The organism is Mycobacterium scrofulaceum (assembly GCF_002086735.1).
Classification (GTDB): domain Bacteria; phylum Actinomycetota; class Actinomycetes; order Mycobacteriales; family Mycobacteriaceae; genus Mycobacterium; species Mycobacterium scrofulaceum.
On sequence record NZ_MVIJ01000024.1, the window covers coordinates 1 to 86,470 of the forward strand.

The 86,470-nt window shown below is 68.4% G+C and carries 78 protein-coding genes and 1 pseudogene; 33 read left to right on the forward strand and 46 right to left on the reverse strand.

Annotated features, from left to right (window positions below; genetic code table 11):
* The 3 genes from BST44_RS16400 to BST44_RS16410 form a co-directional block, all read right to left on the reverse strand.
* Positions 1-1,060: DUF7159 family protein (locus BST44_RS16400; protein WP_083178165.1), on the reverse strand; the 1,060-nt coding region annotated here is incomplete at its 3' end.
* A gap of 96 nt (positions 1,061-1,156) precedes the next feature.
* Complete coding sequence (locus tag BST44_RS16405) at positions 1,157-1,852, reverse strand: Type 1 glutamine amidotransferase-like domain-containing protein (protein WP_142274529.1); 696 nt, start codon at positions 1,850-1,852, stop codon at positions 1,157-1,159.
* Between the two features lie 4 nt (positions 1,853-1,856).
* Positions 1,857-13,382: an ATP-binding protein gene (locus BST44_RS16410; protein ID WP_083178167.1), complete on the reverse strand. Its 11,526-nt coding sequence runs from the start codon at positions 13,380-13,382 to the stop codon at positions 1,857-1,859.
* Between the two features lie 138 nt (positions 13,383-13,520).
* On the opposite strand from BST44_RS16410, the gene BST44_RS16415 reads away from it, so the two are divergent.
* Complete coding sequence (locus BST44_RS16415; protein ID WP_083178168.1) at positions 13,521-16,091, forward strand: SpoIIE family protein phosphatase; 2,571 nt, start codon at positions 13,521-13,523, stop codon at positions 16,089-16,091.
* Positions 16,091-16,408 (forward strand): STAS domain-containing protein, encoded by a 318-nt coding sequence (locus tag BST44_RS16420; RefSeq protein WP_083178227.1) that lies wholly within the window; start codon positions 16,091-16,093, stop codon positions 16,406-16,408. The genes BST44_RS16415 and BST44_RS16420 overlap by 1 nt, the downstream gene beginning before the upstream one ends.
* Positions 16,409-16,424: 16 nt before the next feature.
* On the opposite strand, the gene BST44_RS16425 is transcribed toward BST44_RS16420, so the two are convergent.
* Positions 16,425-16,928, reverse strand: a complete 504-nt coding sequence (locus tag BST44_RS16425) for a DUF2505 domain-containing protein (RefSeq protein WP_083178169.1) — start codon at positions 16,926-16,928, stop codon at positions 16,425-16,427.
* Between the two features lie 110 nt (positions 16,929-17,038).
* Here BST44_RS16425 and BST44_RS16430 point away from each other — a divergent pair, with 110 nt between their 5' ends.
* Positions 17,039-17,251, forward strand: a complete 213-nt coding sequence (locus BST44_RS16430; RefSeq protein WP_083178228.1) for a DUF3072 domain-containing protein — start codon at positions 17,039-17,041, stop codon at positions 17,249-17,251.
* Here BST44_RS16430 and BST44_RS16435 read toward each other — a convergent pair whose 3' ends face one another.
* Positions 17,252-18,259: a YihY/virulence factor BrkB family protein gene (locus BST44_RS16435; RefSeq protein ID WP_083178170.1), complete on the reverse strand. Its 1,008-nt coding sequence runs from the start codon at positions 18,257-18,259 to the stop codon at positions 17,252-17,254.
* 124 nt (positions 18,260-18,383) lie between these two features.
* Here BST44_RS16435 and BST44_RS16440 point away from each other — a divergent pair, with 124 nt between their 5' ends.
* The 3 genes from BST44_RS16440 (at position 18,384) to BST44_RS16455 (ending at position 20,813) form a co-directional block, all read left to right on the forward strand.
* On the forward strand, positions 18,384-18,815 hold the full coding sequence (locus tag BST44_RS16440) for a nitroreductase family deazaflavin-dependent oxidoreductase (RefSeq protein ID WP_083178171.1): 432 nt from the start codon (positions 18,384-18,386) through the stop codon (positions 18,813-18,815).
* 433 nt (positions 18,816-19,248) lie between these two features.
* Entirely contained in the window at positions 19,249-20,181 is a 933-nt protein-coding gene (locus BST44_RS16450; RefSeq protein ID WP_083178173.1) for a class I SAM-dependent methyltransferase, read from the forward strand.
* Positions 20,178-20,813 carry a class I SAM-dependent methyltransferase gene (locus BST44_RS16455; RefSeq protein WP_083178174.1) on the forward strand — a complete coding sequence of 212 codons (636 nt, stop codon included), beginning with the start codon at positions 20,178-20,180 and terminating at the stop codon, positions 20,811-20,813. The genes BST44_RS16450 and BST44_RS16455 overlap by 4 nt, the downstream gene beginning before the upstream one ends.
* 7 nt (positions 20,814-20,820) lie before the next feature.
* Here the strand turns inward: BST44_RS16455 and BST44_RS16460 are convergent, their stop codons facing one another.
* Positions 20,821-21,180, reverse strand: a complete 360-nt coding sequence (locus BST44_RS16460; RefSeq protein ID WP_083178175.1) for a hypothetical protein — start codon at positions 21,178-21,180, stop codon at positions 20,821-20,823.
* 257 nt (positions 21,181-21,437) lie between these two features.
* Positions 21,438-22,076, reverse strand: coding sequence for a chitin-binding protein (locus tag BST44_RS30955; RefSeq protein WP_083178176.1), 639 nt, complete (start codon positions 22,074-22,076; stop codon positions 21,438-21,440).
* Positions 22,077-22,407: 331 nt separating this feature from the next.
* On the opposite strand from BST44_RS30955, the gene BST44_RS16470 reads away from it, so the two are divergent.
* The 3 genes from BST44_RS16470 (at position 22,408) to BST44_RS16480 (ending at position 25,652) form a co-directional block, all read left to right on the forward strand.
* Positions 22,408-23,145, forward strand: a complete 738-nt coding sequence (locus tag BST44_RS16470; RefSeq protein WP_083178177.1) for a VIT1/CCC1 transporter family protein — start codon at positions 22,408-22,410, stop codon at positions 23,143-23,145.
* Between the two features lie 114 nt (positions 23,146-23,259).
* Positions 23,260-24,105: an acyl-CoA thioesterase domain-containing protein gene (locus BST44_RS16475; RefSeq protein ID WP_083178178.1), complete on the forward strand. Its 846-nt coding sequence runs from the start codon at positions 23,260-23,262 to the stop codon at positions 24,103-24,105.
* Positions 24,102-25,652 (forward strand): class I adenylate-forming enzyme family protein, encoded by a 1,551-nt coding sequence (locus BST44_RS16480; RefSeq protein WP_083178179.1) that lies wholly within the window; start codon positions 24,102-24,104, stop codon positions 25,650-25,652. Before BST44_RS16475 ends, BST44_RS16480 begins: the two co-directional genes overlap by 4 nt.
* Positions 25,653-25,660: 8 nt before the next feature.
* On the opposite strand, the gene BST44_RS16485 is transcribed toward BST44_RS16480, so the two are convergent.
* On the reverse strand, positions 25,661-26,278 hold the full coding sequence (locus BST44_RS16485; RefSeq protein WP_083178180.1) for a TIGR03085 family metal-binding protein: 618 nt from the start codon (positions 26,276-26,278) through the stop codon (positions 25,661-25,663).
* Positions 26,279-26,403: 125 nt separating this feature from the next.
* On the opposite strand from BST44_RS16485, the gene htpG reads away from it, so the two are divergent.
* Positions 26,404-28,338, forward strand: coding sequence for a molecular chaperone HtpG (gene htpG / locus BST44_RS16490; protein WP_083178229.1), 1,935 nt, complete (start codon positions 26,404-26,406; stop codon positions 28,336-28,338).
* A gap of 104 nt (positions 28,339-28,442) precedes the next feature.
* On the forward strand, positions 28,443-28,658 hold the full coding sequence (locus BST44_RS16495) for a hypothetical protein (protein WP_083178181.1): 216 nt from the start codon (positions 28,443-28,445) through the stop codon (positions 28,656-28,658).
* Positions 28,659-28,677: 19 nt separating this feature from the next.
* On the opposite strand, the gene BST44_RS16500 is transcribed toward BST44_RS16495, so the two are convergent.
* A complete protein-coding gene (locus tag BST44_RS16500; RefSeq protein ID WP_244184843.1) occupies positions 28,678-29,109 on the reverse strand; it encodes a hypothetical protein in 432 nt (143 codons plus the stop codon).
* 126 nt (positions 29,110-29,235) lie between these two features.
* Between BST44_RS16500 and BST44_RS16505 the strand changes: the two genes are divergently transcribed.
* Positions 29,236-30,261 carry a TIGR03617 family F420-dependent LLM class oxidoreductase gene (locus BST44_RS16505; RefSeq protein WP_083178183.1) on the forward strand — a complete coding sequence of 342 codons (1,026 nt, stop codon included), beginning with the start codon at positions 29,236-29,238 and terminating at the stop codon, positions 30,259-30,261.
* Here BST44_RS16505 and BST44_RS16510 read toward each other — a convergent pair.
* The 4 genes from BST44_RS16510 to BST44_RS16525 all read right to left on the reverse strand — a co-directional run bounded on the left by BST44_RS16510 (position 30,251) and on the right by BST44_RS16525 (position 35,284).
* Entirely contained in the window at positions 30,251-31,903 is a 1,653-nt protein-coding gene (locus BST44_RS16510; RefSeq protein ID WP_083178231.1) for an Nramp family divalent metal transporter, read from the reverse strand. The genes BST44_RS16505 and BST44_RS16510 overlap by 11 nt on opposite strands.
* A gap of 29 nt (positions 31,904-31,932) precedes the next feature.
* A complete protein-coding gene (locus BST44_RS16515; protein WP_083178230.1) occupies positions 31,933-33,258 on the reverse strand; it encodes a magnesium transporter MgtE N-terminal domain-containing protein in 1,326 nt (441 codons plus the stop codon).
* Positions 33,259-33,453: 195 nt separating this feature from the next.
* Positions 33,454-34,203: a sensor domain-containing protein gene (locus BST44_RS16520; RefSeq protein WP_083178184.1), complete on the reverse strand. Its 750-nt coding sequence runs from the start codon at positions 34,201-34,203 to the stop codon at positions 33,454-33,456.
* A 193-nt stretch (positions 34,204-34,396) separates the two neighbouring features.
* A complete protein-coding gene (locus BST44_RS16525) occupies positions 34,397-35,284 on the reverse strand; it encodes a DMT family transporter (protein ID WP_083178185.1) in 888 nt (295 codons plus the stop codon).
* A 90-nt stretch (positions 35,285-35,374) separates the two neighbouring features.
* On the opposite strand from BST44_RS16525, the gene BST44_RS16530 reads away from it, so the two are divergent.
* Positions 35,375-35,962 (forward strand): TIGR03086 family metal-binding protein, encoded by a 588-nt coding sequence (locus BST44_RS16530; RefSeq protein WP_083178186.1) that lies wholly within the window; start codon positions 35,375-35,377, stop codon positions 35,960-35,962.
* A gap of 62 nt (positions 35,963-36,024) precedes the next feature.
* Here the strand turns inward: BST44_RS16530 and BST44_RS16535 are convergent, their stop codons facing one another.
* A complete protein-coding gene (locus tag BST44_RS16535; RefSeq protein ID WP_083178187.1) occupies positions 36,025-36,414 on the reverse strand; it encodes a DoxX family protein in 390 nt (129 codons plus the stop codon).
* 193 nt (positions 36,415-36,607) lie between these two features.
* Here BST44_RS16535 and BST44_RS16540 point away from each other — a divergent pair, with 193 nt between their 5' ends.
* The gene (locus BST44_RS16540; protein ID WP_142274531.1) at positions 36,608-37,423 is read left to right on the forward strand and encodes a hypothetical protein; all 816 of its coding nucleotides are present in this window, start codon (positions 36,608-36,610) and stop codon (positions 37,421-37,423) included.
* A 191-nt stretch (positions 37,424-37,614) separates the two neighbouring features.
* Positions 37,615-38,790 carry a thiolase family protein gene (locus BST44_RS16545; RefSeq protein ID WP_083178232.1) on the forward strand — a complete coding sequence of 392 codons (1,176 nt, stop codon included), beginning with the start codon at positions 37,615-37,617 and terminating at the stop codon, positions 38,788-38,790.
* Between the two features lie 10 nt (positions 38,791-38,800).
* Here the strand turns inward: BST44_RS16545 and BST44_RS16550 are convergent, their stop codons facing one another.
* A complete protein-coding gene (locus tag BST44_RS16550) occupies positions 38,801-39,352 on the reverse strand; it encodes a hypothetical protein (protein ID WP_208619822.1) in 552 nt (183 codons plus the stop codon).
* Between the two features lie 163 nt (positions 39,353-39,515).
* On the opposite strand from BST44_RS16550, the gene BST44_RS16555 reads away from it, so the two are divergent.
* From BST44_RS16555 to BST44_RS16565, 3 genes are all read left to right on the forward strand, one after another.
* A complete protein-coding gene (locus BST44_RS16555; protein WP_244184849.1) occupies positions 39,516-40,259 on the forward strand; it encodes a 3'(2'),5'-bisphosphate nucleotidase CysQ in 744 nt (247 codons plus the stop codon).
* Positions 40,260-41,133: 874 nt separating this feature from the next.
* Complete coding sequence (locus BST44_RS29615) at positions 41,134-41,568, forward strand: hypothetical protein (RefSeq protein WP_142274532.1); 435 nt, start codon at positions 41,134-41,136, stop codon at positions 41,566-41,568.
* A gap of 88 nt (positions 41,569-41,656) precedes the next feature.
* Positions 41,657-42,178: a hypothetical protein gene (locus BST44_RS16565; RefSeq protein WP_083178190.1), complete on the forward strand. Its 522-nt coding sequence runs from the start codon at positions 41,657-41,659 to the stop codon at positions 42,176-42,178.
* 11 nt (positions 42,179-42,189) lie between these two features.
* On the opposite strand, the gene BST44_RS16570 is transcribed toward BST44_RS16565, so the two are convergent.
* The 5 genes from BST44_RS16570 to BST44_RS16590 all read right to left on the reverse strand — a co-directional run bounded on the left by BST44_RS16570 (position 42,190) and on the right by BST44_RS16590 (position 48,088).
* On the reverse strand, positions 42,190-42,486 hold the full coding sequence (locus BST44_RS16570) for a DUF4242 domain-containing protein (protein WP_142274533.1): 297 nt from the start codon (positions 42,484-42,486) through the stop codon (positions 42,190-42,192).
* A 46-nt stretch (positions 42,487-42,532) separates the two neighbouring features.
* The gene (locus BST44_RS16575; RefSeq protein WP_083178192.1) at positions 42,533-45,301 is read right to left on the reverse strand and encodes an AAA family ATPase; all 2,769 of its coding nucleotides are present in this window, start codon (positions 45,299-45,301) and stop codon (positions 42,533-42,535) included.
* A gap of 218 nt (positions 45,302-45,519) precedes the next feature.
* Positions 45,520-46,485, reverse strand: coding sequence for a 4-hydroxy-2-oxovalerate aldolase (gene dmpG, locus BST44_RS16580; RefSeq protein WP_439330729.1), 966 nt, complete (start codon positions 46,483-46,485; stop codon positions 45,520-45,522).
* 41 nt (positions 46,486-46,526) lie between these two features.
* On the reverse strand, positions 46,527-47,453 hold the full coding sequence (locus BST44_RS16585; protein ID WP_083178235.1) for an acetaldehyde dehydrogenase (acetylating): 927 nt from the start codon (positions 47,451-47,453) through the stop codon (positions 46,527-46,529).
* Between the two features lie 5 nt (positions 47,454-47,458).
* Complete coding sequence (locus tag BST44_RS16590) at positions 47,459-48,088, reverse strand: TetR/AcrR family transcriptional regulator (RefSeq protein ID WP_083178194.1); 630 nt, start codon at positions 48,086-48,088, stop codon at positions 47,459-47,461.
* Between the two features lie 97 nt (positions 48,089-48,185).
* On the opposite strand from BST44_RS16590, the gene BST44_RS16595 reads away from it, so the two are divergent.
* Genes BST44_RS16595 through BST44_RS16605 form a run of 3 tightly spaced genes read left to right on the forward strand, consistent with a single transcriptional unit; the run spans position 48,186 to position 51,627 of the window.
* Positions 48,186-49,769 carry a bifunctional 3-(3-hydroxy-phenyl)propionate/3-hydroxycinnamic acid hydroxylase gene (locus tag BST44_RS16595; RefSeq protein WP_083178195.1) on the forward strand — a complete coding sequence of 528 codons (1,584 nt, stop codon included), beginning with the start codon at positions 48,186-48,188 and terminating at the stop codon, positions 49,767-49,769.
* Positions 49,766-50,626: an alpha/beta fold hydrolase gene (locus BST44_RS16600; RefSeq protein ID WP_083178196.1), complete on the forward strand. Its 861-nt coding sequence runs from the start codon at positions 49,766-49,768 to the stop codon at positions 50,624-50,626. Before BST44_RS16595 ends, BST44_RS16600 begins: the two co-directional genes overlap by 4 nt.
* Positions 50,623-51,627 carry a VOC family protein gene (locus BST44_RS16605; RefSeq protein ID WP_083178197.1) on the forward strand — a complete coding sequence of 335 codons (1,005 nt, stop codon included), beginning with the start codon at positions 50,623-50,625 and terminating at the stop codon, positions 51,625-51,627. Before BST44_RS16600 ends, BST44_RS16605 begins: the two co-directional genes overlap by 4 nt.
* Positions 51,628-51,659: 32 nt before the next feature.
* On the opposite strand, the gene BST44_RS16610 is transcribed toward BST44_RS16605, so the two are convergent.
* Entirely contained in the window at positions 51,660-52,568 is a 909-nt protein-coding gene (locus BST44_RS16610; protein WP_083178198.1) for a haloalkane dehalogenase, read from the reverse strand.
* A gap of 114 nt (positions 52,569-52,682) precedes the next feature.
* Between BST44_RS16610 and BST44_RS16615 the strand changes: the two genes are divergently transcribed.
* The gene (locus tag BST44_RS16615; protein ID WP_083178236.1) at positions 52,683-53,411 is read left to right on the forward strand and encodes a DUF2652 domain-containing protein; all 729 of its coding nucleotides are present in this window, start codon (positions 52,683-52,685) and stop codon (positions 53,409-53,411) included.
* Between the two features lie 6 nt (positions 53,412-53,417).
* On the opposite strand, the gene BST44_RS16620 is transcribed toward BST44_RS16615, so the two are convergent.
* Positions 53,418-54,620 (reverse strand): MalY/PatB family protein, encoded by a 1,203-nt coding sequence (locus tag BST44_RS16620; RefSeq protein ID WP_083178199.1) that lies wholly within the window; start codon positions 54,618-54,620, stop codon positions 53,418-53,420.
* Positions 54,621-54,629: 9 nt separating this feature from the next.
* The gene (locus tag BST44_RS16625) at positions 54,630-55,724 is read right to left on the reverse strand and encodes an NAD(P)H-dependent amine dehydrogenase family protein (protein ID WP_083178200.1); all 1,095 of its coding nucleotides are present in this window, start codon (positions 55,722-55,724) and stop codon (positions 54,630-54,632) included.
* A 290-nt stretch (positions 55,725-56,014) separates the two neighbouring features.
* Between BST44_RS16625 and BST44_RS16630 the strand changes: the two genes are divergently transcribed.
* Positions 56,015-56,989 (forward strand): LLM class flavin-dependent oxidoreductase, encoded by a 975-nt coding sequence (locus BST44_RS16630; RefSeq protein ID WP_083178201.1) that lies wholly within the window; start codon positions 56,015-56,017, stop codon positions 56,987-56,989.
* A 9-nt stretch (positions 56,990-56,998) separates the two neighbouring features.
* Here the strand turns inward: BST44_RS16630 and BST44_RS16635 are convergent, their stop codons facing one another.
* Positions 56,999-57,784 (reverse strand): spirocyclase AveC family protein, encoded by a 786-nt coding sequence (locus tag BST44_RS16635; RefSeq protein ID WP_083178202.1) that lies wholly within the window; start codon positions 57,782-57,784, stop codon positions 56,999-57,001.
* A 185-nt stretch (positions 57,785-57,969) separates the two neighbouring features.
* Here BST44_RS16635 and BST44_RS16640 point away from each other — a divergent pair, with 185 nt between their 5' ends.
* The gene (locus BST44_RS16640) at positions 57,970-58,608 is read left to right on the forward strand and encodes a TetR/AcrR family transcriptional regulator (protein ID WP_083178203.1); all 639 of its coding nucleotides are present in this window, start codon (positions 57,970-57,972) and stop codon (positions 58,606-58,608) included.
* 15 nt (positions 58,609-58,623) lie between these two features.
* Positions 58,624-59,826, forward strand: coding sequence for a cytochrome P450 (locus BST44_RS16645; RefSeq protein WP_083178204.1), 1,203 nt, complete (start codon positions 58,624-58,626; stop codon positions 59,824-59,826).
* Between the two features lie 69 nt (positions 59,827-59,895).
* On the opposite strand, the gene BST44_RS16650 is transcribed toward BST44_RS16645, so the two are convergent.
* The 7 genes and pseudogenes from BST44_RS16650 to BST44_RS16675 form a co-directional block, all read right to left on the reverse strand.
* Positions 59,896-60,882 carry an alpha/beta fold hydrolase gene (locus tag BST44_RS16650; protein ID WP_083178205.1) on the reverse strand — a complete coding sequence of 329 codons (987 nt, stop codon included), beginning with the start codon at positions 60,880-60,882 and terminating at the stop codon, positions 59,896-59,898.
* 43 nt (positions 60,883-60,925) lie between these two features.
* Positions 60,926-61,018, reverse strand: a pseudogene (locus BST44_RS29620) (theronine dehydrogenase); the annotation flags it as partial.
* 127 nt (positions 61,019-61,145) lie between these two features.
* On the reverse strand, positions 61,146-61,640 hold the full coding sequence (locus BST44_RS16655) for a lipoprotein LpqH (RefSeq protein WP_083178206.1): 495 nt from the start codon (positions 61,638-61,640) through the stop codon (positions 61,146-61,148).
* A gap of 84 nt (positions 61,641-61,724) precedes the next feature.
* Positions 61,725-62,453: a hypothetical protein gene (locus BST44_RS16660; protein WP_083178237.1), complete on the reverse strand. Its 729-nt coding sequence runs from the start codon at positions 62,451-62,453 to the stop codon at positions 61,725-61,727.
* Positions 62,453-63,325: a TIGR03619 family F420-dependent LLM class oxidoreductase gene (locus BST44_RS16665; RefSeq protein WP_083178207.1), complete on the reverse strand. Its 873-nt coding sequence runs from the start codon at positions 63,323-63,325 to the stop codon at positions 62,453-62,455. Before BST44_RS16665 ends, BST44_RS16660 begins: the two co-directional genes overlap by 1 nt.
* Positions 63,322-64,128: an SDR family NAD(P)-dependent oxidoreductase gene (locus tag BST44_RS16670; RefSeq protein ID WP_244184847.1), complete on the reverse strand. Its 807-nt coding sequence runs from the start codon at positions 64,126-64,128 to the stop codon at positions 63,322-63,324. Before BST44_RS16670 ends, BST44_RS16665 begins: the two co-directional genes overlap by 4 nt.
* A complete protein-coding gene (locus BST44_RS16675; protein ID WP_083178208.1) occupies positions 64,110-64,907 on the reverse strand; it encodes an alpha/beta hydrolase in 798 nt (265 codons plus the stop codon). Before BST44_RS16675 ends, BST44_RS16670 begins: the two co-directional genes overlap by 19 nt.
* Before the next feature lie 142 nt (positions 64,908-65,049).
* On the opposite strand from BST44_RS16675, the gene BST44_RS16680 reads away from it, so the two are divergent.
* Positions 65,050-65,895: a 5'-methylthioadenosine/S-adenosylhomocysteine nucleosidase family protein gene (locus BST44_RS16680; protein WP_083178209.1), complete on the forward strand. Its 846-nt coding sequence runs from the start codon at positions 65,050-65,052 to the stop codon at positions 65,893-65,895.
* A gap of 3 nt (positions 65,896-65,898) precedes the next feature.
* On the opposite strand, the gene BST44_RS16685 is transcribed toward BST44_RS16680, so the two are convergent.
* The gene (locus BST44_RS16685) at positions 65,899-66,753 is read right to left on the reverse strand and encodes a sulfurtransferase (protein WP_083178210.1); all 855 of its coding nucleotides are present in this window, start codon (positions 66,751-66,753) and stop codon (positions 65,899-65,901) included.
* Between the two features lie 100 nt (positions 66,754-66,853).
* Here BST44_RS16685 and BST44_RS16690 point away from each other — a divergent pair, with 100 nt between their 5' ends.
* The 3 genes from BST44_RS16690 to BST44_RS16700 all read left to right on the forward strand — a co-directional run bounded on the left by BST44_RS16690 (position 66,854) and on the right by BST44_RS16700 (position 68,420).
* A complete protein-coding gene (locus BST44_RS16690) occupies positions 66,854-67,321 on the forward strand; it encodes a hypothetical protein (RefSeq protein ID WP_244184848.1) in 468 nt (155 codons plus the stop codon).
* 13 nt (positions 67,322-67,334) lie between these two features.
* A complete protein-coding gene (locus BST44_RS16695; RefSeq protein WP_083178211.1) occupies positions 67,335-67,766 on the forward strand; it encodes a hypothetical protein in 432 nt (143 codons plus the stop codon).
* Between the two features lie 177 nt (positions 67,767-67,943).
* Complete coding sequence (locus tag BST44_RS16700; RefSeq protein ID WP_083178212.1) at positions 67,944-68,420, forward strand: MPT63 family protein; 477 nt, start codon at positions 67,944-67,946, stop codon at positions 68,418-68,420.
* Positions 68,421-68,473: 53 nt separating this feature from the next.
* On the opposite strand, the gene BST44_RS16705 is transcribed toward BST44_RS16700, so the two are convergent.
* From BST44_RS16705 to BST44_RS16725, 5 genes are all read right to left on the reverse strand, one after another.
* On the reverse strand, positions 68,474-69,619 hold the full coding sequence (locus BST44_RS16705; RefSeq protein WP_083178213.1) for a glycosyltransferase: 1,146 nt from the start codon (positions 69,617-69,619) through the stop codon (positions 68,474-68,476).
* A 187-nt stretch (positions 69,620-69,806) separates the two neighbouring features.
* Positions 69,807-71,276, reverse strand: coding sequence for an FAD-dependent monooxygenase (locus BST44_RS16710; protein WP_439330730.1), 1,470 nt, complete (start codon positions 71,274-71,276; stop codon positions 69,807-69,809).
* Positions 71,277-71,322: 46 nt separating this feature from the next.
* The gene (locus BST44_RS16715; protein WP_439330728.1) at positions 71,323-71,976 is read right to left on the reverse strand and encodes a TetR/AcrR family transcriptional regulator; all 654 of its coding nucleotides are present in this window, start codon (positions 71,974-71,976) and stop codon (positions 71,323-71,325) included.
* Positions 71,977-72,124: 148 nt separating this feature from the next.
* On the reverse strand, positions 72,125-73,312 hold the full coding sequence (locus BST44_RS16720) for an AAA family ATPase (protein ID WP_083178215.1): 1,188 nt from the start codon (positions 73,310-73,312) through the stop codon (positions 72,125-72,127).
* A 33-nt stretch (positions 73,313-73,345) separates the two neighbouring features.
* Positions 73,346-74,938 (reverse strand): Na+/H+ antiporter, encoded by a 1,593-nt coding sequence (locus BST44_RS16725; protein ID WP_083178241.1) that lies wholly within the window; start codon positions 74,936-74,938, stop codon positions 73,346-73,348.
* A 107-nt stretch (positions 74,939-75,045) separates the two neighbouring features.
* Here BST44_RS16725 and BST44_RS16730 point away from each other — a divergent pair, with 107 nt between their 5' ends.
* On the forward strand, positions 75,046-75,498 hold the full coding sequence (locus BST44_RS16730; RefSeq protein ID WP_083178216.1) for a protease inhibitor I42 family protein: 453 nt from the start codon (positions 75,046-75,048) through the stop codon (positions 75,496-75,498).
* Here BST44_RS16730 and BST44_RS16735 read toward each other — a convergent pair.
* Positions 75,485-75,931, reverse strand: a complete 447-nt coding sequence (locus BST44_RS16735; protein WP_083178217.1) for a DUF1707 domain-containing protein — start codon at positions 75,929-75,931, stop codon at positions 75,485-75,487. The two genes, BST44_RS16730 and BST44_RS16735, sit on opposite strands and share 14 nt — an antisense overlap.
* Before the next feature lie 61 nt (positions 75,932-75,992).
* On the opposite strand from BST44_RS16735, the gene BST44_RS16740 reads away from it, so the two are divergent.
* Complete coding sequence (locus tag BST44_RS16740) at positions 75,993-76,607, forward strand: TetR/AcrR family transcriptional regulator (protein ID WP_083178218.1); 615 nt, start codon at positions 75,993-75,995, stop codon at positions 76,605-76,607.
* Here the strand turns inward: BST44_RS16740 and BST44_RS16745 are convergent.
* The 5 genes from BST44_RS16745 to BST44_RS16765 form a co-directional block, all read right to left on the reverse strand.
* Positions 76,604-77,878: an alpha/beta hydrolase gene (locus BST44_RS16745; protein ID WP_083178219.1), complete on the reverse strand. Its 1,275-nt coding sequence runs from the start codon at positions 77,876-77,878 to the stop codon at positions 76,604-76,606. The two genes, BST44_RS16740 and BST44_RS16745, sit on opposite strands and share 4 nt — an antisense overlap.
* A gap of 29 nt (positions 77,879-77,907) precedes the next feature.
* Positions 77,908-79,053: a PPE family protein gene (locus BST44_RS16750; protein WP_083178220.1), complete on the reverse strand. Its 1,146-nt coding sequence runs from the start codon at positions 79,051-79,053 to the stop codon at positions 77,908-77,910.
* A 43-nt stretch (positions 79,054-79,096) separates the two neighbouring features.
* A complete protein-coding gene (locus tag BST44_RS16755; protein WP_083178221.1) occupies positions 79,097-79,903 on the reverse strand; it encodes a PPE family protein, SVP subgroup in 807 nt (268 codons plus the stop codon).
* Between the two features lie 108 nt (positions 79,904-80,011).
* Complete coding sequence (gene fdxA, locus BST44_RS16760; RefSeq protein WP_083178222.1) at positions 80,012-80,338, reverse strand: ferredoxin; 327 nt, start codon at positions 80,336-80,338, stop codon at positions 80,012-80,014.
* A complete protein-coding gene (locus tag BST44_RS16765) occupies positions 80,335-81,726 on the reverse strand; it encodes an FAD-dependent oxidoreductase (RefSeq protein ID WP_142274537.1) in 1,392 nt (463 codons plus the stop codon). Before BST44_RS16765 ends, fdxA begins: the two co-directional genes overlap by 4 nt.
* 94 nt (positions 81,727-81,820) lie before the next feature.
* On the opposite strand from BST44_RS16765, the gene BST44_RS16770 reads away from it, so the two are divergent.
* Positions 81,821-82,765, forward strand: coding sequence for a LysR family transcriptional regulator (locus tag BST44_RS16770; RefSeq protein WP_083178224.1), 945 nt, complete (start codon positions 81,821-81,823; stop codon positions 82,763-82,765).
* Here BST44_RS16770 and BST44_RS16775 read toward each other — a convergent pair.
* Genes BST44_RS16775 through BST44_RS16785 form a run of 3 tightly spaced genes read right to left on the reverse strand, consistent with a single transcriptional unit; the run spans position 82,762 to position 85,896 of the window.
* A complete protein-coding gene (locus tag BST44_RS16775; protein WP_083178225.1) occupies positions 82,762-83,478 on the reverse strand; it encodes a sirohydrochlorin chelatase in 717 nt (238 codons plus the stop codon). The genes BST44_RS16770 and BST44_RS16775 overlap by 4 nt on opposite strands.
* On the reverse strand, positions 83,475-84,212 hold the full coding sequence (locus tag BST44_RS16780) for a phosphoadenylyl-sulfate reductase (protein ID WP_142274535.1): 738 nt from the start codon (positions 84,210-84,212) through the stop codon (positions 83,475-83,477). Before BST44_RS16780 ends, BST44_RS16775 begins: the two co-directional genes overlap by 4 nt.
* A gap of 16 nt (positions 84,213-84,228) precedes the next feature.
* Positions 84,229-85,896 carry a nitrite/sulfite reductase gene (locus tag BST44_RS16785; RefSeq protein WP_083178226.1) on the reverse strand — a complete coding sequence of 556 codons (1,668 nt, stop codon included), beginning with the start codon at positions 85,894-85,896 and terminating at the stop codon, positions 84,229-84,231.
* A 485-nt stretch (positions 85,897-86,381) separates the two neighbouring features.
* Here BST44_RS16785 and BST44_RS29625 point away from each other — a divergent pair.
* Positions 86,382-86,470 (forward strand): FAD-binding protein (locus BST44_RS29625; protein WP_142274538.1); only part of this gene is annotated, 89 nt, incomplete at its 3' end.

Sequence of the window (86,470 nt, forward strand, 5' to 3'; positions counted from 1 at the left end):
GGGCCGCCGGGGGCGGCGCAGGCGCAGCGGGGGCGACGGCGCGTGCGCCGATCTGTGGGCGGCTGTCGACGTGCGGGCGAATGGCGATCGCCAGCGCGATGACGAGGGCCAGGACCCCGCCGACGAACAACCCCAACACGCTCATCGCCACCAGGAACGGCCGGGTGGACCGGTGCTCGTTCGGCGCGGCACCAGAACCGGTCCATGGCGAATCGAGGTCGCCGGCGCCGAAAGCGCCGGCGGGCGGAAGGCCAGGATCGTCGAGCTCGGCGCTGTAGGCCAGCGCCTCGGCGCCGCGCGCCACCGTCGCCGCACCGTCGGCGTAGCCGAGACCGACCGCGTGCGGTATCGCCGCGCCGGTGGCGGGATCTTGCGCGTACGCGATCGCCGCCGTCGAGGAGGAGAACAATGGGGGATGCGCCGACGCCAGCGCCGCACCCCTGGCCAGTGCCAACTCCGGCTCCTCCGGTGTGCTCACCACCAGGGAGCTCGCTGCCTGCAACTGCGTCCTGATGGTGGCGACGTCGACGCCGTCGGAGCCGACCACGAACAAGCCGTCCGGTCGGGGCTCCATCGCCTCGGCACCGGCGGCCAGCGCGGTCAACGCGGCCACCGCCGCGTGGTCGTCGTCGGGGAGGGCCTGCCGGCGCACGTCGGCGACCGAACCGTCGCCGGTGTCGACCACGGCCATCGTCGCGGCCGACGGCTCCACGAACAACAGTGCGGTGTGTGCGTACCGGGTCGCGCTGCCCACCGTCTGCGTCAACGCGGCGGCCGCCAGAAAGGCCGAGACCAGCATGACTTTGTCGATCCGCTGGTCGGCCAGCAAGTCGCGCAGCGCGGCGGCCTGGGTGGGGTCCGTCCACGTCACCCCGACCGAGGCCACCGGGCAGCCGCTCTCCGTCGCTCCTTGCCGCGTTCCCAGGATGGCTGAGACGACTTGGTCTGGTCCGGGCGGATCCACCCGATCTCGGGACACGTCGAAAGTGTCCGTATCAACGGTGGCGCCCTCGGCGTGTTCGCCCTCGACCAAGATCGCGTGGACGGCCGTGGGCGTCATCGAAACACCGAGTACGGTCTCCACCGTCCCCTCCCGCAGACTGTCGCGAATCGCCCCGGTTTCCAGCCTAGCCCCGCAGCCGGGCAGTCCGAGCCGTCAGTGCCCCTCAGCTGCGCCCAACAGCGTGTGCACGACGCGGGTGCCGTCGTAGCGGAACTCGTGCGCGGGATGACGAAGGGGCTCGATGGTGCCGTCTGCGTGCACGACGACTCCGCCGCCGGATGGGATCCCGAGGCCGGTGGCCGACCCGCGAAGCAGATGAATCGCGTGCGACAGCCGCGCCCACGCGCCTGGCTCGTCGTGCGCGTCGATCACCCTCGGGACGAGGTCGAACACGTCGAGCAGCCCGGGTGCCGCGGATTCCGGTGCCTCGACGATTCCGTACCGTCCGAGCTGGACGGCACCGGCCGAGATACCGACGAGGACGGCCCCGTGAGCGCGCCTGCGCAGGATCACGTCCTTCATCCCCGTTGCGCCGAACGTGTTCCAGCCGAGCCGCACATCGCCGCCGGCGAGCACGATCAGGTCGGCACGTTCCAGGAAGGCGCGGTCTTCGGCGCCGAATGACGAATCGATCATGCGGCGGTCGGTGATCCCGATTCCGTCCAGCGCCGCCTCGAAGATCTCGTAGAACTCGCGACGGTCCCCGTTGGAAGCGCCGATGTAGGCGGCAGTCGGCGGTGCGTCCCGCGCCATTGCATCGAGGGCCGTCTCGAGGAGCGGTCGGCCGCGTCGCCTCCAGAACAACAGCTGGCTGTCCGCCAGCAGGTAGAGCGGCTGGAGTAGTGACACCGCGTCACTCACCGGCGGTGAGCTGGTCGAATCGTGCGAGCGCGGCGTCGATGTCAGCCGCGTCGAAGATTTCGCAGCGGCTGATCAGGTCCCCATCGACGGTCTGGACCTCAATTCCCCGCCACTCGGCGTCGAAACCTTGGTGCGAAACACCGTGCGCCACATGGGAGCAAACGGCTCCGAGGTCAGTCAACCGATGAACGGCCTCGACCCGGAAGGTGGTGTTCGCGGTCAGTTGCCACAGGGAGATCAGTGACGCGTTCAACCCGCCTTCCTCGATGATGCCCGGTCGTCGGTGATCGATGTTGACCCAATCGGATGTCGTGGGGAAAAGCTCGCGCCGGTTCATCGCGGCATAGGAAGCCGCGATGACCGACCACGTGTGTGCGTGGGCGGCCGCTTCCCCCGCGAGATAACGGGTTTCGAGCTCTTCGAAGGCGGCGTCGAGGTCGTCGGCATCGATTAAAACATGGGCCGCAATTCGCCCGTCAGCGTTGATTTCAGCGATCCCCAGCATCTCGACGGCGAATTCCCCGCGCTCTAAGTCGGGGTTAAAGGAGCGGATGAGGCTGAGGGCGAGGCGCTCACCTCGGGTCGCAATCACGGTCAAAGATACCCGCGCAAGCCCCTCGGCCAGGGCTTGCATGTTCGCCACCACGACGTCGCACCCGTCCCAGACGCCGATATTCACCACGCGACGGCGATCGTCGACGAAACTGTCGCCGGCCAGGACGTCGGCCATGGCCGCCCAGTCGCGGGCCATTGCGTGCGCGAAGAGCCGGTCTTCAGCTCTGCTTGCCGCGTTCTCCAGCCGGCTCGCCTGTGCGTGTAGTTCCTCGAACCTGGCAAGCGCGGCGTCCAGGTCGGCCTCGTCGAAGACTTCGGCGCGGCTAAGCAGGTCACCTTCGACGATGCCGACGAGGATTACCCGCCACTCGGCGTCAAAGCCCTCTTGCGAGGTTCCACGCGCAGCATGGGTGACGACCGCTCCCAGGTCACTCAGCCGATGCACCGCCTCGATGTGGGCGCGGGTGTCTGGCATGAGGTCCCACAAGCTACGAAGATATTCGGCCAGATCCTCACGCTCGGCCGTTAAGGCTGCTCGATGGTCGATGCAAATCGAATCCTGTGTCATGCAGGGAAGTTCGTGCCGGTTGGACTCGGAATAGCTCCGCGCGATGACCGACCAGGTGTGTGCGTGGGGGGCGGCTTCTCCGGCCACATAGCGGGCATCGAGTTCGCCGAATGCGGAGTCAATCTCCTCCGGGTCGAACAGGACGGCTGCCATGACCTGTTCGCCGTTGTGCTCGACGACTTGAAGGACGTCGAGTTGAATTGCGGGATGATCACGGCCCGACGCTTGAACGCGGGTGAGAACGAGGCGTTCGCCTCGGGTTGCGACGATTTCCGAGGCGAGGTTCGCCAATAATCCGACGTCAGCGGACACCCGCAGATCTTCGATCGCGGCATCGCGACCCTGTCGAACCCCGGCATTGACGACTCGGCGGCGATCGTCGAGGGAATAGTCTTCGGCAAACACCTGGGCCGTGGCGTCCCAGTCGCGGGCAGCAAAGTACGCCAGAAACCGTTGGTTCACTGGGTTTTCCAGCCACGGTCGCTGTCGGTGTAGTTCGTCGAACCTCGCAAGCGCGACGTTGAGATCCGTCTCGTCGAATAGCTCGGTGCGGTTGAAGCGGTCGCCGTCGACCATCGATAGGCTGACTTCTCGCCACTCGGCGTCAAAGCCGTCTCGCGAGGTCCCGCGAACTGCGTGTGTTACCAACGCCCCGAGATCGCTCAGTCGATGGACTGACTCGATGTAGATTCTGGTGTCCCGGATTACATCCCAGGTCGAGCGCATATACGTCTCAAGTTCACCGGGCCCGAATGCTCTCCCTCGCCGGTGGTCGACGTTTACCCAATCTGGTGTCCTTGCGGGAAGCTCGTTGCGGTTGGCCGCGGAGTAGGCGCGCGTGATGACCGGCCACGTATGCGCGTGAGCGGCTGCTTCGCCGGCGATGTACCGCACGTCGAGCTCCTCGAATGCGTCGTCGATGTCGTCAGGGTCGAACACCACGGTCGACGCGAATCGGTTATCGGCGTTGACCTCGATGACGCCGAGCGCCGCAGCCTGGAACGCTTCAGGCAGCGAATCTTGGCTCGCGAAGGTGAAACGGAAGAGTGCGAGTCGCTCTCCGCGGGTCGCAATGATGGCGGCCTGCACATCACTCATCCAGACCTCTGCGGTGGCCCGCCAGTTCGCCATCTCGACATCTCGACCGCGGCGGATTCCGGCGTTTATGACGGAGCGGCGGTCTTCCGAGCAGAAGTCTTCTGCGATCAGATCTGCCATGGCATCCCAGGCCTGGGCCGCAAAATGCGCGAGGAACTGCTCGAGCACCCGGCTTGCCACGTTTTGCAGCTGGGGCGCCAGACGACCGAGTTGATCGAATCGCGCGATCGCGGTGTCTAAGTCACTCTCGTCGAAGAACTCGCAGCGGGTGAGTCGGTTGCCTTCCAGGACTAGAAGTTGAATCATTCGCCATTCGACGCCTAAGCCGTCCTGCGAGAGTCCGTGCGAATCAATCGTGACGACAGCCCCGACGCTGTCAATTCGATGCACCGTTTCGATGATCACCCTGAATTCCGGCGTCAGATCGAAGAACGTCTCCAGGGCGGGGGACAGCTCGCCTGATGCGGATGGTGTGGCTCGTCGGTGGTCGGCGATGACCCAGTCCACAGCGGGAAGTTCTTGCCGGTTGAATCCCGCGTACAACGCTGCGATGACCGACCACGTGTGCGCGTGGGGGGCTGCTTCGCCGGCGAGGTACCGAGCATCCAGCTCTTCGTAGGCGGCGTCGATGTCGCCAAGGTCGAACGAGACCATCGCGATGATTCGGTCGCCGGCGTCGGTCTCGACGACGCCGCACCACTCGGCGCCGACCTCGCCTGGCGGAGAGCCACTGTTGAAGGCACGGACATGAGCGAGGGCGAGGCGCTCGCCGCGGGTCGCAATGACGCTCAAAGATATGGTGTCTGCGCCGACGTCGAGGGCCGCTCGCGTGTCCGCGATGTGCACATCTCGGCCACGCCGAATCCCTGCGTTGACGACTCGACGGCGATCGTCCAAGACGATGTCGTCGGCCAGTAGCTCCGACATGGCGGCCCAGTCTGGGGCCGCGAAGCACGCCTGGTATCGCTCGAGTATCCGGCCCGCCGCGTTTTCCAACCGCGGTACTTGTGGCCGCAATTCCTCGAACCGGGCGAGCGCGGCGTCGAGGTCAGCCTCGTCGAATAGCTCGCAGCGGTCGACCCGGTCACCGTCGACCGTCAGAACCTGGAGCATTCGCCACTCGGCGTTCAAGCCTTCCGGCGAAGTCCCGCGCTGCGTGTGAGTGACGACTGCGCCGATGTTGCTGAGCCGATGCACCGCCTCGACGTGAATGGTGAGGTCTGGCGTGAGGTCCCATTTGGCACTGATGGTTGAGATGGGATTGTCGAACGTGAATGGTGTACCCCGCCGGTGGTCGATCATGACCCAGTCGGTTGGGGGAAGCTCCCCGCGATTGAACGAGACGTGGGCGCGTGTGAGGACCGACCACGTGTGCGCATGGGCGGCGGCTTCGCCGGCGAGGTACCGGGCGTCGAGCTCGGCGAGGGCGGCGTCGAAGTCGTCGGCGTCGAATATGGAGTGAACAATCATCCGGCTATCCCTGTCGATCTCCACGACGCCGAACATGTCCGCGCTGATCTCACCGGGCTCAAGTCCGTGGGCGGAGGACCGAATATGAGAAAGTGCAAGGCGTTGCCCACGAATCGCGAGGATCGTCGAGACAACGCCCTCGAAACCGACGTCAGCGACTGCCCGCAGGTTTGCGAGGTTCGTATCTCGCCCGCGAAGTTCACCGGAGTTGACAACCCGACGGTTGTCATGCGACACAACGTCTTCGGCGAGTATCTCGGCCATCGCGGGCCAATCGCGCGTCGTGAGGCCGCTCCAAAACCGTTCATTGACTTGGCTTGCCGCATTGTCCAGGCGATGCGGCCGCGCCTGCAATTCGCCGAAGCGGGCGAGTGCGGCGTCGAGTTCTGTCTCGTCGAAGATTTCGGAGCGGTTGATCAGATCACCTTCGACGGTCGAGATGCCGATCTCTCGCCATTCGGCTTGGAAACCGTCGCTCGACGTCCCTTCCACAACACGGGTGACTACCGCGCCCAGCTCGGTCAACCGAAGCACGGTTTCGATGTAGACGTTGAGCCCCGGAGCGAACAGGTCCCACGAAGCTTCGAGGTATGCGTCCAGATTGCCCGGCGCGAACGCTATTCCGCGTCGGTGGTCGATGTTGGTCCAGCCCGGCGTCGTCGGTGGTAGCTCGTGACGATTGACCGCCGCGTAAGCCTTTGCGATGACGGACCACGTGTGGGCGTAGGGCGCCGCTTCGCCGGCCAGGTAGCGCGCATCGAGCTCGGCGAGGGCGGCCTCAGAGTTGTCCAGGTCGAACGCGATATGCGCCACCAACTGCTCGTCGACGTCGATCTCGACGACGCTGAGAAATTCGATGCGGAATGCCCCGGGTTGCTCGTCTCTACCGAAGATGGACGACCGACACAACGCCAGTTGTCGGCCGCGGGTCGCAATGACCGTCGACGTGAGCTTGTCGGCGCCGACCTGCACCGCCGCCTGACCGTTGGCTATTTGGATATCCCGCCCCCGTCGGGTTCCGGCGTTCACCATGTGCCGACGATCGTCATCGACCATATTGTGCGCCAATGTCTTTGACATCGACGGCCAGTCACCGGCCGTGAAGTACCCGGCCAAGCGGTCATACACTTGGCTTGCCGCGTTCTCCAGCCGCCGCGTCGGCCGGTTCAGCTGGTCGAACCGCGCCAGTGCGGTATCGAGCTCTGCCTCGTCGAAGACTTCGCACCGGTTGACCAACCCGCCGACGACTATCAGCACGGCGATCCCGCGCCATTCGGCGGCGAAGCCCTCGGCCGACGTCTCCTGCGCGGCGTAAGTGACGACTGCTCCACGGGCATTGAGCCGGTGCACTTGCTCGACATACACGTTGATGTCTTGGTCACTGGCCCAACCGGCGCCGAAATATGCGGTCAGGTCGCCCGGTCCGAACGCCGTCTCGCGCCGATGATCGGCATACACGCAGCCGGGCGCGGTCAGCGGTGGCTCGCGCCGGTTGAGCGCGGCGTAGCTATTCACAACAATCGACCATGCATGGGAGTTCGTGGCGGCTTCACCGGCGAGGTAGCGCGCATCGAGCTCGGTGAGGGCGGCCTCGAAGTCGTCGAGATCAAACACGACCGACGCCACAATCCGTTCGTCGGCGTCGACCTCGACGAGATTGAGGGCGTCGTTCCGGATCTCAACAGGGTCGGGACCCGCGGCGCGAACACGCAAGAGGGCGAGGCGGCCGCCACGGGTGGCCATGACGCCCACCATCGTCAAGGTGAAGCCGACGTCGGCGATCGCCCGCACGTCGTCAATCCCGGCATCTCGACCGTGTCGGACTCCGGCGTTCACCACCCGCCGACGGTCCTCGCTGGAAAAGCCCTCCGCCACAATGCCGGCCATCGCATCCCAGTCGCGCGCCGCGAACCACGCGAAAATGCGGTCGTACGCCCGGGTCGCCGCATTTTCCAATCCCGGCACCGGGCGGCCTAGTTCTTCATACCGCGCCAGCGCGGCGTCGCGCGCTGCCTCGTCGAAGACCTCGGTGCGGTTGATCAGGTCGCCTTCGACCGTGATAACGCTGATCACTCGCCATTCGGCGTGGAATCCTTCTCCCGAGGTCTCATGTGCGACGTGCGTGATGACCACACCGCGATCGTTCAGACGGTGCACCGATTCGATGAAGCACCCCAGATCAGACCTAGAATTCCACGCGGCGTCCATCAATGCAGCCATTTCACCTGGCGCAATCGACGTACCGCGCCGGTGATCGATATTCACCCAATCCGTTGTCGTCGCCGGCATTTCACGTCGATTGATCGACGCAAAGCTTTGCGCGATGGCCGACCACGTGCGGGCGTAAGCCGCCGCTTCGCCGGCGAGGTAGCGTGAGTCGAGCTCCGCCATGGCGGCGTCAAAGTCGTCGCGGTCGAACACGACCCGCGCGGACACCCTGCCGTCGGCGTCGAGTTCAAAGACGTCGAAGACATCGGTGTGGAATGCCTCTGGCCGCTTGTCGCGGCCCCAGGTTTGGGTTCGACAAAGCGCCAAACGGTCGCCACGGGTGGCGATGACATCCGCCGTCAAGCTTTCCACGCCGATTTCTACCGTTGCCAACATCTCGTTGAGTACGGCGCTACGGCCTTCGCGCGCACCGGCATTCACCGCACGGCGGCGATCGTCGGTGGAAATGTCCGCGGCCAGGATTTCGGACATCGCATCCCAGTCGCGGGCCGCGAAGCACGCTTGCAAGCGCTCCCGCAATTGGGTCGCCGCGTTTTCGGGGCGGGATACTGGGCCGCTGAGCTCGTCGAACCTGGCGAGTGCGGCGGTCACGTCCGAGTCGTCGAAAAGCTCGCTGCGGCTGATCCGATCGCCTTCGAATATCACCACGTCGGTCACCCGCCACTCGGCGTCGAAACCGTCGGGTGACGTTCCGATTGCCACATGGGTGATCACCGCGCCGAGACTGCTTAGCCGATGGACGGCCTCGATGTAAATGCGGGACTGCGGCGAGAGCTCCCAAGCGGCAAGCAGATATGCGCCCAGATCACCCGCACCGATTGGTGCAAGCCGTCGGTGGTCGATGCTCGCCCAGCCGGGGGTCGTCTCGGGGATTCTCCGCTGATTCAGCGCTGCAAAGGCCTCCGTAACGAGTGACCAGGGGCGGGAGTAGGGGGCTGCGTCCCCGACGAGGTAGCGACGATCGAGCTCCCCGAAGGCGGCGTCGATGTCTTCGAGGTCGTAGGTGTCGACGTTCGCGATCCGGTCGTCGGCGTCGATCTCGACAACGTTGAGGGCGTCGTTTTGAATCGCGCCGGAGTCTTGGCCTGCCGCGCGAACACGCGCCAGGACGAGACGGTCCCCGCGGGTCGCAATTGCGCTCACCATCGAAATGCTGAAGCCGACTTCGGCGGCGGCCTGCAAGTCTCGCACCACGGCCATTCGACTGCGTTGGGTCTCGGCACTCACGACGCGCCGGTGATCTATGCCGACGTAGTCATCGGCCACGAGGTCAGCCAGGGCATCCCAGTCGCGCGCCGCGAAGTGCGACCACTCGTCCTCGAAGACGCGCGCCGCCTTGTTCTCCAATCGCCGCGGAATCGGGCGCTGCGCCTCGAATCGGGCATGCGCGGCGTCAAGCTCGGCGAGCGCGGCGTCGAGGTCTTCGACGTCGAAGGACATTTGGGACGCTATTCGCCCCTCCACGTCGATGCCCATCAGATGAAGCAACTCGTCCTCAGGCGCCCCGGGGCTGGCATCCGCTGTTCCAAGCAGCGTGCGGACAAGAGCCAGGCGATCGCCTCGCACACCGATAATCACGCGCCGGCATCGCACCACGCCCGTGGCGAGGAAGCGCTTCGCCTCAGCTACCCACTCGGCGGGCGAAAGGTCGATCCGCGACAAGCCCACTATCTTCCGACGGCTTTCGACGGAGATATTGGGTGCGAACACCACTTCGAGTTCGTTCCAGGCCCCGCGGGCGGCAGTTTCATCCAGCCGGAAGATCGCACGCACGCACGCGTTGTCCAACTCGGCGGGTGGCGCTTGGGGCTGATCGGGAGCAGGCGATGGTTCGGCACCGATGACAGTCCGCGCCCTCTCGGCAAGCGCTACAGCGCCTTTCCGCTCGTACAGATCGACCGCCCGCTCGGCGGCGGCCCGGGCCCCTGCGACGTCGCCGGCCGAACCCAGGACCGTTGCCAGCGTCACGCACGCGTCGCCGTGATCCACGAGCGCGTCCGTGCGCTGGGCGAGTGCCACCGCCTCCTCGGCGACGCGCCGCGCCTCGTCGTGATCACCGCGCCGCGTCAACAGGCGTGCCCGAAGAGTGCGCCAGGCGATCGACGCTTTCAGCGCGTGACCGGCGAGACGCTCACTCTCGGCGCATAATTCGTCCGCTTCGGCATCTCGTTCGAGCGCGAGACACGCGCGCCCCAGCAGCGCCGCGGTTTCGGCGGTGTCGGCGTCCAGGCCCATGCGACGAAACCCGTTGTAGGCCTTCCGGAGATGCGCCTCGGCGGCGGCGGGCTCGTCCGCGACGAGCTCGACGATGCCCGCGAACTGCTCGACCTCGGACAGCGCGTGGCGCAGCCCGAGTTCGGTGACCGTGCGCCGGGCGGAGTCGATCATCCGGCGCGCCGCCGCGCCCCGCCCGCGGAAGGCCTCCAACACCGCCTGACACCGCGTCGACGTCGCCTCGACCGCAGGCGAGTCGGTCGTGATCCGCAGCAGCCGCACCACATCCAGGCAGCGCCCACCCGCCCGGGGAACCGGGTTCGGCCCCCACAGCGCGGCAAGGGGTGCGTTGGCCAACACGGCGTTGACCCAACGATGCTCCCGCGCGCGCCGCGCCGCGGTGAGCGCGTCGTCCAAAGCGATCTCGCAGTCGCCGATCCGCCCCAGGCGGGCAAGGCATCCCGCACGGACGGTGTGCGCCTTGGCTTCTCCGGCGGCGTCGCCCAGCTCCGCCAGTCTGGCGGCCGCGGCGCCGACTGCGGACTCGACCTCGTCCAGCCGCTCCGGATGGATCAGCATCGAGAGTTGGCCGTCGAAGCACGTCGCCCACGCCGCAATGCGGGCCGAATCGATCGGGACGCTCTGCAATTGCGAAACCGCATCGGCCGCCGAGGTCACGTCTCCCGCGGCCAGCAGGGCCTCGCAACGCGCCACCAGCAACTCGGCCGTCTGGTCGTCGCGGTCGGGCAGCTCCTCGTCGATCTCTTCCAGCGCGTGCAGGGCACGGTCGTAGAGGTCGGCGGCGCCCTCATAGGCCAGGCGGGTCATCGCCTGGTCGGCGGCGCGGCGGCAGTATTCGACGGCCTTGGCGGCGTTGCCCGCCCACGCGCATTCGAAGTAGTGATACGCCAGCTCGGCGAGCAGTTCCTCTTCGGCGCCCGGCTCGCCTTCCAGGGTGGTCGCGATCCGCTGGTGCAGCCGCATGCGGCGAACGGATGGCAGCTCGGCGAGCAGCGACTGCCGAACGATCGCGTGGTTGAACCGGTAGCGCCCGCCGGGGTCTTCGATGACGATGCCGGCCCTGCACGCCTCGTCGAACGCGTCGACCAGGTCGTCTCCGACCACCCGTTCCACCAGCTCCAGCGCGAACCGGCTGCCCACGACGGCGGCGGCGGCAAGCGCCTTATTCGCCTCCGCGGGAAGCCGCGAAAGACGGCGACTCACCGCCTCGCGGACCCCCTGCGGCAGCGTGCTCTGGTCCCAGCGGCCGCCGCTTTCGTCCACGTGGCGCAGCGCCTCGATGAGGAAGAACGGATTCCCACCGGTGACCGATGCCAATGCCCGGGCGAGCTCTTCGTCGTTGTAGCCGGCCTCGGCGACGTACGCGGTCACGTCGTCCTCGTCGAGCCCGCTCAGGCCGAGCCGGTTCGCCGTGCCATCGCGGTGCAGGTCGGCGAGCATCGCCGCCAGGGGATGGGAGCGGTCGAGGTCGGTGCTGCGGTAGGTGCCGATGATCTGCATGCGGGCGTGCTCGCCGAACCGCAGGAGATGCCGCAGTAACAGCAGCGTGGGCTTGGCCGCCCAGTGCAGGTCGTCGAGCACGAGGACGACCGGAGCGCTCGCCGAGGCCATGGCCAACAGCGCGACGACGGCGTCGAACAGCGCGTAGCGTTCGGTGTCCGGGTCCGCCCGGGTCGGCGCGGCCAGGTCGGGGACCAGATCGGTCAGCCCGGGCACCAGCGTCAGGAGTGCCTCCACGCCCCGCAGCCCGCGAAGGGCGCCCGCGCCGAGGCACGGCACCAGCGAACGCAGCGCTTCCGCGAAGGGCTGATACGGCGCACCAAGGTCCTCGTCGCATCGGCCGTAAATGACCAGTGCGCCTTCGTCATAGGCGTGCCGGCACCATTCGCCGGCCAGACGCGTCTTACCGACACCCGGTTCGCCGGCGATCAGCATCGCGTTGGTGCCGCCGGCCACGGAGGTGTGCCACGCCGTGGACAGTCGTTCCAGCTCGTCCTCGCGCCCGACGAACGGCCCGCGGCCGGCCAGCACCGCCGGCAAGCTCGGGCGTTTCAACGGTGCTTCCGGCGGGACCGCCTGAGCCGGTTCGTCGGTAATTTGCAGGCGCAGCTCGAAGACGTGTTCCGGGCGCGCCAGATTGCGCAGCTGACGGCTGCCCAGATCCGCGAGCACGACATCGTCGGCCAGCGAATCGATCACCAGTTCCGCGGTCGCACCCGAACACAGGATCTGGCCGCCGGCGGCCAACGACCGCAGGCGGGCGGCGCGGTTGACCGCCCGGCCGAAATAGTCGCCGTCGCGAAATTCGACCTCCCCGGTATGCAACGCCACGCGAACGCGCATGGGCTCGCGCAGCGCCCACGGCTCGTGGACGATTGCGTCTTGGAGTTCGATAGCCGCGGCCGCCGCCGCCGATGGCCGCTCGAAGACCGAGAAGGTGGCATCGCCCTCGCCGCGCGTCTTGATCAGCCGCCCACCGCGCGACGTCACCACCTGCTCGACGAGCTCGTCATGCCGTGCCAGCGCCACGGCCATGGCGTCGGCGTCCGCCTCCCATGCGGCCGTCGACCCTTCGATGTCGGTCAGCAGGAACGTCACGGCGCGGGTTACCGACGAGACCTGTTGGGCGGCAGGGATTTCCAGCGCCGAGTCCTGCGCCACGACCGACGCCTCCAACCGGCGAAGGTCCGGGCCGGGGTCGACCCCCAGTTCCTCGGCGAGCAGCGCGCGCGCACGCTGGTATGCGCCGAGCGCCTCGCCCTGCCTACCGGCGCGGTATAGCGCGAGCATCAGTTGGCCCCAACGCCGCTCGCGCAGCGGCGCGTCGGCGACCGCGGCCTCGAGCTCGCCGACGATTTCCGCAGCCCGACCCGTCGCGAGCAGCGCGTCGGCCCGATCCTCCACCAGCGCGGCGTGACCCTCGATCCACCGCGTTTTCTCCGACGCACCCCGTCGGCCGTCGGGCAGTTCGGGCAGGCCGCGCCACAGCGCCAGCGCCTCCTCGAAACGGGCCACCGCCTGGCTGACGTCGCCGGCGGTGGCGGCGTCGCGTCCCTGTCGGGCGGCCGCCTTGTACCGCGCGGCGTCGACCTCGGCCTCGGCCAGCGTCCATCCCGCTCCCGCGGTCAGAACGAAGCCGTCGCCCAGGGCGCGACGTAGCGAGGAGATGTGGGTTTGCAGGGCCTTCGCCGCGGTGCGCGGCGGATCCTCGCCCCACAGCAACTCGACCAGGGTGTCGGCCGCCACGACCGAGCCGCTGTGCAGCCCGAGCATCGTGAGGATGGCGCGAGGCTTGGCGCCCGGGATACTTACGGGCGCTCCGCCTTGCCGGACCTGGAGAGGCCCCAAAACCCCCAGTTCCACCTGATGAAGCGTAGTCACGTCAGCAATCATCGGGAGGGCGATTCAATGGACGGTCAAGATCGAGTAAAGGCCTCGCGCCCGGCCCGAAGGTCAACGCCACCGTATGGCCCGCGCAGCTAAGACGTTAGGTTTATAGCCATGGGCAACGAAGGGGGTGGATCGGCGTTCACCTGGCAGGGCCGGCGTGAGCTGGTGAGCCAGATACACGAACAGCTCGACGAGCTGGTGGAGGCCCGCGACCAGATGGAACAGCTGGTGCGGGTCATCAGCGAAATCGGTTCCGATCTCGACCTGGGCGTGACGTTGCACCGCATCGTCAAAGGGGCGATGGAGCTGACCGGCTCTCGCTACGCGGCGCTCGGTATCCGCGCCCCCGACGGCGCCCTGGCCTCCTTCGTCCACGCGGGAATCGAGGACGACATGGCGCGCCTGCTGGGAGATCTTCCGGTGGGCGAGGGCCTCCGCCTCGACGACGTGAGCGCTCATCCGCAGTCCGGTGCGCTGCAGGCGCACAATCCGCCGCTGCGCGCGCTCCTCGGCCTACCGATCACGGTGCGGGGAGCGGACTTTGGCAGCCTCTACCTCGCCGACGACCGGCCCGGACGCGTGTTCTCCGATTCGCAGGCCGCCGCCGTGCGGGCGTTGGCGACGGCCGCGGCGGCCGCCATCGACAACGCACGGCTCTTCGAACGCGAGCGTGAAACGGCGCGGTGGACGAAGGCCAGTCGCGAGATCACCACCGCGCTGCTGTCCGGTGACCCCCAGACCGGCCCGTTGCAGCTCATCGTGAACCGCGCGCTGGAGTTGGCCGGCGCCGAGCAGGCGATTCTGCTGATTCCGCGGGAACCCGACCTGCCCGCCGACGAGGTCGACACCCTTGTCGTGGCCGCGACGGCAGGCCGCTACGCCTCGGAGGTGATCGGTCGCCAGGTGCCGATGGACGGCTCCACCACCGGCGGCGTTGCCCGCCGCGGCCTGCCGCTGATCACCGACTCCTTCCAGTATCCGATCGAGGGCTTCACCGACGTGGGTGAACGTTCGGCGATCGTCATGCCGCTGATCGCCGACGGCGCGGTGCTCGGGGTGATCGCCGTCGCCCGCGACCCCCAGCAGTCGCCCTTCGGCAATGACTACCTCGAGCTGGTGAGCGACTTCGCCCGGCACGCGGCCATCGCTTTGGCATTGGCGGCGGGTCGCGAACACGCGCTCAACCAGGAACTGGCCGAGGCCGACACCGTCGACGCCGCGGTGAATGCGGCCGCCGAGGAATTGCGCCGACTGTGGCGGGCACGCCGCGTCCTGGCCGTCACCTTCCCGACCCACAGCTCCTCCACCGAAACCGCCTTCGGCGCACCGCAAGTCGTGTCCGTCGGCGAGTCCGCAGTGTGGGGTGACCTCCCCTCCCAGACCCAACGGATGCTTGGCTCGTTGCGCGACGGCGACCTGCTCACCGCACGCACGGGTGAGCCCGGGACGGCGGGCATCGCGCTGCAACACCCCGAAGGCGTGCTGGTGGTCTGGATCGATCTGGCCGACCGACGGCCGTTCACCCTCGAGGACCAGACCCTGCTCACGGTGTTGGCGGGCCGCCTGGGGCAGGGCCTGCAGCGGGTCCATCAGGTCGACCAACAGCGCGAGACCGCCCTGGCGCTGCAGCACGCGATCCTTGGCCCCGCCGATCTGCCGCACGGGTTCGCGGTGCGCTACCAGGCCGCCAGCCGGCCCCTGCAGGTGGGCGGCGACTGGTACGACATCGTCGAACTGGAGGACGGACGCATCGCCATGGTCGTCGGCGATTGTGTGGGGCACGGCCTGGCCGCCGCCACCGTGATGGGCCAGGTGCGCAGCGCCTGCCGGGCGTTGTTGTTCGAAAACCCCAGCCCAGGCGCCGCCCTCGCCGGTATGGATCGCTTCGCCGCGCGGCTGCCCGGTGCCCAGTGCACCACGGCCGTCTGCGCGGTGCTCGACCCCGAGTCCGGTGAGCTGGTGTATTCCAGCGCCGGGCACCCGCCACCCATCCTGGTCCACTCGGATGGAACCACGCAGATGCTCGACGACGGCCACACCATCGCGTTGGGTGTGCGAGCCGGCTGGGCCCGCCCCGAGGCCCGGGTCACCATCCCCGCGCGCGCGACCCTGCTGCTCTACACCGATGGGTTGGTCGAGCGTCGCCGCGCCGCGCTGGGCCAGGGGATTTCCCAGGCAGCCGGCCTCGTGCAGGACGGCCGCGCGTCCACGCTCGAGGAGTTGGCGAACGACATCATGTCCGGTCTGGCCCCCGGCGGCGGCTACCAGGACGACGTCGTCCTTCTGCTCTATCGCCATCCCGCGCCGCTGGAGCTGACGTTCCCGGCCGACGTCAGCCACCTCGCGCCCGCCCGGACGGCGTTGCGGACCTGGTTGACGCGGACCCGGCTGGACCCCGAACAGGCGATGAACGTGCTCGTCGCGGCGGGGGAGGCCGTCGCCAACGCCATCGAGCACGGCCACCGCGACAAGCGGGAGGGCACGATCAGCCTGGGCGCGACGGCGCTGGTCGACCAGGTGCAGTTGACCATCACCGACACCGGCTCGTGGAAGCCTCCGCAACCGGCCAGTTTTCCTCATCGGGGACGGGGTATCGCCCTGATGCGGGGGCTCATGCACGACGTCACCATCAGCCCTGACGCCGCCGGAACCACGGTTCACCTCTCCGCGAGGATCACATGATGCCCACGTTGCTCACCCTCGACACCGCGCGCCGCGACGACGGAGAACTGATGCTCGTCGCCGCGGGGGAGATCGATCTGAGCAACATCGACCACTTCGTCCAAGCCCTCACCAGCGCCAGCGGCCAGGCCGGCGGTGGGGGTCCGCTCACCGTCGACCTCAGCGGAGTCGAGTACCTCGACAGCGCCGCCATCAACGCTCTGTTCACCCACGCCAACCACATCCATCTGATCGCCCACCCGATCCTGATGCCGATCCTCACCATCAGCGGCCTGACCGAACTGGTCGCCGTCGACCCAGCGCCGTCCGAGGCCTGACGACGGGCCGGCGGGGTCAGGCGTTCTCGGCGATCCAAGTGCTGGTGAACTGCTGCAATGCGGGGATGCTCTGACCCAAATCCGCTTCCATCGACCTTTCGAGTTTGCGGCCCAACAACGGAATCTTCACCGCCACCTGCACGGCGAATCGCAGGCGCGCGCCGTCGCCGTTCGGCGCCATCCAGGCCTCCGCGCGGCCTGACCCCACGCCGCCGGAGCTCACGACGCTGATCTGCCCGCGAACTTCGCCGTTGTCGGCCGGCCGCCACGTCTCGCTGTGGACGATCTTGAGCTCGCCGGGGACGGCTTTGGCGATCAGCGCCGGTAACACCTGTCGCGCCACGTGCTGGGTGGCCCGCACCGTCACCATGCCGTCGTCGTCGACGACCAGCGAATCCAGCGTCGTGGGGGCGTTGCTGGCCTTGAGGCGGGCCAGCCAATAGTCCTCGCGGCCGAACGTGGCGTGGATTTGCTCCACGCTGGCGGGCGATTCGATCTGGATGTCGAAGGAACGCGACATGCCAACGATTCTTCCAAAGTGGGCAGCGCCCCGCCTGTGGGGTGCGCCTCGTCCAGACCACGTTTCGAACGTACGTGCGATGGCTATCCCTCGCCGTGGAGGTGAAAGACATGGCGGACGACACACGACAGGCGCCGGGCGAGAATCCGGAGAAAGACACGGCGGAATGGGTGACGGGCGACGAGCCGATGACCGGGCCGCAGCGCAGCTACCTGCACACGCTGGCCCAGGAAGCCGGGCGGGACGTTCCCGACGACATGACCAAGGCGCAAGCGTCGGAGCTGATCGACGAGCTGCAGCAGCAGACGGGGCGCGGCAGTTGACTAGCCGGCGGGCCGGCTGCGGACATCGGGCGTCCGCGGCCGCGCCGCCTTGCGGGCGAGGTCACCGAACCTGACGCTGACACGCTGAAAACCCTTGACCCGCTCTGCTTTTGCCTTCTTGGTATAGGTCTTGCGGTCGGCCGGTGTGAGTTCCGCGTCATCGGTGAATGGAGTGAGCAGGGCCCGTGGGTAAAGCCGTTCCACCAGAACGACATTGATCTCGGCGCACAGGACTAGAGTGGACGAGACCAGGAACAGGAACGCCAGCAATCCGAGCACCAGAGCGAAGACGCTGTTGGTGGCGCTGGCCGTTTTCACCGTGTGCCGGATGTATCCGGCGCCGCCCCACTGCAGTATCTGCCAGATCACGGCCGCGGCAAGGGCTCCCGGCAGCACCTGGTGATAGGTGAGGTCACGCGCGGTCGTCACGCGGAAGGCGACCAGGCAGATCAGCGCGTTGATCCCCACGGCGACCAGCGCGACGCCGACCTTCCCGAACAGGCCCAGCGCCCCGGTGGCCTGGCCGGCCGCGGACAGGGCGGTGGCGGCGAGGGCCGCGGAGCCGAGGACCAGCAGCAACATCAAGCTGCGCAAGCGAGAGCGGAGCGGGTCGGGACGATTGTTCCGCGGGACGGCCCACACCGAGTCCATCGCGTTCTGCACCGCCTGGCCGACGCCCAGCCCGCCGTAGAGCGCGCCCCCGACGCCAACCACCACGGCGACGGTTCCCCCGCTGAGCCCCGCGGGTTGATGCAGCTGGTCACCGATGACCGGGAACTGGCTCAGCGTGCTGTGCAGCACCTGGTCCTGCAGGTCGGGGCGTCCCGCGAGGACGACACCGAGGCCCGTCGTCAACAGCAGCAGCAGCGGGAACAGAGATACGAACCCGTAGTAGGTGATCAGGGCCGACAGATAGCCGCCTTGGTCATCGAGGTATTTGTAGATCACGGCGATCACCACACCGGCGCCGCGGTTTCGTCGCTGCAACCTGTCCAGCCAACCGACCATCTCGTGCTCACTTCGTTGCTGCGGAAGTGGATGCCCCCCCGACGGGCCTGGCAGGTAATACCCGGATCCGCCGTCGATCAATCGTCGGTCGCTGGCGACCGGATCGCCGTGCCAGGATGGGGCGATGGGTGACGACGAGATGCGTTCGGAGCGCGAATTCAACGAGGCCAACATCGAGGAGTTCCGCCGCAACGGGGGCGAGGTGGGTGGCCAGTTCGAGGGCTTCCCGCTGCTGCTGTTGACCTCGACCGGCGCGCGCAGCGGTGCGCAGCGAGTCAACCCCGTCGCCTACTTCGATGTCGACGGCAGGATCTATATCGTCGGATCCGCCGCCGGCCGCGACAAGAACCCAGCGTGGGTGCACAACATCCGCGCCAACCCGGCGGTGACTGTGGAGATCGGCTCCGACGCGCCCAAATCGGCGACCGTGCGCGAATTGCCGCGTGCGGAGCGGGATTCCATCTACCGGATCGTCGTGGAGCGGGCGCCGGGGTTCGGCGAATACCAGGAGCGTACCGACCGGGTCATCCCGGTCTTCGAGCTGGTTGCCGAATAACAGCACCGCCGGCGGATCGCGTGTCGCAAAATGACCGACATGAGAATTGCGGCGATGAAGCACCGGCTGCGGCGCTGGGCGTTCGGTGGGCTCGCTTTGACGGCATTGCCGGCGATCGCGATTTCGGCGCCCGCGGTCAGCCGTGCCGACCCCAATTGCGCTGAAGGCTTTGTGTGGAGCGTGGACCTACATCAATGCGTTCCTTGGGTCCCCGCCGTGAACGGCCCGGGCGGACCCGGTGGACCTGGTGGACCCGGTGGACCTGGTGGTCCGGGTGGACCTGGCGGTCCGGGTGGCCCGGGTGGCCCCGGTCCACGATAGGCGGGCTACCGGACATCTCGCGGCGACCTGTCGCCGAACACTCGGGAACCAATCGACCCCCACGGTCGTTATACTGGCTAAGTATCGCTTCACTCCGAGGGGGAACAGGCGCATGCCACGCACAGATAACGACACCTGGGATCTGGCCACCAGCGTGGGCGCGACGGCCACAATGGTCGCCGCGGCCCGAGCGATCGCTACCAAGAGCGACGACCCACTGATCGAGGACCGGTTCGCCGAACCGCTGGTTCGCGCCGTCGGGGTGGACTTCTTCACCCGGTGGGTTGACGGCGACCTTGCCGCCGCCGACGTCGACGACCACGAATCCGGCTGGAAACTCGAGCACATGCCGGCGGCGATGGCCGCCCGGACCCGGTTCTTCGACGCCTTCTTCGAGGACGCCGCGCGTGCCGGCGTCCGTCAGGCCGTAATCCTGGCGTCCGGCCTTGACGCGCGCGCCTACCGGCTGGAATGGCCCGCCGGTATGACAGTGTTCGAAATCGATCAGCCGGAGGTGATCGAGTTCAAGACCACCACCCTGGCGAAGCTAGGCGCCGCCCCGCGGGCGGACTTGCGAACCGTCGCGATCGATTTGCGGCGCGACTGGCCGAAAGCATTGGTGGATAACGGATTTGACCGGAGCCGCCCAACCGCGTGGATCGCCGAAGGCCTCTTCGGGTACCTGCCGCCCGAAGCGCAGGACCGCTTGCTGGACAACATCTCCGCGTTGAGCGCCGAGGGCAGCAGGCTTGCCGTCGAAGCCATCCCGGACCGGCCCCAGCAGGACGTCGAGAAGGCGCGGGAAATGATGCGCAGGGCTACCGCGAAGTGGCGCGACCACGGCTTCGAGCTGGATTGGGAGGAACTGGGTTTCGAGGGCGATCGCAACGACGTCGCCGAGTACCTGAAGAACCTGGGCTGGCAGACAGTCGGCACCCAGATGAGCGAGCTACTCGCCGACGGCGGCCTTGCGGCCATTCCGCAGACCAACGACTCGGTCTCCGTCGCCGACACCGTCTACTACACCTCGACCCTGGGCAAATGACAGCACCGAGTCGCCGCGGACTCAACGACGCGGTCACGCGGATGTGGAGCCTGCTGGCCCCGGCCTACGATTTGCCGTTCCTGCAGCAGTGGGTTTACCGTCCGCCGCACGACGAGGTGATTGCACAGCTGCTCGCTCACCGAGCCCGCAAGATTGCTGACATCGCTTGCGGTACGGGCATTCTGAGCGACCGGATCGCCCGCGAGCTGCGGCCCGACGAGATCTACGGGGTCGACATGTCCGAGGGCATGCTCGCCCAGGCGCGGGCCAGAACCGACCGGGTGCGGTGGCTGCGCGGGCCCGCCGAGCAACTGCCATTCGACGACGGCGCGCTCGACGCCGTGGTGACCACCTCGGCGTTCCACTTCTTCGACCAGCCGGCCGCGTTGCGCGAATTCCACCGGGTACTGGCGCCGGGCGGACTGGTGGCCGTCGCGGCGCTCAGCGCTCGGCAGCCGTTGCTGCAAGCCCCCTCCGCCAATCGGTGGAAGCCACAACACAATGCTTCACCGGCGGAAATGCGCGGCATGTTCGAGGAGGCCGGGCTAATCATCAGCGATCAGCACCGCATTCCCCGGCCGGTCTGGACTCGGGTCATCTCCGACCTGATCACGGTCGGCACCAAGAGCTGATCGACCCTCAGGCGGCAAATTCCCTGACGACCGATGGAGCAGGCCGCGAGAAGTCCTCGTGGCGGCCCGCATACACCACGCGGGTGGGCCGGTAAGCGGGGACCGTGCGGGCGACGGCGACTGCGCGTTGGCGAGGCAGACGCTCCTGCCCACATTCAACGGTCCGTTCGATGAAGTCGGAGGCGATCCACCCGGCGCCGAACAACGCCAACGCGACACCGAACTGAAGCGGCGAGCCGGCGGACAGCGCGACCAAAGCGCAGATCCCCGAAACCACCGCGACGACCAGGGTGACCGCGTGCAGGACGGCCAGGCGAGGGTCACGCGCCGGCACCGGGATTGCCGGCCTGAAGTCAGGCTTGGTCATGGGACAACCTCCTTTGCCGGTGCGAAACCCGGCCGTGACCTTGATGTTTCGCTATCGAGACAATGCAAACGAGGGGCCATACGGCATCTATGACATGGCGTAGGGCCCCAACGAGAAGGCCGAAGGTCCCAACAGGGCGCCGCCCCCGCCGTTGCCGCCGTGGCTGCAGAACGATCGGGTGATCGGATCACCCTGGGCCGCAACAGCACAACGCCCGCCTCGCCGAGCGGCGAAGCGGGCGTTGTGCTTACCGGTCTTTACAGCGGAATCCAGACTCCGAAGAACCAAAAGCCCCACTGGTTGAAGCCGGGGTTCCACACAGGAGTCTCCTGGTAGCCGTAGTAATTGATCGGGCCGTAGCCCCATTGCCCACCGGGCGGGGGGAGCGGCCTGTCCCACGCGGGGCGCGGTGGTTCACCGGGCCCCCACGGGCCCGGCCCGTCGCCCCACGGCGCGCCCCGGAAGTAGCCGCGCTGGGGGTCTCCGTGCCACGGACCACCGGGACCGCCCGGCCCGCCCGGGTGATCGGGTCCACCAGGTCCGCCGGGTCCGCCCGGAGGTCCGCCCGGGTGATTGGGGCCGCCGGGTCCGCCCGGCCCACCGGGTCCGCCGGGAGGTCCGCCCGGCCCGCCGGGTCCACCGGGGGGTCCGCCCGGCCCGCCGGGTCCGCCCGGCCCGCCGGGGCCACCGGGTCCGCCGGGCCCACCGGGACCGCCCGGGTCACCGGGCGCGTTCGGCGGATGGATGCCGCCCGGCGCTGGTCCACCATGATTGCCGGCCGGCCCAGGCGGCGGCGCTCCGGGAGCCGCATTGGCCGCACCGGTGCCCACACCCAGGGCGGCGGCGCTCAGAGCGCCGGCAATGGTTATCCCCCCGAGAAATTGCTTAAGTTTCATAGTCCTTCACCTGTCTAGCTACGAAGTGAATTCCTCCGAATCCCCCTGACACAGACCGACCCTAGATAGCTTCTCTATGCAACTGCTGTGCGTGGACCAAGCGCAACTTCTGGGCCAACGCCGACGCGGGGTTGACGTGGCCGAAGGCGGGCGGCCGGCGCGGGTATCCGCGAGATATAAGCCATTGCGATCTGCGTCGGCGTGTCGTCGCGAGCGTTTACGTGTCGTGAACCGGCGGGCGAACCTGACGCGGCCCAGATGACCAGGCGAGGCAAACAGGGGCCCCCGGCCGCTTTGGCAAGGCTATGTTTCCTAGTCGGGCGCGTTTCTGATGTATATCGTTGCCGCCGTGTCGAGTCGGTCGCATCCGCATCCGTCCGAGCCGCATGTGGGCTCGGTGTCGTCCAAATTGAACTGGCTGCGCGCCGGCGTCCTGGGCGCGAACGACGGAATCGTGTCCACGGCGGGCATTGTCGTGGGCGTTGCGGCCGCGACGGTCGAGCGCGCCCCGGTGCTGACCGCCGGCACCGCCGGACTGGTCGCCGGAGCGGTGTCGATGGCACTGGGCGAATACGTCTCGGTCAGCACACAACGTGACACCGAGAAGGCGCTGCTACACAAGGAACGCCAAGAACTGCGTGACGATCCGGCCGCCGAGCTGGACGAGCTCGCCGCACTCTACGAAGGCAAGGGCCTCAGCGCCGCGACCGCCCGCACCGTCGCCGAAGAACTCACCGACCACAATCCGCTCCTCGCCCACGCCGAGGTCGAACTCGGCATCAACCCCGACGAGCTCACCAACCCGTGGCAGGCGGCGTCGTCTTCGGCGCTGTCGTTCGCGGTCGGCGCGCTGTTGCCGTTGATCGCCATCCTGCTGCCGCCCGCGGCGTGGCGGATCCCGGTCACGGTGGCGGCGGTGCTCGTCGCGCTGGTGATCACCGGGGCGGTGTCGGCCGGTTTGGGCGGGGCGCCCAAGGGTCGCGCGGTCCTGCGCAACGTCATCGGGGGCGGTCTCGCGCTGTCGATCACCTACGTGATCGGCCACCTGGTGGGTACGGCGATCGGTTAGCTCGCTCGACCGGAGGATGGGACGGGCGGTCCGTTGAGACTGGAACGCAAACCGTAATATCTACTGTTGCCATCCTCAGACGAGGGATTCCATCTCCGGGCGGAGCGTCGCGCATTGACCGAAACGAATTTCGTGCCGGATGACGTTGATTCAGCGGCCCAGGCGCCGTACTTCCTGCGCGACGAAAGCCGTTTCCTGCCAAACCCGATCGCCCGCGGTGGGTGGGGGCCGTCGCTCAGCGGGCACGTGGTCGGCGGACTGCTGGGCTGGGCGGTCGAAAGCGCGGTCGACGACGCGGACCTGCAACCCGCGCGGCTGACCGTCGACCTTCCCGCGCCGGTCGCGCTGGAACCCATCGAGGTCCACACCACCGTGCACCACGACCGTCGGCGGCTGCGGCTGGTCGAGGCCGTCCTCACCCAGCGTGGCGCCCCGGTCGCGCGGGGGAGTGCGCTGTTCCTGCGGCGAGGGGCCCAGCCGGAAGGGCAGGTGTGGTCGCCAGACCTGCAGCTGCCTCCGTTGCCCACCGAGGACGGCGCTCAACCAACGCTCTTCATGCGCACCTACGGCTGGGGCACCGAACTGCAGAATCGCGACCCCGACTGGGCCGACACCTCCGGACCGAAATATACCTGGCTGCACGAGACGCGCTCGCTCATCGACGGGGAGCCCCTCAGCGCCTTCACCCGCGCGGCCATGGCCGCCGATATCACGGCCTCCCTTGCCAATTGGGGAACCAACGGCCTGCAGTTCATCAATGCCGACTACACGCTCACGCTGAGCCGGCTGCCGGAAGGGCCCCACATCGGGATGGCCTCCCTGACGCACTACAGCCATGACGGGGTGGCCACCGGATCGGCCGTGCTCGCCGACCGCACGGGCCCCATCGGCAGCGGTGTGTCGGTTGCCATCGCGCACTCCGGATTCCGCCCGACGCTGGTCAATCCGGCCACTGAATGACCAGCGGAGGCGACGTCACCTTCTGGGCGTTGATCGCCCGCGCGGCCCAGGCGGCCGCGCCGCGGCCGCTGCTCGCCGACGACAAGGGGCGCAGCCTGACCGCCCGGCAGTTCCACGACACCGCCTGCGCAACGGCCGCCGCGTTCGCCGAACGCGGGGTGCGCGCGGGTACCGTCGTGTCCTGGCAGCTACCGACCACGCTCGAAACCGTGGTCGTCATGGCGGCGCTGGCCCGGCTCGGGGCCGTGCAGAACCCAATCATCCCGATTCTGCGGGAACACGAGGTCGGCTTCATCACCGAGCAGCTGTCCTCGGAATACCTTGTGGCGCCCGAGGTTTGGCGCGGATTCGAGCACGGCGAGCTGGCCCGGGCGCTGGCCGCGGCCGGGGGCTTCGAGGTGATCACCGTCGACTTGGCGACCCCGCCGTCGGGCGGCGAGCTTCGGTTGCCCCGCGCCCGCACCGACGGTCTCGCCCCGCCGCCGCATTCCGCCCACGACCCGCGCTGGATCTACTACTCGTCGGGAACGACCGCGGCGCCCAAAGGGATCCGCCACACCGACGCGTCGGTGATCGCCGGCGCGACGGGTCTGGTCGGCGCGGTCGGCATCACCGGCGACGACGTCGATCCCATCGCCTTTCCGGTCGCGCACATCGGCGGGGCGGTCATGCTGGCCGCCGCGCTGCAGACCGGCATGCGGTTGGCGCTGTTCGAGGTGTTCGACCCGGCGACGACGCCGTATGCCATCGCGGCGCACAACCCCACGTTCCTCGGCACGGCGACCCCGTTTTTCGTCGGCTTCCTCGAGGCCCAGCGAGCCCACGGCGAGCGGCCGCTGTTCCCCTTCCTGCGCGGCTGCCTGGCCGGCGGCGCGCCGATCACCGCCGAACTGGGCCGCCACATCCGCGAAGCCTTCGGCCTGCCCGGCATCGCCAACGCCTGGGGGCTCACCGAATTTCCCGTCGCGGCATCGCCGACGCTCACCGCCGCGCCCGAGTCGCTCGACCACACCGTCGGCGCGCCGACGCCGGGCGTCAGCGTCCGGGTGGTCGGGGGCGACGAAGCCGACCTGCCCGCCGGGCAGGAAGGTGAGTTGCGGCTCAAGGGACCGCAATGCTTTCTCGGCTACGCGGACGCCGCGCTTGACGCCGACGCGTTCGACGAGGACGGCTGGCTCCGCACCGGCGATCTCGGGCTCGTCGACGGGGACGGCAACGTTCGCGTGACCGGTCGCATCAAGGATGCGATCATCCGCAACGCCGAGAACGTGTCCGCTCTGGAAGTCGAGAATGTGCTGGCCACCCACCCCGCGGTCGCCGACGTCGCGGTCATCGGCGTGCCCGACCCGCGCACCGGCGAGCGCGTATGCGCGGTGGTGGTGCCCGCGCCGGCCGGCGACGTGTCACTGGAATCGCTGGTGCAGCATTGCCATTCGCGCGGCCTGAGCCGCTACAAACATCCCGAACGACTGGTGATCGTCGACGTGCTGCCGCGCAACCAATTCGGCAAGGTGGTCAAGAAGGACCTCCGCGAGGCCTTCGGCTGAAGCCCGGGCTACAGCCCCTTGGGTGCGTCGCGGACGGCCTGCACCGCCGATGCGTCGCCGTCGAATTCGACCCGCGCGGATCGCCCGACCGCGAACAGCAGCAGTTCCTCCGGCGGGCCGGTCACCGTGACCGCCGGCCCGCGTCCGGCGGTCAGCAGCGTCTTGCCCTCCGGGGTGCGCAGCGCCACCCGCCCCGGCACCTTGGCGAGCGTGAGCCGGGCCATCAGCGGCAGGGTGCGCCGCAGTCTGGCGCTCAGCTCGGGCTCGAGCGCCCGCGGCTGCCAGCCCGGCTGGGCGCGGCGGACGTCTTCGTGGTGGATGAACATCTCGGCGACGTTGGCCACCGGGTCGAGCACCTTGAACGGTGAGTACATCGGCGGCCCGGACGCGACCTTGTCCACCAGCTCACCCCACTCGGTCTCGGCGGTCTGGTCCTGCACCTTCTGGGTGTGCGAGGCGAAGAACGGGATCAGGATGCCGGGGGCGGCGTCGGGGCGGTACTCCCGGATCACCAGGTGGGCGGCCAGGTCGCGCGTCGTCCAGCCTTCGCAGAGGGTGGGCGCATCGGGTCCGACGCCGCGCAGGGTGTCGACCAGGGCGGCACGTTCTCGTTGAGCAACCGACATCTGTTCAGCGTACGGCCCGCCGTGATCGCTATGGGCGAACCCCCGGGCACGGGCGCTCCGCACCTCGGTAAATTTGGAACGTCAATGTCCCCGAAGGGACCTGGGAAGAGACTTAGGGAATGTCGATGAACGCGCGTGTCGAGCAGTTGGAGTTCCAGGCGGAGGCCCGACAGCTGCTGGACCTGATGGTCCACTCCGTCTACTCCAACAAGGATTCGTTTCTGCGGGAGCTGATCTCGAACGCTTCCGACGCACTGGACAAGCTTCGGCTCGAGGCCTTCCGCAACAAAGAACTCGACGTCGACACCTCCGACCTACGCGTCGAGATCGACGTCGACAAAGACGCACGGACGCTGACCATCCGCGACAACGGCATCGGCATGACCCGGGCCGAGGTGGTCAACCTGATCGGCACGCTGGCCAAGTCGGGCACCGCCGAGCTGCGCCAGCAGTTGCGCGAGGCCAAGGACGCCAAGAACGAGGCCGCCTCAGAAGAACTGATCGGCCAGTTCGGCATCGGTTTCTACTCGAGCTTCATGGTCGCCGACAAGGTCGAACTGCTCACCCGCAAGGCCGGCGAGAGCGAAGCCACCAGGTGGGAATCGAGCGGCGAGGGCACCTACACGATCGAAGCCGTCGACAGCGCCCCGCAGGGCACGTCGGTCACCCTGCACCTCAAGCCCGAGGACGCCGAGGACGAGCTGCACGACTACACCTCGGAATGGAAGATCCGTGGCCTCGTCAAGAAGTACTCCGACTTCATCGCCTGGCCGATCCGCATGGAGGTCGAACGCCGGCAACCGGCCACCGAGGAGGGCGGCGAGGAGGCCGTCACCAAGGAAGTCGAGACCCTCAACTCGATGAAGGCGCTGTGGGCGCGGCCCAAGGACGAGGTCTCCGACGAGGAGTACCAGGAGTTCTACAAGCACATCGCGCACGCCTGGGACGACCCCCTGGAAATCATCGCGATGAAGGCCGAGGGCACCTTCGAATACCAGGCGCTGCTGTTCATTCCGTCCCACGCGCCGTTCGACCTGTTCAACCGCGACGCCCAGACCGGGATTCAGCTCTACGTCAAGCGGGTGTTCATCATGGGCGACTGCGACCAGCTCATGCCCGAATACCTGCGTTTCGTCAAGGGTGTCGTTGACGCACAGGACATGTCGCTCAACGTCTCACGCGAAATCCTGCAGCAGGACCGGCAGATCAAGGCCATCCGGCGCCGGTTGACCAAGAAGGTCCTGTCCACCATCAAGGACATACAGTCCGAGCGTCCCGACGACTACCGGACGTTCTGGACCCAGTTCGGCAGGGTCGTCAAAGAGGGACTGCTGTCCGACTTCGACAACCGGGAGACCCTGCTGGAGATATCTTCCTTCGCCTCGACGCACAGCGAGGAGGAGGCCACCACGCTCGCCGAGTACGTGCAGCGCATGAAGGAGGGCCAGGAGCAGATCTATTTCGCCACCGGGGAGACGCGGCAACAGATCTTGAAGTCGCCGCACCTGGAGGCCTTCAAAGCCAAGGGCTACGAGGTCTTGCTGCTCACCGACCCGGTCGACGAGGTCTGGGTGGGCACCGTCACCGAGTTCGACGGCAAACCGCTGCAGTCGGTCGCCAAGGGCGAGGTGGACCTCAGCGCCGAGGGCGACGAGAGCGAGGCCGAGCGCGAGGAGCAGCAGAAGGAGTTCGCCGACCTGCTGGCGTGGATGAAGGAGACGTTGAGCGAGCACGTCAAGGAGGTGCGGCTCTCCACCCGCCTGACCGATTCGCCGGCCTGCCTGATCACCGACGCCTTCGGAATCACCCCGGCGCTCGCGCGGCTTTACCGGGCTTCGGGACAGGATGTTCCGGTCGGCAAGCGGATTCTCGAGCTCAATCCGAATCATCCGCTGGTCACCGGCCTACGTCAGGCGCAGCATGACCGCAGCGACGACGCCTCACTCGCCGAGACGGCCGAATTGCTCTACGGCACAGCGCTTCTCGCTGAGGGCGGCGCGCTGGACGACCCCGCGCGGTTCGCCGAGCTGCTGGCCGACCGGTTGGCCCGCACGGTCTGACCGGGGATTTGCCAGATTTGCGCCAGCAGTGTTCGCTGTCGGCGTTGCCCGTAAATGGCCGATAAGCGCGATTGAAAAGCCGCTGGCAGGGATAATCACATCCCATGGCTGAGTTTCGCGTCATCGACCCACGTGGGCGGGTCGTCGCGACGAAGGATTTTGCCAGCTCGGAGTCCGCACACGCATGGTTCATCCATTCGATCGGCGGCAACACCGAACTGGGCTGGCGCATGGAAGTCAACGACGACGGCCAGTGGGCTCACTTCGACGACACCCAGGGCTTCACCGCCCCGGTGAGCCAGCGCCACCAGAAGCGCTGATCGTTTGCTGAGCCGGGCGTCAGCCGCCCGGCCCGATCACAAAGCAACGGCCGCTGCCGCTGACGAACAAAACCTCTTGCACCGCGGACGGACCGACGGTGGGGAATGCGAAGCGGTGCACCTGTTGGCCGGCCTCGATGTCGGCATCCTGGGACTCTTTGGTGCCGTCCTTCTTGCGCACCAACGCCGTGACCTTGGCCGGCATGTTCGGGTGCTGCGGGTCACGGAAGTACCACACCTCGATCCCGGCGCCCGAGTTGTCGGCGCGCCATCCGTCGGCGTAGTAGCACGCCGGGTTCCCCTCGGCGTCCGGCGGCGGTGGCGGGCAGATCGACAACCCGACGCAGGCCGGGGCGCTGGTGGGGGTCGGTGGCGGCGGCGCGGTCGTCGTCGACGGGGCGGCCTGGCCGCAGGGAGCCACGGCAATTCCCACTGCGGTTGCTCCGGTCATGACCAACCCTCGAACCATGTTCGCGAGCCTCCTGTTAACGAAGCAGCATTGGTTGCTGACAACAAACCAGCTAACACCGTGACACGGTCGCCCAGCAAGAGGCGGGCCCCACGTAGGCTCCGAGGAATGCACGTCGACGCGATGACGGTCCCGCAGCCGCTGCAAAAGATCGGCGACCTCGCCCGCCGAACGCAGTCCGCGGGATTCTCCGGCCTGTTGTTCACCGAAACGGGCCGCACGGCCTACCTCAACGCCGCCGTGGCGTCGCAGGCCGCTCCCGGCCTCGAGCTGTCCACAGGAGTGGCGGTGGCGTTCCCGCGCAGCCCCTTCGTCACGGCGGCGACGGCCTGGGAGCTGCAGGAAGCGACGGGCGGGAACTTCCGGCTGGGCCTGGGCACCCAGGTGCGCACCCACGTCGTGCGGCGCTACGGCGTGGCGTTCGAGCGGCCCGGCCCGCGGCTGCGCGACTACCTGTTCGCCGTGAAGGCCTGCTTCGCCGCGTTCCGGTCCGGGACGCTCGAGCACCACGGCGACTTTTACGACCTCGACTTCATCACGCCCCAGTGGAGCCCGGGCCCGATCGAGGCGCCCGATCCGAAAGTCGATATCGCGGCGGTCAATCCGTGGATGCTGCGGATGGCGGGCGAGGTGGCCGACGGGGTGCACGTGCATCCGATTGGTGAGCCGGGCTACATCGCCCGCCACGTGCTGCCCAACATCGCCGAGGGAGCCGCCCGGGCGGGTCGCGCGCCGTCGGACCTCGCGGTGATCGTCCCGGTGATGACGATCGTCGGCGACAGCGACGAAGAGCGCGACAAGCAACGGGAAGGGGTGCGCGCCAGCATGGCCTTCTACGGCAGCACGCCGAACTACGCGTTCATCTGGGACCAGGCCGGGTTCGAGGGCACGACCGCCCGGATTCGGGAGAAGCAGAAGGCCGGAGACTTCGCCGGCATGGCGGCCCAGGTGAGCGACGACCACGTCGCCGCCTTCGCCACCGAGTCGACGTGGGACGGGTTGGCCGACGCGCTGATCGGGAAATACGCCGGAAAGGCCACGCGCCTGGTGCTTTACAACGCCGTTGGGGATCCGCAGAACTTCGAGCGCTACGGCGAGGTGGCCCGCCGGATACGCCGAGCCGTCAGTGGCTGAGCTGTATCGCCTTGACCACCAATAGCAGTGCGCCGACGACCAGGTAGCTGCGCAGCGCGATCATGCCGAGCCGGGTGCCCGGTGACCAGACGACGGGCTCCAGCAGGGTCAGCGGGGGCATGCGCCAGGTGTTGCGGTCGACCCCGCGGGCCGGCAGTCGGGGACCGGCCGGCGCCGGCTGGCGGCGGGCCATCCAACGCAGCACCGGGATGGCCGCAACCACCAGTACGACAAGGGCCCCGGCGAGGTAGCCGGCCACCGCCACGACGTTGAGGTCGCGGAACAGCGTGGTGGCCATCAGGATCCCGGACAGCAAAAGCAGTGTGCCGACGATCAATCCGGCGACCCAGTTGAGCCAGGGACGATTGACCCACGGCCCCAGCACTTCCCGGTCGTTGCACAGCAGCAGCAGAAAGACGCTGGCGCTGGGCAACAGGAGACCGGCCAGGGCCTGAACGGCCGTGGTGATCAGGCCCAGCGGGGCGCCGGGTATCAGGACGACGCCCGCGGCCACCGCGACCATCGCGGTGTAGGACAGGTAAAACTGCTTGGCATCGGCGAATCCGCGGTGCAGCGAGTGCTTCAGGCCGAACACGTCGCCGAAGGCGTAGCTGGTGGCCAGTGTCACCGCGGCGGCGCCGATGATCGAGGCGTCCATCAGCACGATCGCGAAAATCCAGCCCAGCGTCCCCCGGTGTTGGCCGAGCAGGTGGGCCGTGGCGCCGGCGTCGGTGAAGCCGCCGACGGTGTTGGTAGAGCGCGCCGCCCATTCGCCGGTCATCACCAGCGCGGCGGCGCCGATCACCACGACGAAGGCACCCAGCACGGTGTCGGCGCGCTCGTACCCGATGAAACGCGGGGTGATGCGCTTGTCGACGACGTTGGACTGCTGGAAGAACAGCTGCCAGGGCGCCACGGTGGTGCCGACGATGGCGATGATGAGTAGCACCGCATCAGAGCTCACGCCACCCGTAATCCGGGGTATCACGAAGGATTTCGCCGCCTGCCCCCATTGCGGGTGGGACATCAGCAGCATCGGGATCTGCAGGAGGGTGACGGCGATGAAGATGAACATGGCGCGCTCCCAGCGCCGAAAGCTCCCGCTTGCCATGATCGCGATCAGCGCGACCGCCGAGACCGGCACCACGACGTATTTGGAGACGCCGATGTACTGGGCGGCCAGGGTGATGCCGATGAACTCGGTGACGATCGTCAAGAAGTTGAGCAGAAACAGGTCGCCGACCGAAAACCAGCCCCAGCCGCGGCCGAAGCGTTCGTTGATCAACCGTGCGTGGCCGACGCCGGTGACCGCCCCGAGTCGGACCACCATCTCCTGGTTCACGATGAGCACCGGCACCAGCAGCACCAGAACCCACAGCAGCGAGTAGCCGTAGTTCTGCCCGGCCTGGGCGTAGGTGGCGACCCCGCCCGCGTCGTTGTCGCCGACCATCACGATGATGCCGGGGCCGACGATCGCCAGCAGGGTCAGCAACCGCGTTTTCCAGGTGCGGGGGTGTTCGGTTTCGCCGACGCTGATCCGTCCGAACGCGCCCTCGATGTCACCCAGGTGCGCGCTGTCGAGCACCGCGCTGCGTCCCGACGCGGCGGGTTCGGTGGCGCCCACTTCGACCGCGGCCGCCACCGGCCGGCCGGTCTCTTCGCGGCCAGGGGTCACAGCGCGTTCCCTCCCGGCACTCGCGCGGTGTGGTCACCGGGTTCGGCGACTTCGCGGACGGGACGCGGCGCGGGTTCACGCCGGCGCCAGTCCTCGGGGATGGTCGCCTCGAGCACGTCGTCGACGGTGACCACCCCCAGCACGCGGTCTTGGTCGTCGACGACCGGGATGGAATACAGGTTGAAGTCGGCCATCAAGAGGGCGACGTCGGTGAGGTCGGCGTCGGCGGTGACCCGCACCGGGTCCGAATCCATCAGTCGCTCGAGGGCTTCACCGCCGTGGGCCTGCAACAGCGTGATCACCGAGACCACGCCGTCGAGCCGTCTCTCCGCGTCGAGAACGTGCACCTTGATGAGCGCCTCGGGTTGTATGGTGCTGGCCGTCGCGATCAGCTGCAGTGCTTCGGCCGCCGTCGTGGTGGCGGCGCAGGCAACGAAGTCGACGTTCATCAGCCCGCCGGCGCTTTCGGGGTTGAAGCCCATCAGGGTGATGACCTTGGTGCGCTGCGGGGCCGGCATGAGTTCCAGCACGCGGCGGCGACGCGACTGGCGTAGGTCGGCGATCGCGTCGGCCGCGTCGTCGGCCCGCATCCGGCCCAGCAGGGCGGCGACCTCTTGGTCGGGCATGCCGTCGAGGAGCCGGCTGGCCTTCTCCGGCTCCAGTTCCTCGAACACGTCGGCTTCCAGCTCCGGGTCGCTGCGCACCCGGTCGAGGATCTCGCCCCCCTCGGCCTTGTCCGCCTCCTCGAGGAGGTCGGCGATCTCGGCGGCCTTGAACTCGCCGAACCGGTCCGACAAGCGCCGCACGGCGTCGGAGCGCGCGTCGCCGATCAGTGGTTCGAATGCCTTCCAATCGCGAGCCGCGTGCCCGCCGGACTGCTTGATGAGCCCGAACAACCGTGGCGGCCGTCGGGTGTCCACGCGGGTCAGCATCCATCCGGCGCCGGTGTCTTCCAGCTCCACGTCGTAGGCGCGGATCAGCTCCACGTTCGCGACGTCGATCAACCGGTGGCCCAACACGTCGGCGCGCAACAGCACCTCGCCGTTGCGGCGTTCGAAGCCGCGGAGGTCAATCTTGTTCTTGGTCAACAGGACTCGGTCTGCGGTGTACTCGTCGATGGATTTGTCGCCGATGAACACCCGCCGCCCGCCGACCCCGGCGACGATCCCGGTCACCAATGGGTAGTCGTCGGCCCCCCGCAGCCGCACGATGACGTCCTCGACCCGGCCGACGGTTTCCCCGGCGCGGGCCAGCACCGGTGCGCGCAGCAACTGCGAGAGGTGAATCACCGGCCGTTCTGCCGCCGTCTCCGATGCGCTCATCCGTTCCTCCTCGACACCCGGCGAACATCTTTCGAGCAACTGCACGAAACCATGTCGCGACATCGTGTGCAGCTACGGCTTACCGCCAGCATCGGTGGTGGCGCAAGTGTCGTCGCTCGACGGGGCTCGGCCGCAAGATCGTACGCTGCGGTGGCGGCGCGGAGCCACCACCGATCGGTGAACGACCGGTGGCGTTTACTTGCCGACCTTGCCGGCGATCTGATTGGCGATGCTGACTCCAAGGTCTCCGACGTCCTTGCGGCACGCGTCGACATCGATGACGACGTTGTTGCGGACGGTCAGTGCCCGCTGACACGGCATGGTGACGTTACCGCCGCTTCCGATGACGGTCACCGTCACGGGGGCGCGCAGGACTCCGTCGGTGTTGGCAACCGGCCCCACCTTCCACTGCAGTTCCGGTTGGCCACCCTCGGCGGGCACGGTGTCCTGGCGGTCGGCGCAGGCCGGCCAGCGCTGCGACGAGGCGGTGAAGAACGCACTCGCCTGATCCGGCGAAGGAAACAACACCACGTATTGATCGACGTCCGGCCTTTCCATTTCGGTCGCACCCGGGGGTGCGGGTGCGACGTCGTGGTAGCCGTACACCGCGGTGTTCCCGCTGTCGGCATAAACGGGTGCCAGGGCCGCGCGGATGGCGTAGTTGCATTCGGCGGGAACCGTGTAGTCGCTGCGCTTGAGCGGGTCTTCCTCCAGGGCGGTTTTCGGCGGGTCGCTGTAGGTTCCCGTGACGCCGAGCGCGGTGTCCAGCTCGGTCGGGCTGAGCATGAGGTTAGCCAGCTGGTCCTTTGTCAGGGGGCCTTTCGGCGAGGCCGTGGTGGCGGTGGTGGACGGCGAGGCGGTGCCGCCCCCGTCGTTGTGGGCGCAACCGGAGATCAGAATTCCCGCGGAGGCGGCAACGGCGACTGCAGTTTTCAGCTGGCGCATTCGAGGCCCTTCCTGCTCGAGTCCCCTCCCGAGCGTTTCGCGCACCCCCAGCGCGCCGTCTGTTCGTGTTGTCCCGCGGACGAGCGTACGACAGCGGTCCCGCTGTTGACGGTAAGTTCGGGGCACGCGACTGCGCGAGTTCGCCCGCGTCGATCGGGACGGGACGGCGCACCGAGCCGGATCGCGCATTCGATCAGGTTGATACCGCGGGCTTTTCGTCGGCCGGCGGGGCGGAGGTCGCCTGGCTGTGCGCCAGCGCCACGGTCGCCGCCGCCATCACCGCGACCGAGAATCCGAGCGCCACCAGGCCGGTGCCATTGGTCCGCAGCGTCTCGCCCAGCACCGTGACGCCGAGCACCGATCCGACGACGGGCTCCGCGACGGTCACCGCCGGCAGCGACGCGGTGAGTGGTCCCGCCCGAAACGCCGACTGCTCCCAGGCCGTGGCCGCGATCGCCACCACCACCCACACGTACACCTCGGGGATGCGCAGCAGAGCCGGAATGCCGCGGTCGAGCTGGTCGACCACGCCCTTGGTCAACACCGAAAACAATCCCCACAGCGAGCCCGACATCAAGCCGAGCAACAACGCGGCGACCGAACCCGGGAACATGCGCGCGCCGATCACGCACAGCACCAGCGCCGGACCCATGATCAACGCCACGACGGTCCACGTCTGCAACGATCCTCGAGGGGTCCCCTCCTGAGGGTCACCGACCGTCACCACAACCGCCACCGCGGCCGCCAGCAACACCGCCCAAATGGCTTGCCGCGCAGTGATTCTGCGGTGGTTCGCACGCGCGCTGATGAGCAACGCGAACAGCAACGACGTCACCAACAGCGCCTGCACCAGCACCACCGAACCGAAGCCCAGCGCCGCCGCCTGGAACCCGAACCCGGCGCCGGCCACCAGGCTGCCCGCCCACCATTGGCGATCACGCAGCAGCCGGCGAAACAGGGCGAGGGTGCCGACCGGTTTGTCGGTGACCTGTTGGGCGGATCGCTGCTGGATGACATCGCCGAAGCCGACCATCAGGGCGGCCGCGACCGCGAGAACCGCTGCGATATCCGTTCTGCCCACGCGGACCTCCCGTGTGACCGGCGTTGCGACCTAGACTTCTGGACGGTACGCGACCGGACCGCGCGACGGCGCTTCGAGGAGATCCACGCCATGAACGACACCAACTCCCGGATCGGCGTGCTGGCCACCGAGGCAATCAATCTGCTCATCGGCGCCGTCGATGAGATCTCCCCGGAGGGCTGGGACCAGCCCTCCAACTTGCAGGGGTGGAGCCTGCGCGAGCTGGTGGGTCACGTCACGGGCAGCGCGGCGAAAGTCGTGACGCTCGTGGAGGACGGCGAACTATGGGACCGGCCCTCGAGGCCCGCGGACTGGATATGCGACGACCCGGCGGCGCGGCTTCGCGAGCTGGCGGCGCGGCTCGACGACGCGCTGCCGGGCGCCGACCTCGACGGGATGCGTGTATCGCCGGAAGGCGAGGTTCCGTTGCGCCGCGCGCTGGCCTATCCCGTTTCCGACCTGGCCATGCACGCCTGGGATATCCATCGCTCGCACGGGCGGTTGATCGAACTGCCGGCCGACCTGTTGGGGCTGTGCCGCGCACTGGTCGATACGGTGCCCGAGCAGCTGCTGCGCCGACCGGGCGGCTTCGGGCCGGCCCAGTCCGCGCCGCAGGATGCGACGCCTACCGCCCGGCTCATGGCATTCCTCGGTCGGTCGGTCGACGTAGACGCATGACTTCGCTTGGCGCGCAACGGATCACGAGAATGAATCACGCCACGTGACGAGGATGCGTGGCGTCAGCTGTCGCGGCGGATCTTGAGGGCGGTGGTGATCATCGGGATCTGCAGCGGCAGCCGCGCCAGGGCGGCGATCCGCATCGGCCAGGGCTTGTTCCACCACAGCCGGCACATGTTGACGTTCGCCGGGAACACGCCGACGAACAACGCGGCCGCCGCCAGCGCGGCCGGCCTGCGGGTGCGTCGGGACAGCAACGCCGCCCCCACGCCTAGTTCGGCCACCCCCGACGCGTAGGTGTAGAACCGCGCGTTCCCCGGCAATTCGGCGGGAACGATCGTGTCGAAGGGTTTGGGCGCCAGGAAGTGCACGGTGCCAATGCCCATCAGCATCGCCGCGACGCGGTACGCGGCGGTCTGGGTGGTGTCACGCTGAGCTATTGGTGCGGTCATCGATCCATTGTGTCGCAAGCTGGTGGTGGCTCATGAGTCGCCCAACGACCACGTCCCAGCGCCCCGAAACTGTAGTGAAACCCCTGATGCGCTGGGGCCGGCCTGCTCAATAGTGTCGTGTCGTCTGACGCCCAGCTGAAACCGAAACGGACCGAGCAGCGGCGTTAGGACAGTGGACCCGAAAGGACCTCCGATGCCCAGGTTCATGATCATTCGGAAAGGCGCATCGGTCATGGCCGCGGTGATTGGCGTTGCCGGGACATCGCTGCTGCCGGTCGCAAACGCCGACACGTTGCCGAATGGATACAGCGTGACCTGTACGTCCAGCGGCAGCGACGCGATATGCAATTTCACGGGGTGCCCGCGTGTGAACGGCGACGAGGCCGGCGACGTGTTGCACGTCAGGGCAAATGGTAGCGACCAACAAGAAATCAGCAAGGATTGCAACAATGCCGCGACTTATAACGTCGGCAACATCTCTGCCGATGGGATCACCATTTCCGTTCAGGGTTGCCGCAAGCACCGCCTGGGTTCCGACGATTGCGGCGCGTGGTCGGATTACAAGTACACGCCGCCGGCCATATCTGCCGCACCTGCTGCGCCGCCTGCCGCGCCGCCGGCCCCGGCGCCAAACGCAGACAGGCCCGTCCGTTGCACGGGCGGCGGATATGAGCTGCCGCCGGGCTCGGATTGCTCCAAGACTCCCAATCCCAATCCGCCTGCAGCGCCGGTGACCAACGCGATCCAGTTGTCGTTCGGTCCTCCGCGTTTCGGCAGCATCACGGCGACGGTTTCTAACTCGTCAGCCCTGACTGCCACGTGCAGCTACCACTCGACGCCTATCGATCCTGGAATTCCCAACTTCACGGTGGGCCCGCGCGCGAGCACCGACGTGCCTATCAAGGGTTTCAACACCGGAACCAGCTACCACGTAACAGTCTCGTGCCACGACGCCAGCGGTAAGCAGACGCAGGAAATCGGTCACGCGGAGACGAATGTGACGTTCTAGTCGCCAGTGAACCTGGACCGGAACTTCGGTTCTCGACGCTTGGCGCGGTGCTTCGAAGGGCGGCGGGCTTCCCACCCGCCACCCGACGCTTAGGTCGTTACTATTGCCCATACGGTATTTGTTACGATTCGCCTTATCTGCTGACATCCATGCTGCCGACCGCAGCCAGAGCACCGTTCGAGGTTGAAAACATGGCCACACCCGTCATTGTCGGAGCAGTGCGGACCGCGATCGGCCGCTCTTTCAAGGGCACGCTCGTCAACACACCGCCCGAGACGCTGATCACCGCGGTGCTTCCGGAGGTGGTGCGCAGGTCCGGGGTGGACCCGTCCGCTATCGACGACATCATCTTCGCCGAATCGCATTACGGCGGTGGGGATTTGGCGCGCTACGCGGCCACCGCAACCGGCATGGAGGACATTCCCGGCCAGTCGGTCAACCGGCACTGCGCGGGCAGCCTGACCGCCATCGGCAACGCCGCGGCCCAGATCGGCTCCGGGATGGAACGCGTGCTGATCGCCGGCGGCGTGCAGTCACTGTCGATGACGCCGCTGACCAACTGGCGGATTCCCGGTCCCGAGCTGAAATTCGAGGAGCGCTGGATGCCACCGACCCACGTCGAAACCCCGGACGCGCCCGCCAAGGACATGTCGATCACCGTGGGCTGGAACACCGCCCAGGCCGTCGGCATCACGCGCGAAGAGATGGACGCCTGGGCCGCCCGGTCACATCAGCGCGCCATCGCGGCCATGGACGCGGGGAAATTCGTCGACGAGATCCTCCCGCTGAAGATCACCCAGTTCGACGGTTCGGTCACCGAGTTCTCCGTGGACGAGCATCCTCGCCGGGACACCACCGTGGAGAAGCTCGCTGGGCTGAAAGTGCTGCACCCCGAGATCGAGGGCTTCTCGATCACGGCGGGCAACAGCAGCGGCACCAACGACGCCGCCGCGGCGGTGGCCCTCGTCGACCGTGAGTACGCCGCCGCAGAGAACCTCAACGTGATGGGGACGGTCCGGGCCTGGGCCGCCGCGGGCGTGGCCCCCCGCGACACCGGGCTGGGTGCCGTCAAGGTCATCGGCAAGGTGCTGCAGCGGGCCGGCCTGTCGGTCGGCGACGTGGCGCTGTGGGAGATCAACGAGGCTTTCGCCTCGGTACCGATCGCGGCGTGCCGGGAGTATGGCATCGACGAGGAGAAGGTGAACTTCTCCGGGAGCGGTTGCAGCCTCGGTCACCCCATCGCGGCGTCGGGTGCCCGGATGGTCACCACGCTCGCCTACGAGCTGGCACGCCGGGGCGGCGGCATCGGTGTGGCGGCGATGTGTGCGGGCGGCGGCCAGGGTGGCGCCGTGGTGATCGAGGTTTAGCGGCGACCGGCTAGTTGCAGTAGGTGTAGCCGATGAATTGGGTGCCGCGCGTGTCGCCGCTCGAGTAGTTGGCGAAGTGCACCGCCGGCTGCCCGTTGTACTCGGTGTTCACCTTCTGCACGTTCGGCGGGGGGACGCCTTTCGGGAAGGCCAGGACCAGGTCGGCGAAGATCTGCAGGCCGGACTGGCAGATGGCCTCGCGTCGCGGTGGCTGCGGATTCCAGGCGTGAACGACCACCGGCTCTTTCAGCTGATAACCCGCCGCGCAATTCGGATCGCACACCTTGAACACCGCCGTGCCGGTCCCGTCGGCGCCCTGCGGCCCCCACGAGCTCCACGACATGTCTTGTAGCGCAACGGCGACGCTCGCGCAGCCCAGCACGTTGAGTCGCTTCGGGCGCTCGATCGGCGGAACGGACAGGTTGTAGCAACCGGGGATGGCAAAGCTCTGCGGTGCCGGCGGCTGGGTCGGTGGCCCAGCGCTCCTGTCGCCCTCGGCCAGCTTCAGCCCGACGACGGCCAGCACGCCGCCCACCGCGAGTGCCGAGACGATGCCCACCAGGACCAACCGCCCCCGCGGAATGCGTCGCAACCGGCTCAAGAAAGGAACGTTGCCCCCGCTCACGTTCACCAGATTACGGCCGCCCGCCTCTTTTCGGGGGCGGTGCCCACCGGCGTCTACTCCTAGGGTAAAGTTGGTCAACACTGCCAACTTAAGGGATGTGATCGCCTTGCAGCTGACTGATGACCACGACCTGGCCGCGCGGTTGGCCACCGACGCCGGGCGGCTGTTGCTCACGGTGCGGGACGAGTTCGCCGGCGCGGATGCGAAAGAGCGGAAAGCCGCGGGGGACAAGCGATCCCACGACTTTCTGATGGCGGCTCTTGCCGACGAGCGACCCGAGGACGCGGTGCTGTCCGAGGAGGGCATCGACGATCCGGTCCGGTTGCGTGCCCAGCGGGTGTGGATTGTCGACCCGCTCGACGGGACGCGGGAATTCTCCGAGCTGGGCCGCGACGACTGGGCCGTGCACGTCGCGCTGTGGGAGGGCGGTGAGCTGGTTGCCGGCGCGGTGGCGCTGCCGGCGCAGGGCATCACCCTGGCCACGCCCGAAGTCGCTTCGCCCCCCGCGGCTCCGGGCAAGCCACGCATCGTGGTGTCGCGCACCCGGCCGCCGGCCATCGCCCTGACCGTCCGCGACGCCCTCGACGGCGTGCTGGTGGAAATGGGCTCGGCCGGAGCCAAGGTGGCCTCGGTCGTCCAGGGGGTGTCCGACGTGTACGTGCACGCCGGCGGCCAATTCGAATGGGACTCGGCCGCCCCGGTGGCCGTGGCCCGGGCCGCCGGTCTGCATACCTCGCGCATCGACGGGTCCCCGCTGGTCTACAACCAGCCGGACCCGAAGTTGCCGGACTTGGTGGTGTGCCGGCCCGAGCTGGCCGAAGCAGTCCTCGCGGTCACCGGCTGACATTCAAGCTTTCCGCGGCGCGCTCGCTGGCGCGAAAATGTAGTGAAACCCCTGATGTGACGGATGCTCCCGGGCCATAGCGTCGAATCTCGCAACGCTTACTCGCCGGAGAGGAATCCGAACGTGTTCAGGGGTCAAGCCGTGGCGGCCGGTCTGTCTTTGTCTGCGGTCATCGGCGCAATTGCGGTGGGCGTTCCGGCGCTGGCACCCGCCGACGGCGGATGCCCCAACGATCTCGTCCCCCGCAACGCGCGGCCGGGTGATCAGGTGTGCGTTACCAAACAAGTGGCCGCTGAAATCGCACAGGAGAACGCCAACGCTGCCAACCTCCGCGAGCCGAACGGGGGAGCATACGGGCCCCAGACCTGCAAATCGGGATATGTCTGGCGCGAGGCATTCGACGGGGATGCGGTGTGCGTCCTTCCACAGCGCCGCCAAGAAACGTGGAACGAGAATGCCGGGGCGGGGCACGGTCCCACCGGCGGGAATCCGTATGGGACCAGACCGCCCGACGTGACCCATCCCAACGTCCCGGTTGTTCCATTAGGGCCGAGCCAGCCGGTAGGCACCCCGCCCCTGCCGACCCCGGGGGCTCCACCGCCGGGGTCGCCCGGGCAATCACACCCGCCGGCGCCCGGCGCAACCACTCCCAATGCTCCGCCGAACAACGGAACCACCCCACGCCCGACGAACGACGTCACGACGCCATTCCCGAGTCCCACGGCAACCACGACCCAACCGCCCTCGACGACGACGAAGAAGCCGGCGTGCGACCCCAAGGTCGATGTATGTGTCAACTAGCCCCCGCGGATCAAGGTCAAAAACATTGGGCTATAGAAAAGTCGGTCTAAATGTTGTCGGCGGGATTTTGGCTGTGACCGTCACCGTCGTTGGATGTGTGCGGGGCGGTACGCCCGGGGGCTACAGCCTGATCTCCACGTCCACCGCACCGGCGCCGCCCGCGATTCCGTTGACACCGAACGCCCAAGGGTACGTGCGTGTGGAAACAAAGTCGGGATCAATTGGCTGTTCGGTCAATACCGAACTTGTTGCCTGCCAGACCGCGGCGAACAACTGGCCGACAACCCAGGGTGGGCGGCACTACCATGCCGTCAGCGTCACATCTGATGGCCGATTACATTGGGTCGAAGCCGATCTCGGCGCCCTCGAGGGTCGCGTAACACTCGATTTCCAGTCCTACACCGCACAGGGATGGACGATCGTCGCAACCCCTGACAACACGAAATTCACCAACGACCGCAGCGGCCACGGCATGTCCGTCAGCGATCAAAGCGTGGCACCGTTCTGAACATCGAGGCTTCCGAAAGTATAGGGGCAACCCTGATTCAGCGACCGAAGCGTGACAGTAACGTCGGGAACAAGCGTTAGGAGTCCTCATGACGAATGTCAAGCATCTGGTGCTGGTGATGGTGGCGGGGTGCGCGGTGGCGAGTTGTCAGTCGCACGCGGGCACCGCGAGTGGTCAGCAAGGCGGTTCGGCCGGCGCAGCCCCCAGCGAACGTGCGACCGCCAAACCGATCGATGCATGCTCCATGCTGTCACCGCAAGACATTTCGGGACTCTTGGGCGTGACCGTTCAAGGCACGTCGACCGGCAAGGATCCGCAGATGGGTGACTGCTCCTGGGAGAACCCCGCGACGATGGAGTCGATATCACTTCAAATCAGCAATCCCGGTACGGCGCGTAATAACACACTGCCCCCGCCGGAGGCCGGCTTCCCGGACCCGTCGAAGCCCGGACCTGACGGCATGCGCCTGCTGGGCGGCGGCCAAGTCGAGTTCGCAGCGGGCAATAGAGTGAACACCGTCCAGGTTGCAGTACTGAAACTTTCGTCCGACCAGGCCAATTCGGCCGCCATCGATCTCGCGCGAAAGATCAGTCCGCAGGTGCCTACGTAGGAATCGGGCGATCAACAATCGAGGGTGCGCGCCCACCCGACGGCGATGCTGATCCGTTCCGCAGGCGCACCAGCGTCGTCGCAGACCTGTGCAACGGTCTCGGCCGATTCGGCTGCGAAGATGCCGAAAGCGTAGTCGTCGTCCGGTACGGCCATCGCCACCAACAATCGGATCGGCTCACCGCGGGCCGAGATCGAAGCGGCGCCGTCATTGAGACGGCCAGCGGTCTCGCCGATAGAGTGCCCTGGCGCGCGCGGGCCATACCACTCGACGAAGAACCGCTCCGCTTCCGCGTCCATGAGACCCATCGCCTCACGCTATCGATCCCCACCCCGGCTGACATCAGGGATTTTCCTACTGTTTGGGTGATGCTGGATCCTTCGCGGATTCGAGTGCTCGGTAGAGCTCCATGCGGGAGCGGATGTTGAGTTTGCGGTAGATGCGGCTGAGGTTGACTTCGACGGTCTTGGGGCTGATGAACAGTGCGGCGGCAATGTCGCGGTTGGTCATGCCTGACACCGCCAGCTCGGCGGCGCGTTGTTCGGACGGAGTGAGTCCCTCGGCCCGGCGCCTGCCGGACATGCCGCGTGCCAGTTCGGCTTTGACGCGCTCGGCCCACACGGCGGTCCCGAGTTCTTCGAAGGTGTGTAGCGCTTCGTGCAGTGTCGCCGCCGCGACATCGCGGTGGCGCTGGCGTCGTTGGAGTTGACCGAGCAGTAGTTGGGTGCGGGCGTGTTCAAAAGCCATGGGCAGGCGCTCGTGTTCGGTCAGTGCGCGTTCGGCGGTGGCGGTGGCCGCTTCCAGGTCACCGAGTCCGGCGAGCAGCATCGCGCGGCAGCGCGCGCCCACCGCCAGCATCCACGGGCGATCGAGGCGACGACCGTTACGCTCGAGGGCGTCGATCAGCGGCTCGGCGTCGTCGAGGCGGCCCAGGCTGATCATCGCCTCGACGGCATCAGGAACGAAGGACGCGGCGACGATTTCAGTCGAATTCGGCGCCCCCTCGAAGGCGGAGAGCAGCGGCCGCAGCGTGTTAAGCGCTGCAGCGTAATTGCCTAGCGAAACCTCTAGAAATCCCAACGCGGTGATCGCCCACTGGACCGCACGGAATGTTCCGCTTCGTTGGCTGGCCGCAAGTGCATCAGCGACGTCGTGTCGGGCCTCGGATTCATGCCCGGCATAGGCGGCAAGCCAGGCGCGGGCGGTGAGGGCCGCGATATGCGCCAGATCGCTGCCTAGTTGCAGCGCAATTTCCATGGTGTTCTCGGCAACCAGGCGGGCTTCAGCGACCTCGCCCAGCCAGCACTCGACCAGAAAGCCATGGAATGCCGGAAAGATCAGCTCTCCTTCTTCGCCGTTCTCGATGGCATCCCGCCGGATGGACCGCAGCTCCGCGCGCGCCTGTTCGAGCTGGCCCGTAAACGCCAGCAGCAGCGCGTTCTGCACCCGCGGGCGCAAGGGCATTGGCGCATAGGAGGCGTCGTCGGCCAACTCGAGTGCCCGTCGCATCGTGGCTTCGTCGAAGCCGTCGCCATTGAGGAAATGCATCAGTACGCGCATACTCAGCGCCTGACTCAGCGGTTGCGGTTCCCCGAGCCGTTCGGCGCATGTGACAGCGTCGTCGGCAGCCGGCACGGCCTCGTTCAGTCGGCCCGCGTTGAATAACGCATACGACAACGTCACCAACACCGGCACGCGCAGCTCGAGCCTGTTGCCCACCTCATCGAGTGCGCGCTGCAACAGGCCGGCCGCCTCGATGAAACCGTCGTCATACAGCCGCACAATGGCCAGCAGGCTCAAGGCTTCCGCTCGTAGACTTCCGGATGCCAATCGCCGGATGGTCGTTTCGAGCAGCTGACGGGCATGCTGGGGATCGCTGGCGAAGAAATAGCACCGCGCGCAGCGGATCTGGCGCTCGGGGGTGTCGCCGCCGCGACTTATTGCCAGTTCGAGCAGTTCGGCGGCGGCCGCGGGGGCTCCCCTGCTACGGGCGATCTCGGCGGCAGCGTCGAGGGCTTCCATCGTTTGCGGCTGGCCCGTCGCATCGGATAGGGCGAGGTGCCGCGCGTGCAGTTCGGGTTCGGCGACGAGCTCGGCCAGGCGGCGGTGCATCGCGCGGCGCCGTCGCGGCTCTGCACCCGTGTAAACGGCGTGGGCCAGTAGCGGGTGGGTGAACCGCAGGCGGTTGCCGTCGATAGCTACGACTGCGTGATTTTCGGCCTCGCCGAGCAATTCCACGACGCGATCCGGCGCCGTGTCGATTGCTTGAGCGACCAGCTGCACCGTCGGGTCGGGGAGGCTGGCCATGGCGAGCAGCGCGTCTTCAGCTCCTGCGCCGGCCCGACCGATTCGCGAGCTCACCAGATCGCTGAGGCTACTCGGCAAGCTCAATTCGGTAGTGCGGCGATCAGTCTCGACTTCGCGGGCGAGTTCCAAGGCGAAAAATGGGTTTCCACCGGAAATTTCGTGAATACGCAACAGCATGGGGCGGGCTAGCGAGCTACCCAGTCGCAGCATGACAAGCTGATGTAGTTCCCCGACTGTCAACGGCTGCAGTAGAATTCGGCTAGTCGCGTCCGGACCTGGAAGTTGCACCCGCGGCGCCGTACCATCGGTCCGTGTCGTGCACAACAACGCCGCACCGGTCGGAAGCCTCCGCGCCGCGAACGACACGACGTTGGCGCTGGACGTATCGAGCCACTGAAGGTCGTCGATCGCGATCAGCACCGGTCCTTCGGCAGCGAGCCGGTCGATGACGGCCAGGAAAGCCGCAGCCACCGCCCGCGGATCAGTGTTTCGCGCGTCATCGCGCCGGCGCAGCAGGGCGACATCCAAGCCCTCCCGCTGCGGCGCCGGCAAGTGGGCCCATATCGACTCGTCGACATCGCTGAGCAGATCGGCCAGGGCGGTGTAGGCCAGGACCGATTCGGCGGCGGCCGCGCGGCTGGTGAGCACGCGGAATCCGCGATCGCCGGCGCGCCCCACCGCATCCAGCCACAGCGTCGTCTTTCCGATGCCGGGATCGCCGGCAATGACCATGGCGCACGGCTGTTGGGCCGCCGAATCGAGGAATTCGACGAGAGCCCGCTCTTCCGCCTGCCGACTTACGATTCGCTCCGACATCGTTGCCCCGTGCCCGGCCTTCAGATGGCCACGTCGGCATGGGTGCAATCAGCACGCACGAACCGTGTGCACATGTGTTCCCCGTATGAGATTGCTTTGAACAGTTAACTAGCCTATTCAAGCTGTGCGAAAGTGCCTACTCATTTCCCCAATCTGGGGAGTTGCTGGAGGTTAGCTGTATGCCGAGGCCGTCCTGGCCGTGACGCGCTGACCGTGGCTCAGCCGGCGCCGGTGAGGTCGAGGGCGATGTCGACGAGCAAGTCTTCCTGACCGCCGACCAATCCCCGCCGGCCGGCCTCTTCGAGCAGCGTGCGGGCGTCGACGCCAAAACGGGCGGCGGCGGCCTCCGCGTGCCGCAGGAAGCTCGAGTACACCCCCGCGTAGCCCAGCGTCAGGGTCTCGCGGTCGACCCGGACGGGCCGGTCCTGCAGGGGACGGACGAGGTCGTCGGCCGCGTCCTCAAGCCGGTGCAGGTCGCAGCCGTGGCTCCAGCCCAGCCGGCAGGCCGCGGCGATGAACACCTCGAGCGGCGCGTTGCCGGCGCCGGCGCCCATGCCCGCTAAGGAGGCGTCGACCCGATGCGCGCCGTGCTCGACGGCGGCGATGGAGTTGGCGACGCCCAGCGACAAGTTGTGGTGCGCGTGGATGCCTATTTCGGTTGCGGGCAGCAGTGTTTGACGCAGGGCGTCGACTCGGTCCCCGACATCGCGCATCGTCATGGCGCCGCCGGAGTCGACGACGTAGACGCACGTGGCGCCGTATCCCTCCAGGAGCTTGGCCTGGGCGGCCAGCCGCTCGGGCGTGGTCAGGTGGCTCATCATCAGGAAGCCGACGGCTTCCATGCCGATATCACGCGCAGCGGAGATGTACGGGGCCGCCACGTCCGCCTCGGTGCAGTGGGTGCCCACGCGCACGACGGTCGCGCCCGCGCGGTGGGCGTCCCTGAGGTTGCGCAGCGTGCCCACGCCGGGCAGCAGCAGGGTCGCGACCTTGGCGTGCTCGACGGCCGCGGCCACCGCCTCGATCCATTCGCGATCCGTGTTCGCGCCGAACCCGTACACGCAGCTGGAACCGGACAGCCCGTCGCCGTGGGCGACTTCGATCGAGTCGACTCCGGCGGCGTCGAGCGCGCGGGCGATCGTGGTCGCCTGTTCGATGCTGTACTGGTGCCGTACCGCGTGCATGCCGTCGCGCAGGGTCACGTCGCTGACGTAGACGCGGTGGGTCACGTTCTCGCCCGGGCGGTTTCGTGTAGGGCGATACGCTCGGCGCTGGCCTTGGCGGCGGACGTCATGATGTCGAGGTTCCCGGCGTAGGCGGGCAGGTAGTGCGCGGAGCCCGCGACTTCGAGCAGCACCGTGACCCGGGTGCCGATGAACTTCCCGGTCTCGGGGAGGTAGAGCGGGTGGTGGTGGTCGAACACCTGGAACTGCACGCCTTGTTTGAGGCGGTAGCCGGGCACGTACGCGCAGACCCGGTCGATCATGTCGAGAATGTCCGCCTCGATCGCGCGGTGGTCGACGTCTCCGTCGACGAGGCAGTACACCGTGTTGCGCATCAGCACCGGGGGATCGGCGGGATTGAGGACGATCACCGCCTTGCCGCGCCGCGCGCCGCCGACGACTTGCAGTGCGGTGGCGGTGGTTTCGACGAACTCGTCGATGCTGGCACGGGTGCCCGGGCCAGCGGATCTCGCCGAGATGGACGAGACGATCTCGGCGTAGGAGACGATTCCGGACTTGGCGACGGCGGCGACGATCGGAACGGTCGCCTGTCCGCCGCAGGTCACCATGTTGAGGTTGGGCGCGTCGAGGTGGTCGTCGAGGTTGACCACCGGGACGCAGAACGGGCCGATCGATGCGGGGGTGAGGTCGATCATCCGTATGCCCTTGTCCCGCAGGGCAGCCCAATTGGCGCGATGCGCGGGGGCCGAGGTGGCGTCGAACACCAGCCCGACGTCGGCGAACTCCGGCATGCCCAGCAGCCCGTCGACGCCGTCCGCGGTGACGGGCACGCCCATTCGTCGGGCTCGCGCCAGCCCGTCCGAGCTCGGGTCGATGCCGACCATGGCACCCACCGTGAGCGGGCCGTCGTCGCGCAGGATCTTGAGCATCAGGTCGGTGCCGATGTTGCCCGAGCCGATGATCGCCACCGAGGTCATCTGGTGTTCTCGGCGGCCATGCGCACCGCGCTGTCGTAGAGGGCGGCCGCGTGCAACTCGAACAGCGCGGGCAGGTCGACGGAGTCGCCGCCGACCTCCTTGGCGACGAACAGGCCGTCGGCGCCGGCGATCGCGTAGGTGGCCAGCTGGCGGACCTGCGCGTCGCTCAGGCCGGGGGTGAGGTCCCGCAGGGCCGGGCTGAGCGTCTCGATTGCCCGGTCGCGCACGGCGAGGAACATCGCCCGCGCGCGCGGCTCGACGGGTCGGCGCTCGAGGGCGAGCATCAAGCCGAGGCGGAGAAAGTCGGGGGAGTCCAGCAGCGCCTTGGCGATCTGCATGGCGACCACGACCAGGCGCTCGCGGGCGCTGCCTTCGTCGGGCAGCTGCCACGCCGAAAGCCAGTGCGCGAAGCTGCGTTCGATGACCGCGGCGATCAGGTCGTCCTTGTCCTTGAAGTGCCAGTAGATCGAGCTGGCCGGCAGGCCGCACTTGGCGCTGACCAGCCCGATGCTGGTGCCCTCATAGCCGCGCTCGCTGGCGATCTCGGTGGCCGCGTCCAGGATGCGGGCGCGGGAGGCCTCGCCGTCGGCTCGGCGCCGACGTGGTCGTTTGTCCGCGCTGGCCACTGCAACTCCTTACCGGATCCGACCTTGACTCTGTAGTGATCGTTACACTACCGTAGTGATCGCTACATAACAAGCCGACACGAAGGCGAGGACCGCGATGGACGAGAGCCCGGCCTATGACGTGGCGGTGATCGGTTATGGTCCCACGGGCGCCACGGCGGCGAATCTCCTTGGCCGCCTGGGCCTCAGCGTCGTCGTGATCGAGCGCGATCCCGACGTGTACGGGCGGGCGCGGGCCATCTCGACCGACGAGGAGGTCATGCGCGTCTGGCAGTCGGTGGGCCTGGCGGACCGGCTGCAGCGCGACATGCTGCCCGACCGGCCGCTGGCCTGGGTCGGCGCCGACGGCGTGCCGTTCGTCGAGACCACGATGACGCCCCGCGGCTGTGGGCACCCGCCGCAGCAGTTCCTGTACCAGCCGGCGGTGGACCACGTGCTTCGTGCGGGTGTAGAGCGCTTCCCCAACGTCGAGGTGCTGCTCGAGCACGACTGCCTGCGGGCGGCCAACCTCGACTCGTCCGTCGAGCTGATGCTGGCGGACCTGCGCACCGACACCTTCAAACGCGTGCGCGCCTCGTACGTGATCGCGGCCGACGGCGGGTCGTCACCGACCCGCGGCCAACTAGGGATCGGCTACGACGGCCGCACCTACGCCGAACGCTGGGTTGTCATCGACACCAAGGTGATTCGCCCGTGGGACGGCCACGACCGGCTGCGCTTCCATTGCAATCCCGCGCGCCCGACCGTGGACTGCCCCACGCCGCTGGGGCATCACCGCTGGGAGTACCCCGCGCGTGCCGGCGAGGACGAGGAGCGACTCGTCACCGACGAGGCCGTGTGGGAAGTCTTGCGCGATCAGGGCGTCACCGAGGACCAGGTGAAGATCCTGCGTGCCGTCATCTACAGCCACCACGTGCGCGTCGCCGACCGATGGCGTGCCGGGCGCGTCTTTCTGGCCGGCGACGCGGCGCATGCCATGCCGCCCTGGATCGGCCAGGGCATGTCGGCCGGGGTGCGCGACGTGGCCAACCTATGCTGGAAACTCGCGGCCGTGGTGCGCGGGCGGGCGCCCGAGTCGCTGCTCGACAGCTACCAGGTCGAGCGCAAACCGCACGTCGTCGAGGTCACCCGCCGGGCGGTACTCAACGGGCGGCTGATCACCGAACGCCGAAAGTCGTTGGCGTGGTTGCGCGATCACCTGCTGCGCGCCGTGACCCGGGTGCCCGGTGCGCTCAAGGCCGGGCAGGGACTGATCTGGATTCCGCCCGCGCATTACCCCGACGGGTTTTTCGCGGCCGATGCCCACGCCGCCGTGGGGTGGCAGCTCCCGCAGCCGTGGGTCACCGACGCCGCCGGCAACAGGGTGCGCCTGGACGACGCCCTCGGCGGGGGTTGGGCCGTCTTGCGTCGCGGTGCGGCGCCACCGGGCGCCGATCGGTGGGAGCGGCTGGGAGCGGTCTCGCTGGCCGTCACCAGAGGCGCGCCGGCGGCGGGTGCGATCCGTGACGACGACGGGACGCTGACGCGCTGGCTGCGCGACAGGAAGGCCAGCTCGGTCGTGGTGCGCCCCGACGGATTCGTCTTCGCCGCCGCCGCTGCCGGGGATCGCCTGCCGCCGCCGACCGGCCTCACCGATCTGACCCCACCCGTCCCGGCCGCCTCCCTCGGAGTCCCCGCATGACCACCACCCAATTGACCGAACGCACCGTCGCGGTCGCAGGAAAACCGATCTTCGTCTCCGAAACCGGGACCGGCCCCGCCGTGGTCATGCTGCACGGCGGCGGCCCCGGCGCCTCGGGGGTGTCCAACTATTCGCGCAACATCGACGCTCTGGCAAGGCATTTCCGCGTCATCGTGCCCGACATGCCCGGCTACGGCCGGTCGGCCAAAGGCGTCGACCAGAACGACCCGTTCGGCTACCTGGCCGACATGATCCGCGGCCTGATCGACGAACTCGGCATCGACACCGCCCACCTCGTCGGCAACTCCTACGGCGGTGCGGCGGCCCTGCGCCTGGCTCTGGACGCGCCGCACCGGGTCGGCAAATTGGTCCTGATGGGTCCGGGCGGGATCGGTACCACCAGGGGCCTGCCCACCGCCGGATTGCGGAGCCTGCTGTCCTACTACGGCGGTGGCGGGCCGAGCCGGGACAAGCTCGAGAGGTTCATCCGGACCTTCCTGGTCTACGACGGCACCGCGGTGCCCGACGAGCTGATCGAGCTGCGCTACCGCGCGTCGATCGACCCGGAGGTCGTCGCGGACCCGCCGCTGCGCCGCCCCTCGGGGCCGACGGCCCCGCGTACCTTGTGGCGGATGGACCTGACCCGTGACGGCCGGCTCAAGGCCCTGACGACGCCGACGCTCGTCCTGTGGGGCCGCGAGGACAAGGTCAACCGTCCCGCGGGTGGCCCGATGCTGTTCAACCTGCTGCCGAACGCGGAGTTGGTGATGACCTCGCACACCGGGCACTGGATGCACTGGGAACGCGCCGAGTTGTTCAACCGGCTTGTCGTCGAGTTCCTGGAGCGCCGGCGATGAGCCCCTCGGTGTTCGGGCGCGTCCACCTCGGTTACGTGGTGATCGAGACCCAAAAGTTCGGCGACTGGCGACGATTCGGGCGTGACGCCATCGGCATGCACTGCGACGACGAAGCGACCGACGCCATGCGATTCCGCCTCGACGACAACGAGTGCCGCTTCCTGCTGCAACGCGGTCCGGCCGAGGACGCCACCGCGCTCGGCTGGCAACTCGACGACCACGACACGTTCGACACCGTCCTCGCCCGCGTCACGCGGCACGGTGTGCCGCTGACCGAGGGCACTGACGAGGAGGCGGCGCTACGCGGCGTGGAACGGCTGGTCCGCTTCCCGGGCCCCAACGGCCTGACCCAGGAGGTTTTCATCCGCGCGCGGCCCGGTGCCGCGCCGCTGGACATGGCCGCGGGCGGCGGATTCGTCACCGGCGCAGCGGGTTTGGGTCATGTCGCCGTCACCACGACGAAGCCCCACCAGCTGCGCGGTTACTACGACGCGGTGCTGGACGCGCGGCTGTCCGACTACATCGACGAGACGATCAGCGGGCTGAGGTTCAAGATCCGCTTCCTGCGCTTCAACGAGCGGCACCACACCGTGGCGATCGCATCGGTCAACCGCCTGCGGCTGAACCCGATCCGCACCCGGGTCCAGCACGTCAACGTCCAGGTCGCCGAGCTCGACGACATGACCGCCGCCTACCAGCGCGTCACGCAATCGGGATTCCGGATGGCGCTCGGGGTGGGCCAGCACACCAACGACAAGGAGCTGTCCTTCTACGCCGTCACGCCCTCGGGATTCGAATGGGAGGTCGGCTGGAATCCGATCGTCGTCGACGAGGACACCTGGGAACCCACCACCCACCGGGGCATCAGCATCTGGGGCCATACCCCCGAGGGGCAGACCATCGTCGACAAACTCACCCAGTTCAAGGCCGGCGCGGCTTCCTTGCTGCACCACGAGGACACGGTGCCCGCACTGGCGGGAGCGGGCATCCCCGACCACTGATCGACGCCGGGGCATCAGGCGCCCAAGGACCGTCAGCTTCGCAGCGCCTGCTGCCATGACAGGATGCGTTCGGCAAGTTCGGGGCCAGAGTCTTCCTGGATGAAGTGGCTGGCGTGGATGCGGGCGTGCGGCTGGCCCGCGGCGCCGGGAACGTGCTTGATCAGGGGACGATCCGCCTGCCCGAGGATGGGGTCGCGGGCCCCGAAGATCGCCAGGAAGGGCTTTTCCCATTGGCCCAGAGCCTTCCATGCGGCCCGGTTGGCGGGGACCGCCGGATCTTCCGGCGAGGTCGGCACCAGTTGCGGGAAGGCGCGGGCCCCGGCCTGATACGTCTTGTCGGGAAACGGTGCGTCGTACCCCGCCCGCACCCTGGCGGAGACGCGGCGGACCGTTCCCACGGAGACGATGCGGCCGGAGGGCAGCACGGGGGAGTAGCGCGCGAACGCCCGCCACGCGTAGAAGGCCGGCGGGGTGCGCCGCTCCGCGGTGGGCAGGAAACCGTTCGCCACCACCAGCCGCGCGATGCGGTCCCCCTGCTCGGCGGCGATGCGAAGCCCGATCAGCGAACCCCAGTCCTGGACGAACAGCGTCACGTCCTTGAGGTTCAGGCGCTCGAACCAGGAGGTCACCCAGTCGACGTGGCGCTGATAGGTGTAATCCTCCATCCGGCTGGGCTTGTCCGAGCGGCCGAAGCCGATCAGGTCGGGCGCGAGCACGCGGTTCCCGGCGTCGGCCAGCGGCTGGATCATCGTCCGGTAGAGGTAGCTCCACGTGGGCTCCCCGTGCAGGAGCACGATCGGCGGCCCGTCGGCCGGGCCCTCGTCGAGAAAGTGCATGCGGAGCCGCTGGGTGTCGCTTGCCGCGACGTCGAGGTAGTTCGCTACGAACGGATATCCCTCCAGGTTTTCGAATCGGGAATCCGGGGTTCGTAGCACATGCATATTCAGCTCCTCCGATAGGCGGGCGCGTCTGCTAGCCTCTCGCGACAACGCGTGTTCGTCTAGGGGGAGATTTCCCTGGGCCAGACGTCGTGTGGACATTAAACTGGCTTGTTCATGGCGATTCGGCGCGCGGTCCTGGTCATTGCCGACATCAGCGGCTACACGCACTACATGCAATGGAACCGCACCCACTTGGCCCACGCCCAATTGACGGTGGCGGGGCTGCTGGAGTCGGTGATCGACTCCGGCAGAGGTCTGAAGCTGGCCAAGCTGGTGGGCGACGCCGCGTTCTTCTGGGCGCCCGACGGCGACGCCAAAGTGCTCGTGTGCGACCGGCTGTCCCGGATGCGCGAGGCATTCATCGCGCGGCGGGAGCGCTTCAAGAAGGACCTCGCGTGCGAGTGCGCGAGTTGCGCACAGCTGGACAACCTGTCCCTGAAGTTCGTCGTGCACCAGGGAGAGGTGGCGGAGCAACGGGTGAAGCGCCACGTCGAGCTCGCCGGCTACGACGTCATCCTGGTGCACCGGATGCTGAAAAACACGGTGCCCGTGGTCGAATACGTCCTGATGACCGATCCCGTCGCGGCGTGCCTCGACGAGCCGGTGCGCACGCTGTGCAAACCGCTCATGCACGTCTTCGACGACATCGGGGAGACGTCGACGCACTACCTCGACCTCGCGGCGGGGCAGGTCTCCGTGGGGCCGCCCGAGTCCAGCTTCCTTCGCCGGCTCGGGGCGACGGTCAAGCTGGAGCTGAGCTCGCTGCCGTTCATGCTGGGGTTCAAGGAGCCCGCCGAGGGCTTCCGTAACCTGGGCCGCGGCGCCGAGGAGATCCCCGCCTAGCGCTAGCTAGCGCGTGTTGTCCGCGAGGGCGCGGCCCATCCGGGACACGGCCTCGGTGAGAATGGCCCGCGAGGTCGCGAAGTTCAGCCGGACGTGCCCCTCGCCACCGGTTCCGAAAACGTGACCCGAACTGAGCGCGACCCGCGCGTGGTCGAGGAACCACAGGGCGGGCCCGGACAGGTCGGAGACTACCGCGAGGCCCGCGGCGGCCTCCTCTCCCAGGCCTAGCGCCCGGCAATCGAGCCACCCGAGGTAAGTCCCCTGCGGCCGTTGGTATTTCACGCCCGGCAGATGCTCGGCGATCAGATCGCCGAGCAGTGTCCGGTTTTCATCCAGGCCTTGCAGGAGGGCGTCGAGCCAGGCGCCCCCGGTGCGGAAGGCCTCGGCGTGGGCGATGACGCCGAGGTGGCTCGGCCCGTGGCTGACCTCCTCCGGCATGCCGTGCAGGTCCGCGGCCGCCTCCGCGCCGGCGATCGCCAGGGCCGCCTTGAGCCCGGACAGGTTCCAGGCCTTCGACGCGGACGTCAGGGCGAAGGCGTTCTCCGCGCCGGGCACGGTCAGGAACGGGGTGAAACGCGCGCCCGGCAAGACGACGGGCGCGTGGATTTCGTCCGACACCACCCGGACGCCCGACCGGCGGGCGAGCTCGGCGACGCCGCGCAATTCCTCGGCGGTGTGCACCGACCCCGTCGGGTTGTGCGGATTGCACAACAGGTACGCGACCTTGCCGCCCCCGGCGGCCGCACGCGCGAACGCTTCCGCCAAGGCGCCCAGATCGATTCGGCCCTCGGTGTCCAGCGGGGCCTCGACGATCCGGCGGCCGTCGTGTGTGACAAAGGCGTAGAACGGGGCGTACACGGGCGGGTTGACGACGACCGCGTCGCCGCGGTCGGTGACCAGACGTAACAGCTCGACGGCGCCGAGCATGACGTCGGGAACGATCGCCGTCCGGCCGACCGGCAGGTCATGCCATTGCCAACGCTGCGCGGCGAACTCGCCGACCGCCTCGGCGAACGCGGTGCCGCACGGGTATCCGGTGTCACCGAGGTCGATGGCGCGGCGGAGCGCGTCGGCCACCGTGGGCGCCAGCGGGACGTCCATCTCCGCGACCCACAGCGGCAAGACGTCGGCCGGATGCGCGCGCCACTTCATGCTGGTGCGCAGCCGCAATTGCTGCAGCGTGAGTTCCTCGAGTGGGTTAACCGTCACCCGGGCAGATTATGCGACGAACGCGTGCCTGGGGATCGTCAGTGGCAGGTCGACGGAGCTCAGCAGCCCGGGTTCTGCCGCAACGACATACGGCACGGCGTTAACGACGCGCATCGCGGTCGCGACCATCGCGCCGGCGCCCGAGGTCATTCCGCCGACCCCGGCCTTGCGCGGATCCTTCAGCGTCGCCGCCAAGGTGCAGTCGATGTCCGGATCGCCGCTGATCATCACCCGATAGGACAGGTCCCCGATCCCGGTCGGCCAGCCCGGGGCGACGTCGTGGGCGAGCCGGGTGACGTGCTCGATGACGATCGCCTCCCGGCCGTCGACCACGCCGATCGCCCGCATGCGCAACGCCCCGCAGGTTCCGGCCTCGACGGTGCCCATGGCGACCTCGAGCGTCCGGTTGGTGACCGCGCGGTCGAAGAATTCGCGGATTTCCTGGATTTCGACGCCGAGCGCGCCGGCGACCAACCGGAGTTGGCCCTGCCATTCGCCGGCGATCGCGCCGGGGAAGCCGATCCAGGGCTGGTAGTCGAGCGGCCGGCCGAAACCCAGCGCGTCGCTCATGATGTCGGGGACGCCGTAGTCGTCGTACAGGCCGATCTCGAACGCATGAATCTTCTCGATCGACGACGACTGGGTGGAGAGCACCAGCGGCAGGTAGTCGGCGGCGAAGCCCGGCTCGATCCCCGACGCGTACAGCGACACCTGGCCCAGCTTGGCCGCCGCGACCAGCTGGTCGCGCCACTCCGCCGGTTCGTAGGCGTGCGGGTTGACCAGCCGGGTGGTGCTGGTCGTGACGACGTTGATGCCGGACTCGAGCAGCCTGACGTAATCCGGGATGGCCAGCGCGTCGCGCTCGGGGCCGCTGGCCGCATAGATGACGCAGTCGGGCTTCAGCGCGATCAGTGCGTCCGCATCGGTGGTTGCCTTCAGGCCGATCGGTTCGCCGTTGGCGAGCTCGCCGGCGTCCCTGCCGTCTTTCTCCGGCGAGTGCACCCACACGCCGACCAGTTCCAGATCGGGGCGGTGCTGGATGGTCCGGATGGCGATCGACCCGATGCCGCCCGTCGCCCACACCACCACGCGGTGAGCCGTCATCTTGGTCCTCCTCAGGTGCGGGCGCGTCGCGCTGAAAGTCACCGCGGCCGTGGCTCTTACGTCGCAAGCTAACAGCCGCTCGTCAGCGCGGTCAAGAGGTTAAGAGAGCGGACACTATCTTATCGAACAAATTTTTGGTTAGGGTGCTGCTGGTGTTCACCCTCAGGTTCGACATGCGCGCTCCCGGTTGGCCCGGGTCGGCCGCCGGTCTGTACGCCCACGCTGCCGCTTTACGCCGTCGACTGAACGTGTAACGTACGTCGAACGAATAGCCTGGCTAGGAGTCTGCCGTGTACACACTGCGCTTCGACATGCGCGATCCCGAATGGGCCGCGCCCCCAACCGATCTGTACGCCGCGGCGCCCGACATGTGCGCCTGGGCCGAGGAACACGGGGGTCTGGCCGCCGTGCTGTGTGAGCACCACGGGTCGGAGGACGGCTACCTGCCGTCACCGTTTCTGCTGGCCTCGGCGCTGGCCGCCCGAACGCAGCGCCTGGCGCTGAGCTTGATCCTGATCCTTCCGTTCTACGAAACCGTGCGCCTCGCCGAGGACATGGCGGTCCTCGACATCATCAGCAACGGGCGGGCGTCGTACATCCTGGCGCTGGGTTACCGGCCCGAGGAGTTCGAGCACTTCGGTGTGCCGATCAAGTCCCGTGGCCGCCTCTGTGACGAGAAACTCGCGCTGCTGCGGCGGCTGTTCGCCGGTGAGACCGTCGTCGAGGACGGGCGGCGGATCACCGTGACGCCGCGCCCGCTGACTCCCGGCGGGCCAGGACTGATGTGGGGCGGCGGGACGATCGCCGCGGCCCGCCGGGCCGGCCGGTACGGGCTGGGCATGCTGGGCAACGCCAACGCGCCGGGCATGCAGGAAGCCTACGAAGAGGCCTGCCGCGAGCACGGCCACCAGCCCGGGCCGACGATGTTCCCCAGCCGTGACACGCCCTCGGTGGTGTTCGTCGCCGACGACGTGGACCGGGCGTGGAAGGAGATCGGCGAGCACCTGCTGCACGACGTGCGCGCGTACGCGGCGTGGAATCCAGGAGACGAGACAACCGCCGGCTTCTCGCATGTCAACTCCGTCGACGAGCTGCGGGAGACCGGGACGTCGCACGTGATCATCTCTGTCCCCGAAGCGGTTTCGCGGGTACGCGCCGGGCAGGTGCTCAACCTGTCGCCGCTGTGCGGCGGGCTGCCGCCCGACGTCGCGTGGCCGTACCTGCGGCGGGTGGGCGAGGTCGTGCTGCCCGAGGCGCTCGGCTGACGGTGGTAGCTACTTGGGTTGGTTCGGCACGCCCGGGAACAGTTGTTCCGTCGGCCCGGCGGTCACCCAGCCGCCGAGCTTCGTGATCAGGTGGGGCGCGAAAACCGCGCCGTAGAGCACGTTTCCGACGACGATGACCGCGAGGACGGACAGCACCGACGAGCCCAGCCGGCTCGTCGACCGGTTTTCGGCCCACATCTCGATGATGTTTCGCCCCTGCGGGTCGGTCCGGCCCAGCAGATAGGTGAAGACCATCATCTGGATGGCCATCGCGAGGGAGTCGTAGAGCGGGTATTGGTGCACCGTTCCCTCGCGGATCGCCAGGCCGGGGATCACCCGGCCGTAGTAGAACACGCCGAGCTTGGCCCCGAGGAACCCGTTGAAGAACAGCGCCCAGCAGAAGCCGACGACGAGGCCGACCACCAAGAGCGTTGGCGGCCTGCGCCATCCGAACCGCCCGCTGAGCCATCGCCCGAGGGCCGTGCCCGTCACCGCCGGCAGCACGAAGTAGGAGATGTAGCCGACGGGAACGAACAGGGGCAGCCCGCCCCACGTCACGTTCAGCGGCCACCACGACGGCATGCGCGGGATGGCCGGCGGGAACTGCGCGTACATCGCCCAGTCGTAGGGCGCCTCGATCCACGAGAACGACATCGCCGAGATGCACAGCAGCAACAGGGGATGCAGGCGGCGCCGGCGCACGCTCAGGTACACGCCGAGGGCGGTGAACGTGATGCCCCCGACGAGCGCGAAGTCGCTGGCCGCCTGCATCACGGGTGTCATCTGGGAGCTCACCGGTCGTCTCCCGGCGTTCGGCGTGCCTGCGGGTCGAAGCGCAGCACCAGCCCGAAGATCAGGACGATCAGCCCGAACAGCGTGCCCAACATGATGACAGCACCCAAAATCACACCCCTTCCTCGACTCGTTAGATAGTGCACACTATCCTAAAGGCAGTCAACCATCGCGCGAGGAGCGAAACCGTGCCATCCACCAAACGCAGCACACCGGCCACGCGCCGGCCCCGTGGCGCCCCCCGCGGACTGCTGCTCGACGCCGCGCGGGCCCGCTTCGCCCGCCAGGACTATCGCAGCACGACGACGCGTGAAATCGCCCAGGCCGCAGGTGTTACCGAGCACCTGTTGTTTCGCCACTTCGGTTCGAAGGCGGCGCTGTTTCGCGAGGCGCTGGTGTTGCCCTTCACCGATTTCGTCGACGAGTTCGGCCGGACCTGGCAGTCGGTGGTCCCCGAGGAGACCGACGAGCAGGAGCTGGCGCGACACTTCGTCGGGCAGCTCTACGACGTGTTCGTCGAACATCAGGGCTTGCTGTTGACGCTGATGGCGTCCGAGGCGTTGAGCGAGGAGGAGAAGGCCGACGCCGGCATCGCGGAGATCAGGCGGGCGATCACGACGCTCGGCCGGATCAGCGCCGAGGGGATGCATCTGCGGGGTCTGCGATCGGAACATCCCGACCTGCCCGCTCACTCGACGGTGGCGATGATCGCCGGGATGGCCGCGCTGCGCTCCACCTACTTCGGGGGCAGGCCGCCCGCGCGAGCGGTCATCGTCGAGGAGCTCACCCAGGCCGTCCTGCACGGCTTCCTGCACCGAAACGACTGAGCGAAAGGATCTTTCATGGCAGGCGCCAGCGCGATCGACTTGTACTACGACCCGTTCGATTCCGACATCGACGACAACCCCTACCCGGTGTGGAAGCGGATGCGCGACGAAGCGCCGCTGTACTACAACGAGAGATACAACTTCTATGCGCTGAGCCGGTACGAGGACGTGGCGCGTGAACTGCCGAACTGGCAGACCTACCGGTCCGGGCGCGGGACCACCGCCGACATCCTGTTCGCCAATATCGAAGTGCCGCCGGGCATTCTGCTGTTCGAGGATCCGCCGCTGCACGACCTGCACCGCCGCCTGCTGTCGCGGGTGTTCACGCCGCGGCGCATGCTGGCCGTGGAGGACCTGGTCCGCGGATTCTGCGTCCGCGAGCTGGACCCGCTGGTCGGCGCCGGCGGCTTCGATTTCATCGCCGACCTCGGGGCGATGATGCCGATGCGGACCATCGGATACCTGTTGGGCATTCCCGAGCAGGATCAGGCCACGATTCGCGACCGTGGCGGGGCGTACATCGAGCTGTCCGAGGAACGCGATCCCGCCGCGGTGAACGCGAAGCTGTTCGAGGACAGCATCGTGGTGTTCGCCGACTACATCGAGTGGCGGGCGGAGCACCCGTCCGACGACCTGATGACCGACCTGCTGCGGGCCGAGATCGACGAACCCGACGGGACGCGGCGGCCCTTGTCGCGGACCGAGGTGCTGGCCTACACCGCCATGATCGCCGGCGCGGGCAACGAGACGACCGCCCGGCTGATCGGCTTCATGGGCCAGCTGCTGTCGGATCACCCGGATCAACGTCGCGAACTCGTGGCCGACCCGTCGCTGATCCCCGGGGCGGTCGAGGAGACGCTGCGCTACGAGCCGCCCTCGCCGGTGCAGGCGCGCTACGTGGCCCGCGACGCCGAACTCTACGGCCGGGTGGTGCCCGAGGGCTCATACATGTTGCTGCTCAACGGGTCCGCCAACCGGGACGATCGTCACTTCGACGATCCGGACCGCTACGACATCCACCGCCAGGGGGGCCACCTGAGCTTCGGGCAGGGCCTGCACTTCTGCCTCGGTTCGGCGCTGGCGCGGATGGAGGGCCGGGTGGCCCTCGAGGAGGTCCTCAAACGCTGGCCCGACTGGGAAGTCGACTACGCCAGCGCGCAACGGGCGCACACCGCGAGCGTGCGGGGCTGGGCGCGCCTGCCCGTCGTCACGGGCTGACGGGGTTCTTTCGGCGCGAGCCGCCCGCTTCACCGCCCGAGCGTGAAACTAGCTTCCCGCTCGGCGAGATTAGCCGCTTTGGTCCACCAACACCGCACCGTCGGGCTGGTTACCGAGCGTCTGCAGCGGGATGTCGCCGCCCTGGGCCGTGAGACGGACGATCTGGGCCAGCTGACCGGGGGCGTCGCATTGCAGGTAGTGGTCGGCGCCGGGCACCACCCAGTAGCGGTTGCGCCCGGGCTTGGTCTTCAGATACGCCTGCCAGACATGGTTGGGGACGCGCAACGGCGCGATGCCGTCGTGCAGCCCCCACACCACGGTGGTGTCGACCGGGCTCTTGGAAAGCGCCTCCAGCCAACCTGTTTCGTCGGCGGCGCGCTCGTGCAGGTATTGGATGGTGTCCGGCAGGACGCGGATCCCGTCGTTGTGGGCGAAGCACTTCGCCAACGCGGCGATCTCCGGGTCGTCCAGCGTGCGCCTGGGCATGAAGGTGCTCGCTCCCAGGCCGGCCGCCAGCATCTCCGGCGTCGTCGCCGCCGCGGTGGGCCGGGCGGTCTGGGGGTCGAGCAGCGCGGTCTGGAAGGCGGTGAGGTTGGACAGCGGCAGATAGATGTTGGCGTTCGTGACGATCAGGTCCACGGGTAGGGCAGGCGGGTCCAGGGCCGCCAACATCTCCAGCGCGATCATCCCGACGCTGCTGCCGCGGTCGTGGGTGAGCATGCGGTAGTCGGTCAGATTCCACACCTGGGTGATCGCGTACACGAGCAGGCGCGCGTCGTCGTAGAGCGAATACACGTACGGCTCGGCCGGCTTGTCGGACAACCCGTAGCCGGGGAAGTCCAGCAGGTAGATGTCGAACTCGGAGGACAGGTCACCCGCCAGCGCGAAATAGTCGATGCTCGACGTGGGGAAGCCGTGCACGAGCACCAGTGCGGGCGCGCCCGGTGTGCCGCAGCGGCGACTGAACACCGCGACTTCGTGCGAGTCGTTGGCGGCGGTTGTCGACCGCCAACGCAGTTCCGTACCGCCGCTTTGCCACTCCGCGAAGATGTCCAAGCTGCCAGCATCGCAGAGGCGATGGCGGGAGACAACCACGCGGCTACCGGAAGGTGACCACGACCTTGTCGGCGGCGCCGGGGGTGCCGGCCAGATCGAGGGCTGCCCCGAGGTTTTCGAAGGGGGTGGTGTGGCTGTAGAACGCGTCGGAACCCCGTCACCATCGCCAGCTTCATGACCCACTCTCCGCGGTTTACGGTATGTGCCCTCGCCCGCAACCCGGTAGAACTGTGGCGGTCAAGTCAATTCCCAGCGTCACCGACTCACGGGCAGGTGACGTGCACCCCGAAAGTCACCGGCCGCGTGCCGCTTTGGCCCGGGGTGGTCGCCTCACCGGTCCCCGTCACGGTGTAGCTCTTGTCCTCTTTGGTCGCCAGCACCTGCGTTGCCGACTTGGTCGCCTGATAGGGGAGTTGGTACTGCCCGGTCGGCAACGTGAGCGAGATCGCGAATCCGTCTACCATCGGCGGCTTTTCGTCCGAAAGCGCCAGCGACACGGACGCCGTGTCGTCCTGCACGCGGATGCGGGTGGTGAGGTCCCCCGACTCCGGTGGCGACGCGTTCGGTTCCGCCGCCGAATTGGTGCAGTCAACCCGCGCGGTCATGGTGTGCTTGTTCCCGTCGATCATGACGGTGGTGGTCACGGAAACCGGAGTGGAACTCGTGGTGGACGCCGGTTGGCCGCCGTTGCCGGAACAGCCGGACAGACCGGCCACCAGCACGATCCCGGCGGCCCCGAGGATGTACGGGTTTGTCATCTCACCTCCTTTGCCCGCGAGGACTATAGGTGCCATTCGTTTCGAAAAGGTCTCATCTTTCTGGCGGCGAGCCGACCGCACGGTTTACCGCCAGGCTTCCCAATTCACCATGCTGCGCAGTGGACCGGCAAATTGAGGGCGCACGGCGCCCGACCGCCACCGTTCCTCGACGACGGGGGCCAGCGCGTCGGCGGTGGTCAGCGGGTCGTCATCGAGGTAGACGACGGTGATGTACTGGCGATCCGTCCGCCAGCCCCGCGGCAGATGGCTCCAGCCGGCGCTGGAACCGAACGTCCACGCGCCGGCCGTGCCCGGCACGGCGAGCAGGCGCGGATGGTGTTCGGCGTACAGCCATTGCAGCCACTCGTCCGGGCGGCGCCCGTCGGTGGGTTCTTCGACGATCAGCACGACGCCGCGGTGCGGCCGGAATGGCACCACCTCGGGGGACACGAGCGCGCGCGGCGATGATTGCCACTGCAGCAGGCGCAGGCCGGCCACTTGCAAGGACGGCCGGACGACGGGGAACCGGCCGTTCTCGCGCAACGTGCGGCCGAGCGTGACGAAGTCGTCGAAGGTGTCCTCGACGGGTTCGCCGACCAGGTAGTGCACCGCGTTGCCGAGCTCGCCCAGCGGGCCGTCGGCCGCCAGGCGGTGCCGGGGGTAGTCGCCGTCGGCGATCCAGCGCAGGCCGTGCACGATGCCGGGCAGCTGGTACTGCTCCGGCATGTGATCGAGCAGGTGCCAGCGCAGGTAGCTGCCGTCGTCGTCCGGCGCGGCGCCCGTGAGGCTGAATATGCCCGCCCTGACGCGTATCACGCCGCACCGGCGGGGGAATGCAGCTCGGCGAGCGCCTGCAGGTTGTCCAGATAATGCGGCAGCGAGGTGTGCCGGAAGACGGCCGGCACGATGGTGGCGCCGTGCTCGGCGGCCTCGCCGACGGCATCGCGGGTGCGCTCCGGCTCGTCGATCGGGTCCAGCGGTGCCGGCGGTGGCAACACGACCTCGAACCCCGGCCGGAGTTCGAAGCGGCGCAACCAGTCTCGTGCTTGCGCCAGGCCGACGGCGAAGGGCGCCCAGCCGTCGGCGAGGGTCGCGGCGCGGCGCAGCGATCGCAGGCTGCGCCCGCCGACCCAGATCGGCACCCGGGCTTGCACCGCGCACGGGTCGACGACCATGCCGTCGAATGAATAGAACGCGCCGTGGTAGGCGGGTTCGGGCACGGACAGCGAGGCGCGCAGCGCCTTGAGTGCGTCGTCTGCTCGCGGCCCGCGGTCGGCGAAGGGCGCGCCGATGAGGTCGAACTCCTCCTCGAGGCTGCCGACGCCGACCCCCAGGACGAGCCTGCCGTTGCTGACCCTGTCCAAAGTGCCGTAGCGCTTGGCGATCTCGAGCGGGTGGTGGTAGCCCAGCACCAGCACGTTGGTGGCCAACCGGATTTGTCGGGTGCGTGCGGCCAGGTAGCCGAAGGTGGCCAGCGGATCCCAATAGCGGGTGCCGCGGCGATGCGCCTCGGCGGCGGGCAGCGCGACGTGTTCGCTGCACGTCAGGTGGTGATAGCCGAGCCGGTCCGCGGCTTCGCCGATCCGCGCCAGGTCCTCGATGGAGGCGTGCCGCTCCCAGTCGCCGCTGGTCTTGGGAAACATGGTCACCACCGGTGTGGCGACCGAGAGTCGAACGCCGCTCATCCCTGCATGTACCCCCCGGCGTCGACGGGGATCGACTGGCCGGTGATGGTCCGGCTCTCGTCGCCGGCGAGGAACAATGCCAGGTTGGCGACATCGTCGGGCGTGGAAATATCTTGGAGCGCTGTGCCTTTGAGGGCTTTGACGCGCTGGGTGGTGAAGTCGACGCCCTGTTCGTCGGCGGTGCGCTGCACCCATCGCCGCCACAGTTCGGTGTCGATGGCCCCGGGCACGATGCAGTTGCACCGGATCCCGTAGGGACCGACCTCGAGCGCCACGGCCTTCGTGAACGCCCGAAGCGAGGCCTTGGCGGTGACGTAGTGGCTCTTGCGGACGACGCCGGAATAGCCTGCCGTGGAGGAGAAGTTGAGGATGACACCGCGCCGGCGCGCCAGCATCGACTGGTTGAGCACCTCCCTCGTGCACAGCATCGCCGCGGTGACGTCGATGGCGATCGTGGCGTTCCAGTTCTCCAGGGTCTGCTCCCAGATCCAGCGGTCCTGTCCCGGCGCGGCGGCGTTGTTGCACAAGATGTCGACGTGGCCGAATTCCGTGACGGCGCGCGCCACCATGGCCGCGACGTCGTCCTCGTCGGTCACGTCGGCGCGCATCGCGACGGCACCGGGGCCGGCCGCCCGCGCGGCATCGCGAACCAGCTCTTCGCGCCGTGCCGCCAGCAACACCTTGGCGCCCTCGGAGACGAACAGCGCGCCCAGCACCGGTCCCAGGCCGGTGCTCGCGCCGGTGATGATCGCGACCTTGCCGGCGAGCCGGCCCGTCATCGCGGTCAACTTGCCGGCACGCATATCTCGATCCAGGCGTGGATTCGTTCGGCGACGGCGAGCCATCCGGGGTCAAGCATCATGTCGTGGCTCATCTTAGGGAAGATCTCGGCTTCGGTGCTGTAGGCGGCCGCCGTGGCCCGGACTTCCCGTGTGGTGAAGCAAACGTCGTCTTCGGCGCCCAGCACCAACAGTGGGGTGGTGACGCGGTGGGGCTGGGGCAGGTCGTGCCACAGCATGTCGATCGCGATCCTCAGCGCGTACTCTTCGCCGAGTTCCGCGGCATAGCGGGCGACATCGGCGTCGGGGGCGGACCCCGAGAAGAACGTCTCGCGGGCCAATTCCGGGGTGCCGCCGACTCCGCGCAACGACTTCGCCACGGCCAGGCCGGTGGCGGTGTACCAAGGGTGCCGCTTGAATCTGCGCGCCAGGAATCCCAGGATTCCGCCCGGGGGTACCGAGGCGAGCAGCACGGCGGCCGCGGCGTCGTGCGACTCCAAGTACTTCTGTACCACGAAGCCGCCCATGGAATGCCCGACGATTATTGGTCGTTCGGCCAGGCCGTCGGCGACCGCGGCGACGTCGGCCACGAAGTCCCCGATCGAGCAGAGCCGCATCGACCTGGGCGCAGGGCTGTTTCCGTGCCCGCGAAGGCTCAGCGCCAGCGCCGGGTGGCCCCGCTCGGCGAAGAAGTGGAGGAAATGCTCGTCCCAGCACCAGGCGCCGTGCCACGCTCCATGCACGAATAGCACCGGCGGCTTGCGGGATTCGGGACGCGGCTTTCGTTCGATCACTTCCAGCATGAGCGTGCTCCTCGGTCGGCCGCGCCCCCCGGTTCGGCTCCAACGCCGCTGAGACTAGCCGCTGGCCCGCCGTGCAGGACTGGAATCAGCAAACGTGCGCCGAAGCGCACCCGACGGGGTCGTCGTGGCGTTTACTGGGGCGGTGAGCGAAGCGGGTCGCGGCGAACGGCGCACCCTGGTGCTGTCCGCCTTCCCCGGCGAAGCCGACGCGGTGCTGTCCCACACCACGCTCGATCCCGATCCGGTGGCGATCGTCGACGGCCGCCACTTCTACCTGGGGGCTATCGCCGGCAAGAAGGTGATCGTCGCGATGACCGGCATCGGCCTGGTCAACGCCGCCGGCACCACTGAAGCCGCCTTGTCCGGCTTCGGGATTGGCGCCGTGGTGTTTTCCGGTGTCGCCGGTGGGGCCGGGCGCACCCGCATCGCGGACGTGGCGGTGCCGGCGCGGTGGACGCTGGACCACGGCAGGACGTTCCGCCCGGTCGACCCCGGCATGCTGGCGGAGGCCGGAATGCTCTCGGTCGCACTGGAAAGCGTCGATTCGCGGCGGCGGTCGCGGGTCGTCGTCGGCGGCGACGGCTGCAGTGGGGACAACAACAACGGGGTGGCATTTCCCTGCATCCCCAACGGCGGCGACGTTTTCGGCTGCCAACCCCGCACCGCACCCGACCGCTCCCTCCGCTATACCGGCAACTTCCGGCAAGCGGCGGGTCGCTGGCTGAGATGCGCCCTGATCAGCAACCTGAAGATCGCCTCGAGCTCGGACCCGGCCTTCGATGCGACGGACATGGAGACCGCGGCGGCCCAGGCCGTGGCCGAAGAGCACGGCATCCCTTTCCTCGGCGTCCGCGCCATCACGGACGGGCCGGGCGACCCGCTTCGCCTGCCGGGCTTTCCTTTTCAGTTCTTCTGCTACAAGCGGATCGCGGCGGTCAACGCCGCCCGGGTGACCGCGGCTCTCCTCCGGAACTGGGCCGGCGCCTGATCGCTATTCCGGGCCGCGGGCGACCGCGCGGCCCGGGTCCGAGCACCACTCGGACCACGACCCCGGAAACAGCGCCGCCTCCCGACCCGCCGCGGCGAGCGCGGCGACCGTGACGCTGGCGGTCACGCCGGAACCGCAGTAGGCGCCCACCGCCCCGTCGCGGTCGATGCCGCGGTCGGCCAGCAGTCGGTTGAGCTCGCGGTCGCCGGCGAACGTGCCGCCGGGGGTCAGGATGGCGGTGCTGGGCAGGTTCGTGGCGCCCGGGATGTGCCCGGCCGCGGGGTCGAGCGGTTCGATTTCACCGCGGAAGCGCTCGGGTGCCCGGGCATCGAGCAATATCGCGCCGCTCGCGCCGGCTTGCTCGGCCGTCAGGGTGGGGCGGCCCCCGGAGTACAGATCATCGTGCGGCACAGTGACATTCCCCGGCCGCGGTGTCACCTCGCCGGTTTCGAGCCGACCGCCGTCCGATCGCCAGGCGGCCAGGCCACCGTCCAGGATGCGCACGCTCGGCAGGCCGGCCGCCGTCAACACCCACCACGCCCGCGCCGAACCGGCGCGGTTCCAGTCGTCGTAGACGACCACCGGCGAATCCCGCCGGACGCCCCAGCGGCGGGCGGCGGCCTGCAGCGCGGTCCCCGACGGCAGCGGGTGACGGCCGCGTCCGACGACCGAGTGATCGCTGAGTTCCTCCTCGAGGGACACATACACCGCGCCCGGCAAATGTCCCGCCAGATAGGCCGGCCGCCCGTCGGGCTCGTCGAGCCGCCAACGGACGTCGAGGATGCTGACCGGCTCACCGGCCTCGAGCAATGCGGCCAACTCCGCGACGGTGACCAGCACCTGGTCTCGGACACCCACCGATTCGCCTCCCTGATCGACTGCACAGAGCCTAGCGGCGTTCCGCTTCAGCAAACGGGGGCGTAGCGTCTTGATGCGACAGGGCGGATCGGAGTAGGTCGTGGCGCGCACCGGCTACACATTCACCGCGGCCTCCGCGGTCGCGTTGGCCCTCACGACGGCCGTTCCCGCCCGGGCGATGCCAAACACCCAGTGCGCGCTGACGACTCCCGTTCGGGAAGTGCGGCACGTGTCCCAGCTGCCGCCCGAGCTTCTGAAGCTGCTTCCGCCCGTCGCCGACATCGGCGCGCCCTTCAACGCCACCGACTCGGTCAGCGATCCGACGCTGCCGTTCCGGCGGCTGATACGCGGCGGCAATCGCGACGCCGACTGGTTCGTCTGGTACGAGCACGGCGGTGTCGGTTACTTCTGGCAGGCGGTGGTCGCGCGCGTCGTGCCCGGCACCGAGCCGAAAGTATTGGCCAACGCCGGAACGGTTTCCGACACGCTGTGCCGGCTCACCGATGGCGCATTCGCGGGCGTCGTTCCCCCTTATCCGCCCGGATCCTGGGCGGCCTCCGACTTCTGAGGAAGCACCGGCCATGAACAAACCCGAGCAATCGCAGACCCGCACCCGCAACTTCGCCCGCGTGCTGGGCCCTTACCTCACCATCGTGCCGATCACGGTCGCGGTGCGCGGCTCCTACATGCAGACGCTGTTCACGGAGTTCAAGGCAAATCCGATGTGGCCCTGGCTGTATGGGGCCATCCTCTTGATGGGCGGCCTTTTCATCATCGCGTTCCACCAGTATTGGCGCAGCCTCGCGGCGGTCATCGTATCCGCGGTGGGCTGGTTTTTCGCGATACGCGGGGTGCTGCTGTTGACCCTCCCGCGCGCCTATGACGCGGCCGGCGACGCGATCTACAGCTCGGGCATGTCCATTGCGATATGGGTGATGTTCGGCTGTCTGGCGTCCGCCGGCGTGTACCTGACGTACGTCGGCTGGAAGCCGGAGCCTCCCGCGGATAGTTAATCCGCGACCATTCCCATTTCCACCGTGGCCGCAAATGGCCGGACCATTTGGTTGGCGAAAGTCCCCGAACTCATGGGCCAAATGGCTCTAACTAGAACAGAATGCCGGGGACACAATTAAGGTTTCGGAGTCGATTGGCGGCAAATGGCTTCGCCGCTCAAACGAGGAGGAATACCAGTGAAGATCACCACGATGATCACGACGGTAGCGGCCGTCGTCATGACCGCGATTGCTGTGAGCGGCGTACCGGCTGCGTCGGCCACCTATCCCGTCGTCGGCAAACTGGGCAGCGAATTGACGATGACCGACACCGTCGGCCAGGTTGTCCTGGCGTGGACGGTCAGCAACCTCCAGCCCAGCACCGACCCCACCCCCGGCTACATGCCGACCGGCAAGCTGTGGGAAGCCACGGCGACCGTCAGGTCAATCCGGGGAACGGTTACCCCCGCGATTTCGCAGTTCAATGCCGTCGCCCCGAATGCGGCCGTCTATCGGGTTCTTTGGTATGTCGCGAGTCCGACGAACATCAGTGGGGCGACCATTCCTGAGGGTGCGCAAGCGACCGGCAAAATCCACTTCGACGTCACGGGCCCGGCGCCGACCACAGTGACGATGAACAACGGGATGGAAGACCTGCTCATCTGGGGGCCGTAGGGCCGGCCTCTCGTAGAGAGGAAAGGAAAAAGCCCGCGTCGGCACCCCTGCGGTTATGCGGTGTGTTCGGAATCGGTACCCCGGTCGTCCAGCGCGGTCGCTCCCAACGACGCCAGCATGCCGGTCGCGGCCCGGTGCCAGGTGAAATCCTCGGCGCGACGCCGCGCGGAGACCCGACGGTGGTGCTCGGGACGGCGGGTGATGGCGCCGACCGCGCGCGCGATGGCGACCGGGTGGTTGTCCGCCAAAGCGCCGCTGTCCTGGGTGATGATCTCGCTCAGCGCCGACGTGCGCGACACCACCGCCGGCGTCCCGCAGGCCAGCGACTCCAGCGCGGCCAGCCCGAACGTCTCGTGCGGCCCGGGCGCCAGCGTCACGTCGGCCGAGGCCAGCAGCCCGGCCACCGTGTGCCGATCGGAGACGAAGCCGGTGAAGTCCACCGGCAACCGGGCGGCCTGACGCTCCAGCCTGGCCCGCAACGGACCCTCGCCCACGACGACCAGGCGGGCGTCGACCCCGGCGTGGCGCAACTCGCCGATTGCGTCGATGCTGCGGTCGACGCGCTTTTCCACCGACAGCCGGCCGCAATGGACCACCAGCAGCTGTGTCGGTGTGGCCCAGCGTCGTCGCAGCAGGTACGAGTGCCGGCGCGGGTGAAAGGTCTGCAGGTCGACGCCCAACGGGACGGTGACGGTGTTGGTCGCGCCGATGCGGTCGAACTCCTCGCGCGCGAAACCGGTGGTGCACACCACCGTGTCGTAATCGGCCGCGGTACGGGCGTTGGCCAAATCGGCGAACTTGACCGCGGCCCGGTGCGGAAGCAGTTGCCCCACAAGCCGATCCAGCCGCTCGTGGGAGATCATCACCGTGGTGGCGCCGTGGTCGCGGCCCCAGCGGCCCAGTGACCGCAGCGTGAGCCGGTCCGACACCTCCAACGCGTCGGGCCGCAGTGCCTCCAGCAGCGTTTTGACCGGTCCCGGCATCACCGCCCGGTAGCCGCCGGTGAGGGGAATCAGCCGCGCGGGCAGGGTGATTCGCACGACGCCGGTGCGCAGCTGGCTGCGCTCGGCACGCTGACCGGGCACGATGAGGAACACCTCGTGTCCGCCGGCGCAGTATTCGGCGCCCAGCCGATCCACCGCGGTGCGAAGGCCGCCGGAGCGAGGGCCATAGAAATTGGCGACCTGTACAACACGCATAACGTGAGGACACGCGGCGCGCGTGTGCACTCAACAATGTGGACTTGACGCTGACCTGAACAGTCCATGAATTCCGGCGAACCGGCTGCGTGTGCGCTGAGGGATTCGCGTGTGCGCCCAGGGTGGCGACACGCCGAGAAACGCCGCCGTGGGCGCACCCTCGACAGAAAGCCGGCCGGCCCGCCAGCTAACCGGTGGACTCGGGTCCGAACCAGCGCCGCAGCGCCACATGCAAACCGGCCTGGGCCGCCGGCCCGAATTCGCCCGCCGCCCAGGCGACGTATCCGTCCGGCCGGATCAGCAGCGCCGCGGCGGGCCGGTCGTCGAGGGGCGAACTTGCGATGTCCACCCGGTCGGCCCAGCCCGACGCCGTGGCCGCGACGCCGCCGTCGAAGTCGAGCAGCACCGGGCGCGCGCCGTGCAGTAGCTCGGTGACGCGCCGGCCGTCCGCGAGGGTCAGCTCGGGCACGGGCCGACCCGACAACGGATGGTCGTCGCCGACGTCGTAGCGCACGTCGGTGCCGGCGAGCAGCGCCGCCATGTGCTTCGCGACGCCGGGCAGGGTGAAGAATTCACCCAGCAGCGTGCGGAGCGCGGCGACCTCGGGACCGGGCAACATGAGCGCGGTCTGGGCCAGCGAGTGCATCATCACGCGCTCGCCGACGGGGTGCCGTTCGGATTCGTAGGTGTCGAGCAGTCCGGTGGGCGCCCACCCGTTGAGCTCAGCGGCGAGCTTCCAGCCCAGGTTCATGGCGTCTTGGAGGCCGAGGTTCAGGCCGGGGCCGCCCATGGCGCTATGGACGTGGGCGGCGTCACCGAGCAGCAGGGCGCGGCCGTCGCGGTAGCGCGACGCGTGCCGCGTGTTCCAGCCGTTGATACGGCGCAGGGCATGCGGCCCTGGGCCTTTCGGCTCTTCGAAGGGGAAGTCGGTGCCGAGCACCCGCCGGACACTTTCGCGCAGTTCGGTCAGGCTCATGGGCTCGTCGTCGACGAAGGGCGCAAATTCGACGGTGCCCAACAGCGCCCTGCCGGGCTCGAATTCGGCGAAGATCAATCCGCCGTTGTCGAATCGGCTGTGGCCGAAGGGAAGCGGGCCGAACCCGGGGATGTCGATGACGCCGTCGGGTCTGCGGAGCCGCTCGGGGATGTGCACGTGGGCGAGCCGGCCGACCGTCGCAGAGGTACTGCCGGGGAACTCGATTCCCAGTGACTTGCGGACCAGGCTGTGTCCGCCGTCGGCGCCAACCAGGTAGCGCGTGGCGATTCCGTATCGGCTCTCCGGCGAAGATACCTTCACCGCAACGGATTCCGCACCCGGCCGGATGCCGGTGAGCTCGTGCCCCCAGCGAAGGTCTACCCCGAGATCGCGGGCCCGTTTCTCCAGCAGTCGCACCAGCCTGGGTTGCGGGATGAGCATCGCATACATCGGGTTGTCGGGTACGCCGGTGAAGTCCAGCGGCATGGCGGAGAACATCCAGCCGGGGGTGGGTTGGGGCGGCTGGTCGTCGCCGGTGAACGCCCGGTACAGGCCCCGCAGGTCGAGTGCCCGGACCACCTGTCCGACAAGCCCGTTCGCCTTCGGCTCGTCGCTGGGCCCGGGCAACCCGTCGAGCACGACCGGCCTGATGCCGGCCAGCGCGAGCTCGCAGGCCAGCATCAGTCCGTTGGGCCCGGCGCCGGAGATGACGATCTCGGTGCGTTCGTCAGCCACGGGTTTTCTCCTTACGCTTGGTGGGTTCGGGCAGGCCCGCGCTGACGGCGGCGAAGCCGGCACGAATCAGGTCGGTGATGGCGACCGGCGGGTCGGCGCGCACGTAGGCCTCCGCCGCGGCGTCGCCGACGGCGCGCACGACCGCCGCCACCAGTCGCGGGTACAGGTCGTGCTCGGGATCGGTCCCGGTGCGCTCCGCGATCACCGCCAGCCATTCGTCGAACAGGTCCTGCGGCAACGCGTTTCGCACCTGGGGGTTCATCAGCATCTTGCGCACCTCGACGAGTTCCTGGCGGGTCGGCACCAGGTTTTCCTCCCCGTGCGCCTCGCCGAAGTCGGCCTCCAGCGGTTCGAGCACGACGTGCGTGATCGACGTCCACAGCGGCTCGTCGGCCGGGCGCTGCCGAAAGGCGGCAATGCTGCGGCGCATCCGCTCGGTCTGCCGATAGGCGAGTGCCTCGTACTTGCCGCCGAAGTAGTTGTTGAAGGTGCGCAACGAGACACCGGCCAGGGTGGCGATGTCCTCGCGCGTCACGTTGTCCAGTCCACGCTCGAAGGCGAGGTTCAGTGCGGCGTCGCTGAGGGCCCGCCGGGTGTCGGCCTTCTTGCGCTCGCGCAGCCCGCGCGGCTGTTCGGTCACGGGCACCACCCTACGCAAAAGTTGCCCGCTGGGCAATATTGCCTATCGGGCAAGAATCGCAAGTGCGTTGAGGACTTTGCGTGTGCGTCCACGGCGGCGACACGCCGGAAAACGTCGCCGTAGGCGCACACGATGCGGGCAAGGACCCCGGAAACTAGCGCCGGCCCCAGTCCCACGGCGGCGTGCTCAGCAGCCCCTGACCCGCGACGCGCGTCTCGCCCCACTCCTTGTACAGCTCGATCTCGACGGCTCGGCGCGTCCCTTCAGCCTCGGCCACCGGCACGGTGTCGAGGAATTCGAGCAGCGCCCGCGAATGGGTGACCACCAGCACCTGCGTCCGCGCGGCGGCGGTGCGGATCAGCCCCGCGAGCGGGCGCACCAGGTCGGGGTGCAGCGAGGTCTCCGGCTCGTTGAGCACCATCAACGACGGCGCCCGCGGGCTGGACAGCGCGGCGGCCCACAGCAGGAATCGCAGTGTGCCGTCGGATAATTCGGCGGAGCGCAGCGGCCGCAGCATGCCGCGCTGCCGCAGCTGCAGGTCGAACAGCCCGTCGTGCTCGGCGACCGACACCGTGGCGCCGTCGAACGCGTCGGCGACGGCGCGGCTCAGGTCGTCGAAACCCGCCTCGATGATCGTCTGGATCGCGGCGGCCAGGTCGCCGCCGTCGTCGGAGAGCACCGGGGTGCGCGTGCCCACCTGCGGATGCCGCGCCGGCGCCCCGACGTCGACGCGGAAGCCGTCGTAGAACCGCCACCCGCGCAGCCGCTCACGCACGGCCGCGAGTTCGGGCAGCGCGTGCGGGTGGGCGTACTCGGCCAGCACGCTGCGATACGACGGCAACGAGCGGGACAACTCGTCGAACCCACGGCCCGAGTCCGCGCTCACTTCGGCGAGCTCGCGCGTGCGGCGCACCAGCGTCGCGCTGGCGCGCGGCACCGGCCCGGCGAACAGCGCCTCCCGCTTGATCTCGGGATCGCGGCCGAACGCCGACTTGATCCCCGCCATCTGCGGCATGCCCAGATCGACCAGATAGCCGAAATCGTCTGAGGCGAAGCCCATTTCGAGGGAAACCGGCCGGGTGCGCACCGTGCCCTCGGCCTTCCCGGTGCGGCGGGCGCCCTTGAGCTCCTCGGGACCCGCCCACAGCGCGGACTGCAACCCGCCCTCGCGGGCGAGCGACGCGATCACCTCGCCGCGGCCGCAATCGGCCAGCAGCCGCAGCGCGCGATACAGCGACGACTTGCCGGCGCCGTTGGCGCCGGTGACGACCGACAGCCGGCCCAGCGGCAGGATCACCTCGCGCAGCGAGCGATACCCGCGGATCGCCACCGTCTGCAACATGGAGCCGACTGTACGGTCGAGGACCGACGCGCCCTACTCGTTGTCGGCGGCGTCCAGCAACTGCACTTCCTCGAGGTCCATCTCGTTCTGCAGCTCGCGCAGCACGATGTCGTCGATCAGGTTGCGGTTGCGCAGCGCGGTGATCTCGCGGCGCTTCTGTTCCAGCACGCCCAGCCGCACCCGACGCACCAGGTCCTTCTTCTTGACCAGATGGTCATTGGTCGAACCGTTCTCGGTGGCCAGCGCCAGCGCAGCCTTCTCCTCGTATTCCTTCTGCAGCCGCCGCCGCAGATCGTCGCCGATGCCGACTTCGTCGGCGACCGTCGGCAACGCGTCGAGGGCGGCGCGGACGCCCCGGGTGCGGGCCAGCTGCAATTCCTCGGCGTGCGCGAGATCCTCGGGCATCTTCGCCCAGCGGACCACGGCGGGCAGCGTGGTGCCCTGGACCAGCACGGTCACCAGGATGACGACCACCACGATGAAGATGAGCAGGCTGCGGTCGGGGAAGGGCGCACCGCTGAGCGTGGTGGTCGGGACGGCCAGCGCCGCGGCCAGCGAGACCGCCCCGCGAAAGCCGGCCCAGGCGGTGACGAAACGCTGACGCCAGCCGACGCGGCGTTCGCGCTGCACCTCCCGGCGATCGATCAGCCGGATCAACAGGACGGTGATCTCGCCCCAGAAAATGCGCGACAGGATCACCACGGCGGTGACGGCGAGCGCGAGGAACAGGGCGTGCCGAATCCCGCCGTCCACGCCGGCGATGCCGCGCAGCGCCCCCGGTATCTGGACGCCGACGAACACCCACAGCGAGCCGTTGAGCAGGAAGGTGGCGCTGTCCCAGAACGCGTACGACTGCAGGCGGGATCGCGCCCGGATCACCACCGGCCCGGCATAGGCGAGCACCAGCGCCGCGACCATCACCGCGACCACCCCGCTGCACTCCATGCTCTGCGCCAGCAGGAACGCCGCGAACGGGGTCAGCAGGCTCAGGGCCCCTTCCTCCTGCGGCGCGTCGATTCGCTTGCGCAGCAGCGTAACCGCCCCGCCGACCAGCAGCCCGGCGGCGATACCGCCCAGGTACGACCCGATGAAGCGGACCACCAGGTCGGTCGGCCCGATCGCGGACCCGCCGATCGCGACGTGCACCGTGACGGCGAACAGGACCAGGGCCGTGCCGTCGTTGATGAGACTCTCGGCCTTGAGGACGGTGACCGACCGGCGGGGCAGCTTCTTCGCCAGGCCGGCGACGGCGGCGGCGTCGGTGGGGGACAGGACGGCGCCCAGCACGGCCGCCGTGTGGGAGTCCATGCCCAGCGCCCGCGCCGTCCAGGACACCGCTACCGCCGTCGCGATCACCAGGGCGATGCTGAGGAAGACGATGATGCGCGCGTTCGCCCGGATCTCACGGAAGCTGGTGTTCAGGCCCTCCCAATAGAGGATCGCGGGCAGGAACAGCAGCAGCACGATCTCGCCGTTGATGTGCACATGGGCGAAGCTGGGGATCAGGCCCAGCAGCGTGCCGAGCACGATGAGCAACACCGGGGGACCGACGCGGTAGCGCCGGCCGAGCACCGTCCCGACGATGACGGTCGAGACCAGCGCAACGATCAGGACGAGGCCAAACACCAGCCCATCCTGCCGGACACGCCGGCTTCGCGCGCGGACCACCCCGGGCGCCGGCAGCCGGTCCCGCAAGCGCTGCCGCCCACACGCCGCTCGCGCTCCAGGCCATAATGGGCTCGATGACTGTCGGGAAGATCAGGCTCTTGGTGACCGTCGCCATGCTCGTTTCGCCGATGTTGGTGGGCTGCCACTTCGCCTCCAGGAACCCCCCGTCGACCAAGACGCTGCAGGTGCCGATGACCGACGTGCTGACCCAGGACGCCCTCACGCAGAGCATCACCCTCGCCGTCGGCAACACGCTGGTGGTGAAGCTGGGCTCGAACTACACCACCCCGTACCGGTGGGTACCGGACATGAAGGTCAGCGATCCCGCGGTCCTCAAGCAGACCAGTCACGAGTTCGTGCCGCCGAGCAGCGACGCGTTGGGTGCGCCCGGCATGGAGGTGTGGAAGTTCACGGCGTTGAGGCCGGGGACCACGACGATCGGCACGTCCTACACGAGCTTCGTCGGCAAGGACCCCAAACCCGCGTGCACCTACACGGCCACCATCACCGTTCAGTAAACCGTTCCAGCGCACAGGCTTTCGCGGCGGGGCGGATGCCCAGCGCGTGGCTGAGCAGGCCGATCCCGGCGCCGAGGATGGGCCAGACCGGCCAGAAGTACGTCGCGCCGGTGGTGGCGGCGACGGCCGCCCACACGGTGAGCACGACGACCGTCATCACGAGGTAGGCGGCCAGGTGAAGGCGCACGCCGCGGCGGGCGGCCTCGATGCGGGCGGCGCGGCGGCGCGGGTCGGCGCGCCGGATGCGCTCCAGCGGCAGGTCGGCGAGCAGCCGGTCGAGTTCCCCGGTGGTGTGCGCGCCGAACACCGCCTGCGTCCGTTGCTCGTATTCGTCGAGGTCCAGGTAGCCCTGCGCGAGCGCTTGGCCGAGGCGGTCGGCCGCCCTTTCCCGGTCGCGGTCGCCGGCGCGCGGGGCCATGAGCTGCTGGTCCATTTCGTCCCCTTCCGAAGATGTGAATGGCTTTAACATAGTAGCCAATGTTAATGTCGTCAACATGGCACGGGAGCGGAAATCGGCGACGCGCCGCGACAGCTACCACCACGGCGACCTCAAACGCGCCCTGAGCAGCGCGGCGTTGTCACTGGTGGCCGAGAAGGGGCCGAAGGGCTTCACGCTGACCGAGGCGGCGCGGCGCGCCGGGGTCAGCGCCGCCGCCCCGTACCGGCACTTCGCGGATAAGGCCGCGCTGCTCGCGACGGTGGCCGAACAGGGCTTCCGGGACCTGCACGCCGCACTCGCCGCGGCCGGTGACGCCGCGTCCGACCCGAAGGACCGGGTGGCCGAACTGGGCCGCGCCTACGTGCGCTGGGCCGTCGCCCACCCGGATCACTACCGGGTGATGTTCGGCGCCGAGCTGTCGAAGGCCGACCATCCCGACCTGGCGGTCGCCGGCGAGCAGGCGTTCGGCGACCTGCTCGGCGCGATCGCGACATGCCAGGAGGCGGGCATCGTGGGCGGGCGCGACCCGCGTGACCTCGCCGCACCGCTGTGGTCGCTGGTGCACGGCGTCGCGTCCCTGGCGATCGGCGGCGAGCTGCGCACGGTCGGCATCGAGCGGGACCCGGAGGCCATCGTCACCGGCGTGGTGGCCCAAATGCTGGGCGGCTAGGCGACATTGGCCTGGCGGAGCGTCGCGTAGACCTCGGCCAGGAATTGCTCGACGGCGACCGCGGTGTGCGCCGCGCGCGCCGAACCGAAGATGTCGAATGCGTGCTGGGTGAACGGCAATTCGGCGTACACGACGGGCTGGTTGCTCACCTGCCGCAGCCGCTCGACGAACGCGCGCGCCTGCTCGACGGGCACCAGCGAGTCGTTACGGCCGTGCAGGACGAAGAACGGCGGAGCGTCGGCCGACACGTGGTTCACCGGCGACGCCGTGACGAACGGTTGCATGTTCGTCGACGGCCGTTGCTTCACAACGGATTTGACGAGCAGCGCGGGCATCATCGGGTGCATGGCGTCGTTGAAGCGGGTGAAGTCGTAGACGCCGTAGAACGGCACCGCCGCCTGCACCCGGGTGTCGGCGTCTTCGAAGCCGGGCTGGAATTGCGGGTCGTTGGGGGTGAGCGCGGCCAGCGACGACAGGTGGCCGCCGGCCGAACCGCCGGTGATCGCGATGAATTCGGGGTCGCCGCCGTACTCGGCGATGTGCGCCTTCACCCACGCCAGCGCGCGCTTGACGTCGACGATGTGGTCGGGCCAGGTGTTGCGCGGGCTGTGCCGGTAGTTGATCGCCACGCAAACCCAGCCCAACTCCGCCAGGTGGCTCATCAACGGATGTGCCTGTCCGCGTTTGTTTCCCGTCGTCCAGGCCCCCCCGGGGATCTGGAACAGGACCGGCGCCTTGCCGGTCGGGTCCAGGTCGGGGCGGCGCCAGATGTCCAGGAAATTGGCGCTGCCGAATTCGCCGTAGCTGATGTTGGCATCGTGCGCGTAGTCGCGGTAGATGCGCATCATCCGCAGCAGCCCGGGCGTCTTGGCGGTGCCGCTGCCGGCCGGGCGGCGCCACAGGTCCCCGGCTTCGGTCAGGCGCGACGGTCCCAGGCCGCGGTCCAACGCCTCGGTCAGCGGCACGTTGGCCTTGTGGCCGGCGCGGCTGAAGTTCAGCAGGCCCAGCGCCGACACGCCCGCCACCGCCCACGCCGCGAACCGCACCGGGCGGGTCAGGCGGCGGGCGGTCAGCGCCAGGCCGCCGAGCTGGCTGACCAGGGTCTGCAGCGGCAGCTCGGTGACCACCAGCCCGAACATCCACGAGAACAGCGAAAGGTATCCGCTGCGCGCCAACGGCCGGTACGCGTTGAGCGTGGACAGCGCGGTCACCGCCGTGACCACGAGCGACCCTATCTGCCGGATGACGTGGATGATTCGAGCTGTCCGCATGGGCTCACCTTAACGAGGCGCGGCGCGCCTCAGGCGAACACCGTCTTGGGCATCACGGTGGGCTTGACCCCGTACCGCGGGGTGCTGAAGCCGTAGCCGCCCCTACCGGCCGCGGCCATCGCCGGCATGCCCGCGGGCACCGCCGTCACCGGCCCCGCCTCCTCGGGCGCCATGGTCCAGCCCGACCCGGCCGTGACCGAAGCGGCGGGGTCGACCGCCGGGGCGGCCGCCGACCAGGTGGACGGAACCGAGAGGCGACCCACCGTGGACGCCTGTCCCGCGCCGGCCAGCACGGGCGCCTGGCTCACGCCCGTTGACCCGGCCTGCGCCACCGACCCCGCCAGCGTGGGGCCGACGAAGGGGCCGGCGGTGCCGAGAAAGAGCGACGGCACGCCGTTGACGGTGTGCCCCAGCAGCACCGCGGTGGGGATGGTTTCCATGGACCACCAGGCCGCGGTGTTCACCACCCCGTTGATGCTGTTCTGCACAAACGGGATGCTGAAGAACCCGCCATTGGCCGCCTGGAGCGGGGCCGCGAGCTGCGCCGCCGCGTTCGGCGCGGCGGTGATGGTGCGCATCAGCCCGGCCTGCGTGTTGGTCGCGGCGTTGGCCCCTGCGACCGCGGCAGCCTGGCCGGCCAGCCCGCCGGGGTTGGTGAGCGGTGCCGGCGGTGTCATCGGGTTCATCTTTCCCGCGACCGCCGACGAGGCGGCGTAGCCGTACATCGCGGCGGCGTCCTGCGCCCACATCTCGCCGTAGTGCGCCTCGGTTTCCATGATCGCCGGCGTGTTGACGCCGAGGAAGTTGGTCGCGACCAGCGCTGCCAGCTGGGCCCGGTTGGTGGCGACCACCGGCGGGGGAACCGTCATCGCGTATGCCGCTTCGAAGGCCGCCGCGGAGGCGGTGGCCTGCGCGGCGGCGTGCTGGGCCTGTGCGGCGGTGGTGTTGAGCCACGTGATGAAGGGCTGGGCCGCCGCGGCCGCCGACGCCGACGCCGGACCCATCCACTGTTCGCCGGTGAGCTCCGCGACCACCGACTCGTAGCCCGCCGCGGTGGTGTTCAGTTCGGCGGCCAGGGCGTTCCAGGCGGCCGCGGCGGCCATCATCGGGCCTGCGCCGGCGCCGGCGTACATGCGTGCCGAATTGACTTCTGGGGGTAGTGCACCGAAATCCATTGTCCTGCAATCCTTTCCGCTAAAATTCTGGTGGTTGCCGGCGTCAGACGCCGGCCGGGCGGCCCATCACGGTGGGCTTCACGCCGTAGCGTGGCGCGCCGAGGCCGCCGGTCTTCCCGGCGGTCGCCACCGCGGGCATGCTGGCCGGCACGCCGGTCACCGACGGGCCCTGGGGCGCGGGGGCCGTCCAGCCAGCCAGCGTCGGGGCCGGGGGAGGCGCGGCCGGCGCACCGGCCCCCGCCGCCCAGCTCGGTGGCACCGAGAGGCGGCCGACCAGGGCCGCCTGTCCGGGACCCGACACCATCGGGCCCCCGGCGGTTGGCGTCGCGGGCGCGACGGGCTGCACCGAGTCGGTGAGGGTGGTGCCGGCCAGGGCGGACGACGGCGGGCCCGTCATCGCGTCGGGCCTGATGAGCAGGCCGCCGCCCGCCATGGCGAGCAGATCCGACGTCGCCGAGCCGAAGTTGCCGGCCCCGATGTTGCCGATGTTGGCGAGGCCGCTGCCCGGCACCGTCGCCTGCTGGGGCGCGGCGGCGGGGGCCGCATAGGGCAGGGCATTGGCGGCGGAGTTGGCGGCCTCGGTGGCCTGGTAGGAGCCGGCGCTGGTGTTGAGCGTGCGCACGAATTGTTGGTGCACGGTCGCGGCCTGGGCGTTGACCGACTGGTACAGCTCGCCGTAGGCGGTGAACAGCGCCGCCTGCAGGGCCGAAATCTCGTCGGCGGCCGCGGGCGCTATCGCCGTGGTCGGGGGCGCCGCCGCCGCGCTTTCGGCGGCCAGCGCCGAGCCAAGGGTCTCGAGCTTTCCCGCGGCGTAGAGCAACGCCTCGGGTTGAGTGGTCACAAAAGACATCGGTGTCTCCTCGTGGAATTGGTCGGGCTCTAGGGGAGTGCCCGGACTCACGGCGGCTAAAGCCGCCAATTCCACTGGACGCCGATGAAACGCGCGCCGGAAAGAGGCTTAGGTCGCCTCGGCCCGGCTTTCCAACGCCTTCACCGCGGCGGGATCGTTTTCGGTCAGCCCGACCTTCGACGCGCCGCCGGGGGAGCCCAGCTCGGCGAAGAAGTCCGCGTTGATCTGCGTGTATTGGCTGTATTCGGCCGGCAGGTCATCTTCGTAGTAGATGGACTCGACGGGGCAGACCGGCTCGCAGGCGCCGCAGTCGACGCATTCGTCGGGGTGGATGTAGAGCATCCGCGCGCCCTCGTAGATGCAGTCGACGGGGCATTCCTCGATGCACGCCTTGTCCTTGATGTCGACGCAGGGTTCGGCGATGACGTAGGTCATGAATGTTGTCCTTCCATCTGGCTGTGGGCGATCCGCAGGAGCTCTGTCAGGCTGGCAACTTTGGCGCGGGGGCGTCCGTGCGGCTCGCCGGCTTCTCTTTCGAAACGGTCGATGGCTTGCCAGTGCGCGGCGGTGATCAGGTGGGGCTGCCGCGACGTCAGCCACTGTGCGAGTTCGTCAGCATAATCGCTGCCGCGCACCGACTCCTGGCCGGCGAGGTCGCTCAGTACGGTGTCCACGGTTTCCTGGGAGCACTTCTTGTTGGTGCCGATGACCCCCGAGGGGCCGCGCTTGATCCAGCCGGCCACGTATTCGTTGCGGCTCCCCTCGATGCGACCTGCGGTGTGGGGAATGGTCCCGGACCTGTCGTCGAACGCCAGCCCCGGGATGGCCACCCCGCGATAGCCGACCGAGCGGACCACCAACTGGACGGGCAATTCTTCGCGTGCACCGGTGTCCTTGGCCACCATCCGGCCGGTTGCGTCGGTGACCAACTCGTTGCGGCCGAGCACGATGCTTTCGACCTTGTCGTCGCCCTTGATCTCGATCGGAGAGGTGAAGAACCGCAACACGATTCGCCGGTTGTCGGGGTTGTGGGCGCGGCCGGCGTAGTCGCGCAGGATCTTGATGTTGTTCTTGGTGATCTTGCCTGCGGCGGCAGCGTCCTCCTCGCTGATGTTCTCCAGGTCGGCCGGGTCGACCACGACGTCGACTCCGTCGAGCTCGCCGAGCTCGCGCAACTCGACGGTCGTGAACGCGGCTTCCAGCGGGCCGCGGCGACCTGCGAGGAGCACTTCCTTGACGCCGCAGGGCCGCAACGTTTCCAACGCGTGGTCGGCGATGTCGGTCTGGGCCAGCACGTCGGGATCGGTCACCAGCATGCGGGCGACGTCGACGGCCACGTTGCCGTTGCCCACCACGACCGCACGGGCACACGAAAGGTCGGGAGCCATTTCGTGGAAGTGCGGGTGTGCGTTGTACCACCCGACGAAGTCCACCGCGGCGACGCTGCCGGGTAGATCTTCGCCGGGGATATTCAGGGGGCGGTCGGATTGGGCTCCGACCGCGTAGATCACCGCGTCATAGCGCTCGGCGAGTTCGGTGGCCAAGACTTGCTCGCCCACCTTGATGTTGCCGAAAAAGCGGAAGCGAGGGTCCTCGGCGGTCTTCTCGAACTGCTGGCTCACCGATTTGATCTTCGGGTGATCGGGTGCCACGCCCGAACGCACCAGCCCCCAAGGGGTGGGCAGCATCTCGAGCATGTCGACCGCGACGCCGAACTCGCCGGCGTCGGCGGCCTTCAGCAGTGAGGCGGCCGCGAAGAATCCCGAAGGGCCGGAACCCACGATCGCGACGTGGTATGGGGCTGTGCGGGTCATGTCTCCCATGGTGCTCGGGCCGGCGGGGGGCGAGTAGAGGTTCCCCTGTTGTGGAGTCACAAGCTATGGTTGTGTCACGCCTACCGATTGTGACTGACCACCCATGCCGCTCAGCCCCCGCATGCCCGAACTCGCCTCGTTCGAGGCGTTTTTGACGATCGCCGAGACGGGCAGCCTCGGACGTGCCGCCCGCGAGCTCGGCATCACCCAGCAGGCCGTGTCGCGGCGGCTCGCGGCGATGGAGGCCCAGGTCGGCGTCACGCTCGCCGTGCGGACAACGCGCGGTTCGGAATTGACGCCCGCGGGGCTGATCGTGGCGGAGTGGGCCGGGCGCCTGCTCGAGGTCGCCACCGAGATCGACGCGGGGCTCGGCGGTTTGCGCAAGGAGGGCCGCGAACGCATCAGGGTGGCCGCCAGCCAGACGATTTCCGAACAGCTGATGCCGCACTGGCTGCTGTCCCTGCAGACCGAGGCGGCGCGGCGCGGGGGTGCCGCGCCACACGTGACGCTGACCGCCACCAACAGCGAGCAGGCCATCGCGGCCGTGCGCGAGGGCGCCGTCGACCTGGGGTTCGTCGAAAACCCCGGCCAGCCGAAGGGATTGGGCAGCTGCGTGGTGGGCCACGACGAGTTGGTCATCGTGGTGCCGCCGGGGCACAAGTGGGCCCGGCGCGGGCGGGTGGTGACCGCCCGCGAGCTGGCCGAAACACCCCTGGTGGCGCGCGAACCCCACTCGGGCATCCGCGATTCGCTGACGGTGGCGTTGCGTCAGGTGCTGGGCGAGGACATGCAGCAGGCGCCGCCCGTGCTGGAGTTGACGTCGGCCGCGGCGATGCGCGCCGCCGTGCTGGCCGGCGCGGGGCCGGCCGCGATGAGCCGCCTGGCGGTGGCCGACGACCTGGCCGTCGGGCGGCTGCAGGCGGTCAACATCCGAGAGGTGGACCTGCGCCGCAAATTTCGCGCCATCTGGGTCGGCGGGCGCACACCACCCGCGGGCGCGATCCGGGACATGCTGAGCCACATCAGCAGTCGCACACCGAAACGCTAAGCGGCGGCGTGGTCGGCGAGCGCCCCGTCGAAGCGGTCCAGCACGGTCTCCGCGACCAGACGATGCGCGCCCAGCGGTGGCGCCATCGCAATCCCGTTGTCCCGCGCATAGGTTGACACGCCGTCGGTGATGAGCCCCGGCGCCAGGAACCACGGCGCGATGACCAGCCGGCGCGCGCCGCGGGCACGCAGCCGGGCGGCGGTGTCGGCGACCGACGCCTCGGGCCGGGTGGCGAAGGCCATCGCCGTCGCGGCCCACCGGGTTCCGGCGGACAGTCGGGCCGCGACCCGGGCGGTGCGCGCGTTGGCGGCGGTGTTCGACGACCCGATCGCGACCACCATCACCCCGACCTCGTCGTCGAGCGGGGAGACCCCGACGTCACCGAGCCGGTCGCGCAGGACGGCCAGCAGCCGCTCGTCTTCGCCCAGGACGTCGGCCTGCCGGATGCCGTAGGCGCCGGCGCGCGCGATCTGCTCGGGGATGTCGCGGCGGGCGTGGTAGGCGCTGGCCAGCAGCAGCGGCGTGACCACCGCGTCGCGTTTGTCGGGCAGCCCGGACAGGACGTCGGCGAAGTTGGGCGCGCTGAGCTCCAGGAACGCCAGGCGCACGTCGAGGCCGGGCCGCATCCCGCGCAGCCGCTCGGCCACGGCCCGGGCGTTGGCGCCCGAGCGCAGATCGCGGCTGCCGTGCGCGGTGAGGACGAGGGTGCTCATGAGGCGTGCAGTCCGCATTCGGTCTTGTTGCGGCCCGCCCAGCGGCCGCTGCGCGGGTCCTCGCCGGGGGCGGGCTTGCGGGTGCAGGGCGCGCAGCCGATGGACGGGTAGCCCTCCTCGACCAGCGGGTTGATCAGCACGCCGTTCTTGTCGATGTAGTCCTGCTCGTCCTCGTCGGTCCACGCGGCGATCGGGTTGACCTTCACCAGCCCGAACGACTCGTCGAAGCTGATGAGCGGGGCGTCGGCCCGGGTCGGCGACTCCACGCGGCGCAGCCCGGTGACCCAGGCCGCGTAGCCGTTGAGCGCCTTCTTCAACGGGACGACCTTACGCAGGCGGCAGCACTCGTTGGGCTCGCGGGCGAACAGGTCCTTGCCCAGCAGCGCGTCCTGCTCTTCCACCGTGTGCTCCGGCTTGACGTTGAGCAGGTGGATGTCGTAGACGGACTCGACCGCGTCGCGGGTGCCGAGGGTTTCGGCGAAGTGATAGCCGGTATCCAGGAACAGCACCGGCACGCCGGGCCGGATGTTGGACGCCAGCGACACCGTCACCGCGTCCTGCATGTTGCAGGCCACCACCCATTTGCAGTTGGCCCACCCGCGGGGCGCGTCGGCGCCGCCGAATTGTTCGTCGGTCCAGCGCAGGATGTCGTCGGCGCTGGCGCCCTCGAGTTCGGCCGCGCCGCGCTCGGCGATCTGACGCAGTTGCTCGCTGGTGAAGTTCATCGCCACCATGAGTGGTCCTCAGCTCCTAACGCAGGTCGGCTTCGTCGGCGCGCAGCGCCCAGTTCGCGAAACGCTCGCCGCCCTCGCGTTGTTCCAAAAACTTTCGCGTGACGCGGTCGATGTAGTCGCCGAGCTCGGCGCTGGTGACCTTGTGCTGGCGCAGCTTTCGTCCGAAGCCGCTCTCCTCGCCCAGGCCGCCACCGAGGTGGACCTGGAAGCCCTCCACCGACGTGCCGTCTCCGTTGTCGATCCACTGGCCCTTGAATCCGATGTCGGCCACCTGGATTCGGGCGCAGGAGTTCGGGCAACCGTTGAGGTGCACGCTGATCGGCACGTCGAGGTCGTCGTTGACGTCGGCCAGTCGCTCTTCCAGCTCGGGCACCAAACTCTGTGCGCGGACCCGGGTTTCGGCGAACGACAGCTTGCAGAACTCGATGCCGGTGCACCCCATCGTGCTCTTGCGCCAGTTCGACGGGTTCGACGGCAGGCCCAGCTTGTCCAGCTCGGTGACCAGGTAATCGACCTTGTCGTCGGGCACGTCGAGGATGATCAGCTTCTGGAAGGGGCTGAACCGGGCCCGGTCGGAACCGACCTGCTCCATCAGGTCGGCGACCGCCTGCAAGGTGGTGCCCGAGACGCGGCCGGCGATCGCGGCGACGCCGACGGCGTTCAGGCCGTTCTTGATCTTCTGCACGCCCACGTGGTCGATCGGGTGTTTGGCCGGCTCGGGCGCCGGGCCGTCGATCATCTTGCGGCCGAGGTACTCGGTCTCCATGACCTCGCGGAACTTTTCCACCCCCCAGTCCTTGACCAGGAACTTGATCCGCGCCTTGGCGCGCAGCCGGCGGTAGCCGTAGTCGCGGAACACCTTGGTGACCGCTTCCCACACGTCGGGCACCTCGTCCAGCGGCACCCACACGCCGACCCGCTGGGCCATCATCGGGTTGGTCGACAGGCCGCCGCCCACCCACAGGTCCATGCCGGGCCCGTGCTCGGGGTGGTTGACGCCGACGAATGCGACGTCGTGGGTCTCGTGGGAGACGTCCTGCAGGCCCGAGATCGCGGTCTTGTACTTGCGCGGGAGGTTGGCGTAGTCGGGGTTGTTCATGAACCGCCGGATGATCTCGTCGATGGCGGGAGAGGGGTCGAGCACCTCCTCGATCGAGTCGCCGGCCAGCGGGCTGCCGTGGATGCCGCGGGGGCAGTCGCCGCACGCCTCGATGCTGGTCAGGCCGACGGTGTCCAGCCGGCGCCACACCTCGGGGATGTCCTCGATCTTGAGCCAGTGGAACTGGACGTTCTCCCGGTCGCCGATGTCGGCGGTGTCACAGGCGAACTCGGAGGACACCTGGCCCAGGACGCGCACCGTCTGCGCCGACATCGGCTTGCCGTCGGAGCGCACGCGCATCATGAAGTACTTCGCCTCGAGCTTGTCGATGTTCTCGTCGCCCGTCCAGCTGCCGTCGTACCCCTGCTCACGCTGGGTGTAGAGGCCCATCCATTTGAACCGCATACGCAGATCGGACTTCTCGATGCTCTCGAAGCCTTCTTTGGCGTACTTGTTGATGATTCGGTCGCGCACGTTCAGCGGCCCGTCATCGTGCTTGATCTGTTCGGTGTCGTTGAGCGGTTCGCGATTGCCCAGCGCCCACTGGCCCTCGTTGCGGGTCTTGGCGGGAGGTGCTGTGGTCATGTGGTGTTCTCCTTCGCGAACAATGCTGGCCTGCTGTGCCGGCTGGCGGCTGAGGCTCGATGTCGGCGGCCGGTGCGCTTCCGGGCTGGGCTGCTGGGCCGCTGGTGTCGACGGTGAAGTTGATTCAGGTTTCCCGTGGGTGCAACGTCGGACCCACGGGCCACGATTTCATGGTGCATTGCCCCCGCCGACAGTAGTAGAGGTGCAGAGGTTGTGAGCACACAACCGTTGGTTGTGTGCTCCGCTTCACGTTTTAAATGCCTTACCCCCCATTGAGATTCCCGCTTTGCCAAGATTGGTAATCTCGGGTTGTTTAGCAAACTTACTCCGCGATCATTTGTGGGATGCGTTGTGCTGCAGTATTTCTCGCGACGCCGCGCGCTAAATTCCGTGCCTCCTAACGGGGATCGCGCCGCCGTTCACATGAGACTTTCAGCAAACAGCGGTTAGGGTGGGCCCGTGTCGACACTGGCTGAAAGGTTGTTATGACTGTGCACGACGTGATCGTCATTGGTTCGGGTCCTGCCGGGTATACCGCGGCGTTGTATACCGCGCGGGCGCAGTTGGCGCCGGT

Bases quoted from the DNA above. Each gene is read 5' to 3' on its own strand.
- BST44_RS16415 (WP_083178168.1), top strand. From the start codon at position 13,521: ATGGGCAACGAAGGGGGTGGATCGGCGTTCACCTGGCAGGGCCGGCGT.
- BST44_RS16420 (WP_083178227.1), top strand. From the start codon at position 16,091: ATGCCCACGTTGCTCACCCTCGACACCGCGCGCCGCGACGACGGAGAA.
- BST44_RS16425 (WP_083178169.1), bottom strand. From the start codon at position 16,928: ATGTCGCGTTCCTTCGACATCCAGATCGAATCGCCCGCCAGCGTGGAG.
- BST44_RS16430 (WP_083178228.1), top strand. From the start codon at position 17,039: ATGGCGGACGACACACGACAGGCGCCGGGCGAGAATCCGGAGAAAGAC.
- BST44_RS16435 (WP_083178170.1), bottom strand. From the start codon at position 18,259: ATGGTCGGTTGGCTGGACAGGTTGCAGCGACGAAACCGCGGCGCCGGT.
- BST44_RS16440 (WP_083178171.1), top strand. From the start codon at position 18,384: ATGGGTGACGACGAGATGCGTTCGGAGCGCGAATTCAACGAGGCCAAC.
- BST44_RS16450 (WP_083178173.1), top strand. From the start codon at position 19,249: ATGCCACGCACAGATAACGACACCTGGGATCTGGCCACCAGCGTGGGC.
- BST44_RS16455 (WP_083178174.1), top strand. From the start codon at position 20,178: ATGACAGCACCGAGTCGCCGCGGACTCAACGACGCGGTCACGCGGATG.
- BST44_RS16460 (WP_083178175.1), bottom strand. From the start codon at position 21,180: ATGACCAAGCCTGACTTCAGGCCGGCAATCCCGGTGCCGGCGCGTGAC.
- BST44_RS30955 (WP_083178176.1), bottom strand. From the start codon at position 22,076: ATGAAACTTAAGCAATTTCTCGGGGGGATAACCATTGCCGGCGCTCTG.
- BST44_RS16470 (WP_083178177.1), top strand. From the start codon at position 22,408: ATGTATATCGTTGCCGCCGTGTCGAGTCGGTCGCATCCGCATCCGTCC.
- BST44_RS16480 (WP_083178179.1), top strand. From the start codon at position 24,102: ATGACCAGCGGAGGCGACGTCACCTTCTGGGCGTTGATCGCCCGCGCG.
- BST44_RS16485 (WP_083178180.1), bottom strand. From the start codon at position 26,278: ATGTCGGTTGCTCAACGAGAACGTGCCGCCCTGGTCGACACCCTGCGC.
- htpG (WP_083178229.1), top strand. From the start codon at position 26,404: ATGAACGCGCGTGTCGAGCAGTTGGAGTTCCAGGCGGAGGCCCGACAG.
- BST44_RS16495 (WP_083178181.1), top strand. From the start codon at position 28,443: ATGGCTGAGTTTCGCGTCATCGACCCACGTGGGCGGGTCGTCGCGACG.
- BST44_RS16500 (WP_244184843.1), bottom strand. From the start codon at position 29,109: ATGACCGGAGCAACCGCAGTGGGAATTGCCGTGGCTCCCTGCGGCCAG.
- BST44_RS16505 (WP_083178183.1), top strand. From the start codon at position 29,236: ATGCACGTCGACGCGATGACGGTCCCGCAGCCGCTGCAAAAGATCGGC.
- BST44_RS16515 (WP_083178230.1), bottom strand. From the start codon at position 33,258: ATGAGCGCATCGGAGACGGCGGCAGAACGGCCGGTGATTCACCTCTCG.
- BST44_RS16520 (WP_083178184.1), bottom strand. From the start codon at position 34,203: ATGCGCCAGCTGAAAACTGCAGTCGCCGTTGCCGCCTCCGCGGGAATT.
- BST44_RS16530 (WP_083178186.1), top strand. From the start codon at position 35,375: ATGAACGACACCAACTCCCGGATCGGCGTGCTGGCCACCGAGGCAATC.
- BST44_RS16535 (WP_083178187.1), bottom strand. From the start codon at position 36,414: ATGACCGCACCAATAGCTCAGCGTGACACCACCCAGACCGCCGCGTAC.
- BST44_RS16540 (WP_142274531.1), top strand. From the start codon at position 36,608: ATGCCCAGGTTCATGATCATTCGGAAAGGCGCATCGGTCATGGCCGCG.
- BST44_RS16545 (WP_083178232.1), top strand. From the start codon at position 37,615: ATGGCCACACCCGTCATTGTCGGAGCAGTGCGGACCGCGATCGGCCGC.
- BST44_RS16565 (WP_083178190.1), top strand. From the start codon at position 41,657: ATGACGAATGTCAAGCATCTGGTGCTGGTGATGGTGGCGGGGTGCGCG.
- BST44_RS16570 (WP_142274533.1), bottom strand. From the start codon at position 42,486: ATGGGTCTCATGGACGCGGAAGCGGAGCGGTTCTTCGTCGAGTGGTAT.
- BST44_RS16575 (WP_083178192.1), bottom strand. From the start codon at position 45,301: ATGTCGGAGCGAATCGTAAGTCGGCAGGCGGAAGAGCGGGCTCTCGTC.
- dmpG (WP_439330729.1), bottom strand. From the start codon at position 46,485: ATGCACGCGGTACGGCACCAGTACAGCATCGAACAGGCGACCACGATC.
- BST44_RS16595 (WP_083178195.1), top strand. From the start codon at position 48,186: ATGGACGAGAGCCCGGCCTATGACGTGGCGGTGATCGGTTATGGTCCC.
- BST44_RS16600 (WP_083178196.1), top strand. From the start codon at position 49,766: ATGACCACCACCCAATTGACCGAACGCACCGTCGCGGTCGCAGGAAAA.
- BST44_RS16605 (WP_083178197.1), top strand. From the start codon at position 50,623: ATGAGCCCCTCGGTGTTCGGGCGCGTCCACCTCGGTTACGTGGTGATC.
- BST44_RS16610 (WP_083178198.1), bottom strand. From the start codon at position 52,568: ATGCATGTGCTACGAACCCCGGATTCCCGATTCGAAAACCTGGAGGGA.
- BST44_RS16615 (WP_083178236.1), top strand. From the start codon at position 52,683: ATGGCGATTCGGCGCGCGGTCCTGGTCATTGCCGACATCAGCGGCTAC.
- BST44_RS16625 (WP_083178200.1), bottom strand. From the start codon at position 55,724: ATGACGGCTCACCGCGTGGTGGTGTGGGCGACGGGCGGCATCGGGTCG.
- BST44_RS16645 (WP_083178204.1), top strand. From the start codon at position 58,624: ATGGCAGGCGCCAGCGCGATCGACTTGTACTACGACCCGTTCGATTCC.
- BST44_RS16655 (WP_083178206.1), bottom strand. From the start codon at position 61,640: ATGACAAACCCGTACATCCTCGGGGCCGCCGGGATCGTGCTGGTGGCC.
- BST44_RS16665 (WP_083178207.1), bottom strand. From the start codon at position 63,325: ATGAGCGGCGTTCGACTCTCGGTCGCCACACCGGTGGTGACCATGTTT.
- BST44_RS16670 (WP_244184847.1), bottom strand. From the start codon at position 64,128: ATGCGTGCCGGCAAGTTGACCGCGATGACGGGCCGGCTCGCCGGCAAG.
- BST44_RS16675 (WP_083178208.1), bottom strand. From the start codon at position 64,907: ATGCTGGAAGTGATCGAACGAAAGCCGCGTCCCGAATCCCGCAAGCCG.
- BST44_RS16695 (WP_083178211.1), top strand. From the start codon at position 67,335: ATGAACAAACCCGAGCAATCGCAGACCCGCACCCGCAACTTCGCCCGC.
- BST44_RS16705 (WP_083178213.1), bottom strand. From the start codon at position 69,619: ATGCGTGTTGTACAGGTCGCCAATTTCTATGGCCCTCGCTCCGGCGGC.
- BST44_RS16710 (WP_439330730.1), bottom strand. From the start codon at position 71,276: ATGCTGGCCTGCGAGCTCGCGCTGGCCGGCATCAGGCCGGTCGTGCTC.
- BST44_RS16720 (WP_083178215.1), bottom strand. From the start codon at position 73,312: ATGTTGCAGACGGTGGCGATCCGCGGGTATCGCTCGCTGCGCGAGGTG.
- BST44_RS16730 (WP_083178216.1), top strand. From the start codon at position 75,046: ATGGGCTCGATGACTGTCGGGAAGATCAGGCTCTTGGTGACCGTCGCC.
- BST44_RS16735 (WP_083178217.1), bottom strand. From the start codon at position 75,931: ATGGACCAGCAGCTCATGGCCCCGCGCGCCGGCGACCGCGACCGGGAA.
- BST44_RS16740 (WP_083178218.1), top strand. From the start codon at position 75,993: ATGGCACGGGAGCGGAAATCGGCGACGCGCCGCGACAGCTACCACCAC.
- BST44_RS16745 (WP_083178219.1), bottom strand. From the start codon at position 77,878: ATGCGGACAGCTCGAATCATCCACGTCATCCGGCAGATAGGGTCGCTC.
- BST44_RS16750 (WP_083178220.1), bottom strand. From the start codon at position 79,053: ATGGATTTCGGTGCACTACCCCCAGAAGTCAATTCGGCACGCATGTAC.
- BST44_RS16755 (WP_083178221.1), bottom strand. From the start codon at position 79,903: ATGTCTTTTGTGACCACTCAACCCGAGGCGTTGCTCTACGCCGCGGGA.
- fdxA (WP_083178222.1), bottom strand. From the start codon at position 80,338: ATGACCTACGTCATCGCCGAACCCTGCGTCGACATCAAGGACAAGGCG.
- BST44_RS16765 (WP_142274537.1), bottom strand. From the start codon at position 81,726: ATGGGAGACATGACCCGCACAGCCCCATACCACGTCGCGATCGTGGGT.
- BST44_RS16770 (WP_083178224.1), top strand. From the start codon at position 81,821: ATGCCGCTCAGCCCCCGCATGCCCGAACTCGCCTCGTTCGAGGCGTTT.
- BST44_RS16775 (WP_083178225.1), bottom strand. From the start codon at position 83,478: ATGAGCACCCTCGTCCTCACCGCGCACGGCAGCCGCGATCTGCGCTCG.
- BST44_RS16780 (WP_142274535.1), bottom strand. From the start codon at position 84,212: ATGGTGGCGATGAACTTCACCAGCGAGCAACTGCGTCAGATCGCCGAG.
- BST44_RS16785 (WP_083178226.1), bottom strand. From the start codon at position 85,896: ATGACCACAGCACCTCCCGCCAAGACCCGCAACGAGGGCCAGTGGGCG.